Origin of the sequence: Stenotrophomonas sp. MYb57, from assembly GCF_002966815.1 — a bacterium.
GTDB lineage: Bacteria > Pseudomonadota > Gammaproteobacteria > Xanthomonadales > Xanthomonadaceae > Stenotrophomonas > Stenotrophomonas indicatrix.
Map to the genome: position 1 here is coordinate 1,330,519 of NZ_CP023271.1, position 113,398 is coordinate 1,443,916.

The following is a 113,398-nucleotide window of genomic DNA, read 5'->3' on the forward strand; positions in this document are numbered from 1 at the left end:
TCTGAGCGTGGACGAGGTAGTGCAGCGTGCCGTCCAGATTGACGCAATGCTGGACGCGATCAATGACACCTCGCCCGATGCGATCCAAGCGATGGGTGGGCGTGACGCCTTAGCCCGACGAAGCGAGATGACCTGCATTGGTCCAGTGCCGCGACTAGACGCCGAGAGCTGGGAGCGCATGTCGCAAGAATACGAGGGGCGGCGCGAGCATTGCAGCGTCAACCGCGGGCACTAACTCCCGCGATTGATTTTAACAAAGCCTCAGGCGCCCGCTTTCCTCGCCCTTGGTACGGCGACCTTGGCAGCCTTCTTGACGGCCTTCTTCGCTGCCTTCTTCTCGACCTTCTTCGCTGCGACTTCGTCGAAGAACGCGAGAAGCTCCTTCCAATTCACTTGGACGCCGTTGCCGGACTTGGTCTTGCCCTTACACCACTCGACCTTACCCCGGCCTAGGCGCAAATCACCCAAACGTGTTTCGTCATTCTCGTACACGTCGAACGTGACGCCATTGTTGCCCAGCTCCATGTTGACGCTCATATCCTTGATTTTGACCTTCATTCCATTGCCCCTGTGATTGTCGTTCAGGAAGCCTAACACGGGGTTAGAGGGTGAAGCGATGCCAAGCCCATGAATTACAAACCGCAGTGACGACGGCAGCTTCGAGGGAAACACGTCCGGGAAACAATGGCGTTCGCGCCCAGCGCTCCGCGACACATTGCAGGCATCCGGTCAGCGCATTGGCGCGCAGACCACCCCACGGCTGGGGACGCGCTCGTGACAGGCGACCGGAGGACCGACCTCACAGGAGCCAACGAGCCATGAAGATCACCCTCAGCGATACCCCCCTCCTCAGCACCCAGCAGATCGGCGAGCTCGCCTCGACCCTGGACCTGCTGCACAAGCGCACTCTCGTCGCGATCGAGCGGCTGAACAAGGACATCGGGACTCGCAAGCAGCAGATCGCTGCGCGCTGGAAGACCGCTCCCGGCATCGGGGCGGGCGAAGTTGCCCGCTTCGCCGAGCACGAGACCGTCGCCACCATCCGCGAGATCAAGGACAACTCCAAGGCCGAGCTGGACAAGATCCTCAAGGACGCTGGTGCCCCGCACGCCCAGCTGATCGGCCAGCGCCAGTTCTACGACTCCCCGCCGAAGGTCCTGGCCCGCGCGGCCCTGGGCGACCCCAGGCGCACCGAGTACCTCCAGCAGCTCCAGCACGCCGGCCCCGCCGAGCTCGGCCACATGGCCCAGGTCGCCGTCGGCACGCGCAACGTCGCCCTGGCGTCCGCCGTGCTGTCCCTGATCGACCGCATGCCCTCCAAGGATCGCCCGGTCGGCCCGGTCGAGCTGGCGTCGGCGATGAAGCAGGACGACTTCCTGAAGGTGCAGGAGTACATCAAGCTGGGCGATGCGCGCCTACAAGGCATCTTGGTCGCCATCCGCGCTTGGAACGCCGGCAAGTCCAACCCCCTCGGCTCGATCCAGCTCGCCATGCGCGAGCGCGACATCGACCACGACCTGATCGGGGGCGGCGATGAATAAGCAAGCCCACTATGCGGCCGACCACCCCGTGGCGATCGCGCTCACCGGCGTGGCCGTCGCCCTGCGGACCGGTGGCGACCTGCTCGACGCCTTGGCCGAGCAGGCCGAAGCCGCTGGCGTCCGCCCGTATTCCGACTACTTCGACGACGCGGCGCGCCTAGCTGGGATACCTTACTGTCGCGCATTGGACCTGTACGTGGACCGCGAGACCAAGCACCGGGCCGACCGGCTGGGATATGGGCAGGCGCACCTAGCGCTCTGTTGACCGGGCAAGCGCGGCCGAAGCGGTGGTTGCGTAACAGTGTGATGGGTGCTCCGGCCGTGTTTCGAGGGGGATGTCCTGAGGGCATCCCCTTGTTTTTCATGCACTTAGGGGCCTTCGCGCCCCTGCGGCCGGTTAGGGGGACACTTGTCTGAGCTTTGCGGCGAGTGAAGACTTGAGCGCAAGCATTCCTTCCGAGTTTGGCAAGTACTTTAATACGCGGTGATGCTTGATATCGAATGGCACGTCATCGAGGGATTGCGAAATCGGAATAACGTGCTTCCCGAGAGTATGGGCAATACCTGTTTCATACATGACGTTCGGGTTCTTTCCGCTGAAGTCGACAACAACCACATGGGCGCGGAAGATGAGATTGAACACATCTTGAATTATGGTGCTCTCTTCCCAAATGTCATCCGCCCGCAGACACCGACGACCTGTTTCTTGGCAGGCGGCGGATATGGCATCGTGTACGGGAGAAAACGCGGCGCCGAACGGCATCATTGCAGTAACGAGGTCTGACTCAACTTCAGCCTGAGGTACCGCGAATACACTTGGGGCGAATGTGATCTTGCGCTCCGAGGGTTTGGCAGAAATGAATACTGACTCGCCTGGAAATCTTGTTTCCAAGTATTCCTCAATGATGTTCAGTGCCGGTGGGTTCTGATGGGCTATAGCCGAAAGAACTACTAACGCGTTTCCAGCATAGTCTTCGTCTCCCCACGCTAGGCTGCGTAGAAGTCGGGAGTGCCCTTTGATGATCCCCGACGCACCTGTCAGTAAGCCAATCTCCTCCCAATTCCCAGCGTCAAAATTGGAGACTACCCTACCTCGAAGGTCGATGATCCTATGGCCGCTAGCTAAGTCCATTTCCGTGCTTCCTCGGGAGTTGGTCGCCATTCTGAGGCTATTCACTTGGTTTCGCGAGCCGATCCCCTCTCCATACTGCAGAGATCTTCTGCTTGCGCTAGCCGGACTCAGATGAGAAGAAAAGGTAAGGGGGGGGCTCCCGGGCCGAGGGGAACGCGACCTAATGCCTACGTGCCCACCAACACGTAGGAGAGCCCATGAAGCTGGAAGAGATGCCCATCAAAGAGCTGCTCGCGCTGCACAACCGTATCGCCGACAAGCCCGCAGGACCCAAGACTTTCGCGACTCGCGCCAAGCTCGTCGCCCGGATAGAGCAGGTCGCGGCTGACAAGAGCCTCGATCTGAGCTCGCCCGGGCGGCCGAAGAAGCCCGCGGCGGCCGAGCAGCGCACAGACCCAAAGGCTGACGCCGCCGAGGCGCCCGAGGCTGCTGAGAAGAAGCCGCGCGGACTCGGCGTCGGTGTGTTCGCACGCGCGATCCTGATGGACCCGGCCGGCCATCCGCACGCGCTGATCGCGGAGATGGTCAACGCCCAGGTCGAGGGCGCGGCAGCCACTGCCAAGTCGGTGCGCTGGTACGCCAACGACATGCGCAAAAGGGGCGTCAAGGTGCCGCCGCGTCAGAAGCGCCACGCCGCAGAGATGGACGAGGAGCAGTCGGCCGAGGCGCTGCGCACCGTGCGGGTGGTCGAGTCCGCGCCATCCGATGGCTGACGCCGTTCTCCCGCTGTGCACGAGAAAGGGCTACCTTCACGGTGGCCCTTTCTTTTCATGCGCTTGTGCGCGATCGCGTCCCGACGGTGGATCAGGCAGCCATTCTTTCCGGATTGCCGTCGGCAACCTTGTAGCAGTCGTACCGCAGAACCGCGCGCTCCCACACGTGCTGCGCCAAATGCTCGGAGCCCTCGAAGAGCCGCAGGTAGGCGGCCAGCGCTTCAACTGGCCACTGTTCTCCGAACGACCTGCATAGCTCGACGTAGGGCGCGTATGTCCAGTAGGCGTCGAACCCTGCATCCGCGCGCTCGGCTCCAATGTCTTTCCGCACGCTTGCCTGAAGTTCCGCGCAGAACTGGTCGTAGGCATGCAAATCCTGAGTCTGAACCCCGATCATCGGTAGGAGCCTCCAAGCGGACACCACCCTGAGGCCTTCAGTACGCATGAGGTCGTTGCCGAGGAGAATCACTATCTCCCGGACAGCGAGCGCTTGCCCGTCCTTGGCACGGACTACATCGATAACGGTATTCATCTTCTCCTCCTGGATTGGTTCCATTGACGCCGGGCGTACCGCGGCTTCACCGCGGGACAGGGACCAGTCTCGTTTGCCGATTTCTGCGCGTCCATCAACGTTGATAGACACTAGGCGGCATCGCATTCGTTTGTTGACGGCGCATCCGTGGGCGTGGCTCCGAGGCGTGGGGGCCATTCGCCCTCGGCCCACGTAAGGCCGAGCTGTTCGAGGATGTAGCGCGATGCCGTCTCTTGGTGCTTGCGCAGGTGCTCGGGTCCGACGTGGATGTAGCCCATCGTGACGTTGCTCGCCGCGTGGTTGAGCAGGTACTTCAGCTCAAGCAGCGGGACGCCTGCCTGCACCGCCAACGTTGCGAACGTGTGCCGCAGGGCGTGCCCCGTCAGGCCGACTAGCTCGTGCTGCGCCACCTCGGCGACGTGGCCCGACTTCGACTCGGCAGGGAACAGCCACGGCGTCTTTCGGTGGAATCGCGGGTTCGCCTCGACGCGGTGGGCGAGCAGGTCGGCGAGCGGCCCGGACAGGGGCAGGTCGAATGCCCGGGTCGATCCACCCTTGGGCTTGGGCACGTGCAGGCGTCCGGTGGCGAGGTCTAGGTCGGAGATGCGCGCCTCGCAGGCCGAAGTGCGGCGCATGCCGGTGAGCGCCATGAACAGGTGCAGGTCGCGGCGCACCGGGTGGAGGCCGAGCACTGCCTTGCCCCATGCCTTGAGCCTGTCCGTCGGGGCGTCCACCTTGCGACGCCGCAGCCCGTGATAGTCCACGTTCCCGCAGGGATTTGGCGGTAGGTCCGGGTGCTCGCGCAGGCCGCGGTTGTACACCGCCCGGAAGATGCGGAAGGCGTTGTCCGCTGAGGGCGCGCCGTGCCGATCGGTGATGCGGCGGTGCCTGTCGCGCACGCCCGAACGGTCCGCGCCCAGCTCAGCTAGCGGGCGGTCGAGCCAGTCGGATAGGTACTGCTCGCAGTTGTAGCGGTAGTCGTCCTTGGTCCTCGGCGACAGAGGCCTGGCCGCCAGGTGGAGGTCGAGCGCATCCCGCAACGTGATGCCGCGCGCCCGTGCCCTGCGGCGCTCCTCGTTCGGGTTGGTGCCGCCGCGCATGCCGACCAGCGTCTGTCGGGCGGCGTCTCGGGCCTGCTTGGCGTCCATCGCCGGGTGGTCGCCCAGCTTCGTCCTGACCTGCCGGCCGTTGACGAGGGACTGCACGTAGAAGCTGCGTTTGGTGGGGGTGACGATGAGGTAGAACCCCCTCATCTCGGTGTCGGCGTACAGGACCGACTTGCCCGGATCGGGCTTCGACGCCCTCTCGACGAGGGACTGGGTGATCTTCGACTTCATGCTGGCTCCGTGGGTGGTGGGGCCACGGCACGGACACGGTTTCGCACCACAAGATGCCGTGCTCAGACGTGCCGTAAGTGCCCCTGAAGCCTCATTAGGTCGCGGTTTTCCCTTGCTGTAAGCGCGTTTAGGCCATCTGATACCAAATCATGGCAACATGCGCGCGCAGCGATTCGTAATGCGTAGGTCGTAGGTTCGATTCCTATTTCCGGCACCAGTTTCAGCAAAAGCCCCGGCCTTGGCCGGGGCTTTTTTGTGTTCCGGTAGCGCCGGGCCACGTCCGGCGGAACGCGTGGTCCCCCAGTAGTGCCAGCCCATGGCTGGCAGCCCGCGATTTCTGAACCTCGCGGTTTGCTGGCCCCGCCGACTTCTCAGGAGCTTAGCTCCTAGCGCTGTTCCTGACCCGGAAACTGCAGCCGGCCATTCCTGTGCTATGACCCAGCCTTGCTTCAAGGCTCTTTCAGGGATTGGAAGAATGCGCAGGTTAGGGGGGACTGCAGGCGGTGTGTCGACCCGCTTCAGGTGATTTGAAGATCGAATTCGGAAGCTGGGTGCTTTAGGCACCTGACGGTGCTGCGTGCTGTTGACTGGCGTTGGCCTGTCGCCATTCGCACTCGCCCAGACGACTGTCACGTACATTCCCTCGGTTCGGTTGTTGCCGAGAGCGATGCCAATGGCAACGTGATCAAGCGCTATGACTACGAGCCCTATGGGGCCGTAGCCGGTGGTCAGGTCACGGACGGACCGGGGTATACCGGGCATGTGAGCGACTCGGCTACCGGGCTGAGTTACATGCAGCAGCGGTACATGAATCCGCAGCTGGGTGTGTTCCTGTCTGTGGATCCGGTGACGGCTTACGAAAATCCAATTGGTATGTTCAACCGCTACAGATACGCATCAGGGAACCCTTACCGATATACGGATCCTGACGGCCGCTGCGATACATCTTTCTGCCAGTTCTGGGGAGGGGTTGGACGCGCGGTCGGCGATGCTGCCTACAGCATCGGCCGGAATGCTGGCCCTAGCGTGTACGGCACTGTAGATATGTCCCGAACGCGGGAGCTAAATGGCGGCCCATTGTTTGGTGCACCGGCGAGCCAAATAGGTCAAGGTGGCTACAAATTCGGCTCTGCACTAAAGGTTGCGGAAGGAATGCGGGGCGCTGGCCAGGCAGCCGGAGGGCTCGCCACGGCCGAAGCTCGATTGGCGAACAGTGCACTGGTAGTGCGAGGCGGCTCCGGGCAGGGGGCAAATTCAGCGGCCGGGATTGGGAAGGGTACGGGCCAGCATCCAGCAGGCCCCTTCAGTTTCTCCGCAGAGAGTGCAAATGGATCGTCGTTCTGCCAACACTGTGCAGCAATGTAACTCACAATCAGGTTGGTGCTACCACGGTTGGGCAGGTGAGGGTCGCGGGAGGTGATGTCATCTCGACGGACGGGGTCTCGCCGACGCACGCCACAGTTGTGGGGCTTGAGTCGGAGGCAGCCAGTCGATTGTTTTCCCCTACAGTATCCAATCCGGTTCCGGCCGTTGAAAGGTTGCAGAGGCCATAGATGTCTGAGCTCAGAATATTTGTCGACTTCTACAATAGATATTTTGATGGTTTCCTGAGGCTCAACCTTACGGGGACGCTGGAGGATCTGGGAAGAGAGCATCTGGTTCTCGAAGAAGGGATGCCCTTTACAGGATCAGACGGTGATCTCACTGCTAAGATCATCGTTGTTGCGCCTGGGATAGAAGGCATATGGCGCGGGAGGATCGTTGATGGTTCTTGGGAGGAGGGTGCATAAATGGGTGCCCGTTGTTGGTTAGGTTGGGAGATGCTCGCTGCCTGATCGGGGGAAGCAAGAGCCAGGCACAAATGACAGGCCAGTCAACTTTCCTCCGGATCCTGCCCAAGGAGGGCGTTCTTAGTGGACGGTGAAAGCTACGATCTTCTGGCTGGAATCGTGGGAACAGGACTTCTAGGGGCTGCTGGCGATTTGGACCCCTGGGCTGTTGGATCGCTACTGGTCGCGTGAAATCAGTGTGCTTTCGGCTATCGATTCCGACAGTGCTTCCTATCTTTCACAACACGATTCAGAGGCTCTTGAACGTGCATCAGCTTGGATTGCAAGGAATCATGTCATTTCCGGGTATATGTCACAGCATCACTTGAGCTTGGTTCGATGGCTGTTTGAGAATGGCCATGTTGATCGGATCGGTCTGTTGAGTCTGTTGGCGCTGCTTTCACTTGGACCGCTGGATGAGGCAGGATTGGAGATCGCTTTGCTCTCCAAAGACACGTTGGACGAAGGACGGCTGGGCTATTGCGTCGAAGTTCTGTCGAGGGGTGCTGTTGAATCGACGAATGCTGGGTCGCAGGTTCGATTCCTGTTTCCGGTACCCGTGGTTTGTAATGAAAGGCCCCGGCCTCGGTCGGGGCTTTTTGTTTGGCCGGCACGGCTCCCAGTCGGCCCTCGCCCCTGGACCTCCAGCTCCCCCTATAATCGTCCCCGCAGATCACCTGCACCGGTTCACCCGCACGGAGGCTTCCCATCATGTCCATTGCTGCAATCCCCGATGTTTCGCTGGTCGACAACAGTGAGCAGCGCACGCCGCTGATCCTGGTGCTGGACTGTTCCGGCAGCATGAGCGGTGGCCCCATCGAGCAGTTGAACGCGGGCCTGAAGCTGCTGGAGCAGGAGCTGAAAGCCGATGTGATCGCGGCCAAGCGTGTGCGCGTGCTGCTGGTCGAGTACGGCGGCATGGACAACGCGGCCATCAGCGGTGACTGGTGCGATGCGATGGATTTCGCCGCGCCCACGCTGTCGGCCAATGGCACCACGCCGACTGGCGCGGCCGTGGAAGTGGCGCTGCAGGAGATTGAAGACGAGAAGGCGCGCTTCCGCCAGGCCGGCGTTGCCTACACCCGGCCGTGGCTGTTCCTGATGTCCGATGGACAGCCCACGGACGCCTGGGAAGCGGTGGCCGAGCAGTGCCGCGAGGCCGAGCAGCAGAACAAGGTGGCGGTGTTCCCGATCGCCGTCGGTAATGCCGACATGAGCGTGCTGGGTCAGTTCAGCCGCAATGGCGAGCGCGGCGTGAAGCGCCTGCAGGGCCTGCAGTTCAAGGAACTGTTCCTGTGGCTGAGCGCCAGCATGCGGGTGGTCTCCAATTCGACGCCCGGTGGCCAGGTGCAATTGCCGGCCACCGACAGCTGGTCACAAGTGCCGGTCTGACCATGGCCTGGCGCGTGATGGCCGCATCGGCCACGGGACGGTCCCATCTGGACCGCGGGCAGCCCTGCCAGGACGCCTATGCGTCGGTGCAGGTGGGGCAGACATTGGTCGCGGTGGTCTGCGATGGCGCAGGCTCCGCATCGCACAGCGATGTGGGCGCCCGGCATGTATCCAGTAGCGTGGCGTCGTTGGTTACCGGGTCCGCGCAGCTCGGCGCCGATCCACTGGCACTGCCGGTGGACGCGCTGCGCAGCATCATCGAAACCGCTGTCGACGATGCGCGCGGGCAGCTGGCGATGCTTGCGCTGAGCCAGGGCCTGAAGCTATCCGACCATGCCTGCACGCTGGTAGGGGCGGTCGCTACACGCGATGGAGGGTGGTTCTTCCATGTGGGCGATGGCGTGGCCGCCTGTGCGTTCAGCAATGAATCGCCCGATGCGGTATCGCTGCCTGCCAATGGTGAGTACGCCAACGAAACCTGGTTCGTGACCGGTGGCAACTGGCGCGAGCAGCTGCGGTTGACCCGCTTCGAAGGGGCCATCGATGCGCTGGTGCTGATGTCCGACGGCGTGCAGCCGTTTGCGATGTCGCGCGCGGGCGACAGCCTGTTCCAACCGTTCATCGCACCGGTGATCCGTTATCTGGCCGGCGTGGACGAGACCCACGGCAGCCAGGCGTTGCATGCGACGCTGGCCGACCCGCGCACCGATCAGATCACCGGCGACGACAAGACGTTGCTGGTCGCGCTGCCGGCCTGAGCACATGCCCGGGCGCAGCGGCGAAAAGGTCTACGACGCGCAGCGCAGGCCGCTCACCCTGGAGCGGCTGCTCAAGAGTGGCGGTGCGGGCAGCGTGTTCACCCTCAAGGAGCGGCCGCGCGAAGTGGCCAAGCTCTACCATTCGGACAAGGACGCGCGCGTCTATGAGCGCAAGCTGCAGGCGATGCTGGAGCTGCAGCCGGATCTGCCGCCGATGGAAGGGCAGGGGGCCGACCAGGTACAGATTGCCTGGCCGATGACCCTGCTGCGGGACCGAAGGGGGCGCTTCATCGGCTTCACCATGCCGATCCTGGATCTGTCGGCCACCAGCGATCTGGAACATGTGCTGCAGGAGCGGCAGGCGCGTGCCGAGGGCCTGCCCACCGGATTGGGCGCGAAGATGACCCTGGCCGCCAACCTGGCGGTGATGCTGGCCGCGCTGCACCGGCGGCAGCACTATGTGGTCGACCTCAAGCCGCTGAACGTGCGGTTCTATCGCAGCACCTTGTTCATCGCGATGCTCGATTGCGATGGTTTCAGCATCCAGGGCAAGGGCGAGCGCTTCCCGGCCGGGCAGGTCACCACCGATTATCTGGCGTCCGAGTTCCAGCAGCCGGGGGTGAAGCCGGGCCAGGAGGAGGCGCAGGATCGATTCGCGCTGGCGGTGATGGTGTTCCAGCTGCTCAATTCCGGCCTGCATCCGTATGCGGGCCGGCCGCAGGGGGCGACGGTGCCCAGTGACCTGCCGGCACGCATCGCCGCCAACCTGTACCCCTACGCGCGTGGCAAGCCGCATCCGCGGATGCTGCCCTCGCCGGTCAGCGGCCATGAGATGTTTCCGCCGGCGCTGCGCGACATGTTTGATCGTGCGTTCTCGGCGCAGGCGCGGCGGAGGCCTTCGGCGCAGGAATGGGCCACGCTGCTGCTGGACTACGCACGGCGCAACGCCGGTCAGCTGGTGGCGTGCGGCAAGGACGCGGCCCACCAGCATTTTGTCGGCATGCCCTGTGCCGCCTGCGCCCGCGCGGAACTGCTGGCCGGCAGCGCACGCGCGGCGCAGACCCGTAGGCGGCAGAAACCGAACAAGGCCCGCAAGCAGCGTGCACGCACCGCCGCGCGCGTCGCCCAGGCGCAGCCGGTCGCCGCGCAGGCGTCGGCGGCCAGCGGCGTTCCCGGCGTGATGTCGCGGGTGACGATGGCGGTGATCGGCACGCTGCTGCTGGGCTGGGTGATGGGCTGGGGCATGCCGGCCTACCGCCGCTACAGCGCGCTGGTGGACCCGGGCATCTGGGATGGCGTGGGGCTGGCCGTGCAGATGGCCATGCTGGCGATCGCGATCCTGCTGTTCATCCTGTTCGTGCCGATGCTGATCATGAGCAAGCGCCCATGAAGCTGCTGGGTGTACTGGCCGTGCTGTTGCTGGCGCTGATCGGGATGGCGCCGTTCTGGGGCGACCTCGGCGTGCTGGTCTACGGCTCGATCGGCTGGCTCGGACGAGTGCTGTCGAGCGGCGTGTTGAGTGATGGCAGGGCGGCGTTGCGTGCTGCGCTGCTGATCGGCGGAGCGGTGTCGGTGCTGTCATTCCTGCGCGTAGCGGTGCAGGACCGGGCCGTGGACTATCTGATCGCGTCGGTGATGTTCGGCTTCCTCTCTTTCGTCGTCTTCATCGTCACCGGCATTTCCGGGGATGGCGCTACGGGCACCGGAAGCGGTCAACAGGGGCCGAGCTCGGTACTGGTCGGCGAGGATCGCACTGCGGTTCCGCGCTGGTACTCGCGCGGTCATTTCGAGCGGGAAATGCTCAACAAGGTGCACGAAACCGCGCGCACAGCTGCCCGTGGCGATCTGCCGCGTACGCAGGCGCTGATGCAGGAGCTGGATCTGTGGGCGCGCAATGGCCCCGTGCTGCGCGAAGACCGCACCGAGTACGAGCGCCTGCGCGCGGCGTACAACGAGACCATCGAGACCCTTGCCGCCCGGTCCGGCCGCCGCACGCAAAGGACGGCGGGGCTGGCCAGCGATGCGGGCGCGATGGTGGACCGGCTGACGGCGGAGGAAGCGCGCGAGCTGGAGCTGAAGCAGGTCGAGCTGCTGCAGCAGATGTGGAAGCTCTCGCCATCGAGCACCTCGGTTGCGATGCGCCTGCTGGCGACGGATCTGCAGGAGCTGGCGATCCGCTCACGGTGGTCGCCGCGCAAGCCGTTCGACCGTGAGGGCGACGCGGCACTGGAAGAGCGCCTGTGGCGCATCCACGGCACGCAGGAGGTGTTGTTTGCCTATGCACCGCTGGAGGAGCGTCTGTGGAATGCCTACGCTTCGACGATGGTCGACACGGACGAAGAGCTGGCGCTGGGCGCGCTGGTGATTGCCGGACTGATCGACCGCAGTGACAAGAACGCTTCGTCCGATCCCGCCCGGTTCGACGTGAACACGCTGCTGCTTGGCAGCGACGTGTTCATGCTCTCGACGCTGCTGGCCAGTGCGTCCGAAGACCGCATGGAGATCCTGACGGCGCGCGCGACACTGCTGCTGGGCGATGACGATCGGCAGGCGAAGGCAGGCAAAGGCAATGCGCCGGACGCCGCCGACACCGCCGCAGACCCCGCTGGCCCGGCGGTCTCGGAGCCTTCGCCGCCGGCGGTCCCGAAAGCGGACACCGCCAGGCAGGCGCAACGCGCGATGCCGCCAGCGGGGATGCTGGTCGATCGCAAGGGCCTGGCGTTGCGTACGTCACCCTCTCTGCCGCCGTCGTCGCCACCAGCAGAGTATGGGCAGGTGCTGGTCGACCTGCCCGCCGCCGGCTTCAAGGACCTGCGCCATGGCATCCCGCTGCGCGCACCTGTGGAGGCCGACACCATGGTGACCCTGCAGGTGGATGTCTGGCAGACCGGCGTGGTTACGGCTGTGCTGGTGGAAGGCAGCAGTGGCAGCGCCCAGCTGGATGAGGCCGCGCGCCGGGGCGCACGCACCTGGCTCAGCGCGTCGAAGGTGCCCACAGGCGGCGAGCGCAGGCAGGTGACGGTCGTGTTCAAAGCGCCTGTCGCCGCCACGCCGCCGGCGGTGACCGTGGACGCACCAGCGCCGACGGCCATGGACCCGCCGCCGCCGCAGCTGGATCCCGAGCAGGCGCTGGGCGCGCAGTTGGCGGCGATGACGCGCCGGCATCCCCCGCGTTATCCGCGTGGTGACGGGGAGACGGTGCTGGAAGGCAGCGTCGAGCTGCTGATCACCATGTCAGCCGAGGGGCGCGTGCTCGATGTGACCGTGGACCGCAGCAGCGGACATCCTGCGCTGGATCGCGCCGCCCGTGAGGCTGCACTGCAATGGCACGTCACCCCCCGGCGGCCGGTGACCACGGTCAAGCAGATCACCCTGCGTCTCCCGGTGCAGTTCGAGGGCGGCTGACGGATCAGCCCGGGACGCGGCCGTCACCGCGGCCGTCACCGCGCCCGTACCGGTTGCCGCAGCACCGTTTTCAGGCGAGCAGGCTCTACCTTGCGTGGGTCGCCCAGGTAGATCTCATGATGCGGCCCGGCGAAGGTCAGCCCCTGTGCCGGCATGATCCGTTCATGCAGTTCGGCCAGTGTCGGGCCCTCGTCATCGTAGGCGCCTACATGCAGCGTCTGCAGGCACAGGCCTTCCTCGTAAAGCGCCAGGCGCAGGCTCTGCGGCGCGGTACCACGCTTGTTCGATGCCTTGGCAACCGCTTCGCTGAAACGCAGAACGTCGACGTCCAGCGGTGTGCGGATCATCATCGTCCAGCGCCACGCGTACTTGCGCCGTGCCACGAAGCTGGACGGGTCGTCGGCCCACCACAGTCCCTCCAGCGGCGGCACCACGTAGTCCCGTCCTTCGGTCTTCATCGCGAACTTCAGTGCGTAGCTGACCGAGTACAGCCACTCCACCGCATCGCGATAGGCCGGCGCCTGGTTCGGATCACCCTGGCCATCGACCATCACGAAGGACATCGGCGGCACCTCGATCCGTATGAACGAGCCGACCGGTGGCCGGTACAGCGCCTTGTCCTGCGTCTTGAAGTCGATCTTCGCTGGCGTGGCGGCGGACCGGGTCATTGCGCGGCTCCGTTGGCAGGCCCCTTCAGCTCCACCGTGTTGCCGTCCGGATCCTTGAAGTACAACGACAATCCGTCGCCCTCGGCACCGAAGTTGACTTCGGCCGGCGCCGGCACCGGTACGCCGTGGGCGGCCAGGTGGGCGACCAGCGCCGCTTCGTCGAAGGGGTGCACGCGCAGGCACAGGTGGTCGACGTTGCGCCCTTCGCTGCCCGCTCCGCTGCCGCCGTGGCGACCGAGCGTGCCGTCCAGGCTGATCAGGTCGATCATCGATGCGCCCGCGCGCAGGTGCACCAGACCCAGGTGCTCGCGCCGCCGCACCACCGCGCAGCCCAGCACCTGGCCATAGAAGGCTTCGCTGCGGGCCAGATCGCGCACCCTCAGCACCAGGTGGTCGATGCGTTCAACGCTGAAGGGTCTGTCCATGCCGGATTCCTCGAAGAAAGGGGAGTCACAACTTGCTGAACCTGTTCAGTCGACTGTGCCGAACGAGGGGCCTCGTCGTCCTCGTGGCCGATGCTACGCTGCCGTCCCCGCGCGTTCTGCCTGCCGCAATGGCGCGGTGCGACAACGTGTCGCATCCAGATCCGGGCCTTTCCTGCGCCTGATCATTGTCAATGCCTTTCTTAAATGGTGGGTGACGGCCTAAAATTGAAAGGCTGACTCGACCCCACCTCACCTGCCTGTCTTCTGGACGGGTGGGCCCGGCTTTGGCCGGTGCGGGCAGGACGGGGAACGGCATTCCCTCGCAATTGGATCGACCGATGATTCCGTTGAAAACCCTTGGGCGCTGGTTGCGCCCGGGCCTGCTGCTCGCATTGCTGGTGATGCTCACCGGCTGCGATGCCGTGGCCATCCTCAGTCCGAAGGGCCAGATCGGCCAGGATGAAAAGACACTGCTGATCACGGCCACCGTGCTCATGCTGCTGGTCGTCATCCCGGTCATCATCATGACCCTGACCTTCGCGTGGAAGTATCGCGCCTCCAACACCAAGGCCCGCTACGAGCCGAAGTGGTCCCACTCGACGGCGATCGAGGTGGTGGTGTGGTCGATCCCCTGCATGATCGTGCTGGTCCTGGCGGTGCTGACCTGGCGGTCCTCGCACGCGCTGGATCCGTACAAGCCCCTGGAATCGGACGTCAAGCCGGTCACCATCCAGGCGATCTCGCTGGACTGGAAGTGGCTGTTCATCTATCCGGAAGAGAAGGTCGCGGTCGTCAACGAGATCAAGTTCCCGGTCAACACCCCGCTGAACTTCGAGATCACCTCCGATACGGTGATGAATGCGTTCTTCATCCCGCACCTGGGCAGCATGATCTATTCGATGGCGGCGATGGAGACCAAGCTCCACCTGATCGCCAACGAGACCGGTGAATTCCCGGGCATGTCCTCGCACTACAGCGGTGCAGGCTTCGCCAAGATGCATTTCACTGCCTACTCGGTCACCGATGCGCAGTACCGCCAGTGGCTGGACCAGGTCCGTGCCGGCGAGCAGAGCCTGGACAAGGCCTCGTTCAAGGCGCTGGGTGAAGCGAAGAATTCCGAGTGGTACCCGGTCACCTACTTCGGCAAGGTTGAAGACAACCTGTTCGACTGGGTCATCGCCAAGCACATGGGCGACAACAAGCACTACGGCATGAAGCATTCCCATGCGGGTGCGGCTGCTGCCGATGCGTCCAGCCATGAAGCGCACGAGGGGCACGCCCCGAGCGACGCGCATGATGCCAAGGAATCCGGGAAGAACCTGGATGCCACCGAAGAACACGAACACGCTGGCCATGAAGGCCACATGGGTTCGGGAGAATGAACATGTTGGGAAAACTCTCTCTTGAGTCGATCCCCCACGATCCAATCGTGCTGACCACCCTGGTCGGTGCGGTGCTGGGTGGCCTGGGCGTGATGGCCCTGATCACCAAGTTCAAGCTGTGGGGCTATCTGTGGAAGGAGTGGTTCACCTCGGTGGATCACAAGAAGATCGGCGTGATGTACATCATCGTCGCCTTCGTCATGCTGCTGCGCGGTTTCTCCGACGCGATCATGATGCGTACCCAGCAGGCCATCGCCGTCGGCGGGTCCGAGGGTTACCTGCCGCCGCACCACTACGACCAGATCTTCACCGCCCACGGCGTGATCATGATCTTCTTCGTGGCGATGCCGCTGATCACCGGCCTGATGAACCTGGCCGTGCCGCTGCAGATCGGTGCGCGCGACGTCGCGTTCCCGTTCGTGAACTCGCTCAGCTTCTGGCTGTTCGTGTCCGGTGCGGTGCTGATCATGCTGTCGCTGTGGATCGGTGAATTCGCCGCCACCGGCTGGCTGGCGTTCCCGCCATTGTCGGGCATCGAGTACAGCAACAATGTAGGTATGGACTACTACATATGGGGACTACAGGTGGCGGGTCTGGGTACCACGTTGAGTGGTATCAACTTCTTCATCACCATCCTCAAGATGCGCACCCCGAGCATGAAGCTCATGCAGATGCCGGTCTTCACCTGGACCGCTCTGGTGACCAACGTGCTGATCGTCGCCGCCTTCCCGGTGCTGACCATCACTCTGGTGCTGCTGACCCTGGACCGTTACCTGGGTACGCACTTCTTCACCAATGACGGTGGCGGCAACGCCATGCTGTACATCAACCTGATCTGGATCTGGGGCCACCCGGAAGTCTATATCCTGGTGCTGCCGGCCTTCGGCGTGTTCTCCGAGGTCATCGCGACCTTCTCGCGCAAGGCCCTGTTCGGCTACAAGGGCATGGTCTACGCCACCGCCTGCATCGGCGTGCTGTCGTTCATCGTGTGGCTGCACCACTTCTTCACCATGGGCTCGGGTGCCAACGTCAATGCCTTCTTCGGCATCACGACGATGATCATCTCCATCCCCACCGGCGTGAAGATCTTCAACTGGCTGTTCACCATGTTCCGCGGTCGCGTGCAGTTCACCACGCCCGTGCTGTGGACCATCGGCTTCATGGTCACCTTCACCATCGGCGGCATGACCGGCGTGATGCTGGCGATCCCGGCCATCGACTTCGTGCTGCACAACAGCCTGTTCCTGATCGCCCACTTCCACAACGTCATCATCGGCGGCGTGGTGTTCGGCATGTTCGCCGGCATCACCTACTGGTGGCCGAAGATGTTCGGCTTCCGCCTCAACGAGTTCTGGGGCAAGTGCGCGTTCTGGTGCTGGTTCATCGGCTTCTATGTGACCTTCATGCCGATGTACGTGCTGGGCTTCATGGGCATGACCCGTCGTCTGCAGAGCACCGTCAACCCGGCCTACGAGCCGTTCCTGCTGGTGGCCGCTGTGGGCGCCTTCATCGTGGGTGCCGGCATCCTGTGCCAGATCATCCAGGTGGCCGTGTCGATCCGCGACCGCAAGAAGACCGCCGACCTGACCGGCGACCCGTGGGATGCCCGTACGCTTGAGTGGGAAACCTCTTCGCCGCCGGCCTTCTACAACTTCGGCACCCTGCCGGAAGTCACCGAGCTGGACGATTTCTGGGAGCGCAAGCAGCGTGGTGAAGCCTGGCCGAAGCCAGCCAAGTACACCGACATCCACATGCCGCGCAACACCGGCACCGGCGTTGTCATCGGCGCCTTCAGCCTGGTGTTCGGCTTTGCGATGATCTGGCACATCTGGTGGCTGGCCATCATCGGCTTCGTCGGCATGATCGCCACGTTCATCTACCGCACCTTCGACCAGGACGTGGACTACTGGGTCCCGGCTGCCGAGGTGGAACGCATCGAGAACGAACACCGCAAGCACCTGGAAGCCCAGGGCCTGGTGAAGTCGGAGCTGAAGGCATGAGCACCAATACCTCGACCCTGAGCCACGGGCACGCCGCACACGCGGCGGCCCATGGCCATGACGACCACGAGCACCACGACACCGGCGGCAACACCGTCTTCGGTTTCTGGGTGTACCTGATGAGCGACTGCCTCATCTTCGCCTCGCTGTTTGCCACCTACGTGGTGCTGGCCGGCGGCACTGATGGCGGCCCCGGCGCGAAGGACCTGTTCGAGCTGCCGTTCGTGGCGTGGGAAACCGCGCTGCTGCTGACCTCGTCGCTGACCTTCGGCCTGGGCATGATCTCCATGCACCGCAAGCAGGTCGGCCAGATGTTCCTGTGGCTGGGCATCACCTGGCTGCTGGGCTTCGGCTTCATGTGCATGGAAGTCTATGAATTCCAGCACCTGATCCATCAGGGCTACGGTCCGGACCGCAGTGCGTTCCTGTCGGCGTTCTTCGCCCTGGTCGGTACCCACGGCCTGCACGTCAGCGCCGGCCTGCTGTGGCTGCTGGTGATGTTCGTGCAGCTGAAGAAGTACGGCCTGACCCCGACCAACAAGACCCGCATGGCGTGCCTGAGCCTGTTCTGGCACTTCCTGGACCTGATCTGGATCGGCGTGTTCTCCGTCGTCTACCTCAATGGAGCGCTGTAATGGCACATGACAACCATGCACACGACCACGCCGCCGGCGGCGAAAGCCACGGCACCGTGAAGTCGTACCTGATCGGCTTCGTGCTGGCGGTGGTGCTGACCGTCATCCCGTTCTACATGGTGATGTCGGGTGATTTCTCGCGCACCGTCAACGGTGTGGTGATCGCCATCACCGCGGTGCTGCAGATGCTGGTCCACCTGGTGTTCTTCCTGCACCTGGACCGCTCGTCGGAGAGCCGCTGGAACGTCAACGCTGCGGCCTTCACCGTGGTGGTGATCGGCATCATCGTGGTCGGTACCCTGTGGGTCATGCACAACATGAACGTGCACATGATGCACTGACGTCTTCGCGACGTTGCCACGCAGAAAGGCCGCCCCCGGGCGGCCTTTCTGTTTGTTGCGCGATCGCGGGGAACGCATCCACGCATGGCGTGGATCTACCGATCACCGCGAAGTCCCTGCACAGTAGATCCACGCCATGCGTGGATGCGGTTGCCGTTCAATGCACCGGAGGAAGCAGTAGATCCACGCCATGCGTGGATGCAGTTGCCGTTCAATGCATCCGGGGTACGCAGTAGATCCACGCCATGCGTGGATGCAGTTGCCGTTCAATGCATCCGGGGTATGCAGTAGATCCACGCCATGCGTGGATGCGGTTGCCGTTCAATGCACCGGAGGAAGCAGTAGATCCACGCCATGCGTGGATGCGGTTGCCGTTCAATGCATCCGGGGTATGCAATAGATCCACGCCATGCGTGGATGCGGTTGCCGCTCACCCCACCTTGCGCAGGAATTCCTCGGCCTCCATCGGCCGCCCCAGGTGGTAACCCTGCAGCTGGTCGCAGCCCAGCTCGCTCAGGTAATCGCGCTGGGCCTGGGTCTCCACGCCCTCGGCCACCACCTGCAGCTGCAGGGTACGGCCCAGCGCGATGATCGAGGACACGATGGCGGAATCTTCGTCATTGCGTTCAAGGTCATGCACGAACGCCCGGTCGATCTTCAGCTCGGTAGCCGGCATGCGCTTGAGGTACAGCAGGCTGGAATAGCCGGTACCGAAATCATCGATGGCGATGTGCACGCCCATCGCGGTCAGATCGTTGAGGATCGCCAGGCTGGCCTCGACATCCTTCATCGCCGTGGTTTCGGTGATCTCCAGGGTCAGCCGCGCCGGGTCGATGCGATGCCGCTGCAGGACCGAACGCACGCTTTCAAGCAGGGCCGGCGAGGCGAACTGCAGCGGCGACAGGTTCACCGCCATCGTCCAATGGCTGTGTCCGCCGTCATGCCAGGCGCGCAGCTGCGCGCACGCCTGGTCCAGCACCCAGTCGCCGATCGGCAGGATCAGGCCGCTGCGCTCGGCGATGGGAATGAACACGTCCGGCGCCAGCAGGCCCAGTTCCGGGTGCTGCCAGCGCAGCAGCGCCTCGGCGCCGGTGGCCGGTGCATCGGCCGCCGGGAATTTCGGCTGGTAGTGCAGCAGCAGCTCGTTGCGCGCGATCGCCTTGCGCAGGTCCTGCAGCAGCCGCAGCTGGCGGTTGGCACTGAGCTGCATCGAGGGAATGAAGAAGGTGTAGCCGTTCCGGCCGGTTTCCTTGGTGTGGTACATCGCCGCATCGGCATGTGCCATCAACTCGCGTTCGTCGCTGGCATCGTCCGGATACAGGGCAATGCCCAGGCTGGCGGTAACCTGCAGTTCGGCAGCGTCCAGCACGAACGGTTCACCGGCCGCGGCGATCACCCGCTCGGCGACCACCGCCGCATCATCAGGTGCATCGATGGCCAGCACGATCACGAACTCGTCGCCGCCGAGGCGGGCGAGGGTGTCCTGCGGGCGCAGCTGCGCGCCCAGGCGCTGGGCCACCGCGACCAGCAGGCGGTCACCCAGCTGGTGGCCATAGGCATCGTTGACGGCCTTGAAGCCATCCAGGTCGCAGAACATCACCGCCACCGACTGCTGGCGGCGTTGCGCCTTCTCGATGGCCTGCTCGATGCGATCCTGCAGCAGCATGCGGTTCGGCAGCTGGGTCAGCGGATCGTGCAGTGCGGCCTGGATCAGCTTGTCGTTGGCGTGCGCCAGGGAATCGGCCAGCAGGCCGGTGCGCACGCGCATCTGGCGGTCGAACAACGAGGCCACCAGGGCGATGCCGAGCGTGGCCAGGGTGGTCACGATCACCAGCACTGCCAGCCAGCGGGGATCGATGCCGCCGCTGCCGATGGCGCCGCAGACGCTGCCTGGCGGGAAGCGCGCGGCGGCCATGCCGGTGTAGTGCATGCCGACGATGGCCAGGCCCATCACCAGCGACGCCAGCATCCGCAGGCGCACCGTGTTGCGCTGTTCCACGCGCAGCCGGAAGGCAATCCACAACGCTGCACCGGCGGCAGCGATGGCCACTGCGATCGACGCGGCAAACCAGCCGGGGTGGTAATCGATACCGGGCTGCATGCGCATGGCGGCCATGCCCAGGTAGTGCATGGCGGCGATACCCAGTCCCATCAGCACCGCACCCGCGGCCAGCCGCTGCAACGGCAGGCTGGGGCGCGACACCAGCCACAGCGCATAGGCCGACGCGCCGATCGACACCGCCAGCGAATACAGGGTGATCGCCAGGTCGTAACCGACCGGAACCGGCAGCTTGAAGGCCAGCATCGCGATGAAGTGCATCGACCAGATGCCCAGGCCCATCGCGGCGGCACCGCCGGCCAGCCACCAGCGGGCGACCCGGCCCTGGGCCGTGGCCAGGCGGCCGGCCATATCCAGCGCGGTATACGATGCCAGCATGGCCACCAGCAACGAGATGGCGACCAGGCTCTGACTGTAACTACCAGTCATGTTGAATCCAGAGGAGGAGGGAGGGGCGCCCGCAAGGCGCACGCCCGCCACCGCTATCGGCACCGACGGGTGGGACTTGAGTGGTCGCAGCAGCTGCGACCCGGCTCGGCTATCCTGCCACGCTCGTTGCCCCTGCAGGAAATCTCCGATGGCCAAAGCCCGCACCGCGTATGTCTGCAATGAATGCGGCGCCGAATACAGCAAGTGGCAAGGCCAGTGCACCGAGTGCAATGCCTGGAACTCGCTGTCGGAAATCGTCCTTGAGAGCGCTGCGGCGGCCAAGGCGCCCGCCTCGCGCCGTGCCGGCTGGGCGGGCAAGATCGACCCGCCGAAGATCACCGCACTGAAGGACGTGGCGCAGACCGAACACAACCGGGTCAGCACCGGCATCGGTGAATTCGACCGCGTGCTCGGCGGCGGCCTGGTCGAGGGCGCGGTGGTGCTGGTCGGTGGTGATCCGGGCATCGGCAAATCCACCCTGCTGCTGCAGGCGGTGGCGAAGATGGCTGCGGTCCTGCCGGTGCTCTACGTCACCGGTGAAGAATCACTGGCCCAGGTCGCCGGCCGCGCGCATCGGCTGGAGCTGCCGCTGGAGGGCGTCAACGCGCTGGCCGAGACCGGTGTCGAATCCATCCTGCAGCACGCCACCAAGAGTGGGCCGCGGCTGATCGTGGCCGATTCGGTACAGACCCTCTGGACCGAGACGCTGACCGCCGCGCCCGGTTCGGTCAGCCAGGTGCGCGAGAGTGCCGCACGGCTGGTGCGTTTCGCCAAGGAAACCGGAACCGCCGTGTTTCTGGTCGGCCATGTGACCAAGGAAGGCGGCATCGCCGGCCCGCGCGTGCTGGAGCACATGGTCGATGCCGTGCTGTATTTCGAGGGCGAGAGTGGCAGCCGCTTCCGCCTGCTGCGCGCGTTCAAGAACCGCTTTGGTGCGGTCAACGAGCTGGGCGTGTTCGCGATGGGCGACAAGGGCCTGAAGGAGGTCTCCAATCCGTCGGCGATCTTCCTTTCCGGTGCCAGCACGCACCAGCCGGGCAGCTGCGTGATGGTTACCCGCGAGGGCACCCGGCCGCTGCTGGTGGAAGTGCAGGCGCTGGTCGACGCCTCGCCGCTGTCCAATCCGCGCCGCGTGGCGGTGGGGCTGGAGCAGAACCGCCTGGCCATGCTGCTGGCGGTGCTGCATCGGCATGGCGGCGTGCTGGTCGGCGACCAGGACGTGTTCGTCAACGTGGTCGGCGGCATCCGCGTGCAGGAGACCGCCGCCGACCTGCCGGTGCTGCTGGCGGTGCTGTCCTCGCTGCAGGACCGTCCGCTGGCCGAGAAGACCATCGCATTCGGCGAAGTCGGCCTGTCCGGTGAGATCCGGCCGGTGCCCAACGGCGAGGACCGCCTGCGCGAGGCGGCGACCCACGGTTTCAAGCGCGCCATCGTGCCCAAGGCCAATGCCCCCAAGGGCGGCTCGGTGAAGGGCATGGAAGTGATCGCGGTCGAACGCCTGTCCGAGGCAATCGACGCGGCGTGACCGGGGTCGGGTCCGTGCTCGGACCTGCAGATGCGGCCGACGGCACAGCAGCGGTCAGCCAGCCTGTGCTAGTTTTCCCGGCTCGACGAAGGCGCCCCCTGGCGCCTTTCCGTGGCAAGGAGTAATCGTTTACATGCAGGACCCGATGTTCAGCACCCCCGCCGCCGAAATCCGCCGCGCCGGGGTCGATCTCAATGGACTGATGACGGTGCTGGGCAAGCACCTGTATTCCACGCCGATGGTGGCGCTGCGCGAGCTTGTGCAGAACGCGCACGATTCGATCATCCGTCGCCGTATCGAGCAGCCCGGCATCCAGAGTGTGTCGCGCATCGACGTGCAGGTCGATGTCGCCGCCGGCGTGCTGCGCATCACCGATACCGGTGCCGGCCTGACCCGGCAGGAAATCCACGATTACCTGGCCACGGTCGGTGTCGGTTACACCCGGGGCCTGCGCCAGGACGGCGAGGACGATGAAGGCCTGATCGGCATGTTTGGCCTGGGTTTCCTGTCGGCCTTCGTATTGGCGCGCCGTGTCAGCGTGCGCACCACCTCCTACCAGGCGCCGCAGCTGGGCCACCTGTACGTGTCCAGCAACGCCGAGCAGTACACCGTCAGCGAAGTGCCGGCGCGCGCGATCGGCACCGAGGTCGAGCTGGAGCTGCATCCGGACTTCCTGCCGCTGGCCAACGAAGCGCGCCTGCACGAGGTGCTGGGCCGCTACTGCGCGCTGCTGTCCGAGCCGATCTTCATCGGTGCGGCGACGGCCGCGATCAATCCCGAACCGCCGCCGTGGCGCGGGCAGGGTGACGTCGCCCTGCATCCGGTGCAGGCACGCCGCCAGGCGCAGCAGTTCGCGGCCCGTTTCGAACACGATTTCGAGCCCATCGTGACGATGCCGGTGCAGCCCGATGGCAGCAGCGACGCCGTTGGCATGCTCTGGGTGCAGGACGGTGCTACCTACGGCACCAGCGACAACCGCAACCTGTCGGTGTTCGTGCGCGGCATGCTGCTGGACGACGATGCACGCGACCTGCTGCCGCCTTGGGCCGGTTTCATCGGCGGGGTGATCGAATCGTCGAAGCTGACCCCGACCGCCAGCCGCGAGGACCTGCAGCGCGATGACCACTATCGCGCCGTGCAGCACGCCCTGTTGGAAGCGCTGATCGATGGCCTGGCCGACGTCGCCCGGCAGCAGCCCGAAGCCTGGCGCCGCGTGCTCAGCCGCCACAATGAAGCCCTGCTGGGCGCGGCGCTGTGCGATGAGCGCCTGTTCGACCTGCTGCTGGAACACGTGCGGGTGCCGACTTCGCAGGGTGACCTGCCGGCCAGCGCGTTGCCGGCGCGCGGCGCAGTGCATGTGATCCTCGACAACGGTGGTGGCTTCGAGGAAATGCTGTTCCGCGCGATGGGCGTGCCGGTCGCGCATGGTCATCGCTACGCGGTGGTGCCGTTCCTGCGGCGCTGGGCCCAGGCCAAGGGCCTGCGCCTGGTCGAACTGGGTACCGAGCAGGGCAACCGCGCACTGTTCCGCACCGACGACAGCCTTGACGATACGCAGCTGGCCTGGCTGCGCGAACACCTGGGCGACGGCGAACAGCTGCTGCCGGCGCGGTTCAGCCCCGAGGCGCTGCCGGTGGTGGTGGTGCCCGACCGCGAGGCCGAACTGAAGCAGCGCCTGGAAGACGACGAGAACGACAAGCGCGTATCGATGGCGGCACTGCGGCTGGCGCGCCAGTTCACCGCGCGCATCGAGGCGCGTGCGCCGTCGCGGCTGTACCTCAACCTGGACAATCCAGCGGTGCAGGCGTTGCTGCAGGCCCAGCGCGAGGGCCACCCGCAGGCCGGGGCGGCAGCGCGCCTGCTGCGCTCGCTGAAGATCATCGTGTCCGCACAGGGCCGGCCGCTGCAGCAGAGCGCGGCGACGCCGGGCCCCGATCTCAATGGTGCATTTACCGACATTGCCGGTGCCCTGCAGCAGATGCTGCGCTGAGCACCGCTACCCCCTCTCATCCAGCCTTCGCTAGACAGGAGCATTACCCCCATGGATATCTGGAACTGGGTCGAAAAACTGCAGGAAGACCTGCGCCAGGCAGGCCAGGCGCAGAACGCCCACCTGCTGACCCGCCTTGCCGATGAAGTCAGTGAACTGCAGGTCGACCGCGTCGATGCACTGCTGCCCGAAGCGCGCGCGCTGGGCAAGGCGCTGGACAACCCCTGGGTCGACGTCTATGTCGGCCATTGGGCGCTGCGCAACCGCGTCGGCAACCGCGTGGAAGGCGAAAGTGCGCTGGGCGAGTCGGTGGCGCTGTTCGAGCGCGCACACCGTGCCGATACCCTGGACTGCCCGCAGTCGATCTGCGTCACCCAGGATCTTGCCGCCTGCTACGGCAACATCGATGGTCCGGGCTGGGTGCCCGAACGCATCGAGGTCTGCGACGAGACGCTGGGCCGCATCGACCCGAGCTGGGCCTGCTTCCAGTGCCTGAGCTGCGAGAAGGCCGACGCGCTGCTGGACGACGGCCGCGGCCAGGACGCGCTGGATTACCTGCAGGTGCAGGCGGCGGCGATCCAGGCGCGCGGCAAGGAAGTGTTCGACAGCTTCCCTGAAATGCAGATCAAGATCCTGCTGGCCAGCGGCCGTGCGCAGGAAGCGCTGGCGCTGATCGAGAAGCGCGAAGCCGAAGTGGCCGCTGCGGGCGAATACGAGCCTGCCAACTGCACGGTGCCGCGCCGGCTGTCCAAGGCCTGGGCACTGGCCCAGCTGGGGCGCGATGAAGAGGCGCTGCAGCAGCTGGTGCCATGGAGCGAGCTGACGCCGAATCACTGGCGGTTGTGGGCCAATACCGCTTCGACACTGTGCAGCCGTGATGCCGCCCGCAACACCTGGGATCTGGGAACGCGCTTCAACACGATCATCGAGCACTTCGCCGCTGTCGGCGCGCATCGCCTGGTGATCGAGATCGCCGCGTTGAGCCTGGAGCTGGCCCTGCAGCGCGGTGCACGCTGGGTGGCGCAGCGCCAGCTGGGTCTGGCCCGCACCCATCTGGCGCAACTGCGCCAGGACCGCGGCGCTGCCGCGCTGGTGGCCGGTCTGGCGGCACGCATCGAAGCGCTGCCGCAGATGGCGCCGCTGCCGGTGCCTGCCGCTGAGCTGCTGGCGTGGCTGGAAGCGCAGGGCGAACAGAACCAGTCGCGCGATCCCGAGCGCGAAGCGCAGTGGCTGCTGCAGGCGCACGCCGAGCGGCCGGACGACGGCGCGCTGGCCGAGGTCGCCGCCTCGGCGCTGCACGCATGTGGCGCGAAGACGGAAGCGCAGGCGCTGCTGTGGGACTTCGTGCGCGGCCACGCGCAGGAAGACGGCGCGGCGGCCTTCACGCTGATGCGTTGGCTGGCCGAGCAGGGCGATGATGATGGCCTGCGCAGGCTGGCCGCGACCTACCGCGACAGCGTGCCGGTGTTCGCGCACTGGTGCGAGGTGCAGCGTGCACGGCGTGCGTCCGACTGGCCAGCGCTGGAGCAGGCCGCGCAGGCATTGCTGGCGTTGTCGCCGGAATCGAACGGCGCACGCGGTACGCTTGCCCGCATGTACATGGAGACCGGCCGCTTCAGCGAAGCGCAGGCCTGCTATGCGCAGCTGGTGGAACTGCTGGAAGAGCCCAGTGCCGCGCATTGGGACCATATGAGTGCGGCCAGTGCGGCGCGCGACTGGGATGCGGTGCGCCGCTCGGCGGCAGCAATCGGCATGGAACTGTCCAGCCAGCAGGGCGTGGTCGAAGAGCCCTGGGGCTGGGTGATCATCCGCAGCGAAGAAGGCGGCGAGCCGATGGAGTACTACGCCCGCCGCAGCGGCCCGGTGACCGCGCGCATCGTCGAGAACGCACCGGCCAACCGCGCGCAGCAGGTGGGAGACTGGGTGGTGTTCGACGCCGGCCTGGTACACCCCGCACCAGAGGACGAAGCGGAGCGCGAGCACTTCATTCCGACCTATGCGCAGGTGCATGTGCTGGAGCGGGGTGGTTTCGCGCGCAGCTGGCTGGTCGACGGCGCGCATCCGGGCGAGGAGGCATGGAACGCTTTCGTGGAGGCAGCCGAGGCACAGGGCTGGAAGGTGTGGTCGCACAGCCGTGCGGACTACACCGTGACCGATCCGGACGCGGAAGACGGGACGTTGCCGGGCCTGTTGTTCACCGTCGCCCAGCCGCAGGACCATGCGCCGCTGGCGCTGCACCGCTTCCTGCAGCAGGCCACGGCGGATTGGGCACATCCACACTGCTGGCTGCGCCTGGCCGAGGCCTGCGACCAGGACCGCCAGCCGCATCTGGACGCGATCGAACGGTACGGGTTGTAATCCCTGCCGCGCTGCGCGTTCGCCGGGCATGGCCCGGCGCTACCGGGCAACACGCATGGGTAGCGCCGGGCCATGCCCGGCGTCCTTCCACCACCAAGGAACTGGATATGCGAAAGACAGGGATGTGGGTGATCATCGGCCTGCTGCTGGCCCCCACCGTGCAGGCCGCGCCGGCCTGCCAGCAACCGGCTGACGTGGCGCGGGCCTTCTTCGAAGCGACCACCGGCAAGGGCGACCTGCTGGAGCCGCCGCAGGCACTGGCCAGTGCGGCGTTTGCCAAGGCGCTGCACGGCGAGCGTGCCTGCCAGGTGCGCGAAGAGGGCATCTGCACGCTCGATTCCGATCCGTGGCTGGACGCGCAGGACGGGGAGATCGACAGCCCGGTGCGCTACAGCTGGAAGCAGGCCTCGGCCACGGCCGGCCAGGTCGAAATGCGCTATCCGGTCTGGGGCAAGGCCTACGTGACCCGCGTGCCGATGGTGCGCAAAGGGGAGGGCTGCTGGCAGGTCGACGACATCCTCACCAACAGCGGTCGCTCGGTGCGCAGGATCCTGGCCCAACCGCTGCCCTGAGCATCCGGGGCATCCACGCATGGCGTGGATCTACCGTGCTCCGATTGCCGGCCGCTGGCCGGCACGACCAGGTGATGTTGGGGTGGGTGCCGACCGTTGGTCGGCACGCCTCTAGCGCGAATGCCCGAACACCAGCTCGATCACGAACTGGCTGCCGAAGAACGCCAGCAGCAGCAACAGCATCGCCGTCAGCGTCCAATGCACGGCCTTCGTGCCGCGCCAGCCATAGCGGCGGCGGCCGATCAGCAGCACGCCGAACACGATCCACGACAGCACGCTCAGCACCGTCTTGTGCACCAGCTTCTGCGCCAGCAGGTCGTCGACGAACAGCACGCCGGTAACCAGGGTCAGGGTCAGCAGGGCGAAGCCGACGGTGATCACCCTGAACAGCAGCGATTCCAGATCGGCCATCGGCGGCAGCGCACGCAGCCACGGACGGAATTCACGGCGCCGCAGCGCACGCTCCTGCAGCCACAGCATGATCGCCAGCAGCGCGGCGATGCTCAGCGTGGCGTAGGCCAGCAGTGCCAGCCAGGCGTGGCTGGCCAGGCGCCAGCCCAGCACCTTGCTCGGTTCATGGCCATAGCCGTGGTAGACCACCAGCAGCAGCGCGGCCAGCGGGAACACCACCACGCCCAGGGTGGACATGCGCCCGCGCGCGCCCACCAGCGAGGTCAGCCAGGCCATTCCCAGGCCGACCAGCGACAACGCGGCGAAGAAGTGCATGTCCGGGCCGCCGGTCGTGCGCATCGCCACCAGCACGTGGTAACCGCCATGCAGCAGCATCGCCGGCAGCGCAGGCCACAGCCAGGCGGGCGAGGTCACCCCGTCGTTGCGACCAAGGGCGCGCACCAGCAGGGCGCTGGCGGCCAGGTAGAGCAGGACGGCGATGAGAACGATTGTCATCGTTGAAGTTTCGCATACCCCCGCGGTGCTGGCGACGGGCGTGGCGTCGCAGTCCGGGGAGCGCGATGGACCCGTTATACTGTGGGCCTTATTGTCCCCCGCTTTCAGACAGGTTGCGCCGCATGTTCGAGTCCCTGACCCAGCGCCTTTCCGGCACCATCGAGCGCCTGCGCGGCCGTGGCCGCCTGACCGAAGAGAACATCCGCGAGGCGACCCGCGAGGTCCGCATCGCGCTGCTTGAAGCCGACGTCGCGCTGCCGGTGGTGCAGGCCCTGATCGAACGCATCAAGGTGCGTGCGGTCGGCCAGGAAGTGCTGAAGTCGCTGACCCCGGGCCAGGCCCTGATCAAGGTCGTGCGCGACGAGCTGACCGCGGTGATGGGCGCCGAAGCCAGCGACCTGAACCTCAACGTTCCCGCGCCGGCCATCATCCTGATGGCGGGCCTGCAGGGCGCCGGCAAGACCACCACGGTCGGCAAGCTGGCCAAGCACCTGAAGGAAAAGCGCAAGAAGAAGGTGATGGTGGTCTCGGCCGACGTCTACCGTCCGGCGGCGATCGAGCAGCTGAAGACGCTGGCTGACCAGGTGGGCGTGCTGTTCTTCCCGTCCAGCGCCGAGCAGAAACCGGAGGCCATCGTCCGCGCCGCCATCGATGACGCGCGCAAGTCGTTCGTCGACGTGCTGCTGGTCGATACCGCCGGCCGCCTGGCCATCGACGAAGCGATGATGGCCGAGATCAAGGCCCTGCACGCTGCGGTCAACCCGGCTGAAACGCTGTTCGTGGTCGATGCCATGACCGGCCAGGACGCGGCCAATACCGCCAAGGCCTTCGGTGATGCGTTGCCGCTGACCGGCGTTGTCCTGACCAAGACCGACGGTGACGCCCGTGGCGGCGCCGCGCTGAGCGTGCGCTACATCACCGGCAAGCCGATCAAGTTCGTCGGTGTCAGCGAAAAGCCGGAAGGCCTGGACGTGTTCCACCCGGACCGTATCGCCAGCCGCATCCTCGACATGGGCGACGTGCTGTCGCTGGTCGAGCAGGTCGAGCAGCAGGTCGACAAGGACAAGGCGCAGAAGCTGGCCGAGAAGGTCGCCAAGGGCAAGAAGTTCGATCTGAACGACATGCGCGACCAGCTCGAGCAGATGCAGAACATGGGCGGCATCGGCGGCCTGATGGACAAGCTGCCGGGCCTGGGCCAGATTCCCGAGCACCTCAAGCAGCAGGTCAGCCAGGGCAAGGAAGTGCCGCGCATGATCGCCATCATCGGCTCGATGACCAAGAAGGAACGGCGCAACCCGAACCTGCTCAATGGCTCGCGTCGCGCCCGCATCGCAAAGGGCTCGGGCGTGACCCCGGCCGACGTCAACAAGCTCATGAAGCAGTACATGCAGATGGAAAAGATGATGAGCAAGATGGCCGGTGGCGGCATGAAGGGCATGATGCGCAGCATGAAGGGCATGATGGGCGCCATGGGCGGCCGTGGCATGCCGTTCCGCTGAGCGCGCGCTGTATCGAACGCTTGAACAACCCGCGGAATCAATCAAAGGAATGTGCATGAACAAGTCGATCGTGGTGATGGCGCTGGCCCTGGGCCTGGTTGCCTGCAAGGACGACACCTCCGTGTCGCAGAAGGCCGGTAGTGCCATCAGTGGTACCGCTGCCGATTTCGTCGCCGGGCTGGGCGAGGGCGTGGACAAGCGCATGAACGTGACGCTGCAGGCCGATCCGGGCCTGGCCGCGCAGGGCCTCACCGTCACCCTCGGCAAGAGCCGTGGCATGGGCTCCAAGGACGCGGCGGTGTACGTGGTGGCCGACAAGGCCTTCAAGGGCAAGCTGGTGGCGCGTGCGCTGGATGCCGAGGGCACCGAGATCGGTCGCGCCAGCGCCGAGGAAGAGTTCGCCGCTGATGACGCGCGCTACGTGACGTTCAAGTTCAACGAAGAAATGGACAGCCAGCTGGTCCGCACCTACGCGGTGTCTGCACGCTGAGCCGGGCGGGAGCGGATCGCCCGGGGCGACGCTCCCGTCCACAGTGTCTGGCGTATGCTGGCAGCGACTCCTCCCACAGGTGCGTCGCGTGAGCCTTTCGCCGATTCTCGAACGCGCCGACGATTTCTGTCGGCGTTTTTCATTGCAGCTGCCGATCCTGCTGGCACCGATGGCCGGTGCCTGTCCGGTTCCCCTTTCCGCCGCGCTGGCCAACGCCGGCAGCATGGGCGCGATGGGGGCCGTGTTGTCGCCGGCGGCGGATATCGGTCGCTGGATGCAGGACTTCCGTGCAGCGTCCAGCGGGCCGGCGCAGGTGAACCTGTGGTTGCCCGATCCCGCGCCGGTGCGCGATGTGGCCGCCGAGGCCGCCACGCGTGCGTTCCTGGGCCAGTGGGGGCCGGAGGTTGCGGCCAGCGCAGCGGATGCCACGCCTGCCGATTTCGAGGAGCAGTTCAGGGCGCTGCTGGCGGCACGGCCGGCGGTGGCCTCGACCATCATGGGCGTGCTGTCGCCGCGTCATGTGCAGCAGTTGAAGGATGCGGGCATCGCCTGGATCGCCTGCGCTACGACGCTGGCCGAAGCGCGCGCTGCGCAGGACGCGGGTGCTGACGCGGTGGTCGCGCAGGGCGCCGAAGCCGGCGGCCATCGCGGCGCCTTCGATCCGATGCGTGCAGAGCAGCAGCTGGTCGGCCTGTTCGCACTGCTGCCGCGGCTGGCGGACAACCTGAGTATTCCGGTGATCGCTGCGGGCGGAATCGGCGACGGTCGCGGCATTGCTGCTGCCTTGATGCTCGGGGCCAGCGCCGTGCAGATCGGCACGGCCTTCCTGCGCACACCCGAAGCAGCGGTGGCGCCGGCATGGGCCGATGCGTTGGCCCGCAGCGAACCCGAAGACACCTGGCCGACGCGCGCGTTCAGTGGGCGCCTTGGCCGTGGCCTGGCGACTGCCTACGTGCGTGCAGCTGCTGCCGAGGGCGCACCCGCGCCGCGCCCGTACCCGGTGCAGCGTGGCCTGACCGGACCGATGCGCAAGCAGGCCACGCAGGAAAACCGGCTTGCTGCGATGCAGGCCTGGGCCGGGCAGTCGGCGTGGATGGCACCGGCAGCGCCGGCCGCCGACGTGCTGCGTGGCATGTGGGAACAGGCGCAGGCGCTGCTGCGATGACGGTGACCTGCAACGGCGCAACGGCGCGGGCCGAAGACCTGCTGCCGGCGCTGACCAACTACGGCCACTTCACCTCGTTGCAGGTGCGCGGCAACGCGGTGCAGGGTCTTGATCTGCATCTGCAGCGGCTGGCCAAGGCAACGCAGGAACTGTTCGGCAGCCGGCTCGATATCGCGCAGGTGCAGGCGTGGATGGCGCAGGCGCTGCAACAGGCCGGCCAGGTCGACGCATCGATGCGGGTCACCGTGTTCTCGCGCCGTTTCGATTTCCGTGAGCCACTGGCAAGCGTGCCGGTGGATGTACTGGTTGCCGTCTCCGCGCCGGTCGCGCTGACCGCGCCGAAACGCGTACGCAGCGCGACATGGCAGCGAGAGCTGCCGCAGATCAAGCATGTCGGTACGTTTGGCCTGTTCGCCCAGCGCCGTGCCGCGTTGGCAGCGGGTTTCGACGATGCGCTGTTCGTGACTGCCGACGGCCAGATCAGCGAGGGCACGACCTGGAACCTGGCCGTGCATGACGGCGAACACCTGATCTGGCCACAGGCGCCTGCGCTGCGGGGAACCGCTGAAGCGCTGCTGCAGGCGGGCTGGGTGGGCCCACAGCAGACCCGGCCGTTGCGGCTGGATGAGCTGGCCGGCATGCGGGCGGCTTTCGCCTGCAACGCCAGCGGGTTGTGGGCGCTGGACGCCATCGACGGTCAGGTGCTGCCGGGTTCGCAGGCCCTGGCCGAACAGGGCAGGGCGGTGTTGGCCCGGGTGCCCTGGCAGTCGCTTTCCTGAATGGAACCGTTGGAGTCAGAACCCTTTTGCTCGGTAAAAGGGATCTGACCCCGGGGTAGACGCCCGGGGTTGGCTCGGCCGGACTCTGCCGCTATAATCGCCCGCTTACCGCGCCATCCTGGCGACTGGGCAATAGGAAAAAACCACCATGGTCAAGATTCGACTGACCCGCGGCGGCGCCAAGAAGCGTCCGTTCTACCACATCATCGTCACCGACGTCCGCAGCGCCCGCGACGGCCGCAACATCGAGCGCGTTGGCTTCTACAACCCGGTTGCACAGGGCGGCGAGAAGCGCATCGAGCTGGACCTGGCCCGCGTTGACCATTGGGTCAAGAACGGCGCCCAGCCGACCGAGAAAGTTCGCAACCTGATCAAGGAAGCGAGCAAGTCCCAGGCCGCTGCGGCCTGATCCTGACGGGCCGCGCCCTGGTGCGGCCCATCTGATTGAACGCAGATGAAAGATAACGAGCGCCGCATCCTGCTTGGCAGGATTGTCGGCGCTTTTGGTGTGCGCGGCGAAATAAAGCTCGAGTCCTGGACCGAGCCGCGTTCCGCTATTTTCCGTTACCAACCGTGGATCCTGCGCAGCCCCAACGGGCAGGAATCGACGCTTGAAGGCGCCCGTGGCCGGGATACCGGCAAGCATCTGGTGGCCCGTTTCCCGGGCATCGAGGATCGCGACACGGTCGAGGCGATGCATGGCACCGAGGTCTTCGTGGCCCGAAGTGCGCTGCCGCCGCCCAATGCCGACGAGTATTACTGGGTCGATCTGGAGGGCCTGGATGTGAAGACCGTCGAAGGCGTTGCCCTCGGCCAGGTCTCGCACCTGTTCAGTACCGGCGCCAACGATGTGGTGGTCGTACGCGGTGACCGCGAGCGGATGATTCCGTTCGTCGTGCCGGAGTTCGTCAAATCCGTCGACTTCGAGGCCAATCTGGTCGTGGTCGACTGGGACCCCGAGTTCTGAGTGTGAGCATGCGTTTCGACGTCATCACCCTGTTCCCCGATTTCCTCGCCCAGTCCGCTGGGCTGGGTGTGGTCGGCCGTGCGCAGGAAAAGGGATTGTTCAGCCTGCATGGCTGGAATCCCCGTGATTACGCCGAGGGCAACTACCGCCGGGTGGACGATCGTCCGTTCGGCGGTGGCCCGGGCATGGTGATGCTGATCGAGCCGCTGCAGGCGTGCCTGCAGGCGATCCGTGAGGCCGATCCGACGCCTGCGCGGGTGATTCATCTCAGCCCGCAGGGCGCGCCGTTGACCCAGGCCAAGGTGCGGGAACTGGCGGCATTGCCGCGCATGGTCCTGCTCTGCGGCCGCTATGAAGGCATCGACGAGCGCTTCCTGGCCGCCAATGTCGATGAGGAGATTTCCCTCGGCGACTATGTGCTGTCCGGCGGCGAGCTGGGGGCGGCGGTCATCATCGACGCGGTGGCCCGGCTGCAGGAAGGCGCCTTGAATGACGCCGAATCCGCGGCGCAGGACAGTTTCGAGGGCGACCTCGGCCTGCTCGACTGCCCGCATTACAGCCAGCCGGCCCAGCATCCGCTGGGGGACGTGCCGGACGTGCTGCGCTCGGGCAACCATGCCGCCATCGCCGCCTGGCGCCGGCAGCAGTCGTTGATCCGTACCGCACAGCGGCGCCCGGACCTGCTGGATGAACAGGCGCTGGGCAAGGCCGACCGCAAGCTGCTGGCCCTGGCCCGCCAGGTCCCGGCGGAAAAGGGCAAGGTCTAGCGCCAGCCCTGCTTTATCGGCTATCATGGCCAATTACGCCGGCCCCGGCCGGTGCGCAGTACCCAAAACAAACGTGCAGCACAGTCCGGTGACTGCATGAGCCCACGCTGTCGAATGACACGCCCACCCGAACAATGAATCGGTGTAACCCATGAGCAAGCTGAACAAGTCCATCGTCGCGGAATTCGAATCCGCCCAGATCACCCGCGAACTGCCGCAGTTCAGCCAGGGCGACACCATTGTCGTCAACGTGAAGGTGAAGGAAGGTACCCGCGAGCGCGTGCAGGCCTATGAAGGCGTTGTCATCGCGACCAAGAACGGCGGCCTGAACTCCTCGTTCACCGTGCGCAAGATCTCGCACGGCTACGGCGTCGAGCGCGTGTTCCAGACCCACAGCGCCATCATCGACTCGGTCGAAGTGAAGCGTCGTGGTAAGGTCCGCGCCGGCAAGCTGTACTACCTGCGTGGCCTGGAAGGCAAGGCTGCCCGCATCAAGGAAGATCTGGCTGCTGCTGCTGCCGCCAAGGCTGCCCGTCTGGCAACCAAGGGCTGATAAACAACTTCGGTTGTTGCCGCGACGGCCGCCTTCGGGCGGCCGTTTGCGTTTGTGCTGCCGCCTCGTTAGTTTCAGTGGATGGATGAGACCGACCATCGATACCCGGCGGACATCCAGGTGGCGCTGCGCTTCCTGGACCGTTCCGGGGTGCCACGGAGGGAAGCGGCCCCCTTGCTGCACCGCATGCTGTGGCGGCTGGGTGTCGCGCTTCCGCCGCCGATACTGGCCGGTTTCCTGACCAATACGCTCCTGCAGGGCCTGCTGTTTGGCCTGTTTTGGACGGTACTGATGTGGCTGCTGTTGTGGCAGGGCAGGGCCCCGGCGCTGGAACTGCTGTTGCTTGCCGGGGTGGCGGCAGGCGTGATGTTCGGCCTGGTGATGGCCACCCTGATGTGGTTCCTGCGCGGGGCCCGCAAGCTGCCCACCTGGCGGCAGTTCCGCAGCAGCCTCTGAGACCATGGCGCAGTGCGCCGTGACCGCTGCCGGGCGGCGGCGTACGCTCGGGCCTTCGACCCTCATGGCCCCTGCGATGCCCGCCAAGCGACCTGCCAGCAGTGCCGCGCCGAAGCTGCTGTCCGGCGGTAACCCGCAGATCGCCAAGGGTGAGGGCGATGCGCCCGTGCAGGCTTATATCGCTGCCATGCCGGACTGGAAACGGGCCGTTGGTGAGCGTCTGGACGCCCTGATCGAACAGGCCGTGCCCGGCGTGCACAAGGCAGTGAAATGGAACTCGCCGATGTACGGCGTTGCTGCCGGCGAGGGCTGGTTCCTCAGCTTCCATTGCTTCGCCCGCTACATCAAGGTCGCGTTCTTCCGCGGCGCGCTGTTGCAGCCTGTTCCGCCTGAACCGTCCAAGAGCGCCGACACGCGCTACCTGCACATCCTTGAGGACGAGCCGCTGGACGAGGCGCGGTTCCTCGACTGGGTGCGGCAGGCCAGCCAGCTGCCTGGCGAACGCATGTAATCCCCCAGGTTCTTTCCCCGAACGAGACCACGCGATGGCCACGCAGAAGTCCGATCCCGCAGATGCCGCTCTCCCCGCTGCCGCCCTGATTGACGCCCGCATCGCCGAGCTCGCTGATTGGCGCGGCGACATCCTCGCCCGTGTGCGCGCGCTGATCCACGAGGCGCTGCCGGACGTGGAGGAAACCTGGAAATGGCGCGGCACACCGGTGTGGGAACACAACGGCATCCTGTGCACCGGCGAAACCTACAAGCAGGCGGTGAAGCTGACCTTCGCCCACGGCGCCGCGTTGCCGGACCCGAAGTGCCTGTTCAATGCCAGCCTGGAAGGCGGCACACGCCGCGCGATCGACATCCACGAAGGCGGCATGCCCAACGCCGCGGCGCTGAAAGCACTGCTGCGCGCCGCCGCCAGGCACAACGCGGAAAAGAAAAAACGGTAGTGCCGGCCGCTGGCCGGCAACTGCGCGATGTTTGCGACGTCCATGGGGTTGCCGGCCAGCGGCCGGCACTACCGGTGCATGACCGGTGCATGACCGGTGCGTGTTCAACGCGGTGGAATGGTTTCCAGCGCCGCATCCGGGTCGGCCACCGGCGAAGGCGGACAAGCGGGAATCTCCGAGGGCGTGGCGAGTTCTTCGGCATGCACCGGTGTACTGATCATCTTCGCCTTGCGCCAGCCACCCCAGCGGTAATACGCCAGCGACAGCAGCATCGACACCAGCGAGCCGGCCGGGAAACTCCACCAGATCGCATCGGCGCCCCAGTACGGCTGCAGGAATTCGGCGAACGGCACGCGCACGCCCCACAGCGACGCGGCCAGGATCAGCAGCGGCGGCAGCACCGCGCCGGTGGAGCGCACCACGCCGGAGATCACGAAGCTGACGCCGAAGAACAGGAACGAACCGATCACGATGTGGTTCAGGTGCCGCGCGATCTGCAGCGACTCGCTGCCCTGCGGCAGGAACAAGGCCAGCGAATACTGGTCCAGCAGCACCAGCGGCAGGATCAACGCGCCGGTCAACAGGAAGTTGAACGCGATGCCCTGGCGTGCGGTACCGCGCACGCGATCCCAGCGCTGCGCACCGACATTCTGCGCGGCCATCGACGAACACGCCGCACCGATCGCCATCGCCGGCATCTGCACGTAGTTCCACAGCTGCAGCGATGCACCGTAGGCTGCGCCGGTGTCGGTACCGTACTGGTTGACCATGGTCATCAGCATGATCACCGACAGCGAGATCAGCACCATCTGCAGGCCCATCGGCACGCCCTTGACCACCAGCGCGCGCAGGATGGTCATGTCCAGCTTGAACAGGTGCATGTCGGCGCGGCCCAGCCACAGCGTGTGCCGCTTGTGCCGCATGTACAGCAGCAGGCCGGCCAGCGACAGCGTCTGCGACACCAGCGTGGCCCACGCCGAGCCGGCGATGCCCAGTTCCGGGAACGGCCCCATGCCGAAGATCAGCACCGGGTTCAGGGCGATGTCCAGCACCACCGAGACCAGCAGGAAGCGGAAGGGCGTGCGCGAATCGCCGGCACCGCGCAGCGCCGCACTGAGGAAGGCGAAGGCGTACAGCGTTGGCATCGCCAGGAAGATGATGCGCAGGTAGGCCTCGGCCAACGGCAGCGAGGCGGCGGGCGTGCCCATCGCCGCCAGCAGCGGGTGGGCCAGGAACCAGCCGGCGATGGCGATGATCACCGACAGGCCGATGAAGAACGTGGCGCTGGTGCCGACCACGCGTCGTGCCTGGGCGATGTCGCGCGCACCGATGGCCTGGCCGATCAGGATGGTCGAGGCCATGCCGAAGCCGAACACCGAACCGATCAGGAAGAACATGATGTTGTTGGCGTTCGCGGTCGCGGTCAGTGCCGCTTCGCCAAGGAAGCGCCCCACCCATACCGCATTCACCGAGCCGTTCAGCGACTGCGCGATGTTGCCTGCCAGGATCGGCAGCGCAAACAGCAGCAGGTTGCGGCCGATCGGGCCGGAGGTCAGGTCAAGCGGCGCTTTGGCCATGGAGTGGTGATCGATTCCCGGGAGGCGCACACTAGCATCAAGCCGGTTTGCAGGATGTGGCAATGCATCAACCACAACAGGCGATGCGGATGATCGTGGCGGCCTTGATCGCAGCGGCACTGGCCGCATGTTCGTCGGGTGACCGGCTGGGCGATGCCCAGGTGCGGCCGACCGACCGCCCCGAGTGCCTGGTCGGCAGCCAGCGCCAGGACCTGGCGGCCGGCACGCCGGCATTGATCGGGGGCAGCGGCTGCCGCATCGACCCCGACAATCCGCGCCCCCTGAACAAGCGAACGGAGTAGTCCCCACCGATGTCCGAGCTTTCCCCGTTGGCGCCCAGCGTCCGTCTGGACATCTGGTTGTGGGCGGCCCGCTTCTTCAAGACCCGCAGCCTGGCCAAACAGGCGATCGAGACCGGCAAGGTATCCGTGGCCGGGCAGCGTCCGAAATCCTCGCGCGCAGTGCGCGTGGGAGAGCAGCTGCTGGTCGATCGCGGTGAAGAACACTTCGAGATCCAGGTGCTGGGCCTGAGCGACCAGCGCGGTCCGGCGCCGGTGGCGCAGCAGTTGTATGCCGAGAGCGAAGCCTCCAAGGCCCGCCGCGCCGAACAGCGTGCGCTGCGCATTGCCGCGCGTGATGGCTACCAGGCACCGGAGCACAAGCCGGACAAGCGCGCACGCCGGTTGATCCGCGCATTGGGTGATATCGACGCCCTGTGACGGCGCCGCCCGGGCGCTGGTAGTCGCCCACCTCGGTGGGCGTTGCGCCATGTGCCGACCAAGGTCGGCATCTACCGGGTAAAGACCCCGCAGCAGTGTCTGGTAGTCGCCCACCTCGGTGGGCGCCGTGCCATGTGCCGACCAAGGTCTGCATCTACCGGGTAAAGACCCCGCAGCAGAGTCTGGTAGTCGCCCACCTCGGTGGGCGTTGCGCCATGTGCCGACCAGGGTCGGCATCCACCGGGTAAAGGCCCCGCAGCGGTGTCAGGTAGTCGCCCACCTCGGTGGGCGTTGCGCCATGTGCCGACCAAGGTCGGCATCTACCGGGTAAAGACCCCGCAGCGGGGTCGGGTAGTCGCCCACCTTGGTGGGCGCAGTGCCATGTGCCGACCAAAGTTGGCACCTACCATATCCGGTCAACCGTGCAGGTCGTAGCGATCCAGCTCCATCACCCGGGTCCAGGCGGCGATGAAATCCTGCACGAACTTCTTCTCGCCATCGGCGCTGGCGTAGACCTCGGCCAGGGCGCGCAGCACGGCGTTGGAGCCGAACACCAGGTCGGCACGGGTGCCGGTCCAGCGCGCAGCGCCATCGCTGCGGCCGCGGCCTTCATAGCTTTCGCGACCGGTCGCCTTCCAGGTGGTGCCCATGTCCAGCAGGTTGACGAAGAAGTCGTTGCTCAGCGTGCCGGGACGGCTGGTGAACACGCCGTGCCTGCCACCGTCGGCATTGGCACCGAGTACGCGCAGGCCACCGACCAGGGCGGTCATTTCCGGTGCGGTGAGGGTCAGCAGCTGAGCCTTGTCGATCAGCAGCGCCTCACCCGGCACGCTGTAAGCGCCCTTGAGGTAGTTGCGGAAACCATCGGCAGCCGGTTCCAGCACCGCGAACGATTCGACGTCGGTCTGTTCCTGGCTTGCATCGGTGCGGCCCGGAGTGAACGGCACGCTAAGGTCATGGCCGCCGGCCTTCGCTGCCTGCTCGATGCCGACGCCACCGGCCAGCACGATCAGGTCGGCCAGCGACACCTGCTTGCTGCCCGCGCCGTTGAACTCGGCCTGGACCTTTTCCAGCGCGGCCAGCACCTTGGCCAGCTGCTGCGGCTGGTTCACCGCCCAGTCCTTCTGCGGTGCCAGGCGCACGCGTGCACCATTGGCGCCACCGCGCTTGTCCGAACCGCGGAAGGTCGAGGCCGAGGCCCACGCCGTGGACACCAGCTCGGCCACGCTCAGGCCGGTCGCTGCGATCTTCTGCTTCAGCGCGGCGATGTCCTTGGCGTCGATCAACGGGTGCTTGGCTTCCGGCACCGGGTCCTGCCAGATGAATTCCTCGGCCGGATTCTCCGGGCCGAGATAGCGCGCACGTGGGCCCATGTCGCGATGGGTCAGCTTGAACCAGGCGCGGGCGAAGGCATCGGCGAACGCCTGCGGATCAGCAAGGAATTTCCGCGAGATCTTTTCGTAGGCCGGGTCCATGCGCAGCGACAGGTCGGTGGTCAGCATGGTCGGGCGGTGCTTTTTCGACGGATCGTGCGCATCGGGAATCACTGCGTCCGCATTCTTGGCGACCCACTGGTGCGCGCCGGCCGGGCTCTTGCTCAGCTCCCATTCGTTGCCGAACAGGATCTCGAAGAAGTCGTGGCTCCACTGCGCGGGGGTGCGGGTCCAGGTGACTTCCAGGCCGCTGGTGATGGTGTCGCCGCCCTTGCCACTGCCGAAGCTGTTGGCCCAGCCCAGGCCCTGGCTTTCCAGGCCCGCTGCTTCCGGTTCCTTGCCGACGTTGTCGGCCGGGCCGGCACCATGGGTCTTGCCGAAACTGTGGCCACCGGCGATCAGGGCGACGGTTTCCTCATCGTCCATCGCCATGCGGCCGAAGGTGTCGCGGATGTCATGCGCGGCCAGCACCGGATCGGGATTGCCATCCGGGCCTTCCGGGTTCACATAGATCAGGCCCATCTGTACCGCGGCCAGCGGGTTTTCCAGTTTGCGCGAGTGCACATCGCCATCAGCGTCGTCATCGGACACCAGCACGCCGTGGTCCTCCTGCACGCCCTCCGAGCCGTGCTTGTAACGTACGTCGCCACCGAGCCAGGTGGTCTCGCGGCCCCAGTACACGTCCTGGTCCGGCTCCCAGGTATCGGGACGGCCGCCGGCAAAGCCGAGCGTCTTGAAGCCCATCGATTCCAGTGCGACGTTGCCGGTCAGGATCAGCAGGTCGGCCCAGGAAATGGCCTGGCCATATTTCTGCTTGATCGGCCACAGCAGGCGCCGTGCCTTGTCCAGGCTGACGTTGTCGGGCCAGCTGTTGAGCGGAGCGAAGCGCTGCTGGCCGCGGCCACCACCACCACGGCCGTCATCGATGCGGTAGGTGCCGGCGCTGTGCCAGGCCATGCGGATGAACAGGCCGCCGTAGTGGCCGAAGTCGGCTGGCCACCAGTCCTGCGAGTCGGTCATCAACGCCTTCAGGTCGGCCTTCAGAGCGCTGTAGTCCAGCCCGTTGAAGGCCTTGGCGTAGTCGAAGCCCGCATCAAGGGGATTGGAGCGCGTGGAGTGCTGGTTGAGCAGATCCACGCGCAGCTGGTTCGGCCACCAGTCGCGGTTGGTCGTCGCATCACCGACGACGGCATGGTTGAACGGGCACTTCGCTTCGCTTTTCATGGGTCTCTACCTGTGGGCTGGCGAATGAGGGAATCAGATCGCTTACCCACCATAGGCATCGCCTAATGATGGGTAAATTCGATTGATTCAACCGATGCGATAGTGGCCGCCTATGGCAGGCAGCGCTTGCATCGTTGTGCGCGATCAGCGCTTGAGCAGGCCCGCGCCGAGCTTGAACAGATCGCTGGCGCCGAACTGGCCATCGCCGTCCTGATCGAGCGCACCGCCGAGCAGGCTGCCGATGCCGCCGCCGGATTGCTGTGCTTCCTGCCCCAGGGCCTGGCTGAGCTGGCCGGCGTTGCCGCTCTGGGCAAACCGCTGGGCCAGGAACGACATGACGATGGGGGCCAGGATCGCCAACAGCTGGCTGGACCTGCCGCTGTCCAGGCCGGTCTTCTGGCCCAGCACTTCGGCCGCCTGCGAGGTCTGCCCACCGAACACGTGGCCGAGGATGCCGGCACCGTTGGTGGCGTTGCCGCCGCCACCGCCCATCACCGCGCCGAGGATGCTGCCGATGTCGAAACCGCTGCCAGCACCGCCACCGCCGCCCGAACCGAGGTGGTCGCGCTGCAGGGCATTGAGCAGGGACTGCGCACCCTGCGGCTCGCTGGCGTTCTGGCCCATCGCGCCGAGCAGCAGCGGCAGCGCGCTGCCGACGGCCTGGGTAGCCTGGCTGCTGTCCAGGCCGAGCTGCTGCGAGACCTGCTGCAGGCCTTGGCCCTGCTGCAGCTGCTGGAAGAGGGATGCAGCAAGGGATTCGGTGTTCATGGCGGTCTCCGGTCTGTGAAGGACGAACCGCCCGAGCATAACGCCGTGTACACGACGGCAATGCGAAGGCTTCATGGCGGGCGTCCGCCGGGCAGGGCCGGCGGAACCTGCGGCCTGCCTTACAGCAGCGCCTTCAACCGGTACAGCGCTTCCAGTGCCTGCTTCGGGGTCAGCTCGTCCGGGTCGATCGCGGCCAGCGCCTCCTGCGCCTTGTTCGGCGGAGCGGCAAACAGCCCGAACTGCTGCGGGGCATCCAGCGCCTGCGGGGCGAGTTCGGCGGCATGGCTTTCGCCGCCGCGCTGTTCCAGTTCGGCCAGGCGTCGGCGCGCCTGTGCCACGGTGGCACGCGGCAGACCGGCCAGGGCAGCCACCTGCAGGCCGAAGCTGCGGTTGGCCGGACCGTCCTTCACTGCATGCATGAACACCAGTGCTTCGCCGTGCTCGACGGCATCCAGATGCACGTTGGCGACGCCGCTGCGGCCGCCTTCGTGCTGTTCGTCGGCCAGCGCGGTCAGTTCGAAGTAATGGGTCGCAAACAGCGTGTAACAGCGGTTTTCGTAGGCGAGGTGGCGCGCTACCGCGTCGGCCAGGGCCAGGCCGTCGTAGGTGGACGTGCCGCGGCCGATCTCGTCCATCAGCACCAGCGAATGCGCGGTGGCGTGATGCAGGATGTAGCTGGTTTCGGCCATCTCGACCATGAAGGTCGACTGCCCGCGGGCAAGGTCATCGCCTGCGCCGATGCGGGTCAGGATGCGGTCGATCGGGCCGATCAGCGCACGGCTGGCCGGCACGAAGCTGCCGATGTGGGCCAGCAGCACGATCAGCGCGTTCTGCCGCATGTAGGTCGATTTACCGCCCATGTTCGGGCCGGTGATGACCAGCATGCGACGGTCCGGGTGCAGGTCCAGGTCGTTGGGCTCGAACGGCTGGTCACGCACCGCTTCCACCACCGGATGGCGGCCGCGCTCGATCTTCAGGCACGGCTCGGCCTGCAGCTCCGGGCGCGCCCAGTCCAGCGCCTGCGCACGTTCGGCGAAGGCGGCCAGCACGTCCAGTTCGCTGAGTGCGGCAGCACACTGCTTGAGCGGCTCCAGCTGGGTGCCCAGCGTGTCCAGCAGCTGCTCGTACAGGTACTTTTCGCGCGACAGCGAACGGTCGCGGGCGGACAGCACCTTGTCTTCGAACGCCTTCAGTTCTTCGGTGATGTAGCGCTCGGCGTTGGTCAGTGTCTGCCGGCGGGTGTAGTGCACCGGCGCACGGTCGGACTGGCCCTTGCTGATTTCGATGTAGTAGCCATGCACACGGTTGTAGCCGACCTTCAGGGTGGCGATGCCGCTGCTCTCGCGCTCGCGCTGCTCCAGGTCGACCAGGAACTGGTCGGCGTGGGTCGACAGGCGGCGCAGCTCATCCAGCTCGGCGTCGAAGCCATCGGCCAGCACGCCACCATCGCTGAGCTTGAGCGGCGGCATGTCGGCGATCGCGCTGGCCAGCAGGTGGGCGCATTCGTCGTGTTCGCCGAGCGCGGCGTGCAGGGTCTGCAGGCGCGGTGAATCCAGCGGTGCCAGCACCTCGCGTACGGCCGGCAGCAGGCCGAGGCCATCGCGCAGGGTGGAGAAGTCGCGCGGCCGTGCCGAGCGCAGGGCAACGCGGGTGAGGATGCGTTCAAGGTCGCCGAGGCGGCGGAACTGTTCGCGGATATCTGCGTCCGCGCCACGGTCGATCAGTGTTTCCACCGCGTGGTGGCGCTGCACCAGCACCTCGCGCAGGCGCAGCGGCCGATGCAGCCAGCGGCGCAGCAGGCGGCCGCCCATCGGCGTCACCGTGCTGTCGAGCACGCCGAGCAGGGTATTGCGGGTATCGCCGTCGACGCGGGTGTCCAGCTCCAGATGGCGCCGCGTTGCCGCGTTCATCGCGATCGCTTCGCCGGCGGTTTCCATCGAGATGGACGTAAGGTGCGGCAGGCGCTGCTTCTGGGTTTCCTCGACATAGCCGAGCAGGGCGCCGGCAGCGGCCGTGGCGCGCGGCTTGTCGTCGATGCCGAAGCCGCTCAGGTCATGCAGCTTGAAGAAGTTCAGCAGCTGGCGGCGACCACTGTCGGCGTCGAACAGCCATGGTGCGCGGCGACGCACGCCGCTGCGCTGGCGCAGGAACTCCGGCCAGTTCTCCTCATCCGGCACCAGCAGTTCGGCCGGCTCCAGGCGCGCGAGTTCGGCTTCCAGCGCGTCATCGGTGTCCACTTCGTTGACCAGGAAACGGCCGCCGGCCAGGTCGGCCCAGGCCAGGCCATAGCCGCTCTTGTTGCGCGACAGGGCCATCAGCAGGGTGTCGCGACGCTCGTCCAGCAGCGCTTCGTCGGTGACCGTGCCGGGGGTGACGATGCGCACCACCTTGCGTTCGACCAGCCCCTTGGCCAGTGCCGGGTCGCCGATCTGTTCACAGATCGCCACCGATTCGCCCAGCGCGACCAGTCGTGCCAGGTAACCCTCGTAGGCGTGCACCGGCACGCCGGCCATCGGAATCGGTGCACCACCGGAGCTGCCGCGCTGGGTCAGGGTGATGTCGAGCAGGCGCGCGGCCTTGCGCGCGTCGTCGTAGAACAGCTCGTAGAAGTCGCCCATGCGGAAGAACAGCAGCAGGTCCGGATAGTCGGACTTGGCTGCGAAGAACTGCTTCATGAGCGGGGTATGCTCTGCCGCGCTTCCGGATTCCTGCTGCTTTTCAATTTTTGACATATTAATCAATACTTTAAGTGATCTGTTTGACAGCAACTGTGGACGAGTAGGGACATCTGTTCCCGTCTTTGGACAGTCACCTGTAGCGCCAAAGTAGCGCCCTAGGATAACGTCCAGCGAAACAGGGTCCACCCGGAGCTACACGATGGAAAACAAGGCCTCTCGACGTCTGGCGCTCACGGCGACCATGGTCAAAGAGCAGCTGTCCTTCACGCGCGTGCCGGAGGTCAACGCCGACGGCAAGATCGTCAAGTTTGCCCCGAATACGGATCAGAAGCGCTATGTGGTGTTCGACAGCCACCGAGATGCGCCGGTTGGCTTTGGGGTGGCGGTGAACAGAACCGGGATGAGCTACATCTTGCAGCGGCGCATCGGTGCCCGTGTGCTCAAAGCGACCTTGGGGAACTGCCGGGACATCACCCTTGCCAAGGCCCGCGAAGACGCCAAGGTTGCTTTGGCCTCCATGCAAGCTAGTGGTAAAACGCCCGCCCAGGCCAAGCAAATCGACAAGGACGAGATCCGGGTAAGCCTGATGACGGTTGAGGCGTGCTTTGCGCTCTATCGCCGTCACCTCATCGAGCGGGCAAGGCCAGCCAAGGACAGCAGTCTTCGGGGGCTGGAATATGCGGAGAAGCGGCTCGGCCGGGCTGAGGTGGATCTGTTGGATCTGCCTATCGGTGACCTGGTCAACGAACAGCGGATCTTGGACGCGTTTGACGAAATCGCCAAGGGCAAGCGCCATCTGGCCGAGGGGACCAAGCGGGCGAATGCCACAACCACGGCGTTTGATAAGCCAACCGTCACCACCGCAGAGCTGACTTTCCGTTGGGCCAGTCGCGCCGTGGGCTACTGCATGGATCGGGAAAAGCGCATTGCCGCCAACGCGGGCCGGTCGCCTTCGCTGCAGATCAATCCCTTTACGGTGCTTCACCAAGAAGGGCGCTACCGAACGCGCGAGCAGTTGGAGGCGGACTATGAAGCAAGCCAGGCCCGCAACCCGATGCAGCTTCGCGACGGCTCACTGGGGCGCTTCTTGACGGCGCTTTGGGAGCGGCGAAAGGTTGATAACTACCGCACGGCGTGTGACTACCTGCTTTTGACGCTTCTTTGGGGCGCCAGGCGGGGTGAGGCGGCCCCGTTGAAATGGCGCCACCGGATCGATAAGCGAGATCTTTCGATCAGCTCTTGGGTGGATTTGGAAGGGGGGTGGGTGTCTTTTGCCAATACGAAGAATGGCTCTACCCACACGCTTCCGATTGCGCCAGGCGCCAAGCGCATTTTGACCCTGCGCGAGGAGACGTCTCGGAAGAGTCAGTCTCCTTGGGTCTTCCCCGCACGGAGCAGCAGGGCGGTTCAGGGCCACTACTTGGATAGCAAGGCAATCTTGCAGGGCCTGAAAAAGGCCGGCGAGATCGAAGCGCTTCGGACCCACGACCTGCGCCGAACCTTTGCTACAGTGGCCGAAGAAGTGGCTTCGTATGCGGTGGTGAAGCGGCTTCTCAATCACCGTAACAGTCGGGACGTTACCGGCCGATATACAAAGGTGGACGATGCGCGGCTACTGGAAGAGATGACCCGGATTGAAAGGGTTATCCTCGGTGCAGATCCTCTGGTGGCTTCAATGCTTCTTTGATCCTACTGATCTAAATCGGAGAGAGGTTGATGGCAAAGGGAAGAGCCAGATTGTGGGAAGACTCGATTGTCGTTGCGCTGCGTGATATGCAATGGATGAATTACCTGAATACCGAGAAGTCCAAGAGACTAGGTGATGGTGATCCGCGCCTTAGGGGAGTTGTCCCCCCAGGCTTCGCTAAGCTGGACGGGAACGCAGAATCAAGGATTGGTGACGTCACACTGCTGACCGAGGATGAGCGGTTCTTCATCTTTGAGGTCAAGTCCGAGCGTGTGCGAATTCGAGACGAGTGGCGCAAGGGCGAAGCGTTTAAGCCGAAGAAGGTCTATCGGAGGCTCAGCGCGCTGGTAAACGATGTCAACAACGAGGGCTTGGGCAAGTCCGCCAGAAACTTGGAGCTCTCGCTTCGTGGTCACTACTTCGTCTATTTCAACGCAGCTGAAAGCAATGATGGCGTCGCGGGAACGATTTTTGCGGAGCCCTATATCACTGGGTCCATAGCGCACCGGACGGATGCGGAGAAGCTTGTAAGTCAGACGATGCGCCCTCTTCGTGAGATGAAGATTGGCGTAGTTATAAAAGAAAAGCTACTCGGGCGTGCTCGACTAGATTTCCTGTTCAACCACTTCGCAGAGATTTCAATAGGTCGCGGCGACTATGGGAAAAAGCACAATGTTGGCCTCGACAAAGATGAGTTCAGTGAATACGTTAACTTTTTGTGTCACAGAAGTAGTCATGAAAGTCATAAGTCGAGAGTTTCTGAGGATGAGTCGGAGGGCACTGGGGAATGGAAGGATGACGAGGAATGGACGGCTAGTCCCGAGCCGCTCCACATGATCATGCTGTCGAGCTCGGGCGCATTCTTTCGCGTCGTTTCCGACACCAACCACCTTGCGTATCTACTGGATCTGAAAGAACGACCAGCGCCAGCGGTAAAGAAGAGCATGTCGAATGTCGCAATGGTGAAGCCCGCCTATCCCGCTCAAAATGGATCTTCGTAGGGGTCTGACGCACCTAGTGGAAAGTTATGCGGGAATTGCCAAGAGGGCTCGAGGAGCGCTTGGCTCCATCTTTTGTTGCAAGTGGCCAAGGCCCGGTCAGCCTCTTCGCAAGCTTCCTGTTGATCAAGCCTATGAAGCGATGCCAGGTAGGCCTTAATCCAGAATTCCTTCTGGCTCATTTCTTCGTGAGCGGGGACGTAACGCAAGGTTCGCATAAATTCTCCTTGATTATTTGGCTACTCTGTTTAAGGGACTATTTGTCAATGTCAAGGATGTTGCGGCGACGGACAAGGAAGCATCGTGAACGAAAGCAATGACATCCCATTCCGATTGACCCAGATTGCGCAAAAGCGCCTGACCGCTGAGCAGCTCGCGGAAGTGCGCCGCCGTTTGGAAGAGCGCCCCGAAGACGCCGACTTCAATGCTGTCGAGGCGGCGATATATGTGGGAAGAAGCACCAAGACTTTGAAGCGCGCGATCGATGCGGGAGTCGGACCGGCCAGGGCGAAGAACCCTGACGCCAGTGGCCTTTACGCAACCAATCGCCACACGCGCTACCGTAAGGGCGACCTAGATGCGTGGCGTTCGAGCCTGATTGGCTTTGCGGTCGAGTTCCAGCGATTCGACGACCTGACCTCTGATGCGCCTTGGATCGTCACAAGCGAGGGAAAGATCTGGGGACACATCTTGGATGCCGAGAGCGTCGATGACGTCCTGCGTGCGCTGAGTGATGAAGCGGTTGTCCTTGCCCCTCTCAACGAAGCACTGAGAGAGGCGTGGGCAAACATGCCTGCCCGTCGTCTTTACGAACGGGTTGTCGATGATCTTTGGGCGCAGGAGCGTGCCGCCATCAAAGCCGCAGGGGAGCGTGACGAACTTCGTTCGGAGCTGAGCACGGGATCAGAAGGGCCACGATGAGCAAGAGAAGGTGGCAGACGCAGTTTTCTCGGCGCCGCAAGAAGAATTTTTGACCAGCTTAGTAAGGAGTTTACTGCTCTTTGGGCCTTGACGAATTCGATTATGGCGATACGTTGGAAGGATGAGTAATAAGAACAGAGAGCAGTTCTATCGAGGACTTAAGAAAGCGATCCATGAGGGCGATTTGACCACGGTCGTATCTCTCTGCGAGAAGCAAAAGGATGTAGACGAGGCAGCTCGAAACGCCATCGTATTGGCGATCAGGCTGGATCGTGACAAGGTCATTGAGCAGCTCCTACCGCTGCTGACGGGCTCCTGGCAGAGCGAACCATTGAATGAGGCGGCTAAAGCAGGCAAGACGGAGTGGGCGGAAAGAATAAGCCAGTTCTGCAGCGTCGAAAGCGGAGATGCGCTTATCCTCGCAGCCAGGCATGGGCATGTTGAAACGGTCAAGCTGCTTATGCGCTCTTGCAGCCCTTTGGCGGGCGACTCGCAAGCGCTATATGAGGCCTCACTTCATGGCCACGCCGATGTCGTCTTCCAATTGGTTTTATTCTCGGATGCTAAGGCTAGGGGAAGTCGAGCACTGATCGCGGCCTGCAGGGCAGGTCATCTGGAAGTGGTCAAGCACCTTCTACCGTTCTCGTCCAAGGTCCAATGCGCGCAGCGGGGATTTGAAGCTGCGGCAGAGCATAACCATGAGGCCGTGATCAAGTTCCTGATCGGGGCCGGACTTCCCGATCCGGAGGACACGTATAGCTTGGGGTTGAACATTGCAGCCGCTAGGGGGCATGCCCCCTTGGTCCGAACTCTGCTTTGGGCCATTGTCCGAACCGGCTTTGCGCCGCGCGACTTCGGCCAGGAGGCCTTATTCGTTGCCGCCAAGAATGGTCATGCCGAGGTGGTGAAATCGGTAATGGAATTTGCGCATAAAACTGCTTATCCCGAAGTGGCCCTATACGCTGCATTGCTCGGCGCACACGATGCGGTGGCTGATCTGTTGGTTCGCCGGGTCAATCTGGATCACGTGCGTGAGCTGATCTCAGACGAGGTCGTTGAGGTGAGGCTCGATCGATCAATCGCGAAGGCTGGTGCCGCAGCGCAGAACAAAGAACTGCGATTCAACGAGAAGAGTCGGGAAAGAGAGTGTGAGGCGGCGGCCGGAGGTCATCCTAAGAAGCCGCATCCTGCGCGCCGGATATGATGCGAGCTTCAAGCATACTTTGCGCAGAGCCGGAGTGGCGTTGGGTCACGGGAGATCGAACTAATGACACTGATTAGCAATCAAGACAGCTTGGAGGAGGGATTTATTCGCTCTGCCCTAGAGATCATCGCCAACCCTGGCAAAAGGTCGGTCATCATTGCGCGATCAGACCATCAAGCGGTCCGTGAGCTCTTGGATCAGGCGCCGGGCGGTACGCGCTTTACGCAGTCAATGGCTGAGTTCTACTTGGCCATTCCACGGCGGCAATTCGAAGCTCTAAAGCGCACGCATCTCAACCCGTTCGCCCACGCCGCTGGTCGTCCGAAGATGATCAGCAAGGGCGAGCTTTTGACTTGGTTCGGCCGAATGAATAAGTCCGTGCACGCCATTGCAGGCGAACTGGAAGGACGTCTTGGCAGAGCGGCTAACGGAACGCCATTTATTGTCATGCGGGACGCCAGCAAAAAGATCAATCGCATCATCTCGCATGTCGGCATCACAACCCTGGACATAGACGCGATTGAAGAGGCCTTTGCACGCGGCGCAAGGATCGCGGCGCTTGGCGTTGATCAAGCGTTGATGCTGCCTTGGGCTGACCTTGCCGAGAAGCGCCTATGGCGACAGGCGTATCGGATCCATATCGACCGATCTCATGCAGAAATGGTAGCGCTCTTGGATAGGCAGGAGCTCGATGAAGCCACGGTCACAGCGCCTGAATCGATCGTCAGCTAGACGGTACGGTTCCGTACTCGATGGTCTAAGGAACTCATTGTAACTTTGTTTCCGAAGCCGGGCAGGGTGCTCGGCAAGGAGAAATCACATGAAGTACGAAGTTGAGTTCAATGGCTTTGCGCAGTGCGCGCACTACTTGGAAGTCGAAGCCGAAAGCCCAGAAGAAGCCTTGAAGATGGCCAAGGAGGCGATCCTGTCGGACGCGTCGTTTGCCGTCGAGGAGTGGGTGAATGAGCCCACAATCGAGAGCTTGAGCGAAGATGGCATGCTCATTGCCAGCAACTACGAGTTGGATATCGCTAACGTGGAAGACTACGAATGACAGCGGGGATTTTTGCGTAAAGGTTTCAAGCGTTGGACTGACAATTCACGCCTTCGCAGCATAAGTCTCCTGCGAATTCCTCTCCTGGTAGCTCACAGCCGAGGGCTAAAAACCTGCCGCGCACGTTGACAGTTTAGAGCGTTCATCTAACGTGGATGAATGGATCAAGTTTCGAACTCTGATAGATCAGCAACCCCGTCTGATTCTGAGAATAACCAAGACGAGGAAGAACGCCGCCATCTGTTGATTGCGGTGTTGAGAGGTGACAGCTCTGCTGTGACGCTGGCGCTGGCATCGCTGTCGGATGGGAGGAGCGCGCAGCACGCGTTGAGAGTGGCCGCAGGTTTAGGTCATGCCGAGATCGCTTCGATGATCATCCGACGTGCTCTTCCCGATGTTGCCGATGCCCTGGATGGGGCATTGGCAGCGGCGATCAACGACAGTCAAACTGCGACCGTCCGTCAATTGTTTTTCGAGGCATCACGGTTCGCTCAGCCGCCTGCACTGGTGAAGTCCCTCTATGCCGCTGGAACTGTCGGTGCTGTAGATGTCATCGATAAGATCATGTTGTCGTGTCGCCCGTCGAACAAATCGCTTGTCACCGCTTTTCGTCTGGCGCTGGTCGAGAAAAGGTGGCCGGCTGCCGTGCATATCTTCGATGGGGGCGATGCCAGGCTGTTTGATCGGCGGATAACCGAAGCCGATCGGAGATGCATGGATACCTATCGGGCCCTTCGGCGGTCGGACGTTGCCCGGGACGAGTTGGATCTGTGCACCAAACCGCTGGCACCGAAGCGTAAGCTGCCACAGCGGAGAATTTGAGCAGTTTCATGGGCGCGTAAGCACGACCTGGGGCGATATAGCGCACTTTCCGCACATTCCGTATTGCGCGCCCGAACGTATCCATTGCGTTCGATCAAGATCGGCAGCGGGCGACAGCCGCCCGCTCAGCGCTGTTGGATATAGTGAGTGAAGAGCGGCTGCTGGTGGCCGGCATGCACTTGGGTGAGCTGGGCTTCGCGCGTATCAGCTGCCCCACAAAGGGTTAAGAAATCAATATGAACGATGACCGAGCTTGATAGAAGATATCAACGCCGCGTTTCCACGAACGGACGGACGGCTGACGGCTTTCGCCGCCACCCTACGGACGTGGGAGGGGGGGGCGCCCGATTCTTTAGAAATAGTAGGCCGCAGAGAAAGCCACAATATCTGTGCCGACGTCATACTTTCCTTGCAGCGTGCTCCGTTGCCGACACCAGCGATGCCTCCGGCTCGTCGAGGAAGAGATGGGTGTAGCCAAAGCTGTGTTCGGCTGACTCGGACGCTCGATAGGTCGCGCCCAAGGAAACCCACTGGCGGTCGGTGTCCGGCACGCGGACATCACGGGTGTCGTCGGTGACCGGGCTTTGGTCTGTGGCCAAGCCCGCGCGAAGCGTCAGCTTGTCGTTATAGCCATACTCTGCCCCGATCGGGGCGAAGGTCGTATCCCGATAGCCGAAGTCCAAAGCCCGTGTAGGCTGGGCCGACTCGAAGTCCAGTCGCGCTTCTGCGAACTCGAACCAGCCTGTTCGGATGACGTCGGCCATGACCGTCCAGCGATCATTGACTTGATGACTGATGCTGTCCGTCAGCGTGGCGGGAAGATTGAGCGCTTCTTCCGCCGTCATGAGCTGCCCCAATGGACGGGATAAGTGATGATTCAGAATAGCGAGAGCTGTAAGTGTCTGATTGTAAATTGCTTTCCGTTTTTTGGCTAAGGTGGTCCACCCGTGCTGGACGCTCGTAAGTGGTTGATAGTAATCCTGAATTGTGATTTACAGCACTGTTTGAATGAACTATGATCACCGTTCCTGCACAAAAGGAAGTCGGACATGGATTACCCGCTTAACGAAGGCAGTATCGACGCCCTGGCCACGGGGGCCGAGGCGGAAGTAAACTTGGCGGCAGTGTCCAGCGCGGCGCTTACTCGTTTGGTTGAAGAGGTTCGCAACAACGACGTGGCCATGGGTGGCTATGATCGGGTGCATAATCGGCATAACAGATGAGCTCGTCGACTGCCCAAGTCGACACAGTTCTGTTGAAAGTAGCTAGTAGGTGCAACATCGATTGCACCTACTGCTATGTCTACAACATGGGGGACGAAGGCTGGCGTGGGATGCCTGCCCTGATGAGTGACGCCACCGTCGACGCACTTTGTCAGCGCCTCTCAGAACTGGCGCGAGCCCAGTCACGCAAGTTCGCCATCGTGCTTCACGGCGGCGAGCCGATGATGATGGGGCCACGGCGGTTGAAAAAGCTGTTGATCGCGTTGAGGGGCGTCCTTTCCAGCGATTACCCCATCGCCATCCAGTCCAACGGGCTCCTGCTAACTAAGGAAGTCTTAGACGTCTGCGATGAGGCGGACGTGTCGTTGTCCATCAGCATCGACGGGCCCGAAGAGGTCCATGATCGCTTTAGGGTGGGGAAGAAGGGGCAAGGGACGCATGGTCAGACCCGAGCCGGGATCACTTTGCTGAAGGCCCATCCATCCACGGAGCGTCTGTTCTCGGGGGTCTTGGCAGTCATCGACCCTGGATCTTCTCCTGCCGAGGTCTATGCCTATCTGACGTCGCTCGGGTCGCCGTCGATCGACTTTTTGTATCGGGACGGCAACCACTCCGTTCTCCCCTACGGCAAGGCGGCGGCGCAGTCGGTCGAGTATGGCCGCTGGCTGGAAGTGGTGTTGGATCGATACCTTGCTGACCCGAATCCGCCGAAGATTCGCTTCCTGGACGATCTCATCAAGCTTGTGCTTGGCGGGAAGGGCGTCAAGGAAGGCTTGGGGGAAATGGACTATGGGATCCTGATCGTCGACACCGATGGTAGCATCACCAAAAACGACACGCTCAAGAGCACTCAGCCGGGCGGGGACCGGTTCGAGCAGGCGTGGTCCGTGTATACGCATCGCTTCTCCGAAGTGGTGCGAAGCGAGGAGTTCGCTCGTTACCACGAAATCCAGCGCCCAACGGCGTCGAAATGTTGTTCGTGCGCCGAGTTGTCCGTGTGCGGAGGCGGCATGCCGCTTCATCGGTGGAGCCAAGCCGACGGCCTCAACAACCCTTCCGTCTATTGCGCGGACCAGTTGCATATCATCGGTTCCATCAGAAATAGGCTAAGGAGCGAGGGGCTAACCGCGTGAGAGGGTTCTTGGAAACTGCGGCTCCGCTTGAGCGTGACCCTTTTGAGCATTTGTCCGTCCCTCACGTGCTGGGCGAGGCGGGTAGCGAGGCTGTGCTGGCTTGGTTTGAAACCTCCGCCCCTTGGCGCCTGAAGGTTGAAAGCTTTTACGAGCAGTATGAGTTCAGCATGCTGGATTGCGAGCTGCCTCCCATCATCGATGCGCTGGTGGGAGGCAACATCGTCCAAGGCGTGCGCTCGAAGGTGGAGGCCGTCTTCGGCACCCGCTTGGATGAGCGTTGTGATGTGACGGCCCACAAGCTGGTGCGGGGGCAGCGGATACGCATCCACAACGATTACATCCCTGGCCAAGAGACACATCGGGTCTTGGTTCAACTCAATCGTGGGTGGGTCGACGAGAACGGGGGGATCTTGATGCTGTTTGCATCGGAGGACGCTTCCGATCTCGTCAAAGCGTTTCGCCCGCAGCACGACACCGGCTTTGCATTTGCTATCGGCCCCACCTCACACCACGCCGTGACGCCCATCGTGTCAGGGGATCGCTTCACGCTGGTGTTCTCGTTCTATGCGCGACATGACTGACGCGGTCGTTGCCCAGGTTACGCTCGCCCTGTCTTCCCCACAGCCCTGCTGGATGCCGGGGCTGGCTGAACGGCTTGTCCAGTCGTGGCACGAAGCATCCCGAACTGAGCCCTCGAGTTACGGGACGTCCCGCTTTGTCGGCGGCCCCAGCTGCCGTCCCTCGTGGACCCAGGAGCTCAGGGCGAATGGCAAGGCGCTGACCTGCTTGGAGGTGATGGCCTCGGCCGTCGAGGATCGTTACAGCGCGAACGGTCTGAGTTTCCTTTCCACTGAAGAGGTGGTTGGCATGCCAAAGGGAGTATTTTACGAGGCGCTAAGCGCTGCATCGATGCCGGCGACCTTGCTTGCCTGCGTCATCAAGCTGGCGAAGACGACCCACCTGCTTCGATCAGCTGGCGAGGGCATGGATGTCAGTCACAGCGATCCCGCGCTTCCCTTCAGTGTGTTCGTGTCCACGCCTGCGCCCCAAGAGCGGTTTACAGCGTTGCGCTTGGCTGAGAGCTTTGTTCACGAATCCATGCACTTACAGCTATCGCTGATAGAGCGCGTCATCCCCATGGTCCGCGACAACGAGACAACCTACCACTCCCCCTGGCGTGACGGGCATCGACCGGTGGGAGGGGTGCTGCACGGGCTCTATGTCTTCGCGGCCATCCATGAGTGGTTGACGCTTCGCGGCCCGAACTGCACGTACGCAGAGCAGCGGTTGCCGGAGATTTCCAGCGAAGTCGAGCAACTGGAGAGCTTCCCCGAAGAGGACGGGCTGACGCAGACCGGCGCTCAATTTGCGCGCCGAATGGTCGATTCGGTCCTCGTCGCCGCAGTGTAACGGCGGGAACTCTTCTCTGTAGTGCTCGCTGCTGCGATTGACCTCGGCTCGGTTCAAGGGGAGGGCGCTTGGGCAATGCTATGAAGAGGTGGGAACCTTCGTTGTGTTTGATGGAGAACGATGTAAGTGGCTCGATTCTCTCCAAGGAAGGGGAGCTTGGCTCACTGGACTGGACGCGGTCACTCTATGGTTGGCTTGTGGCCGTTGCAGCTGATGAGACTGAGGGGGCTCTGATCGTTACTCCTACCCAGTGGAGCTGCGGCAATGAAAGACGGCATTTACCATGTTCGTTTCTCGTCGAGCACGTAGGGAGTGAGCGAGGGCATCGCTGTATTTAAAGGGGAGAGCGACAACGACGGCGATTCCGGCTACACGTATTCGGGATCTAAGCGGGCTGAAGGCCCGGGGTTTTTGGAAAAACTAACCATCAAGCGCTGGGATCCGGGCTCTGAATCCGTGTTTGGTGGACTCGACCAGTTCGAGCTCGAGTTCCGGGGCGATGCAACGGCATCCGGCTCTAGTGCCAAGGGCAGCATCGTTGGGCGCTCTGAAGCCGCCTTGGTAGTGGAGGGGTGCTACTTGGCTCCTGCGGCCTAAGCGTCAGCAACGAGAAGGCCCCCAGCTTGGGGGCCTTCTTTGATCCGGCGGCATTGCCTAGGCTTGGTCGGTTGTGCCCAAAGCGCCACAAAAGTAGTGGGCAGCCCCCTTAGGAGAGCGAAGACCCAAGACGCTCCAGCATGCTCAAGCGCGTCGTGCTCCACCACCAACTGAACCTTCTAGATGGACGGCCCGGACGGCCCGGACGTGCTGACGATAGTGTCCGGCTTTCGCCCGACGGCCGTCTCATTGGCATCTACTCAGAAGCATTCGGTAGGGGCCAAGCTTTTGCTTGTCCCTGAACACAACCTGGTGCTGGCAAGTCGCGGCTCCGCCCAGTCTTTCATGAGGATCTACGGAGCTGTGCCTTCTGGCAAGCTTTCGCGCCGACTTCACTATGGAGCAGTTGATGGCCGAGCTAGGCCTAGTCATGGACCGTCTTTGGCCGAACTATGTTCAGGCCGCTGCGGAACTAGGGTTGGCGCGCGACAGCCTGCCTGTCGCGCTTGTTCTGGGCGGCTGGTCACAGAAGAGCAGTCAGATGATGGCGACGGCCTATGCAAGCATGATGATGGTGGTGCGGCCAGAGTGCAGCCGCGGGAGGGCGGCTTGGCGTCGCCTGGGGAGCCACTGCGCAGGCATCTAGACAGCTTCGCACTTGCTGCCGTGCTGGAAGCGGGTCGGCTGCAGGCGGCCTACCTCAACGGGAGCGTCGGTCGGACCGTCGCAGGCGGTCGTCCTCTGGTCGGAGTCTTGCAGAAAAGGCAAGCATCCGTCACAAATGTGGGTGCGCTCTGACCGCGAATGGGCTCCCCTTCTGAGGGTCGGCCCCTAAGCAAACGCGCGGTTTCTACCGAGCTCTGCGACAAGTGGCGTCATCGACGTTTGCTTTGAGTGGGTTATAACCAGCTCCGTTCGCATTGCGGAGAGCCAGCAACATACTGGTGAGCGACCTGCGGTTGTGAGGATGCGCGGGAAGAACGGGCAAGTCATACCCGATGCCCCCAGTGGAGCTCGATGTGTCATTTGTGCCGAGGAGTAGGGCAGTGGGGCGGGGATGTCTGGACCGCGGCACAGCGTAAACGTGGAGCTACTGCACGCTCTGGATCGGGGCGCTCTGGACAAGGGTTGCAACTCAGTGCGTTGGGGCTTGAGGATGGACCCAGGGAAAGGTGCACCGCTCCTCACGGTGCACCGTGGTGTCCTAGAACGTTGTCGGAAGCCCCTTGATGTAGCGGTGCTCATCTGGGTGGGTTAGCACCCAGCGATGATCTTCAGGCAGGTCACAAATTGATCTCACCTCTTCAAGATACCTTGTGCGGATCCAACTGTACTTCTGGATAACGTCAGGCGCTTTCGACGTCAAGCCTTTCTTTATGAGGTTAGCAACTTTTCCGAGGTATCGCGGGAACAGTTCGCTGTCCCCGCCGATGGTGTGCACGACTCCATTCCAGGTCAGATAGTCAATGTAGTAAAGCCCGTCAGAATCCTGCTTGAGATACTTTGCGATATAGTCTGCTTCTTCATCGCCATCATGATGCGGAGCTGGTGCCCCCTTGGCGACGTCAAGCAGTCCTTCACTGATGAGGACTCTGGGGAAGATCGCGCACTTGGATTCAAGTTCGTAGACTTCCACCATCGCGGGGCCGAGCAAGTATTGCTCCGTGTGAATCAGGTCGCCGATCGCAATGGCGCCCCTGACTAAGAAGCCCCGCTCGACAAGCCTGACAAGTGCAAAGCCAATTTCACTCACGAGGTCGAATGCGGCGGACGGCTCGTCGCAGCGATATGAAATCACAATCGAGTCGGAGAACTGCGTGACGACCTTTGATTTAAGGGATTCTCTTGAGCCCCCCATGTCTTTGATGATGGAGATTGCATCAATGACATCTGCGATCCGCTTTTCATCTGTGACTGTTTCCTGGATTATATTCTTGAATCCCAGAAAATCTAAGAATAGGATGAAGCGCTGTTCATAGGTGGGTTTGAAATCAGACGTCTTTCCCTGGGGCATTGCATTATATCCTTGATGATGCTGCGTTCTGCTCGAATTCGTCGAGCTCGAAAGGTACTGCTAAATTTAGTTCTCGCTGGCCGCGACAGTGAGCGACAGCGAAGGAGCTTGTTCAAGAGTGCTCGCGCTTGCCACCCCATCGGACACGTAGGCGGCAGCTAAACCAGGAGCCGACTCTAAGGTGCATGACCAAGTGAGGGGACCTTGTTCTGCTCGCCCTGGTGAGCGCCGCGCTGCCCACGCCGCGCAAGCGCTCAAGTAGTCGCACGGCGGCGGCGTGGCGCTGCACGTAAATGAAGAAGAGGCTAGCTGCTGCCATCAATGCTGCGGTAAGGGAGAACGCGACGCGCTGTTCTCGCACAGCGGCTTCTAAGGCAGCAAGGAGTGACGGATCTTGCCAGATGCGGCAAAGGATGACCTTGTCTTCACTGTTGAAGCGGGGATCTGAAGTGGCGGATGGTTTCTTTCGGCTAGAGGGGCCGTTAGGCGGCAACCCAGCAGCGGGCATTTCGCTCAACGGGCAATCGGTCTTCCTGATAAATGCAGGATTTCCGGAGAACGTGGTCCGCGCAAGTTGGGCTTGCTCCTTCCCTAGCCAGATCCAGGTATCTGTCTCCTTGAGCGTGGCAAGCAGCCTGCTTTCGGTGGCGCCCAAGGCGAAGATGATCATAAGCGCCCAGCACAAGACCATCCCCAAGAAGCTTAGCCACACGGCAATGCTGTGCGGTCGCTTATTAGCGATGATGGTGAACGTCTCCGTATCGAACGCGGTCCCAGCAAGGCCGATTTGACGAAGTGGGACATTTAGAGAATGTGCTCTTCCGATGATCCGCTTGGCGTCTTTGACCGTGTGGGCGCGAACTCCATAGGTCAACTCTAGGACAGACAGGGCCGAGCTCTCAGCGAGGGCTTGTTTCATGAAGCGGTCCTCAATGTCATCACGGCTTATGAATAGTCGTAGCAGCCGATGTTTGAGAGGGTGTAGCGAGCCCGCGAGCCAACAGATGAGCCCCGCCGCTAGAGCCAATCCGATGAAGGTTAGCCACACGGGCTCCATCGTATATACGCTTTCCCACTTCATGCTCACATTCCATTGAGGCAGTGCTATTGCTGCAGATTTGACTATCGGCACCGCGGCCGCAATCTTTAGTTTCCTTTGCCATCGACGCATAGTGATCGCGGTTGACAACAAACAAACGAGTCCTAGTCTGAGCCCGGGACAGTGATTAATGGGCATGCCGCGCTTCCACGGCCAGCTCATCATCCAGTACGTGATGCCTGCCGAGCGCCGGTGACGATCAATGTATGCTCGTTGAGGTCCAAGTCAGGAATTTTAGCACTGCCTAGAAGGAGCTCTGGCTCCGGAGAGAGCGTTGCAGGTCGGGCGGGCTGCTTCCTTCTGTGGCGCTCTACTTGTGTCACGGGACGAAACAAACTCGAGTTCCCCTTTGACATACCGTTCTAAAAGTACAAGTAGGGGTTGCGGCACTTTTCCGCCGTCGCGCGTTACCTGACCGACCACCGACTGGACAATGCATCGACGGGCATGGGATTCCCTCGCTGTCAAAGGCAAGTCGCAGGGGATAAAGCGGGGGTTGAGGGGGCACGATTTCGTCATGGCCTCAACATAGCTGGAGATGACGTTCTGTCAAATCGCCATATTTGCCGTTAATGCAAAGCATTCTGAGCGACAGCAGGGGCGAGGGCACCGAGGACAGATCTTTACGTCCAGGGTGCCGCTTGTCAGTAACCGATTTGAGTCACAGAGTTAGGTCGGGGCGGCTTCGACCAGGGGCGTTGGGAAAGCCGGTCCGATTACGTTCCTCGTGGCGTCGTTTAACGGCTATTGACAACGGCGCTCGCCGCACTCAATCTCCGCGACCGGGACACGCGCGCTCACTGTGAAGCCGCGCAACAGGGATGACATGTCACACGGAAATGCGACGCTGTCGGTCGTGGGCGAGGGGCGAGGGGCGAGGGTGAGGAGATTAGCTTGGCGTTACGCGGGCTGGTTCTGCTCGCTCAGTTTCATGGAATTGCAGCGGATGGCGGCCAGTTGGCGCACGAATGCGCGTCCTCTAGTGCCGGTTTCGATAAAATCGTACTGTGCTGCTCGTTCGTCGGGTGGGCTAGAAGGCCACGATGAGCGGGCCAAGGTGATCGATTGATGATGCTATGCGCGGCGGTGTCGGGCATCGTGCAGCAGCTGGCGGTCCACATCGAGGAAGTGCGGATTTGTCTCAGCGCGGGCATGAACCTCGGTGCTGGGATCAGTCGGAAAACGTCGACTCATCGCTCGCCTGGTAAGTCTGTTGCAGCGGCACACTGCGGAATTCCTGTGCGAGCGCTGAGCTTTCTCGTCACTCCTTAAGTAGAACTCCGATATGTATGAAGGCATGGATTCTGAGTGGCAACAGCGTGTTGCCCAATGGAAGGCCGTATCCGCGCAGTTCAAAGTCAGTGTGTACCTAAGCACTGCAACTGCGATCGTCGCTGACTGCCTAGCTCGATGGTCCACATCGCCCGGTATGCTTGGTGATGCTTGGGGCGTGGGACCAAGGGTGATGATCTACGTAGCGTTGTTGTATGCGGTGGTCCTGCCTGTGTTGCTGGTCAGAATCTTCGCTGCATTGCGCGAGTACACGGTGCCGACGCGCGCGTTGGGCGATCGCCTACTTTTCGCTGTGCTTGCAGTCGCGACTCTGCCATTGATCATTGCGCTGCCCATATTGCTATTGGTGATGGGACCTCAGGCCGTCGGAAGTGCTCATGCCGCCTATATGCTGTTCGCAATGAGCCTGCCAGGGATGGCGTTGGGCGGAAGCGTGCTGGCTTACGCAGCGGCTCTTGCCGTCTGGATGTTGTTCGGGGGAATGCGACGCATGATGTCCACACGCGGTTGAACTTCAACTTTGTTCCAATGCACGGATACGCGATCTGAAATTGCGGCGAAGCAGAAGTGAAGTTGCATGCTACATGTAGCTTGTCAGACGGCCTCGCCAATGCTCCCGCTGGATCATCTCGGAAAAACCCGGCCGATACGCCGGTTCTGCACGTACACCAGAATAACTATGGTTGACTAGAGGATCGATCTGCACTGGACACTCCCATGCATCTGTTTCGCATCCTGATGACACTTCTGCTGGTGGTCACGGTCGCCTGCCAAGGACCTCACGAGCAATCGTCCATGCACGAAGCCTTGCGCCCATATATGAACCAGCCCGGTGCCGAGCCCGCTGGAGGCAATGCCTTGGCCGTCTATCTCTCCGCTGACGACGGCCGCGTTTTGGTTGGCGCAGCACGAGCTGGCGTTTCTGCGACGTCACGCATTCGACTGTTGGTCCGGGCGGGGCGCGTCCCTGATGCCTATACACGAGACGAGAAGGGCGCTCGTGTAACAGATGAAGGCGAGGGATTTGTCCGCTATTTCCAACCAGGTGATGCTTTTGCGCTGGGAATCGTCCGTTTTGATGGCCCCGAAGGGCGGCGGGTTCACGCGAGGCAAAGCAGTGGTGAAATGCCGGGCGAAGGGAACTATTTGGCAGAAATTCAGCTCCAGGGGATTTACTTGGAGTACCTCTACACTGCCCGCAACAATTCCGATCATCTGCGGGCAGCCGAAATCGTTTCGCGATGGTTTATTAAATTAAGTGAAAGGTAGTCAGCCTGTCCTGCGATGCAATGCAGGACGAGAAGCTTGGCGTGGTGTTTCTGGTTCGGGTGAAGCTGGATAAGTCCCTGCTGCGGCTCGACGGGTCTCGACGCAAGTATGAGCGCTGGCATGAACCTCAGCGCCGGGATCAACACCGCAATCGGCGGCTGATTGACCAACTGTTAAGCCCGCTGCAACAACACACCGCAGAATCGCTGCGCTCCCGGCACTACACCTACCTAGGAAAGCGTGCATGTTCGAAGGCCCGGATCCAGATCAGCAGCGGCGGGACGCGCAATGGCAGAAGGTTTCTCGTCTGTTCAAGACGTCCATGTGGCTGAGCGTATGCCTTGCACTGGCAGCAGAAGCGATCCATCGCCTGCCGATGGTCAAGCAGCTGATAGACGGTGAACGCGCTGACGACGCGCGTGCATGGGTCTACGTGGCTCTGATGTACCTGGTGTCTGTGCCCCTGCTTTTTCTTCGGATACGTCGTGCGCTGTCCGGGTTCAAGCCGCCCGACAATGGCCTGTCCACCCGGGTGTTTGTCGCAACCGGAGGCGCCCTGATCTGCATTGGCCTCATCCTGCTGCCGCTTATCGTTCTTGAGTGGGGCCCCAGCGCCGCACCGAGGGGACAGAGCCTCTATCAGCTCCTTTCAGGAAATGTGCTCGGCACGGCGCTGGTTGGCGGAGTGCTCGGCTATGGCGCAGCCCTGGCCGCATGGATGCTTTTCTGCGGCGTGCCCAAGGTTGTTCTGCGGTAGCGGCTGGGCACGCTTGGCTTGCACCGTCACGGCTGCCCGCGCTGAGTAGGGAAGCGCCAGGTGATTGCGTGGGCGCAGAGCCGCCGCGGCCCCGCGATTCATTGCATCAAAGCGCTCCTGCGATCGCCGTTTGTTGCATCGGCCCTTCTTGGGCTGACACGTCCGCTATGTCAAACGCGGACGCCCGAGGATTAGTCATGGCGCTCGGTTTCGAACGCATGAGTCTCGGTACGCTCGCCGACGAAGCGAAGTGACCATCGGTGCTGATCGTTGTCTCGATGTGTCCACAGCAGCCACCGCGTTCCCAGAAGTGATCAACCAGGCGACTTGAGAGCGCTCTCTTGGGAGGGGCCGAAATACCCATCCTGGGCAGGCGGGCTGGGGCGCACCTTCGTCGAGATCGATGTATCACGGATAGACCTTCGCGGTCTTGCACAAACGCGCTCTGAACTGGCCGCGCACGTAAGGCGTTGGCGTCACAGCGGGTCGATAAAGGGCGAGCGCGTGAATTTGGGTTTGCCGGACAAGCTCCTGCGATTTATGGATGTAGTTCTCTTGGAGAACCGGGACCTTCTTGCTCACAGAGTGGCCGGTGATGAGGGCGATGTGCTCCTCTCTCACTCCTTTGGCGTCGAGCTCCGTGGCAAGCGTATGGCGAAACGCATGGAAGCCAATCCCCTTGGCAAAGCCCAGTCCTTTAAGATACGCGGCGAATTGATTGACCAGCCCTTGCCCATAATGCGCATTGCTTTCTCCCGTCATTCGATTGGCGCCCGCGGATAGATGGGGGAACAGCCGTGGGTGCCCGAAAGCCTTGATGTCGGCCAAATAGTCAAGGAAGCCGGCTTTGAGGAGCTCAGGGTGGATAGGGATCTTGCGAATGGCGCTTGCCCCCTTAAGGCTTTGCCGGCTCCTCTGGCCGGTGCTTTTAGCAAGATCAGCATCGGCGGTCTTTTGGATAGAAAAGCACCAAGTCCCATCTTCTTGGATGACATCGCTCACTTTAAGCTGGGCTACCTCATTGACGCGAGCGCCCGTGTAAAGCCCGATCCACACTCCCCAAAAACGATGCGGATATTTTTTGGCCCAAGGCAAGAACGTTGTGGGGTTAAAGATCTTCTGAACATCCGCAGCCGTCAGGAGGCGATCAGCCTGGGCAGTGTCTTTAATGAGATCTTCTTTGGCCGGTTTGAAAGCCTCCATGGGCGAGTGGGGGATCGCTCGGGCGCGTGCCAAGGTGTTGAAGAACGAGGACAGCAATCGTCTGTGAAGCTCTAACGTAGCGTTAGCAGGTTGCGCGCGACCGGATGCTTGACCTATGCGGACCAAAGCTTCAACAGACAGTCCGCGATAGGCCGTGTTTGTCAGGAAGTCCTTCGGTGCCCAACGCAGCACCTCCCACATTTGATAGATGTGCGTGTGGTCAATGCGCGCAATGGAGATGTCGCCGCACGTAAGCTTTAAGATATCGAGCGTTTTGCGATAAGCGCCGATGGTCGTGCGGCGATTGTTCTGCCGGCCCTTGTCCAGCAAGAAGTCCTCCACTTCTGCCGAGAGAAGGCGGGCTGGTGTCGCTACGGGCAGGGGCTCTGGGTATCGGGTGCCGCACCTGCGCCGGCGGCGCATCCGTTCGACGTGGTCGTAGGTCGCCTGGATAAGTTCTTGGAGGTGCAAAGCACCGGCGCGGTCCTGAACTTGGATGTTGTTGAACTCGGCTTTGCCGATCCGGATACTTTGGATGACGAGCTGGCCTGTTGGATTATTGAAATACTGACTAAGGATTGGGGAGGCGGGAGAGGGCATTGCTTTTCCGTTATTGAAGACATCTAACGGATAAGGCGGCGTCGGAATCTGTCAACGCTAAAAAACGCACAAAATAGTGACGCATCGATTGCCTAAGGCAGCTCGCATCCCGATGCGCTTTTGAGAACAGTTGCTCGCCATAATTAATGTTACTTTTTTAGCGTAATCTCATGTGTAGCAAAGCGATGCGGCCGTGCAGTCCTCTCAAAACCATCTATGCGCATGTAGTGTTTAAAAGTAACAAAAGCCAGATAAATGAGACTTATATCTCAGCGTTAAAATGAACGCAGGGTAAATGGCGGGAATTTGCCTAAAGTAAATCTACTTAAGAAGGCAGTTAGGCAATCTGAAATTAGTCGCCTCAAGGCGAGCGAGAGTCGCGGCGTTGGCCGTGCTATTTTGAGACATAACAAGCGGAAAAAGCCGGCGGCCTGCGGTGTTTCCTGGGCAGCTTGACTCGGGCCCAAGGCGTAAACGTCTGACCTGTGCACCCCCCCTCAAGTTGCGGAGAGGGCATGTTGACAGGCATTGATCAGACGCTAGGTTAGGTAGGGGAGCACACCATGACCTACGCTGTCTTTGAACAATGCCATTGGACGCCTGATCTTCTGCCCCTCATCAGGGGTCATACGGTCGATATGCGATTGCTCTCGCGGAACTCTAGGGTGCATGTCAGGACTCTAATCTCGCCCGCGGCCCGCTGTATAGCCAACGACCAGTTCGATACGCCTGTACGGGCCGTCAGACGGCGTGATCTCGCGGCGCTCATTAAGATGCTTGACCAATTGCATGAGGCTGCCCGCTGTGATCGGGCGCTCACCGAGGCCTGCGAGAGAGGTTTCCTGGGGGGTGTACGAGTGCTTATAGGCCGAGCGAGCACGTCTTGGAGGATGGAGCACGGGTTTCTCTTGGCCGCCGAGAGAGGTCACACGCGCGTGGCTTTGTTTCTACTTCGTCAAGGACTGTCAGATATCGCTCGATTTTGCTCGAGAGGAGCTGCACTGGCATTTCCGTGGGGCCATCGCACGACGGCAAGAGCTCTGGTGCGCGTTGCTCTGTCCACACAGTCGGATGATCATCGCGCCTTTATGAGTCTGCTTTCGATAACGAACAGGACGGGCGATGCTCACCTAAGCCAAGCGATCCTTGAGAGGGCACTGATCCCCGATGCGGAATACGCGATGCGAGCAGCGCTCTTGAACGGTCAGTGGGAGTGCGCCCTCGTAACCTGGAACTATCTCAACGAAAAGGGTAAAGCAGACACCGAGCGATACTACGAGCGGCAGTTGGCCCAGATGCAAGCGTGGCACGAGCGCTTAGTGCTCGCACAAAGCCAAGCTCACGCTGACCTGGCAATGCCATCTATCCGCCGAATTTAGGCTTTCGCTGGGCAGTTGCAGAAGATGCATATTTTCTTGCCAACTCGTCATCAAGCCATGAACGATGCAGAACAGTCGCAAATTGGGAGAATGCCTCGGAAATCAAGCTAGGATTCATCTGGCGTGCGCTCTCCAAGGGTAGCCAATCGGCCGAAGCTATCAAGGTCTCGTAATCACGTAACCCCAAGGATGCCAAGTCCCCCTCAGCGAGTAATGGGGCTTCCTCGTCGGATTTGCCAAGGCTCAGTTGGCCTGAAATGAAGGTCAAGGTTTCCGCCACTTCCGCCGTGCCTTCTCCGCTACGCCCCGTGATAAGCCAGGAGATCGTGAGCGCGGTCTGGAACGCTGTGTAGTTCCAGACCAGCATTTTTGTTGAACGAAGCTGATAGGGCCGATCCAGCGGAAAGTGCAGGATAGATTGCACTTCATCGATGCGCTCGGTTTGCTCCGGAGTGAACATGCTTGCATCCTTTCTAGGCTAATCCAGAACCCCGAGCATACAGTGGCCACGCGTTGGCTGCTCAGGCGCACAGACCAGAAGGGAATGGTGCGATTGATTGGGGATTGGGTGCGCCTCAGAGCGGCGTTGCCTTGAGATGGCAAGTGCGTGGCTTCGCGGCAGGACGTTGGCTTTCACGCTAGGAAGCGGCAGGGGTGCTTCCATTCCGGATGCCAGGAGGTATAAATCGGCTCTTCTTACACGGCGAGCCCATGCTGTCTTGGCTTGGAAGGGCGCCGTCAGTGAGCGTTTGCAGCTGGGAGCTGTTCCCGCTCACAAGGGCTAGCATCAGTTTTACTGCGGCCTTTTCGCAACCGGGACGATCTCGTTAAGCTCGCCGAGAACAGCATGCCCGAGGTCTGGGTCAAAATCTCCAGCAATCATTACCATAATTTGGACCACCATCATCGCAATGGCTTCAGCGTGATTTAGCACCTCGATGATGAGCTCCGGCGGGAACGCGGGGCCGACGCTCTCCCCCTGCGTATAGGCACCAACCATCTGGCTTCCTGCGTGCGTAAAGCTATGGAACTTGTCCCAAGCATTTGCGTGCTGTTTGCTAAACAAAGGGAACTCATCAAAGGGCGGGACCTGTTCGATCTGTTCGGCGAGATTGACCTTGGGGAGCTTATCTTTGGTGACGAACGTTTGGACTTGGTCGTCCGTGGCGCAGAGTGCAATCCAGGCGCCTCGTTTGAGTGCCTCATTCATTGGCCGAAGTAGTGCAAATGCTGATCCGGACAGTTCGATGCCATGGTGATAGAGGAGCGAATTGATGCTCGCAGCGTGATCGAATGAGACCCTGAGCAGCGTCCATGCCACAATATATTTGTCTGGCAGCCCAGCTGGCAGGCTAAGCCGGTTGGCGAGCACGCCTGCGGCATTCAAGGTTCCCGCAGTTCTCTTGGCGTAGTCTTGGATGGGAGTAGGGGGATTGCTAGGACTGTTCATTTCACCGCCTAAGTTCTTATCGGAAGGGGAAGTCACCGCGCCCCGGACGGCAAGCTCTGCGTCCTCGCGATCCGGTATTCCAGTATTGCCCGGGTTGCCGGGTTGTGCTTCGAGCCGGCCAGCTCGCCGGCGCAGCTGCTTGACGTTACCCGGCTCCCCGCCGCTCAGTTCCCGGGGCCCGGCTGTTTGCTTCGGTCCCTTACCAGGGTGTCGGCGGGCTGCCCCGGCCTGTGTAATTTTCGTTAAAATGGCTACTATTGCGGGGATGCTTGACGTCGAATGCTCAGGGGGAGCGCACATGTCCATTCACAGGCTGATACTTCTGCTCGGTTCCGTCGCCCTGCCGTTCACTGCGGCTGGTTCCCAGCTGTTCGCTGTAACTCCCAGCGGTATGCCGGAGGCGGTGTTCCCAAGCAAGGCGTCGGTGGCGGTTTCGCGCTTGTCGAGCAAATGCATGGACGTCCAGTGGACGGTCGTAAGCAGCAGCGATACAGAGGTTGTTTGCGAGTCGCCATTAAGCACCGGCCAATCCATCATGGGACAGATGCTGCTCGGGAACAGCTACTCCACACCGCCACGGCGTTTCTTCCGCTTTAACGTCAGTGAGATTTCCGGAGTATCGCGCGTCCAGGTGTCGGGTTGGCTGGAGACCCAGATGGCTTTCGGCCAGATGCAGCGTGCTCCTTTCTCCGGGGCGGATTTCCATAACAGCATCATGAACTTCCTAGTCAGCGCTGGAGGCTCGTTTCCCGCAGGAACGACGTTCCCTAACCACGCCATGCTAGGAATCTTCGGGCAAGTCGCTCCGCGCGGCAGGCACGCGGGCTACGTGGTGAGTGACGTGACGCCGGGTGCAGCTGCGGACCGAGCGGGCGTCAAGGCAGGAGACGTCATTACCTCAGTGGCCGGAAAGAAGTTCAAGACCGAAAGTGACTTCTTGGACGGCTTGGAAAAAGCCGCCAAGGCACCGACCTATCAGCTCGATGTGACGCGCAGCGACTCTCCACTCACGTTCACCGTCGAACGTGACTACCGACCCGCGGCTACTCAGGCCTTCAACGCGGTAGAGGAGCCCGCAGATGCAACGGCCCCTGTTGCAAAACCCATATCGGTCGCTGACGAACTGGCGAAGCTCTTGAAGCTAAAGGAACAGGGCATCTTGACCCAAGCCGAGTTCGACGCTCAAAAGAGCAAGCTGTTGAGCCAATGAGCGTGCAGCGTGGCTGGTTCGATGTTTAGCGACGCAGCCTCTTTGCCACGGGGCTCGGCCCATGGGAGAGTGCGGTCTGCTTCGGTCACTAAGCTCGGTCCATTGGGCCGGCGCCAGTGGGCGTTCCTGGTGTGCGCGCCCTTTGCTGTGAATTTCAAGAGCGCGCCGCCAAGCTATACAGCGTCGTTAGCTGGCACTGGCCAGTCCACGACTGGTGGAGGGACAAAGAACGGATGACTCCCCGGCAGGTTATCGGATATAAATGAAGCATTCTTATCTGACAGAGTAACCCTATGGCCCTGACCACCCTCAAATCGCTTGATGCTGAAATCAAACAGCTTGAGGCCCAGAAAAAGCTGGTTGAGAAACGCGACGGAGAGGTGCCTAAAGCGCTTGCCGTGCTCCAGCGATATGCGAAGGTCCTTACCACTGCGCAGCGTCGCCAAGTCGCGAAGCTCATTGGGGGGACGATTGACGTCAAGCCGGTACGCGCGGCCAAGTCTGCGGCTGGACTTTTGAAGGGCCGCAAGCTCGGAAAAGTCGCCGCCAAGTATCGGCTTCCGAGCGGTGAGACATGGGCTGGCCGTGGTCTGACTCCGAAGGCTTTCACTACCTGGGCCAAGTCAGCCGAGGGCAAGGCTTGGTCCCTGGCCAACTCTGGTGCCAAGTTTCCGCCTGCCGACAGCGCAGTGAAGAAGGCGCCGACCAAGGCAGTTAAGAAGGCGAGCAAGGCGATGCCGGCCCGGAAGGTGATCAAGAAGTCCCCGAAGAAAGACGCAAGGAAGGCGGTGAAGAAGGCTTGATCGTGCGCGGTCTGTTCCCTAGGAAGAAGAGCCGACTCTCGTCCCAAGGCAAAGCCATCGCGGCTGCCCACGTTCTGCTGGACAGTGCCGAAGGCCGCTTGGACGAGAAGGCAGCGGGCAGGCGCCTGCGTGAGCAAGTCGGGCTCCAGTGGTCCTTTCTGACTTGCATCCAATACCTGTCAGGGCAGGAGGCGTTGGTCGCGCTCAAGGCGATGCCAAACGACTGGATGGAGAACGGCCGTACGAAGCCACACCTTCTGGCTGCGGCGATCCTGGCCGCACATACCGTGTCCAATGTGCGCTCCGACGGCACCTCGCTCTGTGCTAGCTACTTGGCTCAGGAACTGAAGGGCAAGACAGTTGAGCAATGGCTGGCCGAGAGGTCGGACATCGAACAGCGGCGAGTCGGTCGGTCTTTGTCTGAGTGATGGCGCCGTGGCAGGCGCACTTCGCCCGTTCCTGCATTCAAATCCTGGAAGCAGGCCATTGGCGGTGCGAGAGGGTCGATGTTAAGAAGCCTGTGCCTCACCGTCGGTATCCTGCAATTTGGAAGTGACAGCTTTTGCAATTGCATTCAGCTCAATCAGAATAGCTGTTCCGTTCGTTTCACGCAGCCAATCGGGCAGTTTTCGTCGCTCCTCGCCTTCGAACACGATGAAGTCATGGTATGGCGGCCAGCACATCACCAGGGCGTTTTCCTTAAGAGCACCTTCACGAAATAGGGGGCGCATTTTCTCATTGGAGACTACCGAGTTGGCCTGATCGAACGTAAGTCCCATGTCTATGAGCTGCTTCGCCAGATGCATGAGGCAAAGATCCGTGAAGCCAAAGCGCTTCCATGTTGCTCGAACAACGCTCAGGTCTGGCGCGGGCGCGTTCTTTCCCACGAACGGAGGCATGACGCCGCTGCCGCCCAGCAAGCCGCGTTTCAGGTAGCTGCGTAGCCCTTCGTAGCCAATACCCACGATCTTTGCGGCTCGAGAGGTGGTGACAGTCGATCCCATGGGTTTCCCTAAAATGGTGTAGTCAAGGCCGATAATGGCCCCTCTCTGGGATCGGTGTCAACAGGACCGAAATATTGGTTTCCCCCATATGGTCCGAGAACCTCTCTTGCTGGAGGTGCTGCCGTGCTGGGGGTTTGCCATGACTATGCAAGCAGTGAGGATTCGATTTTGTCCAACCGCGCCCGAAGCTTGTCAGACAAATCTGACAGGGTGTTGCCGTGCCACCCGATTGTGACGCCGTGAAGGAGATGCGAAGATCCAGAGGCATCTGAGTGCTTCGCGCCCCATAGGTCGGAAGCTGCTTTTGCTTCTGGATGAGATGGAGGGCGAGAAAAGCGTGCGCATGGTTAGTCACGGTGGTCGAGATCGCGTGAAGTGAACATGCGTATAACTGACCGACAAGGAGAGTTTGCAATGGCGAATCCGGATTTCTACGTGTCTGCTGTCAACTACAACAGCGATGAAACCCACATCGCTAAACTGAGAGTTCATGAGGTTAAGGTGGGGTCGACCACCTTGCAGCCCGCTCAAGAGCTGACGCGCCCTAAGGTGATCGAGCTAATCGAGAAAGGGAAGAGCTTCACCACGATCTTTAAGAAGGCAGATGGGAACTGGGGTGTCGGCGCACCGCTTCAGATCACTCCCGTGACGACAAAGTATCTTAAGACAAAGAATGATCAGACCACCAAGGATAACTTGGAAAACCTGCCTTCCTTCTAAGTTGGCAGTGAAAGTGGATGGCCTCGTCGGTGTGGCGGGGCCATGACACTCTTGCGTTATTTAACAAGTCTGATGATGAAGGATTGCCTCTCAGCTCCTTCGTATTAATTTGGCTGATGAGCGTGCATGCATCTTTGATCCAAGCTTCTCCTCAAGCATTAAAATAAAAATTGAAGCTGTCCTAAATTTTGTATATTCAAGTGTATAGGGAATTGGAGGTCGTGACTTCGGGCGCCCGCAATCAAACGTTTGGGATCGCACTTAGAGGCTTATATGACGCCCAGTCTGATACTTGAGATACAACCAGCCCGTCGTCAGCATCGATATGCTGGCGAAGGTGGTCTCGAATGACCGTGCAAGATGAGTTGTTGTGCGTCAGCACCCAGACTGATTCAAGAACTCTCTTTGCCCCGATTCCAGTAAGTGCCACGTAAAGATCTTGATAGTTTCGCTGCTTGCGTAAATCGTAATTTACAAAATAAAGCGCCATAGTCATCTCCTGGAACGCGTTTTAAACACTTGTTGACCAATTACGATTAAGCGATTCAGCCGCAATGGCCCAAAAAAGGGCCGCTAGTCCCTCACGCGTATCCTTCCCTTGGCGTCCTCAATGCCATGTTTACCCCGCCTGATCGCCACCATGCGCCCATCACGGCCCTGTAACCCGTGTGCACCGTTCGGAATTGCGACCATTCGGCCGTCTCGGCCTTCAAGCCCGTGGCCCCCGGGTGGAATGGCAGTCATTCGCCCATCCCTGCCTTGCAATCCATGGCCGCCGTTCGGGATCGCGACCATGCGTCCATCTCTGCCTTGAAGGCCGTGGCCGCCTGGGCCGATGGCAACCATGCGGCCGTCTCTCCCTTGCAATCCATGTCCTCCTTTGACTATCGCTACCATGTGACCATCTTGGCCTTGGAGGCCATGCCCCCCATCCGGTATGCTGATAGAAACGCCGTCTCTTCCTTTGAGTTTATGAGGCATAAGGCTCTCCAATCTGAGGCTGCCGTTTGGCGGGGGGGGGGCGCTTTCTCGATGGGTGGGAAGGCGCAAGGTGAGGTATTATCGAGCGCAGTTCGATGTTAGACCCGGGAGGCGCCTCAAGCAAGTCTGGCTATAGTTCTATAGTTAAAGCGGTAAAAATGTGTAGTTTTCTCTACGCCATTCCTTGGTCACCTTGGTCGAGCAATGCTGAGGCCCGGCTCGCGGCGCTGGCCTTTGTAAGTCGTCGTCGGTAAAGTCCATCTGACACTGTCCTCCTTTCCCTGCGCATAGTTGGACAGTTATTAAGACACGTCAATCCGTGTAAAGTTTTTCCACGGATTGAAAATGGTAACTCCATGCTGTTTCGAGTGAATGGTGTATGGGCCGAGAAATCTATCTTGGTGGACTTGCGATCCCGTGGAACTCGGTTGCATGAATGACTTCTCCGACATTGCCCCATTGCAGCTCCCCCAGCGGAAGGTGCAGCGGCTCTTGGGCCGGTGCCTTCTGCGCATTCAACAGTACGAACGGTTGATCAAAGCCATCGTGGCGCACCATGAGATCTGTGGGCCCGTATCGTCCCTGGATGCAATTCGGTCCGCTCGTATTGCTGATGCGTCAACAAAGAGCCTAGGGCTCTTGGTCGGGAAACTTGTAGGGTCCTATTTGGTCCATGGCTCTGGTTGCGACACCGACCTGGCCGATCCTGATTCTGGCGAGGTCGCAACGGTTCGAATGCAGCTCCGGCTTGAAATGGGCGCTGAGGACTTTGAGCGGACCCAAGCGGATCTCAAAGATCTGGTAAGGCTCCGGAACGACTTGGTCCATCACTTCATCGATCAGCACGACATTTGGACTGTGCCGGGCTGTGCGCGCGCCGAGCAAGCGTTGCTCACCGCCTACTCTCGTATTGATCATCATTTCGAACAGTTGCGCAGCTGGGCTGAGCATATGGAGCAAGCGCGCCAGCTGGCTGCCGAGTTCGTCCAGTCTGAGGTCTTCCGCGACCTGGTGATCAACGGTATTGCCCCCGATGGCTCAGTTGACTGGCCCAGTTCAGGCATCGTTCGACTGCTTAGAGAGGCGATGTCTGAGTTGTCCGTGGATGGTTGGACATCCATCGCCAGCGCTGAGCGCTTTATTCAGGCGCGAGATCCCGAACAGTTGCCAGTGAAGTACGGATGCCGCACCTTGAAGCAGGTCGTGCATCAATCCCGATTATTTGAGCTTCAATATAGGGAGCGGGGCGGCAGACGAGAGGCGCACTTTAAAGATCGTGCGCGCAGATCGTCTTGATCAGGTCCTTCGAATCGCCTTGGCGTTCATCGACTGGCGAATAGTCCACGGTTGCCAATTACTTTTTGAGCTTCAACTGCCGGGCATTGTGCCCGTCGAGCATGAGACGAGGCTTTATGGGGTCGTTCACTCGATGGATTGGAGGACCAAGCCCGGGCCATGCGCCGTAACGAGCTCTACTCGTAGGCTCTTCCGGCCGACGATCACGGCTAGCAAGGGGCGCTTGTCTTTGCGGTCGTTCGCTAAACGTCGCCACTCAGAACGATCCAGCGAGGAAGGCGTAGGGTGATCTTCGGGATGCGTATGCCACTCCCCAAGATAGCGAACGGTGCCGTGACTTGCCTTCCATCGGGCCAGAGCTATGCCAGCATGTCCAAGAGGCGTTCGTTCAAACAGGTATCGAAAGCGCCTGTCCCATTTCGTCGGTGCCGTTGCTTCATCGATCAGCAAGTGGACGCCATGGACAGTCCCCAGCAGCAGTCCACCTGCTTCGCAGTCTGTGTCGCGGTGCTGAATGTGGTTGTTGAACACGTCAAGTGTGGATGCAGAGAAGCTCAGCAGCATCTTGCGATCGGGGCTGCCCCAGGAACTCATGAACGGCATATTGGGCACTCTGCATCCCTTTGAAGGTCACAATCTGCGGCGGCGGCAGTTTGGGTCGTATCCAGAACTCTGGTGCGCAGCGTGGGCGACGATTTGCCATTGACCCAGTCGAGCACCAAGTCCATGGCCAGGCTGGCCGCCTGCACGGAAACAGAGGCGGGGAAGGGCACATAGAGGCCCTCGCAGCCATGTCCTGCCAGAAGCAAGGGCACGTCCCCGACCACTGAACGAAGTTCACCCCGCCGATTGCCGTGCCACAGGCATCGATAACAGCCTGCGCTGACGTCTTCCGTCCGGATCATCGCTCGGACGGCAGTCCCCGGGCCCTCAATCCATGCAGAGATCATGGGAACGGTGCGAGGTGTCGTATCGCAGAGCCAGTGGCCCAGTGACTCCTCGCCAGTTGCGTCGATCAACAGGTCAAAATCATCGAGCACAACCTGCCGAGCATCTGTTTGGATGGCCTCAACTTCAATCCCAGGAGCGAGGCGTTGAAGTTCATCGACCATGGCAACAGCCTTGTTTTTCAGCAGATGTGAAAAACCCAGGCGATGCCGACCCAAATTCTGAGGGAGCAACTTGTCAAAGTCGACCAGCGTCAACTTGCCGCCAACTGTGCCAACGCCCGCCTTGCAGAGCATCTCCGCGAGATAGCCGCCGATTGTGCCGCATCCAATCAGTCCGACGCGTTTTCCAGCGAGGGTCTTCATCCTAGGAATGTTGCGCTGAGCCAGGTACTGGTCATCGATGCGCATTGCGGTCAGGAGCAGCACTTTAAGGCCAAAGGTGGTGTCTCGTCGGTCCGCGAGCTTGACCTTCACCTTGCTGCGTTCATAGATGACAGCAAAACCGTAGGTCAAGAGCGGCGAGTCGATGAAGATGAGGATGCAGATCCGCTTCTCTCGTTCACCCTGCTGGATGCGTTCATGGATCTTGCGACGGCAACTCCGATCAAGCTGACTTTGCCACTCCAAGATGTCATTGACGGTCTTAGGGGGCCACGATCGGGAGTTGGGGCGTGGCATTGCGGTCGTCTTGATTCGATACGTAGGTGGTGGGCTTTTCGTCACCTTCAAACCAAGAAGATCGATCTTCTTTGTGGTGCGCTCAACGCTATCGGTGATGAACCAATGCAAGCCGTCGTCGCCTTCTGCGATCAAGCAGTGCTGGCGTCCGGGGATATCCCCGAGGACGTCGAACAAGCAGTAAGGTCCATTCCAATAGGCGAAAAATTCCTCCACAAGATCCTCGACCAGCTCACCTTTTGTGATTTGGGAAAGCACACGGTCGGCCTGGTCCAAGCACGCAATCGTTTGGCCCACTGGGTCGAAAATGTTGAGGACGATGGAGCCTGGGCCGATGTAGCAAAGATCCCCGTAGGTGCCAATGTGGGGCACCGCAGCCGGGAAGTGTTTTGGAATGTCCAGTAAGCGAACACGAGGAAGTGCAAAGAAGTCAGGATCCAGCGCAACTTCGCAGCGGATACCTTGTTCGGATGCGTTCCGGGCGAGCTCACCGGTCAAGGTGAACCACCCGTCCGCATCCTTCCCTGAGTAATGGAAGCCCCTTTCTTTGAGGGCTTCAATGACTTCGCTGGCCCGCGCCCGCTTCATCCAGCCTTCGTCCTGCCAACAAGCTCACTCGGGCCTGCCGAGGGGGCGGTAGCTAAGATGGTCGCCTTAACGCTGCTGACCTTCACGCGGTCAGGCTCATCGGGGAAGCGCGATCCGAATTCCTTGCGCAGCCACGAGCATGCTTGCGCGGCGTTAGATGCGTCGATCGAGCCGCGCAGGGCAACCTCCAAGGCTTCAAACGCCTTGGCGGCCTCTTCAACCCCGTCCTTACCAAGGCGGGCGGTGAAAGACTCGGACGACTCAACTGGGTTGCTAACGCCGTCGCGCAGTCGATCCGGCAGGGAAGAGACCACATCTAGAAGTGCAAGGTCATCTCGACGCTCCCGCTTCTCAAACAACGGCGCCGCCGCTGCCATGAGCAGAATGGAGGAGGGGCCTTTGGTCGGCCAGTGCCAGTCTCGGAACGCTTTCAAGTAGCGAACCACGCGCTGGAATTGCTCACCCTTTTCCTCGACCTCGTTCAGAAACCAAGCCTTGATAGGCCTCGGATCAGAGGCAACCCAATCATCGACACCATGCGCAAGGAGAACCTTGTCTTTGGGCAGTGCCGACCAGGCGTCACGCTCGGCCTTGATAGCAGCCTCAGCAATGGAATCAAGGGCGTAGTGCTCCATCGTTGCTTTGGCGAGGGAGGTGAACTCTTCGTCAGGAATGGCGTAGAGCGGAACATCGATATGGGCGTGCTCGGCGATCACCATGCGAATGCACGTAGGCTTTTCCGTGAGCTCCCAACCCATACGCTCGGCGAGCGGTGCAAGGGCTTCTTTCGCGGCATTGAAGAACACGCGGGCCGCAATGCTTGGCCTTTTGGTCTCAGATACAAAGCTCAGCGGAAGGTAGCAGCCGTCATCCAGGTCCGCCTGTTGAGGCGGCTGCGCCGGGGCATTGATCGTCTTGTAGGCCCACGAGCCTTGAGTGAAGAAGCGCGGTTCCGGGACGTCTTTGGTGTAGCCGCGATCGCGGAGCACCCGGGGGATGCCGGCGCGGAGGCAGTTCCGAACCTCAACACGGGCGTCGGAAATCACAGAGCGCTGGGCGATGGTGAGATCAAGCGCCTCGCGCAGGCACGAGTTGCCTTCAACAGTGGTGTGGAACAGTGAGCTCAGGTCTAGCATGATGCCTCCGGCGCATTCTTGTTGGGGCCGTGATAGAAGATGGGGCTCGGAGCATAGTGGTTCCGGAAGGGCAGGAAATCTGCATCTCCCAATGCCCTCTGGGCCGCATGAACGCCACGATCGCGCAGCGTGTTGGTCGCGCCGATAGACACGCGATCAAGGGCCTTAACGTCCCGGCTTTGGTCGGGCGTAGCCTGGTCATCGATCTGGTAATACTGCTTGCCCAGTGATTGCTTGAGCATGTAGTCGACCGACGATTCTTGGGCAGAGATCACAAGGTCAAACAATCCTCCCCCCCATCGGCCAAAGCCTCGATCCAGGTCCGCCCCGCCGCGAACGGTGGCGCCGATCGTCATGGTTCCAATGGACAGCACACGGATGATCGCCTGTGGGTCAGGCGCCAAGAACGTTCTGATCTCATGCAGCCCAAACAGACCAGGTGCGTTACCAACCAGCCCGCCGTCTGCATAAACGCCTCGACTATTGCGCGAGAGTGGGAAGTAGACAGGCGCAGCTGCGGTTGCTAGGGCTACGTCCACCACCGACATGTGGTGATCGAGCTCAAAGGAAGGGTGGTGGGGCGTCTTGAAGAACTGACCGCGGCCGGTAGAGTAGTTCACCGCTGGAATGAGGACGCGATGTTTAAGGTCGCCGATCAAAGCGTCGCCAAATCGGTCTTGAAGCACGCCTTTGAGCCCGGCCGAATCGTGCTTTGCCTTCAACCAGAACCCGAGCAGCCGGCGACGTAGACTGCGGCAGCCAAAGATCTTGCTGCCGTGGTCCTCAAAGAGTCCTTTAAGCTCAGCAGCGGGGATATCCGCTGCCAAGCCCAGGGCCAGCATCCCCCCTGCCGACGTGCCGCAGATCAGGTCAAAGTGCGAGGCAATCGGTCTGCCCATCACCTTTTCGAGCTCTGCAAGAACCGTGGCGGTGTAGAGGCCGCGATAACCGCCCCCAGAGAGGGCGAGCACATGGTAGGTAGGAGGGGCGCTGACCATTGCCGTTAGCCCTCCGGCGGGTAGGAGTCGGGGCCGTGGCTGTCCTTGTCCCGGATCTGGCCGTTCGGGCGGTGGATCACCAGCTCTGACTCCTGGTTGCGTGCAATCTCGCGCGCAGCATCGATGGCCTGCTGCTGAGTGTCGTGCAGTGAGGTGGCGCGCTGATTGCCAGCGCCCTTGACCGCCCAGCCGTCTTGGTGGGGAACAACATGTTGGTTCTTGCCTGCCATTTCACAGCTCCTTGATCAGGTTAAACAGCACTTTTGGTGTCTCTAGTTGCAGTTGCCTCGGGAAAAGCGATGGCGCACAATCTGTTGCTCGTCCAGACAACACTCTTGGCGAGAGGCACTCAAGCCCGAACGGCCGGGAGTGTTGTCTGGATGGACAACACCCTATCAGGGTCAAAACCGAGATGCAAGTCTCATTTATGAAGTCCCCCAAGGGCGGGGGAAGGTTGTAAGCGCCCTTCGAAGACCAGGAGTAAGCAATGCCGCAAACAGGCTTAGGCCTTGCCTTAAAAACCCTACGTGAGCGAACGACCATGTCTTTGCGCCGGCTAGGCGAGCTTTCGTCAATCGATCACGCGTATGTGCATCGGTTGGAGACCGGTGAGAAGACCAGTCCGTCCCCCGATCTTGTAGACAAGCTGTTGAGCGTGCTCAAACCTGAGGAGCGGGATGGAGCCATGGTGTCGTGGCTTGTGGATCATCCTGATGCGGACCCCAAGCTCGTTGAATTTGTGCTAAAAGACCCAACAATCAGTGTCGAAGTATTCTCAGCAGCAGCGGGCATGAGACACAGGGGCACAGCTAGGCCAGATCCGGCTCTGCTGATATCCAGAGTTCAAAGAGCATTTCAGGACGACGACGAGGACGAGTAGCCATGGATGAGGTTGCTGTTAGGCAGAAAGCGAGATCATTCATTGCTCGGATTGATCTGACGACGATTCGCGATGATCTGTCTCCTTACCTGACGGCGGCCAACGCCAAGCTACGAACCGAAGAGCTTGGCGTTGGTGAGTCTGGCTTCACGGTCACAAAGGCTAGCGGTCGAAGCATCGTGACTGTAAACAGCCAGGAGACCAGAGAGCGGCAACGCTTCACGATCTGCCATGAAGTTGCCCACATCGTCCTTGGGTTGCCTTCATCGCATGAAGAGGTTCCTGCCTGGTCCTATGCCAAGCGGCACATCAACGAAATTGCCTGTGACACGTTCGCGTCCGAGCTCTTGATGCCATACCAGCTCTGGCTTGCACGCGTCCCCAAAGAAGAGCCATCGATTGACGTTGTTCAAGAGATGGCTGAGTACTTTGGCACGTCATTCCCAGCCGCAGCATCTCGCTACGCGAGCCTCAGCGAGCGGCCCTGCGCGTTTGTGACGATGGAGCGCGGAGGTGTCAGATACGCGGCGCGATCGACGCCGCTGAGGCAGGTCGGCGCGTGGATTTCGCCTAGATCAACCATCCCATCAGGTTCGGTAGCCCATAGGCTCCGAGGGGCAGGAAAGAGCGCGTCAGAGTCCGGCGATGTCTCCCAAGATATCTGGTTCGACAACTGGGAGAGGGGCCTGGAACTGACGGAAATCAGTCGCCATTTCGCGGGCTCGGACACCACGACCTCACTTCTATGGTTCGACGCTGATGAACTTCCGACCAGAGAGGTTGATCGTTTTGGGGCGCGGGTCGATGAGGAAGAGGCGCTCTCAGAGCTCACCGGTGAGCTGTCATGGTCCAAGCTAGATCGTCGTCGCTGATCAGGTTTCAATAAAGAGAAGCCAGAACTACTTACGCCAATCCTATCGGCTTAACAATAACGAACACTGCACGTCAGTGGACTCAATTGTGGAGCTGGAACGCAGCTATCGCGCTCTGGTCGGCGCAAGTGAACTCTTCGCGGTAGTTCAAGATTGTTTAATGAATAGATCCACTTAATTTCAACGGAAATGCAATGTCTGATGTGCTCCATAAGTGTGTCCTGACGATTCGTCGTCACTTAACGAGGCTGACAGCCTGGTCGATCGCAAGGCACATCAAGCTGATCCGGAGAATTGCCTACAGACAGGGTGAAAGAGAAGGTCTGAAGGCGGGCTGGTTGGCCGGGAAAGAAGAGGGATTCAATGAAGGTCGGCTTGTCTACGAAGTGGTTGAGGCTCTTCCTTTAGAGCCAAAACCCGTTGATCAGGGCCTATATGGGCCGGCACGATTAGGTGACTCGGCAACAGCGGCCCGGATGCGACAAGACGTAGCAGCCAAGGTGAGGGCAGGCCTCATCAAATCGCCGACTGATGAGCAATGGGAGATGATTCTTACGGATCATCCTGCAACCTGCGTGTCAGCTGGCGCTGGGTCTGGGAAGTCAACAACGTTGGTCCTGCGTGTCATTTACATGCTGGAATATCTTAAAATCCCAGATCAAGAGCTTACCGTGATTTCCTTCACGGTTAACTCGTGCGCGGAGTTGCGGAAGAAGTTGATCGAAACCCTCGGCCTTTGGCGTGCCGGAGTGAGTAGTGCTGATTGGCAGCGGTGGGCTAAGGACCGGGTTCGTACCTTTCATTCCTTGCTCTACCACATGGCAAAGAGCGAGCTGCCAGGCAGATCGTTCTTCGAGCTATTGAAGAAGACCGAATCGGATAAATTATCCGAAAGTGATTCTGGTGGCGACATCGACAACCCAGCAAGCGGCATGAGGCTTGGCGAGGTGCAGGTCTCATTTCTAGCGGAGGCATATCGTACTTTATTTCGATCAGATGAGACGTTTCGCAATTCCGTGATCGAAATCCTGAAGGTCGAGCTTTGCACTAAGGCAAAAAAGTCCGCTGAGGTGATCAAGCCCGGCCTAGTCTATTACTCAGGTCTTAGGGACCTTGAAGTGGTAGAGAAGTGCAGCGATTCTTGGCGTGGCAGTGGCTGGCCGTTTGATGGCATCGTGGACGAGCCGGTTGAACTTGCGACGGTTGAAGGCGGACATAAGTTTTATGCCAATGGCTACCACCGGGATACGCTGCTTCCTATCGTATTGGGTTTCGCGCCGAGCCTTAGCCAAACGCAGAAGGAGGCACAAGTAGGGTCGGGTAAGGGGGCTATTGGCTTCGCAGCAGCTCTCGCCAGCCGGAACCGAATTCTTGCGAATTATGCTGCGCGTGAATACATCCACATAAAAGATGCGGCTGGTGTTGCTGCTTATCAGGGCTGGGCAGAGTACGCGGCAGGTTCGGTAGAGATTTCGCCAAATTCTAATGTACCGATGTTCAAGGTCAAGCTCCAGGGCGAAAAGACGTCTTCGATGATTTACGAGGCTCTCTTTGCTCAAGGATCATTTATTGAGACGCTTGGGTGGGAGGTGACCGACTTGCTCGATAAGCTGCCCTCCCGCCAACATATAGATACCACGGCGAACTTCTATCATGCTCTTGGGCGGTTCTGGCCGCACCTCAATAGTCACTTGGGGAAAAGCAAAGTTCATACGTTTAATCGTGCGTTCTTAGCGCTTACCCGCACATCTGGGAAGGGAGGGTGGTCTCCGCAGAGCCCGTCTGCGATGCGACATCTTCTAGTGGACGAGTTCCAAGACATCTCGCCTCTTATCGTTGCTTGGCTTAAGGAAGCTCAAAGAAGCTTGCTTGTAAGGGATCAGGTCAAGGGCGTTAGCATCATGGCCATTGGAGATGATTGGCAATCAATCTATGGTTGGCGAGGAAGCGCGCCACAGCTCTTCATTGACTTTGACAAACACTTCCCAGTTCATGGTGATTTGGGTTCGACAAAGCAGCTATTGTTCAAAACGAACTTTCGTTCAGTGGACTTGATTGTTTCAGATGCAGCACGCTTGCTGGGGCGGGTGGAAAAGAAGGTTGAGAAAGATAGCGTGGCAGTGTTGCAGGCACAGCTCGGAGATCACGGCGTGAAGCTCTCTACCTACGGGGACCCTAAGAAATCGATGAGCGTCGAGGAGTCTGCAAAGAGGCTCTTGCCTTTTATCAACGCTGAATACAATGCGGCTGCCTCTGCGAAGGGCGCTAAGCCTGAGTTGCTTATCGTCATGACCCGGCGCGGAAATCTCCGAAATGTCCTGGCAAAGGAGTTGCCCGCAAAGAAGTTTGTAGGACTGAAGGTCTGCACTTACCACCAAGCCAAGGGCTTAGAAGCCGACACTGCGATCCTCATTGAAGACTGTGTGGTGGAAGAGTCGCACACGTTGCGGAACATGTTGTATGCAGCAAGTGGGATGTATGGCGGCTACACCTATGACGCAGCTTCAAGAGATGAGGCAATGCGCTTGGCGTACGTCGGCGTAACACGAGGTAGGCGAAAGGTCTTCTGGAAGGTTCCAACGCTTCTGCCCGATGGGGCTGCGGCTACTTATAAGCTGAACTAGTCATTTGCAACCGATGAAGACTCCGAAGCTGAGCGGCTTCGTCTATGTCCCAAAGGAAGTTTAAAGTGACGCAGGGATTAAGATCGAGCACATGTTCGAGCCACCGCCGTATCTCTGCTAGATCTATAGATGTGTCTAGGGGCACGCCTTCATGCCAATTGTCTTGAAGCCTCTCTACAGCAGCGCGGATCGAGTATCTGATGTATTTACGGTACATCCATTTATGCGATTTAAGGGTGGGGCGCTGAAGGCCAATCATGTGGGGATACATGCTATGAAGCCAGCGGGCTAGGTGATGCTGCCGCGCAGGAGATGACCAGAATGCCTCGGCTGCGGCTAAGGTGTGCCCGGGGTTTCTCGCGGACACGATACTGAGGGCAAGAAGGCTGCCCTGCTCCGAGAGAGATAGGGATCGATCGTCTATCCATTGACGTTCGTGCTGCCTGCTGCGAAGAGCAGTGAAAGAGGCGAGATTGAACATGGCTTTGCTTGTTGAGTTTGACTGAAGCTAAGCCAACGGATCTTGCTGTCAATAGATATTGAGTATCGAGTGCCGTCTTGCAGTTAGAGAGTGCGTTGAGGGTGTGTCAATCGAGCGCATGTGGATTGCGGTGCTTTGCATTTTCCCTGTCTACTCATCAGTCCTGGTCAGATTTTCGCAGTTGATCGGTCACGCAAATTAATCCCTCTTTAGGCAACGAAAGTGCTTAGAAATAGCGTATTTCAAGCTATTGCGCTTCCTGAATCTTGAGTCATAACCAATGGACCAAGACAGAGGAAGCTTCATGACTATCGAACACACGCGCATCAAAACGTACAGCCGAGCTAGGGGCCATTCCGCCCTCGCCGCCGCCGCCTACCGAGGCGGATTTTTGCTCATTGACCCCAAATCGGGTCTCAAGCATGACTACCGAGGGCGAGGTGGGATCATTCAGGCGTGCTGCTTGGCACCGCCAGGTTCGCCTGCTTGGGTTAATGACCCGCAACGCCTCTGGGCGGCGGCTGAAGCGGCAGAGCGTCGCCGGAACAGCACCGTCTGCCGCGACTTCACCATTGCCTTGCCGCACGAGCTCGATGACCGCGAGCGTTGGGACCTTGTTCTCGACATTTCGCATGCACTGATCGAGAGATACGGCTTTGCGCTACAAGCGAGCCATCACCGGCCAACCAAGGACGATCCTCGCTACTTCTACGCCCACGTTCTGGTGACGACGAGGCGCATGGAAGCCTCTGGGCTGGCAGCCAAGACGCGCGTCCTAGACGGAAGAATCAACGGTTATGGTGAGGTGCTCTGGATTCGAGCAATGATCTCTGGACGCATAAATGCGCATCTCGGTCTAGGCGAGCCCCAGATTGAGCCCAATCCCGAGAGCCTGGCCAAGCGCCTCAAATTGCGTCGTGGAGAGAGCAATCTTGGCGACGGGCACGCGGGCTTTGAGCAACTCCTGGATCGCTATCGCAAGGAAGGCAAGCTTCTGCCCGTCCCAGCTGGCCATACGGCTGAGCGGGCGCGGGGCGAACAATCCAGGGCGTTTCCTGCGGTTGCCGGCACTGCTGCTCACGCGATCCCGTACAGCCCTGCCGCTCTACCGGTCGGTTTAGACATCAATGAAGGTAAGGGCGGCGAAGCTCAGTCAACAGGTCTGGCAGAGCCACCGCGCCCTCAAGATAGGCATTGAGGGCATTAGCCATATGCTGGTCTACGCCGAAGCCAGCAGCCTGCTGATCAGCAATCCAGGCTTCTACGTGATCGTGGCGCCGTTGAGCTTCCTGTTCGTCCAGGAGCGCCGGTGAGCGGGGCAAGTCTTGTTTCATGCGAAGAATCCGAGTTGTGGCTTGCTCTGATTCCTAGCACAAAGGCTTCTGCCGTCAAGTCCTGCTAGTCGCGATGGCGAACTTGCTACAGCGTCGCTCCATCATTGATTGCTTGGTTCAAGAGCTCATACCAGCGGTTCATGTCACTCTCCCGGTAGAACTTGATCGTCCACACGGGGTGATCAGCATCGCGAACGCTAAGCGTCAGCGTGCCTTGGCGCTTGGAGTTGTGCCAGTGCTTTTCCCACGTGCGGACATCGCTCAGCGTGTAGATCTTCGTTGCCCGAGTCGTGCGGAGCTTGATCCGGGAGCGGGCCATAGACAGCGCCAAGGCGCTATTGCTATAGAGGTAGGATTGGTCGAACTCCGCCGCGAACGCTGCTTGGTCACTGCGCGACCTGAGAGTCCTGACCACACCGACCGCGACAAGTGCGCCAGCGCCCAGGACGAGCAAAAGGAAGAATGTGCCGACAGTCATTTGAGCTCCTCGGATGCAAGGGGGCGGTTAAGGGATGAGCGGACTACTGGACCCGGCCAGTGATCTTCCAGGTGTCACCAATTTCGGTGAAGGTGTAGACGCCATCCATCTGGTTCCCAAAGTCGCGATCCATCGCCATCACCTGGCTCGAAACGGCGCAGTTGTAGCTCGGGGTGCCCTCGGCTTTCGCGCATTTTCCGCTCTCAAACTTCCTGATCTTGGCTTTGTCGTTGCTGTTGTCTTTAACGTATTGCAAGAAAGCGTTCTGCCGTTCGTCTTGAGACGGGCCGCTTCCAGAGCAAGCGACAAGGCAGGCGGTCAACACGCCAACGACGGCCACACGGAGCTTCAACATGACGGGTCCTTTCAGTGCGATGGGGCTATGCCAGAGCCCTGGGGTTGCGGCCAGGCCAAGAATACGATAAACGTAGTATACGGGCAACGTAATTTACGACGAACGTAGCTTACGTTCATCCTTGAGAGCATGAATGCTCCCAACGCCCCCAGTGTCCGTGTCGTCTTCGCCGCTCGCTTGAAGGAGCGGCGGCAAGCTAGCGGGCTCAGTCAAAAGGCCTTAGGAGTGGCGATGGGACTGCCAGAAGATGTGGCCGGGGTTCGGATCAACAGATACGAACGCGCGGTACACGATTGCGACAGCGATACCGCCCAGAAGCTTGCGAAGGCGCTTGGGGTGTCTGTGGCATATCTCTACGCTGAGACCGATGAACTCGCCGAGTTGATTCAAGAGTTCACTCGCCTGCCCGTGTCGGAGCAGCGGGCGATCGTGCAGGAGCTAAAGAAACGATCTGCCAAGCGCTGACGCGACAAGTGACACCGTCAGACACCTAGTGGCGAGCTGCCTCGCGCGCGTGCGGGCTTAGATCGATATGCCTGGCAGGCAAAAAATGGCCGGCGTCAAGTTTAATTTGCAAAGGGCGATACGCCATAAGCTCATACAGGACAAGAACTTAGAGCGCTTCTCGCGTCCATTGCTTGCTACCCATTTGCGACCTGGGAGCCACATAGGAGCAAGGCCATCGCGGGTCTGGGCGTGTCTGGGCGTGCCTGGTGGGGGCCATTCGTCGAGCACATCGTGCCACGGACGGCTACGCTACGGCACAGCACGCCCAAGCGCGACATCAATTTCCGATGTGAAGAATCCGACGATCAATCACTCACATCTGACGCAGTCAAAAGCACTTTGAGTGAATCGTGCAAAAGATCGTTCCGGATATCCAAATGTGGCTGCATCACCGCCTCGAACCATTCATGGAATGTAGCCAGCCGCCGCGAACGCTGGCGGCGGTGAGGGTAGAGCAAGGACACTGGCATCGGGGCAGCGCGGCAAGTCGGCATGACCTCCACCAGTTGGCCTGAGTCGAGCAGGTGCTGGACGTCGAAGCGTGGGATCTGGATCAGCCCCAGCCCAGCGAGGCAACAAGCAATGTAGCTTTCGGCATTGTTCACGATTACCCGGCTGGGCACGTCGAGCAATTGCTCGCTGCCGTTGCTGGATAGATATTCCCATGGCAATTCCCGGCCCGACTTCGGTGATGCATACCCCACGGTCCAATGTCCATCAGGCAGCTCGGCTAGTTGCTGTGGCTCTCCATGTTCGCTCAGATAGGCTGGGCTCGCGCAATTGATCAAGGCGATGTTACCCAGTGGCCGCACCACGAGACTACTGTCGTGCAGTGCGCCAATGCGTATGGCGCAGTCCACCCCTTCCTGCACCAAGTCAATCGCACGGTCGGTTGAACCAAGAATCAGCTGAAGCCGGGGATGACGACGCAGCAAGCCAGGGAGCGCCGGGGCAATGACACGACGAGCGATACGGCTGGGCGCATCGATGATGAGTCGGCCGGAGACTTGGCGCTGGCTGGCTTGGAATAGTTGGTTGATTTCCTCGACTTCGGCCAGCAGTGGGCGCACGCGATCGAGCAACTGCTCCCCGTCGGGCGTCAGCCGCACTTGCCGTGTCGTCCGGTGCAGCAGACGCACGGATAGTTGCGTCTCCAGTTGCTGGATGGCCGCAGACACCGAGGCGCGTGGAACCTCCAACGCATGAGCCGCCTTGATGAAACTGCCCATCTCAGCCACCTGGGCGAATACGCGGTACTGGTCGAATCTATCCATGCATCTTGCCCTGTCGATGATCCGGAAGTCAGCCTGCAAAGCCTCCCTGATCCAAGAAGTCCTGCTCTGCGTCGGTCGTACGCCTTCCCAGCAACCAATTACGATGCGGAAAACGGCCAAAACGCTCAATGATGGCCGCGTGTCCCAGCGCATGATCGACCCAAGGATGGCCCAATGCCCGGTTCAGTTCCACGGAGAGGCGCTGGTCGTCCAGGTCCTCCGAATGCGCGAACGGCAAGTAGAAGAATAGTCGCAATTCCGGTCGTACCCTGCTGTCCAGATCTGCGTCAAGCGCCCAGCGTGCGATACGCCGTGCGTGTGCATCGGTCACATACATGCGGGCAGTGCCCCGGAAGGCATTGCGCGGAAATTGATCCAGCAGAACCAGCAGCGCCAAGGCTCCCTCGGACGTGCCCGCCCATTCATCATGTTCGCACCGCGCCGCCGAAAGATAGAGGTCGAAAAAGCGCTCGTGAAAGCGCCGGTCAAAATTGGGATCGTGGCTGAACCAATCCGCCTGGGCCGCCCGCCAGAAACGCACAACTTCTGCAGCATCCTCTGCAACGCTACGCGCTCGCGCAAGGGCATGCACCCGCGCCCGCTTGTATCCCAACGCGCCGCTCACTGCGCGACTTTTCTGCGGCGCGCCCGAAGCAGACGCCCCTCCCAGAAGCTCACTACCAGTACGACTACGGTTGTGAGCCAACCGATAACCAGCAAATCTGCGGCAAAGGCCACCGGCACGAGTGCCAGCAGCATCAGAACTCCGGCCAGGTGCGATACCGGCAATGCGCCATAGACGACTCGCTTATAAATGGCGCTGCCCAACAGATAGATCGCCGGCCCTGCGAGCAGGACGGCGACCTGAGCTGTGGCCGGATATGCATGGGGATGGGCCAGCACCAGATCGTTACCGACTGCGGAAGCGACGACGCCTACGATCAGGATGGCGTGGATGTAGTGAAAGTACGCGCCGATGCGGCCCGGATCGTCCGAACGCGTGATGGCTGCGGTTGCGTCTTTGCTCGACGTACCGAAGTACAGCCACCACATGGCCAAGGTGCCGACGAAGGTTGCCAGCAGCGCCAGCACCACCGGCACATCCCAGTTGGCAGCATCAGCGAGTGTTGCGCCGCTGGCGAGGACCGTTTCGCCCAAGGCCACGATCACGAAAAGCTGGCAGCGCTCGGCCAAGTGGCCGCCTTCGATCGTCCATTCCTGCGTGCGGGAGCGCCCCATCCCCGGCAAGGCAAAGCCGAACATCGGGGAAACGTACTCGCAAAGAACGGCGACCAGCCACAGCAACGCACGCATCTCATGCTGCGCCAGGGCCCCGGCGATCCAGAATACCGCCGAGATCGATACCCAGCCAAGCATGCGGCGGTAGTTTGGCGCTAGCGGATGCCTGGCGGGCAGTTGCAGCGCGATGAAAGCCGTTCGCCCGACCTGCATCCCCACATAAGCGCCTGCGAACATCAGTCCGCGGTCGGAAAATGCCATCGGAATGCTGGCCGCCATGACCAGCCCAAGCAGCATAGTCGCGAACATCATGCCCCGGATGCGGGGCGTTTCAGGGTCGAACCAGTTGGTAACCCAGCAGGTATATTGCCAACCCAGCCAGACTGCGAACCACAGGATCAGCGTCTCAACCACACCGTTGACTGTGAGGTTGTGCAGAAGTTCATGGCTGAGCTGAGTCACCGCAAATACGTAGACCAAGTCGAAGAACAACTCTTCGTAGGTCACGCGCGCGTGATGGCTATCGCGATGGCGTAGTAACCGATGTTCCGAACCCGGCCTGCTGGACATGGCTGTCACCTTGTTCTTCACGAATGTGAGAGGCGCCAGATCGCGATGCCGGCAATAGCGGCGGGTACCGCGAAGACCAGCAGCAGGATGGGAAGCTCATCGCGTACGCTGTAGCCTGCGTATGCGACGCCCACCCACATATTGACACCTGCCACCACCAGCCAAGCCGGTACGAAGACCTTGGCTGCGAGCGCCATGCCAGCGACGTTCGCGCCCCAGAGCCAGCCGAACAAGACGAAAACGCCCAGCAAGACCAGCCCCCCGGCCATCACCATCAGTACGTGCATGTTCAATCTCCCGGTGCCTCATTGACTGCGTAACGAACGAAAGAAGGCAAATAGCGGTTGGCCACGTAAAGGCCCTGATGCTCAGGCAAAGACGCTGAGGCTGCTGGCGATGTCCTTGCCGGCATAAGGCGGGAACACATCCAACTCGAAGTCAGGATTACCGATCAGCATCGCCTTGGTATTGCTGAGTGCGTCGAAGCCGGCCTTGCCGTAGTACTTACCCATGCCGCTGTAACCTACGCCGCCAAACGGGAGGGCGTCGATCCAGCAGTGGAGGTTGGTCTGGTTGACGCAGCCTCCACCAAAGGACAGGCTGCCCAGCACATAGTCGATGTTCGCCTGGTTCTTGCTGAAAATGTAGGCGGCGAGCGATTTCGGCTTGCGTTTCATGATGCCCACGATTTCTTTCAGGTCCGAGTAAGGCAGCACCGGCAACACCGGGCCGAAGACCTCCTGCTGCATCGCCGGATCGTCCCAGGCCGACGGGTAGAGCACGGTCGGCTCAACGTACCGGCCGGGCACATCGAAGCGCCCGCCATGCACCACTTTGTCGAGCAGGATGTACGAGGCGACGCGCTGCGCGTCGTGCTCGCTGATCATGCGGGCGAAATCGGGGCTCTGCTGCGGGTCGGTGCCGTACATCTTGACGATGGCAGCCTTCAGTTTGGCGATGAACGCCTCGGCGACGCTTTCGTGCACGTACACATAACCGGGCGCGATGCACCACTGGCCGGAGATCGCGTTGTGCCCCCAGGCGATGCGATCCGCCGCGATGTCGAGGTTGGCGGTCTCATCAACGATGGTCGGGTTCTGGCCGCCCAGTTCCAGGATCACGGGTGTCAGGTTCTCGGCCGCCGCGCGCATCACGATCTTGCCGACCGCCGAACTGCCGGTGAAGAAGATGAAGTCGAAGGGCAGTTCCAGCAGTGCGCTGATCTCCTCGCGCCCGCCGGTGACGATAGCCACGTTTTCCGGCTCGAAGTACTGCGGCACGAACTTCTGGAACAGCGCAGCCGTGGCCGGCGTGGTGTTGGCGGGCTTCAGCACCACCGGGTTGCCCGCCGCCAGTGCCGCGATGGCCGGATCGAGCAGTAGCAGGATGGGCGCGTTGAACGGGCCGATCACCAGCGTGGGGCCGTAGGGCTCTTTCAGGATCAGGCCGCTGTTGCCGGTCGCCTCCAGCCCCTCAGGAATGGCCACCCGCTGTGGCGCCATCAGCTTTTTGAGATTTTCGCGGTAGTACTTGATGTTGCCCAGCGGCACGGTGATTTCGAACAACTGCTCGAACGACGGCTTGCCGAAGTCCTGGTACAGCGCGGCGCAGAATTCCTCCTGGCGCTCGCGCAGCATCCGCTCCAGACGGTCCAGCTGATCGATACGCCACTCGTAAGACTTGGTGGCGTCGGTCAGGAAGATTGCTTTCTGGGCATCCAGGATGCCTTGGAACTTGTTCGCCATTTCGGTGGACCTATTCGTCGAGGGCTTCGAGTACCAGTTCGGCGGTGAGCCCGCTGCTGTACTGCTGCTGCCCGGTAATCAGGCGACCGTCACGAATGGCGAACGGCTCATTCGCGCCCCGGCAGAGGTAGGTGGTGCCCTCGATTCCGGTCGCTTCGCTCTGGATGGTGTAGTCATTGAGCTTCATGCCGAAGGCCTGGTTGACGACTTCTTCTTCGTCGTCGGTGAAGCCGGTCCACTTCTTGCCCTCAGCCAGCAGCTTGCCGTTGGACAGGCGGGTCCAGAGCAGCAGGGAGGAGCCGTGGCAGATCAAGGTGACGATCTTTCCCTTCTCGTAGAAGTCGGCGATCAGTTTGTGCAGCGCCGGATCGTCCTTGAACGTCAGCAGCGGACCTCCGCCACCGGCGACCCAGACCGCGTCGTAGTCGTCCACGTTCACCGCGCGGGTCGACAGAGTGTTCTTCAGCAGCGAGCCAAACTTGGCGTGGTGCACGAAGCCCAGGGTGATCAGGTCGTCGGCATACGCCCCGTTGGGCGTGCGTGGATCGCTGTGCGTGTCGATCATGACCTCGCCGCCCTTCGGGGACGCCAGGTCCACCTGATGCCCGGCTTCCGTGAACATCAGGAAGGCGCGTGTCATTTCTTCGCCGAAGAACCCCACCGGAAAGCCCTTGAGCTGGGCGGTGTTGGAGACGATCGACAGGATGCGGCGCGGCTTGCGTTTGACGCCGATGCGCGTTTCTACTTTCAGGTCTGATGCGGCCATGCTTGTTTCCTCCTCAAGGTCGAATGGTGTATGCACCATACGGAGATCCCGCACGGACATGCCTTCGCTTCGACCCGATCAGTTGATCGGTGACACGATGCCGCCATTGATGTAGCTGGTGGTGCCCGTCATCCAGCGTGCTTCCGGCGACACCAGGAACAGCGCAAGCCCGGTGATGTCGGCGATGTTGCCCAGCCCGCCGTCGATCGACATCGACTTGAGCCAGCCGATGTTCTCGTTGGATTCGGCCGGGTAGAAGAATGAGGTGTCCAGGGGACCTGGCGCAATGCAGTTGACGGTGATCCCGCGCCCACCCAGCTCCTTGGCCAGCGACTTGCTGAAGTGTTCCAGCGGGGCCTTGCTGCCGGCATAGCCCGCATAGGTGGGCGCAAAGGCCGCGACCATGGTGGTGACGAAACTGAGAATGCGGCCCTCGTCCGCGAGCTTTGTCGAGGCCTCCTTCAGCAGGAAGAAGGCGGCCTTGGCATTGACGTTGAACAGCTCGTCGAACTCCGCTTCCTCGAATTCAGCGAGCGGCTTGCGGATGATCTTGCCTGCGGTGTTGATGAGGATGTCGACCTTGCCGAACTTGGCGATCGCGGCATCGAACAAGGCCGTGGCCTGGGCGGGTTTGGTGAGGTCGGCCTGGACGGTCAGCGACTCCTGGCCATGTCCACGTACGGATGCAGCCACTTCTTCGGCCTGTGTCTTCTTGGAAGCCGAGTTGTAGTGGACCACGACGTCGGCGCCTTCCTGCGCCAGCAACTCGGCGAGTGCCTTGCCTACATTGGCCGAGGCGCCCACGACGATCGCTGTCTTGCCAACGAATCGGCGTGCGCCGGTGCTGGTGGCCGACGGAAATGTCTTAAGGACTTCTTGATGCGTGATGGCAACCATTTGGAAACACCTCCCCAGTAGCAACTATTTGATCCCTCACTGGGATTCGCTCGAAGCGGCACCACAGCGGCGAGCCTGGATGCTTACTTGGTGGTGTATCCACCATTGATGAGGATAGTCTGGCCAGTGATCCACCAACCATCGCTCACTAGATGGCGGATAAAGGGCACCACGTCCTCGATGTCAGTCAGGCCGGTCTTGCTGAACGGTGAAAGCGCCGCAGCCGTCTTGTGGTAGGCCACTGCATCGGCACCCTCAGCCGGATAGAAGAATGGCGTGTCCATCGGGCCTGGGCCGACCGCCGTCACCGAAATGCCACGTTCCCCGAACTCCTTGGAGGCCGCACGGGTGTAATGCTCCACCGGCGCCTTGGTGCCAGCGTAGGCCGCATAGAACGGCGTGAAAGCGCCGAGCAGCGACGTTACTACGGTGCAGATCTTGCCGTTGTCGTTGAGGTTCTTTCCGGCTTCCTTGAGAAAGAAGAAGGCGGTCTTGGAATTGACGGCCGTCATCTCGTCGTACTCGGCTTCGCTGATCGCAGCCATGGGCTTCTTGAGCACCTTGCCAACGGTATTGATGGCGATGTCGGGCTTGCCGACGGCAGCGATGGCATCGGCGAACAGTTTTTCGACGGCACCGGCCGTTGTCAGGTCGCCTTGCAGTGCCACCGCTTGCGCACCACTGGCCTGCACTGCGGCGACAGTCGCGTCGGCATCCGACTTGGACGCGGCGCTGTTGTAGTGGATCGCGACGGCCTTGGCGCCCTGCGCAGCCAGATCGCGAGCAATCAGGCCGCCGAGGTTCTTGGCGCCGCCGGCGATGAGAACAACTTTGCCTTGGATGGAGTGGTCTGCCATGGGAAATTACCTTCACGGGTCGATGGAGGATCAAGCTTAGGCTGCTACATCCAATGCGATAAAGCAGCATTGACTGGATGGATAATCCAGAAAAACAGTCCAATCTCTATCCATTGTGCAGCGTGATAACCAACGGAAAGCTACGACTATTGGCGGTCAGGTTGCGCGGTGCCGACCGCTCCGGATTGATGCGTGACTCCAATAGGACACCTCTCCTCCGTGTCTGCAACGGCCACGACGCCCATGGCAACCGCAGCTACTAAATGATGTATGACCTGCCCGAACATGCTTGCCTCGATGCCGTCCTGCAACACCTCCAAGCGCAAGTACCCCCCGCTAGCGATTGCGACGGTGCCAATCGTCGAGGCTCAGAACTCAGGCATCGTAAGTAAGGCGGCGCCCCTTGCCAGAATCCACCCCCCGCTTCCGAGACAGTGTCCGATTCCCTAGAGGACACGCTGGCGAAGACAGACACAGCCGCCTACATGCAAATGCGTATCATTTGTGGTTATGATAAATTCCAAGCAAGAACTGCGGGGAATATCGGGCGGCAGTACCCAAAGCTCCCCGGAAGCAAATTTGTTGGCGACTTACCGGGCGTGAGCCGAGATTTTTTAGAGGGATGTGAACAGCTGAATCGCGGCAAGCAGCATGTATGCCTCCAGCTTGCGCGGCCTAAGACAGAGCTTCGGCTTGCCATTCGTCCTACCCGAGATTCCGAGCACAACCGGGTGTGCTGCTTCACGCGCTGTGCAAATCGAAAATCAAGAACTTTCAAAACACGAGCCTACCCATGCCCGCTCAGCACTTGTCTCAAGTAAAACTCACCCGCAACCTGCTGAACGCCGGTGTCGTCGCCGGCCCGCTTGCCATCTGCACAGGCTTCGCCCAGGCCATGTTACGTGATGGATTTGATCTCCATCGTCACGCCAGCAGTCAACTAGCACTCGGCGAATTCGGCTGGATCCAATCACTGAATTTTGTCTTTGCTGGCGCGCTAACGCTGACCTTCGCAGTCGGCACGCGCCGGGTGTTGAGAGGAACGCCAGGTGGCTTCTGGGCGCCACTCCTTTTGGCTGTGTTCGCGGTTACCCATATACTGGTTGGCCTGTTCCCTACAGATCCCGCGTTCGGGTTCCCCCCCGGCCCGGATACCCCGTTGGGCTTGCCGCCCTATAACCAAGTCAGCCCGCACGGGGTACTGCATGCGGTCTTCGCAAGCATAGGCTTCATTGCGCTGACGACAGCCGCTTTCGTGCTCGCATGGCATTTCGGCAGAAGTAACTGGGTTTGGTTAGTGGCGTCGTTGTGCATCAGTGCGGTCACGATTGGCGTCGGGGTCTACGCCGCCGTTTGGGAGGCGCAACACACCGATCCGGCGGTCCGGGCAACGGCTCAGTTCGACTTCCTTCCGATGTGGGCAAGCTTACCGCTGATATGGAGCTATCTGACAGCACTTGCATGGAAGCTGCGGCAATTCAGTGCAGGGCGGGATGAAGCCCTCAACTGAGGAAAAAGGCTTCGTATGAATTTTGGACTCCCCAGCCCTCTCCATCTTCTGGCTGGACAGCGCCTTTTGAGAAGCCGGCCTGGTCCCGATCTCGGAAGAAATAGACGCAAACTGATCCGCATGATGAATTGCATATTCCAGAAGTTCGATGACCTGCTGGGGCCGTTCGCGGGATGCATAGGCAACAAATGCCACCAAGTAGAAGCACGCGGTCAGCATGACTGGTGCCCACAGGAAGATATTGCTGCCTTCCTTGAGCAATGTGGAGGCGGAAATCGATGCTGCAGCCAGCGCAGGGAAAAGACCCAACTTGCGCAGATCGCCCGCGGCGACGGAGATACGCCCGTCAAAAGAAGACCAGCGATGGCGATACTGCAGCAGACCATAGGCTAGTGCTGCTTTGTCGAACGCCCACAGTTTGTTGAGTACATCGGCGTCTTCCTGGAGATCGCGCTCCAACGCGGCCAGCATAGCGGCGAAGGGCTTTTTCCGATGTCGCCAGAGGATGGGGGCCAAGCCAATGGTGATCGTAGCCAAGTAAGTGATTGCGAGCGAAAGGTGAAGCACATAGACGCCAAGCAGGATGCTTCGAAACCCCGCAGTTGGTGTCCCGTACCGCTCCCAGACGATCAATCCAAGAAAGATCGCGATAGCCCCAAGAAGCCCTCGCATGGACCATCGCTCCAGACGTTGCGCCATCTTCCCGGGCGTGAACGCACTAATCCTCGTCCTAGGGCGGGTCATATCCTCGAGCAGCTTAAATAGCGCAGTGAGCGTCTGGGATTCGAGCATTCATGTTTTCGCCAATAGGTTTGAGGACAAGGTTCTTCTCGTTTGACAACGGCAGATCCCCAAACTTCTTTAGCGTGCGCAGTCTGCGAAGTGCGACCGACTATTCTGGAGTACAGGGCATCAGACCAAGGTAGCGTCCGCGTCGTTGGCCGACGATCCCCCATGACGTCGGCGGCCGAGCGCTCAGATCTAGCTTTGAGCACTCGCCTTTTCACGTGGTCGGCGCTGGATAGTGCTATCGCCTATCCAGGCGCCTTATCTAGAGCCGGGCACCTGTCCGCGAACCTAGTGACATGTGAGCTCAATCGAGACGTATTGACCCGCGCAAGCGCGCGTTGATCCGATCCACCAGCCACAGGAGACTTCCGCGTACTATGCCGTGAAGTCGGGCTTGATGGCTCCGGTAGAGCAAGATGTGACTCATCTGCGCCAAGCGCCCGCGCAACGTCGCGCCCTTGAGTAGACCGAACTTTCCCAGCGAGGCGTACGCATCGTATTCGCCCAGCGACACCAAAGCGCCGAGATCTCGGTGCACGAAATCCGGTGGTGATGAACCACGTTCGATCACGCGGGGCAAATTGCGGATGAGGTACTGGGCATGTTGGTGAGCCACCTGCGCGGTCGGAGGCAGAGGGCGTTCGCTGCCGGGCAACGTCAAGCTTGAGCAGTCCCCCACGGCATAGATCCTTGGGTCCAACGTCGTCTGCAGTGTGGGTCGCACCAGGAGTTGGTTAACAGCGTTGACTTCCAAACCCGCAAGGTCAGCCAAGAGGCCTGGCGCTTTCACCCCAGCCGCCCAAATCTTCAACGATGCTTCCAACCTACTCCCATCTCCCAGCACGAAGCCATCGGCATCTACCGCACCGACCCGAGTATCCGTGCGTACTCGTACGCCCAATTGCTCTAGCCGGTTGCGAGTGGAGTCCGAGATGTCCTTGGGAAAGGCCGCCAATAGCCGTGGACCACTCTCAATCAAGCTGATCGAAATGCGCGACACAAGGTCATGGGCGCCATAGGAGGCCGCCGTCTCTGCCAACTGCACGAGTTCAGCAGCCAGTTCGACACCGGTCGCACCTCCGCCGACGATTCCGATAGACAACTGTGCATCCTGAGCCACGCACTGAAGGATCCGCAGCCGGACCTCCTTGTTGAATGCATCGGCCTGTTCACGTGAGTCGATACGGTAGCAGTGGTCTGCGGCGCCGCGAGTCCTGAAATCGTTGGTCTGGCTGCCAACGGCAATAACCAGTGTGTCGTACTCCAACGTGCGCTCGGGAATAAGCAACCGTCCGTCGTCGGCATACACCGCAGCAATCTGCAGCTCACGTCGTTCGCGATGCAGCCCGCCAAGTTCGCCAGGCTGGTAGACAAATCCAGCATCTCTGGCTTGCGCCAGATAGGGCGTCTGTTGCTGCGACACGTCGCGGGTGCCGGCAGCGATCATGTGCAACATTGGCTTCCAGACGTGGGCCGAGTCCCGATCGACCAGTGTGATGGTGGGCGCGCGGGAGCGGCGCCAGCGTCGCGCCAACGTGCTGGCGATCTCCAGTCCCGCGACGCCGCCTCCGACGATGACGAGCCGATGTGTTACCCGATGGTCGGTCATGGCCGGACCCCGGAGAATGTTGGAACGCGGCCCAGCCCAGAGGTGGCAGTGTGCCGCAAGTGCGTCCCGTTGCCGCGCCATCGCGACGGTGCAGCTATGCCTGGCACCACGCGAGGCAAATGCGCCGCGGCCGTAGACCTCAAACGTTCCGAGGCTGCGATCGCGCGCCTTGAGCACGCATGTGATGCGTCGAAGGCATTTCCAGGTGGCGTGGAAGTTGGGCCATTAAGTGGCCGATCGAGCATGGCTTGGGGTACATCCGGGCTGAGTTCGCGAGCGCGACGCCGCTGATCGGGATCGGCGCGTTCCCGAAGCCCGATCTCCACGATGTACAGCTTGGGAGGGCTTCCACCAGCAACCATATCGTACGCCGTGAGGTCCGCCGCCAGCGGGAATATGCAAGCGCCGACAGGACCGGCTGCACAGTGACTATCGTCGAGTTTCTGCATCTGCATCCTCACCTTATCGCGGCACGATTTCCGCCGGGGCGGCGCGCGGCACACCAGCGGCCCCCGCCGGGCCAGCGATGGAAGTGACTGGCTGCTGCGCAACCCAGCCAATGACCTGCTCGGCCAGCGCGTCAGAAGCCGCGCTAAACGCGGCGATGACGTCGGCTTCGCGCTTACTGATGACAGTGCGCTCCACTTCAAAACGTCGACTCGCCCCCTTTCCTGGCTGACCGTGGTCGTCCAATCGGAGATCCAACCGTATGGCCACGACAGAGGCGTTGCCGCGTTGCTCGAACTGGAACGCCTGGAGCGTGCCGACTAGGTTCCGCTCCGAGCCAAAGCTCGAGCTGTCCACACGTACGGCTTGCCTTGCGTCGTGGATGAAGGCTTCGGTAAGCCGATCGCGAAGCAATACGGGGGCATTGTCGGCCCAGCGCAGACCTGCCCAGGCGGCCAACCGTCCGTCCGGCTGGGCGATGATGACGCGGTCCGAATCGAGCACCCGGCTGCTGACAGGCGTATGGATAACAAGGACGGGCCGTTGAGGCTGCGCCTGCGCGCTGGGCGCCGTGTACGTCGACCGCGGCAGTGACAACTGATACGTGGCTGCCGGCTCCTGCTTATAGAGCAGACTGCAGCCCGGTAGCGTTGCCAGCAACAGCAGCGCTGCTAGTGCGGCCGGGCGCTTACGGAGGGCGTCATTCATGGTTTGGTTTCCTCGATATTGTCGCCGCCCAGCAAGTAGCCGGCAGGGTTGCGATCCAAGCGGCGTAGGACAGTGTTGAGATTGGATAGAGAGAGTCGCAGTTCGTTCATGGCCGGGCCCGCACTCGCCAAGCCTTGGTCAAGGGAAGCCTCGTTGCGCTGTAATACGGACTCAATTCGTGCTGAGCTGCGCTCCAGCGACGCCATGGCCTCTCGTGTGCTCGCCAGCGCCGGACGCCCTTCCTCATTCAGAATCGATTGAGCGTCACCGATCACCGCATTGGCTTTACGCAATGCGGCGGTTGATTCCTGGCTTGCCTCGGTCAGATTGTTGACCAGAGCGGCGAGCTCGGAGCGCTGTTCAGCAATGGCGCTCGAAGTGCTCTCCAGATTGACCAAGGTTCGATGGATCAGCGCCACATTCTCTGGGGAGAACACGTCATGCGTTCGTCGCAAAATTCCATTGACCGTAGTCATGGTGTTGCCATCGCCGGACACCAGCGAGGCCAGTGCAGAGCGCGGCGCCAGAATCAATGGCTCTTCACCATCTTTCCTGGATAGAAGAGGGACATTCGGGCCACCGTCGCTCAGCTGAATCACGGCGGCACCGGTGATGCCCGTGACGACTAGCTCCGCGCGAGTGTCCTGGCGGATCGCGATCGATGTGTCGACGCGAACGCGTGCGATGGCGCGGCGCGGGTCTTCCGGCAGTAGAGAAAGCGCAACGATCTCGCCCACAGTAATGCCGCTGTATTGCACAGGGCTGCCGATAGACAGACCTATTACCGGTTCGTCAAACATCACCCGGTAGTAATGGAATTCACGATCGGAGCGAACTCCGCCTAGCCACAGCGCGACGCCAAACCCGACTGCGACGAGGAAAAGGACGAAGATGCCAATGGTGATGTGGCGTGCATGGGTTTCCATGTTTCACAGGACCTTATTAGTTAAATTGCGACCGCCCCGCACTGCTTCATGCATTTGCGATGGCGCCCAGACGTCTGGGACAAAGATGTTCATGGGAGGAGGCCTCGTGCAGTAAAAGCGGGTTCGGGTTTCATGCGCATCATTGAATCGACGGCTGTTGATGTGTACGGCGCGCGTGCGCCATGCCAATACGCAAACCAAGCCTGGAACATCAGAATGTTCCACAGGTGGGTATGCCACTTACGTTCACCGCGTAGAAACGCCTCCCACAGTGCCCGGACCTTGACCACGTCCAAGTGGCCGTGCTGACGCAATAGACGTGGGTCCAGAAGCGCCTCGGCCCATTCACGTAATGGACCCGCTAGCCACTTGGCCATTGGGGGGCCAAAGCCACGCTTGGGGCGATACACAAGCTGATCTGGCAAGTAACGTGCGAGTAGGTGTTTGAGAATGCGCTTGTACTCGCCACCACCACACTTCAGGTGGTGGGGCAAGCCCCAAGCCAAACGTGCGACATCCATGTCCAAAAGAGGTGAGCACGTCTGGACGCCGCTGGCGCTCGCGGCTCGGGCGACCTTGACCAAGATGCCCTCCGACAGCACCATGCGGAAATCCAGGAGTTGAATTCGTGCCTCGTCCGACATCCCCACGGCACGCTGATCGAATGCGGTAGGCGGCTCTTTCGCACCTACAACCACACCTGCCGGATCGCGCCAGCGCGAAACACGCTGCAAGTAATGACCTTCGACGCCATCTGCGGTCATTTCCGCCAGTACCGCTCGCCACCCGCCCAAGCGCCCGCGCTCGACATCAAGATGGTTTGCGCTTTGTCGCGCCAGCGCACGCGCCCAGTCGGGGAGCCCGGCACACCAACGTGCGTTGCGCAAGGCGCGGCCGTAACTGGGATGACCAAAGAAGAGCTCGTCACCGCCATCGCCGGTGAAGGCGACCTTCTTGTGCTCTCCAAGCAGTTGACTTGCCAGGAGCGTTGGAATCTGCGAGGAGTCCGCAAATGGCTCGCACCACACTTGCGGAACACGATCGAGAATATCGCGCGCTTGGTTGGCATCGATGCGATGGCTATGATTGTGAGCGCCCAAGTGACGCGCGACCTGCGAAGCCCACTTGCTTTCATCATGGCCGGGATCATCAAACCCGACAGTCCAGGTGTCGACCGGTGTAGACGACTGCTGCTGCATTAGCGCCACTATTAGCGACGAGTCGGTTCCGCCGGACAAAAACGCGCCACACGTCAAGGGCGAGTGCATACGACTGGAGACCGCCTGGCGCAGCGTAGATTCCAAAGATTCAGTGGCATGCTCTAGCGACGGCACAATCGATGATTGTTCTTTCAGCGCCTCCTTCATTTCCTCCTGCGCGGACCAATAGCTTCGGCCGCCCTGTATGGCCTGCATTGACCCACGCGCCGCGTGGTCTCTCATCCCGATACGCAGGAGTGCGCCAGCCATCAACTTATGGATACCAATGTAGATGGTGTGCGGTGCCGGCACATAGTCGTGGCGCAGTAGGAGACAAAGCGCGTCTTGGTCGATCGCCGGCATAAATTCCGGGGAAGCTTGTAACGCCTTTAGTTCCGAACCGAAACGCAAGGTGCTTCCGTGCCACCCATAATACAGAGAGCGCTCGCCCACCGGGTCCCGTGCCAGCCACAACTCACGCTGGTGGTTATCCCACACTGCCAGGGCGAAGGCTCCCTCGCAGCACTCGATCGCCCGTTCTACACCCCAGTGGCTAACGGCTTGAAGCAGTAGCTGCTCGTCACTGCTCCTGCGAGGCACGTCGCCGAGCCAGTCCTTCAGGCGAGCGCGGTTAGATATGCGTCCGTCAAGGCACAGCGTATAGCGTCCACATAGAGATTCCATTGGCTGCCGTGATGCCATTTCGACCGCTCGACAATGGCCCAGGATCAGTCCGGCGTCGGTGTCGGCCCAGTACGCACTGCGGCTTCCAACCTCGTGCTGCAGCGCCCATAGCATCGGCGACACCTGTTGCAAGAGCGCGTCTTCGGCCATGGGCTCGGCCCATAGTCCAACCAGGCCAGTCATTAGCCCATACTCCCGTTCGTAGCGCCTGCTGCTGCACGGCCCCGAGGACCATGGAAGTACGACTGAATCCAGGGGTGGTCATAGCCTTCTACGGCCTGGATGCGATCGTTGACCAGCACGCGGCGACTGGCCAGAACGGCCACGCGGTCGCAGATGGTGTAGAGCGAGTCGAGATCGTGGGTCACTATGAACACCGTCAACCCCAGTGCATTGCGTAGGGTCAGGATCAGCTGATCGAACGCAGCGGCGCCAATTGGGTCCAAGCCCGCCGTGGGCTCGTCTAGAAAGAGGATCTCCGCGTCCAAAGCGAGGGCGCGCGCTAAGGCTGCACGCTTGATCATGCCGCCGGACAGTGAGGAGGGGGACTTGTCTGCCGCATCTGGTGGCAGACCAGCGAGTGCAAGCTTGCTTCGTGCGAGATGTTCAGCCTGCGCGCGAGGCAATCCTGCGTGCTCGATCAGTGGAAGCGCGACGTTCTCAATCACGCTTAGCGACGAGTACAACGCACCCTTCTGGAACAAAATTCCAAAGCGGCGTTCCAGCTGCGTGCGCGCGGGGCCCTGAAGCTGCAGTATGTCCTGGCCTTGAATGCGTACGACGCCGGCTTTGGGCTGCTGAAGCCCGACGATGCTGCGAAGCAGAACCGACTTGCCAGTGCCGGAGCCACCGACCACCCCGAGTATCTCGCCGCGTCGTACGTCCAGATCCAGGCCCTGGTGCACCTGTTGTCCACCGAACCGGTTCTCCAGCCCCCGCACTTCAATTGCGTGGGGCGTCGTTCCTTGCTCCATGCCGCTCACCATTTCATTTCCATGAAGAACAACGCCGCCAGTGCGTCGAGCAGGATTACTACGAAGATCGACTGCACAACGCTCGATGTGGTGTGGTCGCCAACCGATTGCGCGCTACCGGCAACCTTGAATCCCTCATGGCAGCCAATCGCAGCGATCATCACGGCGAAGAATGGCGCCTTGCTCAGTCCGACCAGGAAATGCTGAACTTCGATCTTGTCCTGCACGATGGCGAGGAACTGAGATAGGGAGATGTCCAGACTGAACACGCAGACCGCAGCACCACCGGCGATGCCCGCCAGCACACCAACCAGACTCAGAAGCGGTAGCGAGATAAGTAGAGCGAGCACTCGCGGCAGAACCAGTAGTTCAATCGGGTTGAGGCCGCCTGAGCGCAGCGCATCGATCTCCTCATTGGCCTTCATGGAACCCAGTTGCGCGGTATAGGAACTGGCTGTGCGGCCCGCGATCAAGATGGCGGGCAACAAGACCCCGAACTCACGCATGAAGGCAAAGGCCACCAGGTGCACAGCGAAAATGCTGGCACCGAAGTTGGCCAACACGGTCGCACCGAGGAAGGCGACGACCGTCCCCACCATGAAACTCAGCAAAGCAACAATGGGGATGGCATCAACCGCTACGCGTTGAATCTGTGCCACCACAGCGGTCAGGCGCCAGCGCCGTGGATACGGGACGATAGCCAGCCAGGTTTCAAGAATCTGTCCGACGAAGCCTGCAAGCCCGAGGAAGCTGTTGAAGCCCCGCTCGGCCATGGCGCCAACACGCTCTAAGCCGCGCCGAAGTGCCGGGATGGACTCGGCGTTCTCGGGCGTTGAGATCTGCTGAGCTTCCGCCGCGTCCGCGAGCGTCTCCAACAGTGCACGGCGTTCTGGTGACAGACCCTCGTCCGAGCCAACATGAGTACGCACTAGATCTGCGCCGAGCATCTCTACTAGCAGCGCGGCACCGGCAGTATCAAGCCTTCGGATATTTGCCCAGTCCAAGATCGAAATCGCGGACTGACCAGAATTCTCCACACGCAGGCTGGCGACCATCTTGGACAACTTTCCATAGTGTTCAATCGTCCAATCGCCGCCGGCTGTCCACGCCGCAGGCCCTAGCGCCTTGGCTGAGCGACGAAGCCATGCTTCAGTCATGGGATGTTCTCCAGGCTATGGCACAGCGACGGCCACCAGTTTGGCGAGAGATTGCAATCAAGCAACTCATACGGTCGCTCCCTCCTGCGTCGACTTGCCACGCACGCGCAGCGAGAACAGCAAGTCGTACAGGATCGGAATCAGACCCAGTGTCACGAGCGTGCCAAGTGCAAGCCCGCCGATCATGGAGATCGCCATACTGGTCCAAAGTGGCCCGCCAAATAGCATCAGGGGAACCAGGCCAACGATGCACGTCAGCTTGGTCATCACGATCGGGCGTAGTCGCATCACTGCCGCTGAGATCACCGCCTCACGCCGTGGCAGGCCTGAAGCCAGCTCTGCCTCGATTCGCTCCAGCAGCAGAACCGCGTTGTTGACAATGATTCCTGCCAGGGCCAGCAAGCCGAAGGTCGCAATGAAGCCGAATGGCTGCCCAGTCAGCAACAACGCAAGCGCCGCTCCAATCAGCACGAAGGGTACGCTTGCCACAACGATGAACAACTTGCGGAACGAGTTGAACTGCCACACGAAGAGCAACAGGATCATGATCAGTGCATGCGGCATGAACTGGAGCAATGACTGGTTCGCCTCTGCCGAGTCCTCGATCTCGCCGCCGAGCTCAATGCGATAGCCCGGAGGCAGCTTAATCTCATCAATCTTGGGGGTGACTGCAGCGACGATCTCGTTGGCAGTCAGGGTTGGATGTCGGCCAGTTACGGTCAGCGTGCGTACCAGGTTGCGGCGCATGATCGTTGACGGCTCTGTTGCCGTGGAGACCGACGCGATCGCGGACAGTGGCAGCGGTTGACCGCCTGCGCTCGGATAGACCAGGGTGTCTGCCGGAGTTCCGGTGGCGTTTCGCTCTCTGGCATCGCCTCGCAGTACGATCGGGGCGGCGACACCATTGTCGCGAATCAGCGATGCTTGTACGCCGCTGTATCGCAACTGCAACGCGTTTGCGACGTCATCGCTACTGATGCCTGCTCGACGAGCCTTGAGCTGGTCGACCTCAATAACGTAACGCGGTACACGAGACATCCAGTCGTCATAGACGTCCTGCATGCCGTCCACGCCGCGCAAGGCTACGGCAATGCGTTCGCCGACGTCACGCAATACCGTCTCGTCAGGACCGACCACGCGGTAGACGGCTACGCCAGCCTCGGTCGCACCCAACGGGAAGCGTTTGGGCTCGGCGCGTGCCTGCGGGAACGTCTCCAGCATGTGACGGCGGGCGCGATTGATCACCTGTTCGATGTCTGTGCCCGGTGCAACGCTGATTGTGAAATAGGCGATATTGGCGCCCGGCAATGGTGGGTTCAGGCCCAGAACGATGCGCGGACCGCCGTCGGCGACGTAGCCGATGCTATCGGTCACTTCCGGGTTGATCTTGGCGTCGGCAAACCAGCGGCTCATCGCTTGAACCGTACGCAGCGTTTCCCGCGAGTCGCTTCCTGGTTGCAGCACCACCGGCATCTGGAACTGCAGCCGGTCGGACTTAGGCAGGAAATTGTAGGGAATAGAAGCCAGCACAACTGCGGCGGCAACAAGCAATGCCAACATGCTGCCAATGAACAGCGCCTTGTGATCCAGGACGCGAGTGATGATCCCACGGTATCCGCGATAGAAGCGGGAGTCGTACTGTCCTGCACTCTCATCATGGCCGGCATGCACTTTGGCAAAGTGAAGACACAGCAACGGCGTGACCGTGATGCTCAGCAGCCAAGAGCCGAGCAGCGTCAGGCCGAGCACCATCGGAAGCGAGCGCAAGTACTCGTTAGTCGCGGTTTGTCCGATAAAGAAGGGCGAGAATGCCAGTACGATCACCAACGATGAGGTGAGCAGCGGTATCGCCAACGTCCGCCCAGCCTCGATGCACGCATGACGGCGCTCCTCACCGCATGCCAGTCGGCGTTCGATGTCCTCGGCGATGACGATGCCGTTATCGACGAGCAGGCCCAAGGCCATGATGATGGCGGCGATCGAAACTGTCTGCAGCTCTACGCCCAAGGCGCGCATGGCGATCAGGCCGCCGAGAATGGTCAACGGGACGATTGCGCCGACGATCAGGCCCGTGCGCCAGCCCAAGAAGAGCATGACCACGATCATGACGATCATGATCGTCTCGCCCATCACCTGGTGCATGCGACCCATCTCGCGTGCGACCACATCCGCCTGGAACGTGACCACGTGTTGCTCGAAGCCCGCCGGCAGCTGCTGCGCAGTCTCCTCAAGCTTCGCGCGCAACTGCGCGCCGAAGTCGCCGATGTTGTAGCCCGGCGCCATCGAGACTGCAACCACGACCGCCGGCATGCCTTGATATACCGCAGCGGCCTCAGGCGGGTCAGCAGGCGTCACCTCAATACGGGCCAATTGGCCCAGTGGCACCTGACGTGTACCGGACGCACCCGTGGCCGACACCAAGAATCGGCGCAGGTCTTCTGCGCTGCGAAGCTCGCCGGAGGTTGCCGCTGTCATCGCCATGCCCGAAGCCGACACCAACCCGCCTGGGGCGACCACGTTCTGTGCTTGCAGCTGCTGCATCACCGCTGACGGTGTGAGGCCAGCCTCAACCAAGCGCCCGCGGTCGAACGACACATAGACGCGGTCCTCCTGCAGGCCGTAGAAGGTGACCCGTTCTACCGCGGACAGCGTATGTAGCTGTGCGCGCATCTCGCGCAGCGGCTCACGCATCTCGCTCATACTGTAGCCCGGCGCCGTGACCGCAATTGAAGCCACCGCTACACGTCCAAAGTCGTCGTCGACGAAGGGACCAAACGTGCCCACCGGCAATGCCTGGCCGGCCTCGGCCGATTTGGCTCGTACCCGCTGCCACAGTGCCGGCAGGTCCTTAACATGGTCGTAGGCGGTCAACTGGATAGTCGCGCTGCCTGGACGCACGGTGGTCACGATCTTCTTCAGGCTGCCTATCTCACGCAACCGCTCCTCGACCGGCTTGGCCAGCAGGCGCTCAACCTGTTCACTGGGCATGCCAGGATGAGAAATCATCACCAGCGCATCGCGGATTGTGACGGTGGGTTCTTCCTGCGAGGGGAAGCCGAGGAAGGTGACGATGCCGCCAACCAACAGCATCAGCGCCGCGAATAGCGTCAGGCGGCTAGCGCTTAGAGCCGAACGGGTTACGTTCATGGACGCCCCGCATCATTCAGATGAGACGCGGCGCGCAAAGGCAGCACCGCTTGACCATCGCTGAGGAAGGCGCCGCCTGCTGCAACTACTTGTTCACCCGACCGCAATCCTGAGGTGACCCGTATGCGCTCACCCTCTATCGGGCCAAGCTTGACGGGGCGGCGGACCACAGTGCCCGCTTTGGCATCGTAGACGAACACCGCATCCTTGCCCTGCTGCGCGATCACTGCCGGCAACGGTACGGACAGATCGTTCTCGGACGCACCAGACAGCGACAGCATCAGGCTGTCGCCGCTGCGCAACGGTATCGAAGCTTCGGCCACGTCAAAGATCGCCTGGACACTGGCGCCGCCTTCGAGCCGTGAGGAAACGCTTCGCAAGCGCAGCGTAAACGCTGCGGCATTCGCGTCAGCGCGGCTCGCTTGGACCAGTGACCCTGGAGTGAGGCCCTGCGCAATGGCTGCCGGCAGCGTCGCAACTGCCTGCGGCTGGCCTTGCCCTTCGACCTGCACCACGACCTGCCCGGCCGCGGCGTCAGCCTGCGGCTGCAGTAGCCGAGCGACCACACTGCCGTCAAAAGGCGCACGCAGTTCACTCTGGCGTAGTGCACGAGCTGCGAGGGCACGATCAGATTCGGCCACACGCAGCTGAGACTGCGCCGAGTCGTGAGCTACCTGGGCGCTGGTTAGGCTCGCCTGCGAGACCACGCCATCTTCGAACATCGCTTGTTGCTGCTGCAGTTGGATTTGCCGCTCTTTTGCCTGACCGGTCGCAGCGCGCAGATTCGCCTCAGCCTGAGTGAGGCGCAGCCGTGCCGGCTCGGCATCCAAGCTTGCCAACACCTGGCCCTTGCGTACACGGTCGCCTACGTCGACTGCAATTTCGGCAATGCGGCCACCATTCTCGAAGGCAAGGTCCGCCCGATGCTCCTGGCGTAGCGTCGCAACGAAGCGGGACGCTGCGTCTGCGGAGCCCGCTCCGATGGCCTCCAGCTTCACAGATCGCGGCTGCGCAGGTGCTGCAGCATCGGGACTGCACGCCGACAGCATCAATGCTGCGGCCAGCAGGCCAACGGGATAGAGGGAACGTGCAATATGCATGGACATACCTCCGGCCGCTTGCGCGCCGGTCAGATAATAGGAAGGAGTGCGCTGTGCAGTGGGCCTACTGGCTTGGCCCGGCATTGGCGGTAAGCGGTGAGTCATTGGTTGGGTTCTCTCTTAAAGCCGGGCGGGCAACTCGACGCCGTAGAACGCTCTGAACAGCGCGATCCGGCTCAACGCGAGATCGCGCTGGCTCTGCAGGTGTTCGAGGCCGATCTGCGTGGCCTCGACGCGGTTTGCCAGCAAGTTCTGGCGGTCCTCTAGCCCGCGGGTCACGCGTCGCTCGGCGCGTTCAATGCGCAATGACGCCAGGCGATCCTGCTCTCGCAGATTCGCTTCGGACACGGCAAAGGTTGCGCGGGCATCAAGGGAGTCAGCGACCTCTCGGAATGCGGCTTCTATGCTTCGCTCGTAGTCGACTACACCGGCCTGCTTGCGGGTCCAGGCCAGGTCGAGGTTGGCTTTGTTGCGGCCGAAGTCGAAGATTGGCAACACCAACTGGGGGACAAAGGACCAGGTACGACTGCCGGACTTGAACAGGTCACCCAACGAATCGCTGGCGCTGCCAATCGAGGTGCTAAGGCGAATCGAAGGGAAGAAGGCAGCACGAGCCGCGCCGATGTCGGCATTGGCCGCGCGCAGTTCAGCCTCGGCCTGGCGGATATCGGGACGCTGCAGCAACACCGTGGAATCTAGCTCGCGCAGCGCTGCGACCGTGTCGGGCGCGACCGAGGATGCCAGCGGACCGGGCTCCACGTCAGTGCTGAATCCGGTGAGCAATTGCAGCGCCCGCCGGGCGGCGGCAACGTCATCGGCGCCGCGCAGCTCGGCAACCTGGGCCTGTTCGGTACGAGCGCGCCGGCGGTCCAGCTCGTCGCGAGCAATTAGCCCGACCGATTCCTGAGCTTTCGCCATCACAAGCAACGCTGCGCTATCGGCATGAGCCGCCTGCAAGCGCTCGTACGCCTGTGTCGTCGCGCAGAGCAGTACGTAGGCCCGAAGCACTTCGGCGAATAGGGCACCGCGTGCCGCCTCCTGCCCAGCCTCGCTGGCCAGATAGCGCTGACGGGCCGAGTCGGAGAGCGACTTCAACCGCCCGAAAACATCAAGCTCGTAATTGCTGATCGCAACGCCTGCGCGCGTCAGATCCTGTTGATAGCGTTCGCGTAGCGCGGGGTTGTCGAAGCCCTGCTGCGTCTGTTGCGCCTCTACCCCTATCGCGGGCAGTCGTGCCGAGCGCTCAATACGGTACTGCGCCCGAGCCTGCTCCACCCGCAACGCGGCAGTGCGGTAGTCGGCGTTGTGTGCCAAGGCACGGGACATCAGCGGGATCAAGTCCCGATCTGGGGTCAGCGCCAGTAGGAAGTCGCGCTCTTGCGCCGTTAACGCCGGGGCTGGGGAAGCCTCTGAAGCTGGGGCAGCGTCAGCACTGGCCTGCCCGAACGTCACGGGCACCACGTGCGGCGGCCGCTCATAGCGGGGCGCCATTGAACACCCAGCTAAGAGCGGTACGATTAGCAAGGGGGCGATCGACCAAGCTAGGAGATCGCGAGATGATTTTGGCGGCATGCGTTCTGTCCAGCGTGTTACAAGAGTCGCTGTAGGTTGCCACCCGGAATTGAAGAGGAGCTTCGGGTTTCTTTTGGATTTGATTAAGAACGGCCATTTCGCGCCCGGCGCGATCTCCTGGACCACGCAAAAGCGAGCGAAGTCACTATGTCCCAACAGAAGATACTGGTCGTCGAGGACGACCTGGAGAGTGCCAGCATCTTGGATGCGTACCTGCGCAAGGACGGTTTCCAGGTCGCCATGGCCCACGATGGTGCCCAAGGCCTGCAGCTACACGCGCAGTGGCGGCCGGACTTGGTGCTGCTCGATGTGATGCTGCCTAAGATCAGCGGAACCGATGTTCTTTCGGCGATCCGCCGCGTCAGCGACACACCGGTGATCATGGTCACTGCGATCGGCGACGAACCCGATAAACTCGGCGCCCTGCGCTACGGAGCCGACGATTACATCGTTAAGCCCTATAGCCCCAAAGAAGTGGTGGTGCGAGTGCATGCGGTGCTCCGCCGTGCACGCCCCTCGCAGCGCGCGGACGGCCTGCTGCGTCATGGTAGCGTCGTTGTCGATACTGGCGCAGTCCAGGCCTGCGTTGAAGATGCGTCCGGACACCCGATTCCGCTCAACCTGACACCTGCTGAATTCAATCTGCTCGCCAAGCTACTGAATACGCCATTCAAGGCGTTTACTCGTCACGAGTTGCTGGATGCCTGCTTGCCGGAGAGCGACGCACTGGAACGATCAGTCGATGTGCACATTCACAATCTGCGCCGCAAGCTCGAACAGCACGGTGTTAACGGCGTGCTAGTGACCGTCCGCGGCTTCGGATACCGTTTCCAATGAAACTACTTGCGGCAATGAGGCTCTGGCGACATCCCGGCTCGCTGTGGTGGTGGTTCGGCCTGCGTATGAGCGCGCTGGCAGTTGGCACCGTCTTGGTAATAGCCGTCGGCATGTGGGCGTACTTCGACATTACGGACGCGCTGGCATTGCGGCAAGCTCCTGAGGAAACTCGACAGGAGATTAAGCAACTGCGGGAAGACCCCCGGGGTAATGAGACCCGTTTATGGACGCTACTGGAGCGATACTACAATATAAAGCGCCTCAGTCCCGGCCTCACCAATCCAGACTGGCTCATGCTGGCCGTCATGGTCATCATTTCTATTCCAATCGTGATTCTGCTCGGGATGTGGATATCTCGTCCACTGTCGCGACAGTTCGTTCTTATCGCCGAGGCGGCGCGCAGGGTCAGCGAAGGTCATTTCGGCAACCGAGTCAGCGCGGTCGTCGCTACTCCGGGCGAGCTAGCAGATCTTGTGCGCAACTTCAACGACATGACCATGCGACTGCAACAGTACGAGCGCGAAGTCCGCGATTCCAGCGCGATGTTGGCGCATGAATTGAGAACCCCGCTCAATGCAGCAATGGGACGCATCCAAGGCATGATGGACGAGGTTTTCCCAATGGAACAGGACCAACTGGGGGCCGTGCTTCGCCAACTGGTGCAGATCAACCGGCTGGTGGGCGACCTGCATCTGGTCTCATTAGCACGCGCGGGTCAATTGCCGCTTGAACTGGACAGCTTTCCACTCGATGAAGTGATCGTCGAACGGCTGGAATGGGCAGCGGCCGATCTAGCGCAAGCGGGAATCCGGCCGGTGGTGTCGAATGCGACCCGTATCTGGCTATATGCGGATCGCGACCGTATTGGTCAAGTCCTGACGATCTTGATCGATAATGTTCTGCGCTACGCAGTGCGCGGCAAGGTTTTAGAAATCGATGCCTACAGCGCGTCGTCGGGCACGGTGATTACCGTCGCAGACCGTGGGCCTGGGGTCGCAGAAGCCTATCTTCCCAACATGCAGGATCGCTTCTGGCGCGCGGAAACTTCGCGCGCCCGGCACTCCGGTGGTAGTGGCCTAGGTCTGGCGATCGCCGCGGCTGTGTGCCGGGCGCATGGTGGCGAGCTGGAATGCGGCAACCGCAGCCAAGGCGGGTTGATCGTCAGTGTGCATCTCCCCGACCGAGCATCCGGGTAGGCAGGTTCAGGTGTTCGTTGTTCCGACATTCGGAAGGCCAACGTTTCGGCAACTTGAGCCGAGGCACGAATCCGGAAAGGTGTATTGCCGAAATGGGCCGCAATTGCTGCACCTACACTAATCTTCTCGACAAGGAAGAACGGTGGTCAGCCCCTGGACCACCAGCCTTCTTGTGCGTTGATCGAGTCAGCGTCGATAGCTGCCAGTTGAGAGCCTGTTGCACCCCTGATCCTGGCCATGCAACGCTGATTGACAGGGCTGTAGACAGCGGTAATTCACGAACCTCATGACCAGTCTCGCTGGGATCAACGCGGCAGTGCGGCGGATCCGGACTGGGTGGCTGGGCGCTAGGAAATTTCAACCTCGACCGCAATAGCCTTCAGAAGGCTAGAGCTTTGGTAGACAAACCTCAGTTCATGGCCGATGTGGGATGCCGCGTCATGCTTGAGTGCTATCCGTGGCGTCAACTTCGGCTATGGCTTCGAAATTTCTTGAGCAGCTCAGAACCGGCACGCGACAGGTCATCAGGGGCGAGCTCCTTAATGGAATCCAAAACATATCCAAAAGAAATCTTCAAACCTAGCCGGCATGATCCATACCGGCCCGTTGCGTTGACACAAGCGCGAGGCGATGCCTTTTGTACGGCCAGCCTATGACTGCTGCAGGTCAATCTGAGAGGGGCCTCGCCACTTGGTTGCTTTTGATTTAGTCGCGTTGGCATGGCAAGAGGATCAAGGCTATGCCAATTCGCAAGGCACACCTGAACATCGGACTTATATGGAACGGGCAAATTTGAAGAATCGTGCTTTCATTCTCGCGCTCGCCATCATTACGCTGGTGTTCGGCTGGCTGCTGCGGCCCTTCTATGCTGCGATTTTCTGGGCCGCCGCGTTGGCAATCTTGTTCTGGCCGATCTATGAACGCATCCTGTCCTGGATGCCGCGAAAACCTGGGACGGCGTCGCTGCTCTCTCTACTGACGTGCATGCTGCTTCTGGTGGTGCCCCTGGTCCTTATCGCGGCATCTGCCGCGCAGGAGATCGGGCAGCTCTACGAACGCTTTCTGAGCGACGGGGGAAGTGGTCTTGAAGCACGTATGGAACGCATTGCGGATGGCGCTCCACCGTGGTTATGGCAGGGATTAGAACGTTTGGGCCTCGGCCCGTTTGATAGCGTCCGCGGTCAGGCGATCCGGGCCTTCGAGCAACTATTGCAGTTCCTTGCCTCACATGCCGTGGCGTTCGGTCAAGACACCTTGCAGCTCTTGGCGAACTTCGTTCTGATGCTCTATCTGCTCTTCTTCGCATTCCGGGACGGGACTCTGCTAACCGAGCGGCTTCGCGACACGCTTCCCCTCGATCGCAGTTATCTGGGCGAGTTGGGCCACCGGTTCGAAACCATGATCAAAGCCACAATCAAAGGCAACCTGATGGTCGCTGGCATCCAAGGCGCAATCGGCGGCATCTTGTTCTGGGCATTGGGCATCCAGGGCGCGGTCCTTTGGGGCGTAGTAATGGCAGTTCTCTCGCTGGTGCCAGTGTTGGGAGCATGGCTCGTCTGGGGACCTGTAGCGCTGTACTTGCTGGCCACGGGCGCCGTGTTCAAAGCCGCGGTCATGGCCCTGATCGGTGCAGGTGTGATCGGACTAATCGACAACCTGTTGCGTCCAATCCTGGTCGGCAAAGAGGCACGCATGCCGGATTATTTGGTGCTGCTGTCTACCCTCGGGGGGTTGTCATTGTTCGGATTGACCGGTTTCGTTGCCGGTCCGGTCGTAGCGGCGATGTTCATGGCAATTTGGTCTCTGTCTGTTGGAGAAAAAAACGGACAGGAGCGAGAAGCCCTGTCGGTGCCTCTAGTGCCAAGCGACGGATAAGGCAAGGGCAAAGACAGAGGCGTCGCCGATATCGGCGACCAGTGGGAACTGGTGAACTAGGAAGCGCGCCGCTCGTCTTGCACTAGTCCTAGGTTCGCTAGCAACCAGACAGCCAAGGATGCGCTGGCTTTTTCATACGGCCCGGCGATACGAGGCTGGAAACCAACATCTCGAAAGTTCTCTTTTGCAGATGGCACCGGACTTCACCAATGGCAAGGAAGACAAAGCAAGCTTCGCAGCTAACGTGCGCCCAGGTGCTTGATGCTGCTAGTTGGTGCTTTCGCATACAGGGAATCTACAGAACTACCATTTCCGCGATAGCGAATCGCGCGGGCGTCTCGCGCGGGGCCGTGTACTGGCATTTCCAGAATAAGGAACAGTTGCTCGCAGCTGTACTCGATCGAGGCCATGTGCCGATCTTGGAGCGCCTTATGGATGTAACCCGGGCCTCCGCGCCGGTATTGCCCGCACTGCGCGCCTGTATGGTGCAACTTGCCTTGGATGTTCAAAGTACACCACACATGCGCGAGGCACTGGAGATCATCTTCCGACACGGCGATTTTGCTGGGGAATGTATGCCGCCTTGGCCCCCTCAACAGGAAATGATCGGACGCACAAACGGGGTGCTAAGGGTCGTATTCGCTCGAGCGGCGCTGGCCGGTGAATTGCCAATTGCAGCAAGTCACCAAGCGGCGCTCCTGACAGGCTTTGCCTTTTTTCAAACGCTTCGGAATTGCGTGATCGCAGACGCCAGGGCCGTGTCGAGGCCAAGCAGTATCGAGGGGCTTGATCTGCTCTTCGCATGGATAAGCGCCCAGATTAGGGGGGCAGAGGCCGATTGATCGCGATATGGCGTTGAGGCCTCGGGCTGCGCCATGAAGTGCACTAGCTTCCCCCACTGACTGGATGGCTGGACGCTAACTACTCTGGGATCGTCGAAATTCGCGATCCGCGTCTATGAACGCCTGCAGCATATGCGGGACAAGCGTTGCCGCATCAACGGCCTCTCCGTACGCCTGCGAATGGAGAGCGGCGTAGCGGTCAAGATCTGCCTTAAGGCTGGCCGGGCACGAAAACGTGACTTTCACGCCCGCGGTTGATGGCAGGACATAGGGGCAGCGCTCCCGGCGCGGCGCCGTCGAAAGCAGCCGATAGGCTTCCTCGCTCATGGGCTTGGAAATGCCGCCGACCTTGCTGTCGGGCCACACCACGCGCCGGTTCTCGAAGTCCAGCCAGCTCCATTCGAGCGGGCAGATTTCGGAGCGCCGGGCGGCGAACTCGAATTGCAGGCGGATCGCCAGTGGGATGACGTAGTTCTCCAGCCCTTCCGCCTCCAGCTTCTCCAGATGGCGGAAGATCCGCACCATTTCCTCGTCCACGATGAGCCGGGTTTCCTTGCCCGGCGGGTACATCGGGACGTGGCGGCACGGATTCGTGCCGTCCGGGCGGTAGCCCCACACTTCGGCCAGGTTGAACATCTTGCGCAGCACGCCGAAGGTCTTGTTCGCCTCGGTCGGCTTGTAGGCCAGCTTGAGTGCGGAGTACGGCCATTGCAGACTGGATCGCTTGCAGAGCATCCTCGGCACCCTTGGAGGTGGTCCTATAAAGCGACAGAGTGCCGTCGTTCTCAGTGCACAGGCGATGCCAAAAGGTGTGTTTGATCCGCGTCAATTCGCGATCGCGATGGCTCAGGCGTCGGTTGTAATCGTCAACACGGTTCGAAACGACATCGATTGCCTCGCGCACAGCTGTCAGGAGCGATTGGCTTGGTTGCAGCTCGAAAGCGCCTTGGGGAGACAAGACCTTACTCGCCATTCTCTGCGCGTTGTCATTGAGCAGGCGACTTGCATTGGACCAGGCAAGTTCTAACTTTTGGTTTTCCGAAGCGAAGGGTTCCGTTTCGATAAGGTGCGCAATGGCTTGATCAAGGCTGGCAACACTTGCGGCGTAGTTCTCAGCAAGGAGCGTCGCTCAGGCGACACGCCTGTCGAAGCTCGCATCAAAGAGCTTGGCAAGCTCCTCAGGGAAGTCGTGGGGAAGACTTTGCTGGCAGAAGGGACACTGATCTTGGCTATGATCGAGATAGGGGCGACCCTGGTTGACCCAGTCGAGGTTGCCAATGTCCCTAATGAGAGCCGCAAGGGCACTGTCGCTGGACCCGACGATTGGCTCTGTCCATATCTCATCTTGCTCGGTTCTGCCAAAGCTTGGCAGTTCAATCTCAATCCGAGGCTTGTGAGCGGTGTGACTGTCCCCAAGCTCACTTAAGGACTGAGCGAGCTCATCGAAAGAGGGCAGATCGCCCTCGTAAGGGGGCGATGCTTTGGTTTGGAGCGCGTCGAAGAACTTCTGCTT

At 61.3% G+C, this 113,398-nt stretch carries 107 protein-coding genes and 1 pseudogene (2 of these 108 running past the window's edge); 61 read left to right on the plus strand and 47 right to left on the minus strand.

Features of this window, described 5'->3' with window-relative positions:
• A protein-coding gene (locus CLM74_RS06135) for a hypothetical protein (protein ID WP_105163653.1) crosses the window boundary here: on the plus strand, positions 1-235 show its 3' portion. 11 nt of this gene lie to the left of the window's left edge; the window shows 235 of its 246 coding nt (coding positions 12-246); its start codon lies beyond the left edge, outside the window; the stop codon is at positions 233-235.
• A 26-nt stretch (positions 236-261) separates the two neighbouring features.
• Here the strand turns inward: CLM74_RS06135 and CLM74_RS06140 are convergent, their stop codons facing one another.
• Complete coding sequence (locus tag CLM74_RS06140) at positions 262-558, minus strand: hypothetical protein (protein WP_105163654.1); 297 nt, start codon at positions 556-558, stop codon at positions 262-264.
• A gap of 260 nt (positions 559-818) precedes the next feature.
• Here CLM74_RS06140 and CLM74_RS06145 point away from each other — a divergent pair, with 260 nt between their 5' ends.
• On the plus strand, positions 819-1,541 hold the full coding sequence (locus CLM74_RS06145) for a hypothetical protein (RefSeq protein ID WP_105163655.1): 723 nt from the start codon (positions 819-821) through the stop codon (positions 1,539-1,541).
• Positions 1,534-1,806, plus strand: coding sequence for a hypothetical protein (locus CLM74_RS06150; protein WP_105163656.1), 273 nt, complete (start codon positions 1,534-1,536; stop codon positions 1,804-1,806). The genes CLM74_RS06145 and CLM74_RS06150 overlap by 8 nt, the downstream gene beginning before the upstream one ends.
• Before the next feature lie 132 nt (positions 1,807-1,938).
• On the opposite strand, the gene CLM74_RS06155 is transcribed toward CLM74_RS06150, so the two are convergent.
• Positions 1,939-2,703 carry a hypothetical protein gene (locus CLM74_RS06155; RefSeq protein ID WP_199776079.1) on the minus strand — a complete coding sequence of 255 codons (765 nt, stop codon included), beginning with the start codon at positions 2,701-2,703 and terminating at the stop codon, positions 1,939-1,941.
• A gap of 167 nt (positions 2,704-2,870) precedes the next feature.
• On the opposite strand from CLM74_RS06155, the gene CLM74_RS06160 reads away from it, so the two are divergent.
• Positions 2,871-3,386 carry a hypothetical protein gene (locus tag CLM74_RS06160; protein ID WP_105163658.1) on the plus strand — a complete coding sequence of 172 codons (516 nt, stop codon included), beginning with the start codon at positions 2,871-2,873 and terminating at the stop codon, positions 3,384-3,386.
• A 91-nt stretch (positions 3,387-3,477) separates the two neighbouring features.
• Here the strand turns inward: CLM74_RS06160 and CLM74_RS06165 are convergent, their stop codons facing one another.
• Both CLM74_RS06165 and CLM74_RS06170 read right to left on the minus strand, forming a co-directional pair.
• Entirely contained in the window at positions 3,478-3,918 is a 441-nt protein-coding gene (locus CLM74_RS06165; RefSeq protein WP_105163659.1) for a hypothetical protein, read from the minus strand.
• Positions 3,919-4,028: 110 nt separating this feature from the next.
• Positions 4,029-5,255, minus strand: coding sequence for a tyrosine-type recombinase/integrase (locus tag CLM74_RS06170; RefSeq protein ID WP_105163660.1), 1,227 nt, complete (start codon positions 5,253-5,255; stop codon positions 4,029-4,031).
• Between the two features lie 681 nt (positions 5,256-5,936).
• Between CLM74_RS06170 and CLM74_RS21705 the strand changes: the two genes are divergently transcribed.
• The 6 genes from CLM74_RS21705 (at position 5,937) to CLM74_RS06200 (ending at position 12,639) form a co-directional block, all read left to right on the plus strand.
• Entirely contained in the window at positions 5,937-6,620 is a 684-nt protein-coding gene (locus tag CLM74_RS21705) for an RHS repeat-associated core domain-containing protein (protein ID WP_234003428.1), read from the plus strand.
• A 188-nt stretch (positions 6,621-6,808) separates the two neighbouring features.
• Positions 6,809-7,045 carry a hypothetical protein gene (locus CLM74_RS06180; RefSeq protein WP_105163661.1) on the plus strand — a complete coding sequence of 79 codons (237 nt, stop codon included), beginning with the start codon at positions 6,809-6,811 and terminating at the stop codon, positions 7,043-7,045.
• 750 nt (positions 7,046-7,795) lie between these two features.
• The gene (locus tag CLM74_RS06185) at positions 7,796-8,476 is read left to right on the plus strand and encodes a VWA domain-containing protein (RefSeq protein WP_051501554.1); all 681 of its coding nucleotides are present in this window, start codon (positions 7,796-7,798) and stop codon (positions 8,474-8,476) included.
• 2 nt (positions 8,477-8,478) lie between these two features.
• Entirely contained in the window at positions 8,479-9,234 is a 756-nt protein-coding gene (locus CLM74_RS06190) for a PP2C family serine/threonine-protein phosphatase (protein WP_158684105.1), read from the plus strand.
• A 4-nt stretch (positions 9,235-9,238) separates the two neighbouring features.
• Complete coding sequence (locus CLM74_RS06195) at positions 9,239-10,624, plus strand: DNA-binding protein (protein ID WP_105163662.1); 1,386 nt, start codon at positions 9,239-9,241, stop codon at positions 10,622-10,624.
• Positions 10,621-12,639: an energy transducer TonB gene (locus CLM74_RS06200; protein ID WP_105163663.1), complete on the plus strand. Its 2,019-nt coding sequence runs from the start codon at positions 10,621-10,623 to the stop codon at positions 12,637-12,639. Before CLM74_RS06195 ends, CLM74_RS06200 begins: the two co-directional genes overlap by 4 nt.
• 35 nt (positions 12,640-12,674) lie before the next feature.
• Here CLM74_RS06200 and CLM74_RS06205 read toward each other — a convergent pair whose 3' ends face one another.
• On the minus strand, positions 12,675-13,307 hold the full coding sequence (locus CLM74_RS06205) for a GyrI-like domain-containing protein (protein WP_105163664.1): 633 nt from the start codon (positions 13,305-13,307) through the stop codon (positions 12,675-12,677).
• Entirely contained in the window at positions 13,304-13,732 is a 429-nt protein-coding gene (locus CLM74_RS06210) for a VOC family protein (RefSeq protein WP_105163665.1), read from the minus strand. Before CLM74_RS06210 ends, CLM74_RS06205 begins: the two co-directional genes overlap by 4 nt.
• A 338-nt stretch (positions 13,733-14,070) precedes the next feature.
• Between CLM74_RS06210 and cyoA the strand changes: the two genes are divergently transcribed.
• From cyoA to cyoD, 4 genes are read left to right on the plus strand one after another with little or no spacing between them, the layout of a single operon-like run.
• Positions 14,071-15,114: a ubiquinol oxidase subunit II gene (gene cyoA, locus CLM74_RS06215; protein WP_025873834.1), complete on the plus strand. Its 1,044-nt coding sequence runs from the start codon at positions 14,071-14,073 to the stop codon at positions 15,112-15,114.
• A 2-nt stretch (positions 15,115-15,116) separates the two neighbouring features.
• A complete protein-coding gene (gene cyoB / locus CLM74_RS06220) occupies positions 15,117-17,114 on the plus strand; it encodes a cytochrome o ubiquinol oxidase subunit I (protein ID WP_025873833.1) in 1,998 nt (665 codons plus the stop codon).
• Positions 17,111-17,749: a cytochrome o ubiquinol oxidase subunit III gene (cyoC, locus tag CLM74_RS06225; protein WP_025873832.1), complete on the plus strand. Its 639-nt coding sequence runs from the start codon at positions 17,111-17,113 to the stop codon at positions 17,747-17,749. Before cyoB ends, cyoC begins: the two co-directional genes overlap by 4 nt.
• Positions 17,749-18,090: a cytochrome o ubiquinol oxidase subunit IV gene (cyoD, locus tag CLM74_RS06230; protein ID WP_025873831.1), complete on the plus strand. Its 342-nt coding sequence runs from the start codon at positions 17,749-17,751 to the stop codon at positions 18,088-18,090. Before cyoC ends, cyoD begins: the two co-directional genes overlap by 1 nt.
• A gap of 430 nt (positions 18,091-18,520) precedes the next feature.
• Here cyoD and CLM74_RS06235 read toward each other — a convergent pair whose 3' ends face one another.
• Positions 18,521-20,578, minus strand: coding sequence for a bifunctional diguanylate cyclase/phosphodiesterase (locus tag CLM74_RS06235; protein ID WP_025873830.1), 2,058 nt, complete (start codon positions 20,576-20,578; stop codon positions 18,521-18,523).
• Positions 20,579-20,726: 148 nt separating this feature from the next.
• On the opposite strand from CLM74_RS06235, the gene radA reads away from it, so the two are divergent.
• From radA to CLM74_RS06255, 4 genes are all read left to right on the plus strand, one after another.
• Complete coding sequence (gene radA, locus CLM74_RS06240; protein ID WP_025873829.1) at positions 20,727-22,103, plus strand: DNA repair protein RadA; 1,377 nt, start codon at positions 20,727-20,729, stop codon at positions 22,101-22,103.
• Between the two features lie 133 nt (positions 22,104-22,236).
• Entirely contained in the window at positions 22,237-24,093 is a 1,857-nt protein-coding gene (locus tag CLM74_RS06245; protein WP_105163666.1) for an ATP-binding protein, read from the plus strand.
• Between the two features lie 51 nt (positions 24,094-24,144).
• The gene (locus CLM74_RS06250) at positions 24,145-26,451 is read left to right on the plus strand and encodes a tetratricopeptide repeat protein (protein ID WP_105163667.1); all 2,307 of its coding nucleotides are present in this window, start codon (positions 24,145-24,147) and stop codon (positions 26,449-26,451) included.
• Between the two features lie 107 nt (positions 26,452-26,558).
• On the plus strand, positions 26,559-27,023 hold the full coding sequence (locus CLM74_RS06255) for a hypothetical protein (protein ID WP_105163668.1): 465 nt from the start codon (positions 26,559-26,561) through the stop codon (positions 27,021-27,023).
• Positions 27,024-27,134: 111 nt separating this feature from the next.
• On the opposite strand, the gene ccsA is transcribed toward CLM74_RS06255, so the two are convergent.
• On the minus strand, positions 27,135-27,929 hold the full coding sequence (gene ccsA, locus CLM74_RS06260; RefSeq protein WP_025873825.1) for a cytochrome c biogenesis protein CcsA: 795 nt from the start codon (positions 27,927-27,929) through the stop codon (positions 27,135-27,137).
• Positions 27,930-28,051: 122 nt separating this feature from the next.
• Here ccsA and ffh point away from each other — a divergent pair, with 122 nt between their 5' ends.
• The 11 genes from ffh (at position 28,052) to CLM74_RS06315 (ending at position 35,558) form a co-directional block, all read left to right on the plus strand.
• Positions 28,052-29,428, plus strand: coding sequence for a signal recognition particle protein (gene ffh, locus CLM74_RS06265; RefSeq protein ID WP_025873824.1), 1,377 nt, complete (start codon positions 28,052-28,054; stop codon positions 29,426-29,428).
• A gap of 55 nt (positions 29,429-29,483) precedes the next feature.
• The gene (locus CLM74_RS06270) at positions 29,484-29,918 is read left to right on the plus strand and encodes a hypothetical protein (RefSeq protein WP_025873823.1); all 435 of its coding nucleotides are present in this window, start codon (positions 29,484-29,486) and stop codon (positions 29,916-29,918) included.
• A gap of 88 nt (positions 29,919-30,006) precedes the next feature.
• Complete coding sequence (locus CLM74_RS06275; RefSeq protein ID WP_105163669.1) at positions 30,007-31,083, plus strand: nitronate monooxygenase; 1,077 nt, start codon at positions 30,007-30,009, stop codon at positions 31,081-31,083.
• Positions 31,080-31,862, plus strand: a complete 783-nt coding sequence (locus CLM74_RS06280; RefSeq protein ID WP_105163670.1) for an aminotransferase class IV family protein — start codon at positions 31,080-31,082, stop codon at positions 31,860-31,862. The genes CLM74_RS06275 and CLM74_RS06280 overlap by 4 nt, the downstream gene beginning before the upstream one ends.
• Positions 31,863-32,010: 148 nt before the next feature.
• Positions 32,011-32,271, plus strand: coding sequence for a 30S ribosomal protein S16 (gene rpsP / locus CLM74_RS06285; RefSeq protein ID WP_025873821.1), 261 nt, complete (start codon positions 32,011-32,013; stop codon positions 32,269-32,271).
• Positions 32,272-32,316: 45 nt separating this feature from the next.
• Positions 32,317-32,829 carry a ribosome maturation factor RimM gene (gene rimM, locus CLM74_RS06290; protein WP_025873820.1) on the plus strand — a complete coding sequence of 171 codons (513 nt, stop codon included), beginning with the start codon at positions 32,317-32,319 and terminating at the stop codon, positions 32,827-32,829.
• A gap of 8 nt (positions 32,830-32,837) precedes the next feature.
• Positions 32,838-33,596 carry a tRNA (guanosine(37)-N1)-methyltransferase TrmD gene (gene trmD, locus CLM74_RS06295; protein WP_025873819.1) on the plus strand — a complete coding sequence of 253 codons (759 nt, stop codon included), beginning with the start codon at positions 32,838-32,840 and terminating at the stop codon, positions 33,594-33,596.
• A gap of 151 nt (positions 33,597-33,747) precedes the next feature.
• Complete coding sequence (rplS, locus tag CLM74_RS06300; protein WP_025873818.1) at positions 33,748-34,149, plus strand: 50S ribosomal protein L19; 402 nt, start codon at positions 33,748-33,750, stop codon at positions 34,147-34,149.
• An 81-nt stretch (positions 34,150-34,230) separates the two neighbouring features.
• Positions 34,231-34,605, plus strand: a complete 375-nt coding sequence (locus CLM74_RS06305) for a DUF6404 family protein (protein WP_105163671.1) — start codon at positions 34,231-34,233, stop codon at positions 34,603-34,605.
• Positions 34,606-34,681: 76 nt separating this feature from the next.
• Positions 34,682-35,116, plus strand: a complete 435-nt coding sequence (locus CLM74_RS06310) for a DUF1801 domain-containing protein (protein ID WP_033830650.1) — start codon at positions 34,682-34,684, stop codon at positions 35,114-35,116.
• 34 nt (positions 35,117-35,150) lie between these two features.
• A complete protein-coding gene (locus CLM74_RS06315; protein WP_105163672.1) occupies positions 35,151-35,558 on the plus strand; it encodes a DUF1801 domain-containing protein in 408 nt (135 codons plus the stop codon).
• A gap of 104 nt (positions 35,559-35,662) precedes the next feature.
• On the opposite strand, the gene CLM74_RS06320 is transcribed toward CLM74_RS06315, so the two are convergent.
• Positions 35,663-37,135, minus strand: coding sequence for an MATE family efflux transporter (locus CLM74_RS06320; protein ID WP_025873814.1), 1,473 nt, complete (start codon positions 37,133-37,135; stop codon positions 35,663-35,665).
• 62 nt (positions 37,136-37,197) lie between these two features.
• Here CLM74_RS06320 and CLM74_RS06325 point away from each other — a divergent pair, with 62 nt between their 5' ends.
• On the plus strand, positions 37,198-37,437 hold the full coding sequence (locus CLM74_RS06325; RefSeq protein ID WP_105163673.1) for a hypothetical protein: 240 nt from the start codon (positions 37,198-37,200) through the stop codon (positions 37,435-37,437).
• A 9-nt stretch (positions 37,438-37,446) separates the two neighbouring features.
• A complete protein-coding gene (locus CLM74_RS06330) occupies positions 37,447-37,854 on the plus strand; it encodes an RNA-binding S4 domain-containing protein (RefSeq protein WP_025873812.1) in 408 nt (135 codons plus the stop codon).
• 416 nt (positions 37,855-38,270) lie between these two features.
• Here CLM74_RS06330 and katG read toward each other — a convergent pair whose 3' ends face one another.
• The 3 genes from katG to mutS form a co-directional block, all read right to left on the minus strand.
• Positions 38,271-40,511 (minus strand): catalase/peroxidase HPI, encoded by a 2,241-nt coding sequence (katG, locus tag CLM74_RS06335; RefSeq protein WP_105163674.1) that lies wholly within the window; start codon positions 40,509-40,511, stop codon positions 38,271-38,273.
• A 144-nt stretch (positions 40,512-40,655) separates the two neighbouring features.
• Positions 40,656-41,279: a DUF937 domain-containing protein gene (locus CLM74_RS06340; RefSeq protein ID WP_105163675.1), complete on the minus strand. Its 624-nt coding sequence runs from the start codon at positions 41,277-41,279 to the stop codon at positions 40,656-40,658.
• 119 nt (positions 41,280-41,398) lie between these two features.
• Positions 41,399-43,954 carry a DNA mismatch repair protein MutS gene (mutS, locus tag CLM74_RS06345; RefSeq protein ID WP_234003429.1) on the minus strand — a complete coding sequence of 852 codons (2,556 nt, stop codon included), beginning with the start codon at positions 43,952-43,954 and terminating at the stop codon, positions 41,399-41,401.
• Positions 43,955-44,156: 202 nt separating this feature from the next.
• On the opposite strand from mutS, the gene CLM74_RS06350 reads away from it, so the two are divergent.
• From CLM74_RS06350 to CLM74_RS21450, 7 genes are all read left to right on the plus strand, one after another.
• Entirely contained in the window at positions 44,157-45,644 is a 1,488-nt protein-coding gene (locus tag CLM74_RS06350; RefSeq protein ID WP_105163677.1) for a tyrosine-type recombinase/integrase, read from the plus strand.
• 29 nt (positions 45,645-45,673) lie between these two features.
• Positions 45,674-46,645, plus strand: coding sequence for a hypothetical protein (locus tag CLM74_RS06355; protein WP_234003430.1), 972 nt, complete (start codon positions 45,674-45,676; stop codon positions 46,643-46,645).
• A gap of 300 nt (positions 46,646-46,945) precedes the next feature.
• Positions 46,946-47,563, plus strand: a complete 618-nt coding sequence (locus tag CLM74_RS06360; RefSeq protein WP_105163679.1) for a hypothetical protein — start codon at positions 46,946-46,948, stop codon at positions 47,561-47,563.
• Positions 47,564-47,684: 121 nt separating this feature from the next.
• Positions 47,685-48,767: an ankyrin repeat domain-containing protein gene (locus tag CLM74_RS06365; RefSeq protein ID WP_105163680.1), complete on the plus strand. Its 1,083-nt coding sequence runs from the start codon at positions 47,685-47,687 to the stop codon at positions 48,765-48,767.
• 63 nt (positions 48,768-48,830) lie between these two features.
• Entirely contained in the window at positions 48,831-49,499 is a 669-nt protein-coding gene (locus tag CLM74_RS06370; RefSeq protein ID WP_105163681.1) for a hypothetical protein, read from the plus strand.
• Positions 49,500-49,587: 88 nt separating this feature from the next.
• Positions 49,588-49,821 carry a hypothetical protein gene (locus tag CLM74_RS06375; protein WP_105163682.1) on the plus strand — a complete coding sequence of 78 codons (234 nt, stop codon included), beginning with the start codon at positions 49,588-49,590 and terminating at the stop codon, positions 49,819-49,821.
• A gap of 159 nt (positions 49,822-49,980) precedes the next feature.
• Positions 49,981-50,643 (plus strand): hypothetical protein, encoded by a 663-nt coding sequence (locus tag CLM74_RS21450; RefSeq protein WP_158684107.1) that lies wholly within the window; start codon positions 49,981-49,983, stop codon positions 50,641-50,643.
• 398 nt (positions 50,644-51,041) lie between these two features.
• Here the strand turns inward: CLM74_RS21450 and CLM74_RS06385 are convergent, their stop codons facing one another.
• Positions 51,042-51,488: an outer membrane protein transport protein gene (locus tag CLM74_RS06385; RefSeq protein WP_158684108.1), complete on the minus strand. Its 447-nt coding sequence runs from the start codon at positions 51,486-51,488 to the stop codon at positions 51,042-51,044.
• A 204-nt stretch (positions 51,489-51,692) separates the two neighbouring features.
• On the opposite strand from CLM74_RS06385, the gene yhhA reads away from it, so the two are divergent.
• From yhhA to CLM74_RS06405, 5 genes are all read left to right on the plus strand, one after another.
• Positions 51,693-51,866, plus strand: coding sequence for a YhhA family cyclophane-containing RiPP (gene yhhA, locus CLM74_RS21455; protein WP_158684109.1), 174 nt, complete (start codon positions 51,693-51,695; stop codon positions 51,864-51,866).
• Positions 51,863-52,999, plus strand: coding sequence for a cyclophane-forming radical SAM/SPASM peptide maturase YhhB (gene yhhB, locus CLM74_RS06390; RefSeq protein WP_105163684.1), 1,137 nt, complete (start codon positions 51,863-51,865; stop codon positions 52,997-52,999). Before yhhA ends, yhhB begins: the two co-directional genes overlap by 4 nt.
• Before the next feature lie 8 nt (positions 53,000-53,007).
• On the plus strand, positions 53,008-53,580 hold the full coding sequence (gene yhhC, locus CLM74_RS06395) for a cyclophane-containing peptide 2OG-Fe(II) oxygenase YhhC (protein ID WP_158684110.1): 573 nt from the start codon (positions 53,008-53,010) through the stop codon (positions 53,578-53,580).
• Positions 53,564-54,409, plus strand: a complete 846-nt coding sequence (locus CLM74_RS06400; RefSeq protein WP_105163685.1) for an HEXXH motif-containing putative peptide modification protein — start codon at positions 53,564-53,566, stop codon at positions 54,407-54,409. The genes yhhC and CLM74_RS06400 overlap by 17 nt, the downstream gene beginning before the upstream one ends.
• A 312-nt stretch (positions 54,410-54,721) precedes the next feature.
• A complete protein-coding gene (locus tag CLM74_RS06405; RefSeq protein WP_234003431.1) occupies positions 54,722-55,006 on the plus strand; it encodes a GrlR family regulatory protein in 285 nt (94 codons plus the stop codon).
• A 1,204-nt stretch (positions 55,007-56,210) separates the two neighbouring features.
• Here the strand turns inward: CLM74_RS06405 and CLM74_RS06415 are convergent.
• Both CLM74_RS06415 and CLM74_RS06420 read right to left on the minus strand, forming a co-directional pair.
• A complete protein-coding gene (locus CLM74_RS06415; RefSeq protein WP_105163687.1) occupies positions 56,211-57,020 on the minus strand; it encodes a hypothetical protein in 810 nt (269 codons plus the stop codon).
• A gap of 112 nt (positions 57,021-57,132) precedes the next feature.
• Positions 57,133-58,284, minus strand: coding sequence for a DUF6216 family protein (locus CLM74_RS06420; RefSeq protein ID WP_325051197.1), 1,152 nt, complete (start codon positions 58,282-58,284; stop codon positions 57,133-57,135).
• Positions 58,285-59,584: 1,300 nt separating this feature from the next.
• Between CLM74_RS06420 and CLM74_RS06425 the strand changes: the two genes are divergently transcribed.
• The 3 genes from CLM74_RS06425 (at position 59,585) to CLM74_RS06435 (ending at position 61,438) form a co-directional block, all read left to right on the plus strand.
• On the plus strand, positions 59,585-59,923 hold the full coding sequence (locus tag CLM74_RS06425; RefSeq protein WP_105163689.1) for a hypothetical protein: 339 nt from the start codon (positions 59,585-59,587) through the stop codon (positions 59,921-59,923).
• A gap of 206 nt (positions 59,924-60,129) precedes the next feature.
• Positions 60,130-60,681, plus strand: coding sequence for a hypothetical protein (locus CLM74_RS21460; RefSeq protein WP_158684112.1), 552 nt, complete (start codon positions 60,130-60,132; stop codon positions 60,679-60,681).
• Positions 60,682-60,925: 244 nt separating this feature from the next.
• On the plus strand, positions 60,926-61,438 hold the full coding sequence (locus tag CLM74_RS06435) for a transporter (protein ID WP_099540031.1): 513 nt from the start codon (positions 60,926-60,928) through the stop codon (positions 61,436-61,438).
• A 408-nt stretch (positions 61,439-61,846) separates the two neighbouring features.
• On the opposite strand, the gene CLM74_RS06440 is transcribed toward CLM74_RS06435, so the two are convergent.
• The 3 genes from CLM74_RS06440 to CLM74_RS21465 form a co-directional block, all read right to left on the minus strand.
• Positions 61,847-63,241: a site-specific integrase gene (locus tag CLM74_RS06440; protein WP_105163691.1), complete on the minus strand. Its 1,395-nt coding sequence runs from the start codon at positions 63,239-63,241 to the stop codon at positions 61,847-61,849.
• A 1,362-nt stretch (positions 63,242-64,603) separates the two neighbouring features.
• Positions 64,604-65,080, minus strand: coding sequence for a hypothetical protein (locus CLM74_RS06450; RefSeq protein WP_105163692.1), 477 nt, complete (start codon positions 65,078-65,080; stop codon positions 64,604-64,606).
• 333 nt (positions 65,081-65,413) lie between these two features.
• Positions 65,414-66,070: a hypothetical protein gene (locus tag CLM74_RS21465; protein ID WP_158684113.1), complete on the minus strand. Its 657-nt coding sequence runs from the start codon at positions 66,068-66,070 to the stop codon at positions 65,414-65,416.
• Positions 66,071-66,368: 298 nt separating this feature from the next.
• Between CLM74_RS21465 and CLM74_RS06460 the strand changes: the two genes are divergently transcribed.
• The 3 genes from CLM74_RS06460 to CLM74_RS06470 all read left to right on the plus strand — a co-directional run bounded on the left by CLM74_RS06460 (position 66,369) and on the right by CLM74_RS06470 (position 68,511).
• Positions 66,369-67,280, plus strand: a complete 912-nt coding sequence (locus CLM74_RS06460) for a PDZ domain-containing protein (RefSeq protein ID WP_234003432.1) — start codon at positions 66,369-66,371, stop codon at positions 67,278-67,280.
• A gap of 293 nt (positions 67,281-67,573) precedes the next feature.
• Complete coding sequence (locus CLM74_RS06465; protein WP_105163694.1) at positions 67,574-68,083, plus strand: H-NS family nucleoid-associated regulatory protein; 510 nt, start codon at positions 67,574-67,576, stop codon at positions 68,081-68,083.
• 2 nt (positions 68,084-68,085) lie between these two features.
• Entirely contained in the window at positions 68,086-68,511 is a 426-nt protein-coding gene (locus tag CLM74_RS06470) for a hypothetical protein (protein WP_158684114.1), read from the plus strand.
• 81 nt (positions 68,512-68,592) lie between these two features.
• On the opposite strand, the gene CLM74_RS21470 is transcribed toward CLM74_RS06470, so the two are convergent.
• On the minus strand, positions 68,593-69,087 hold the full coding sequence (locus CLM74_RS21470; RefSeq protein WP_158684115.1) for a hypothetical protein: 495 nt from the start codon (positions 69,085-69,087) through the stop codon (positions 68,593-68,595).
• Between the two features lie 414 nt (positions 69,088-69,501).
• Between CLM74_RS21470 and CLM74_RS06480 the strand changes: the two genes are divergently transcribed.
• Positions 69,502-69,807, plus strand: a complete 306-nt coding sequence (locus CLM74_RS06480) for a DUF3892 domain-containing protein (protein WP_105163697.1) — start codon at positions 69,502-69,504, stop codon at positions 69,805-69,807.
• Between the two features lie 1,413 nt (positions 69,808-71,220).
• Entirely contained in the window at positions 71,221-72,084 is an 864-nt protein-coding gene (locus CLM74_RS06490) for an OST-HTH/LOTUS domain-containing protein (RefSeq protein WP_105163699.1), read from the plus strand.
• A 126-nt stretch (positions 72,085-72,210) separates the two neighbouring features.
• Here CLM74_RS06490 and CLM74_RS06495 read toward each other — a convergent pair whose 3' ends face one another.
• The 5 genes from CLM74_RS06495 to CLM74_RS06515 are packed head-to-tail and all read right to left on the minus strand — an operon-like array spanning position 72,211 to position 76,664.
• Positions 72,211-72,678, minus strand: a complete 468-nt coding sequence (locus CLM74_RS06495) for a Mov34/MPN/PAD-1 family protein (protein ID WP_234003433.1) — start codon at positions 72,676-72,678, stop codon at positions 72,211-72,213.
• Positions 72,675-74,300, minus strand: a complete 1,626-nt coding sequence (locus CLM74_RS06500; protein ID WP_105163701.1) for a ThiF family adenylyltransferase — start codon at positions 74,298-74,300, stop codon at positions 72,675-72,677. Before CLM74_RS06500 ends, CLM74_RS06495 begins: the two co-directional genes overlap by 4 nt.
• The gene (locus CLM74_RS06505; protein ID WP_105163702.1) at positions 74,297-75,436 is read right to left on the minus strand and encodes a cyclic GMP-AMP synthase DncV-like nucleotidyltransferase; all 1,140 of its coding nucleotides are present in this window, start codon (positions 75,434-75,436) and stop codon (positions 74,297-74,299) included. Before CLM74_RS06505 ends, CLM74_RS06500 begins: the two co-directional genes overlap by 4 nt.
• Positions 75,430-76,434 (minus strand): CBASS cGAMP-activated phospholipase, encoded by a 1,005-nt coding sequence (locus tag CLM74_RS06510; RefSeq protein WP_105163703.1) that lies wholly within the window; start codon positions 76,432-76,434, stop codon positions 75,430-75,432. The genes CLM74_RS06505 and CLM74_RS06510 overlap by 7 nt, the downstream gene beginning before the upstream one ends.
• Before the next feature lie 5 nt (positions 76,435-76,439).
• Positions 76,440-76,664: a DUF2188 domain-containing protein gene (locus CLM74_RS06515; protein WP_099540008.1), complete on the minus strand. Its 225-nt coding sequence runs from the start codon at positions 76,662-76,664 to the stop codon at positions 76,440-76,442.
• 311 nt (positions 76,665-76,975) lie between these two features.
• On the opposite strand from CLM74_RS06515, the gene CLM74_RS06520 reads away from it, so the two are divergent.
• From CLM74_RS06520 to CLM74_RS06540, 4 genes are all read left to right on the plus strand, one after another.
• Entirely contained in the window at positions 76,976-77,314 is a 339-nt protein-coding gene (locus CLM74_RS06520; RefSeq protein ID WP_234003434.1) for a helix-turn-helix transcriptional regulator, read from the plus strand.
• A gap of 2 nt (positions 77,315-77,316) precedes the next feature.
• Positions 77,317-78,186 carry an ImmA/IrrE family metallo-endopeptidase gene (locus CLM74_RS06525; RefSeq protein ID WP_099540004.1) on the plus strand — a complete coding sequence of 290 codons (870 nt, stop codon included), beginning with the start codon at positions 77,317-77,319 and terminating at the stop codon, positions 78,184-78,186.
• A gap of 194 nt (positions 78,187-78,380) precedes the next feature.
• Positions 78,381-80,810 carry a UvrD-helicase domain-containing protein gene (locus CLM74_RS06530; RefSeq protein ID WP_105163705.1) on the plus strand — a complete coding sequence of 810 codons (2,430 nt, stop codon included), beginning with the start codon at positions 78,381-78,383 and terminating at the stop codon, positions 80,808-80,810.
• Positions 80,811-81,595: 785 nt separating this feature from the next.
• Positions 81,596-82,489: a MobA/MobL family protein gene (locus CLM74_RS06540; RefSeq protein ID WP_105164948.1), complete on the plus strand. Its 894-nt coding sequence runs from the start codon at positions 81,596-81,598 to the stop codon at positions 82,487-82,489.
• A gap of 221 nt (positions 82,490-82,710) precedes the next feature.
• On the opposite strand, the gene CLM74_RS06550 is transcribed toward CLM74_RS06540, so the two are convergent.
• Together CLM74_RS06550 and CLM74_RS06555 are read right to left on the minus strand one after the other, a co-directional pair.
• Positions 82,711-83,103, minus strand: coding sequence for a hypothetical protein (locus CLM74_RS06550; RefSeq protein ID WP_105163707.1), 393 nt, complete (start codon positions 83,101-83,103; stop codon positions 82,711-82,713).
• A gap of 43 nt (positions 83,104-83,146) precedes the next feature.
• A complete protein-coding gene (locus CLM74_RS06555) occupies positions 83,147-83,458 on the minus strand; it encodes a hypothetical protein (RefSeq protein ID WP_105163708.1) in 312 nt (103 codons plus the stop codon).
• A gap of 129 nt (positions 83,459-83,587) precedes the next feature.
• Between CLM74_RS06555 and CLM74_RS06560 the strand changes: the two genes are divergently transcribed.
• Complete coding sequence (locus tag CLM74_RS06560) at positions 83,588-83,923, plus strand: helix-turn-helix transcriptional regulator (RefSeq protein ID WP_105163709.1); 336 nt, start codon at positions 83,588-83,590, stop codon at positions 83,921-83,923.
• Between the two features lie 347 nt (positions 83,924-84,270).
• Here the strand turns inward: CLM74_RS06560 and CLM74_RS06565 are convergent, their stop codons facing one another.
• The 8 genes from CLM74_RS06565 to CLM74_RS06600 all read right to left on the minus strand — a co-directional run bounded on the left by CLM74_RS06565 (position 84,271) and on the right by CLM74_RS06600 (position 91,313).
• Complete coding sequence (locus tag CLM74_RS06565) at positions 84,271-85,239, minus strand: LysR family transcriptional regulator (protein ID WP_105164949.1); 969 nt, start codon at positions 85,237-85,239, stop codon at positions 84,271-84,273.
• A 28-nt stretch (positions 85,240-85,267) separates the two neighbouring features.
• Positions 85,268-85,831 carry a DUF924 family protein gene (locus CLM74_RS06570; RefSeq protein ID WP_105164951.1) on the minus strand — a complete coding sequence of 188 codons (564 nt, stop codon included), beginning with the start codon at positions 85,829-85,831 and terminating at the stop codon, positions 85,268-85,270.
• A 29-nt stretch (positions 85,832-85,860) separates the two neighbouring features.
• Positions 85,861-87,048: a low temperature requirement protein A gene (locus CLM74_RS06575; protein ID WP_105164950.1), complete on the minus strand. Its 1,188-nt coding sequence runs from the start codon at positions 87,046-87,048 to the stop codon at positions 85,861-85,863.
• Between the two features lie 17 nt (positions 87,049-87,065).
• Positions 87,066-87,335, minus strand: a complete 270-nt coding sequence (locus tag CLM74_RS06580) for a hypothetical protein (RefSeq protein WP_105163710.1) — start codon at positions 87,333-87,335, stop codon at positions 87,066-87,068.
• Between the two features lie 81 nt (positions 87,336-87,416).
• The gene (locus CLM74_RS06585; protein WP_234003435.1) at positions 87,417-88,685 is read right to left on the minus strand and encodes an aldehyde dehydrogenase family protein; all 1,269 of its coding nucleotides are present in this window, start codon (positions 88,683-88,685) and stop codon (positions 87,417-87,419) included.
• Between the two features lie 118 nt (positions 88,686-88,803).
• Positions 88,804-89,559: a type 1 glutamine amidotransferase domain-containing protein gene (locus tag CLM74_RS06590; RefSeq protein WP_105163712.1), complete on the minus strand. Its 756-nt coding sequence runs from the start codon at positions 89,557-89,559 to the stop codon at positions 88,804-88,806.
• A 78-nt stretch (positions 89,560-89,637) separates the two neighbouring features.
• Complete coding sequence (locus CLM74_RS06595) at positions 89,638-90,456, minus strand: SDR family oxidoreductase (RefSeq protein ID WP_105163713.1); 819 nt, start codon at positions 90,454-90,456, stop codon at positions 89,638-89,640.
• 83 nt (positions 90,457-90,539) lie between these two features.
• Positions 90,540-91,313, minus strand: coding sequence for an SDR family oxidoreductase (locus CLM74_RS06600; RefSeq protein ID WP_105163714.1), 774 nt, complete (start codon positions 91,311-91,313; stop codon positions 90,540-90,542).
• Positions 91,314-92,106: 793 nt separating this feature from the next.
• Here CLM74_RS06600 and CLM74_RS06605 point away from each other — a divergent pair.
• The gene (locus CLM74_RS06605; protein WP_105163715.1) at positions 92,107-92,823 is read left to right on the plus strand and encodes a DUF998 domain-containing protein; all 717 of its coding nucleotides are present in this window, start codon (positions 92,107-92,109) and stop codon (positions 92,821-92,823) included.
• Here the strand turns inward: CLM74_RS06605 and CLM74_RS21480 are convergent.
• From CLM74_RS21480 to CLM74_RS06650, 10 genes are all read right to left on the minus strand, one after another.
• On the minus strand, positions 92,740-93,615 hold the full coding sequence (locus CLM74_RS21480; protein ID WP_158684117.1) for a hypothetical protein: 876 nt from the start codon (positions 93,613-93,615) through the stop codon (positions 92,740-92,742). The two genes, CLM74_RS06605 and CLM74_RS21480, sit on opposite strands and share 84 nt — an antisense overlap.
• Positions 93,616-93,916: 301 nt before the next feature.
• Positions 93,917-95,398, minus strand: a complete 1,482-nt coding sequence (locus tag CLM74_RS06610) for an NAD(P)/FAD-dependent oxidoreductase (protein ID WP_234003436.1) — start codon at positions 95,396-95,398, stop codon at positions 93,917-93,919.
• Positions 95,399-95,683: 285 nt separating this feature from the next.
• The gene (locus CLM74_RS06615) at positions 95,684-96,376 is read right to left on the minus strand and encodes an ABC-type transport auxiliary lipoprotein family protein (protein WP_105163716.1); all 693 of its coding nucleotides are present in this window, start codon (positions 96,374-96,376) and stop codon (positions 95,684-95,686) included.
• Positions 96,373-97,302 (minus strand): MlaD family protein, encoded by a 930-nt coding sequence (locus CLM74_RS06620; RefSeq protein WP_105163717.1) that lies wholly within the window; start codon positions 97,300-97,302, stop codon positions 96,373-96,375. Before CLM74_RS06620 ends, CLM74_RS06615 begins: the two co-directional genes overlap by 4 nt.
• Positions 97,303-97,391: 89 nt before the next feature.
• Positions 97,392-99,335, minus strand: coding sequence for an asparagine synthase (glutamine-hydrolyzing) (asnB, locus tag CLM74_RS06625; RefSeq protein ID WP_234003437.1), 1,944 nt, complete (start codon positions 99,333-99,335; stop codon positions 97,392-97,394).
• A gap of 32 nt (positions 99,336-99,367) precedes the next feature.
• Positions 99,368-100,159, minus strand: coding sequence for an ATP-binding cassette domain-containing protein (locus CLM74_RS06630; protein ID WP_105164953.1), 792 nt, complete (start codon positions 100,157-100,159; stop codon positions 99,368-99,370).
• Between the two features lie 5 nt (positions 100,160-100,164).
• Positions 100,165-101,316, minus strand: coding sequence for an ABC transporter permease (locus CLM74_RS06635; RefSeq protein WP_199776080.1), 1,152 nt, complete (start codon positions 101,314-101,316; stop codon positions 100,165-100,167).
• Positions 101,317-101,382: 66 nt separating this feature from the next.
• Entirely contained in the window at positions 101,383-104,463 is a 3,081-nt protein-coding gene (locus CLM74_RS06640) for an efflux RND transporter permease subunit (RefSeq protein WP_105163719.1), read from the minus strand.
• Positions 104,460-105,563 carry an efflux RND transporter periplasmic adaptor subunit gene (locus CLM74_RS06645; RefSeq protein WP_105163720.1) on the minus strand — a complete coding sequence of 368 codons (1,104 nt, stop codon included), beginning with the start codon at positions 105,561-105,563 and terminating at the stop codon, positions 104,460-104,462. The genes CLM74_RS06640 and CLM74_RS06645 overlap by 4 nt, the downstream gene beginning before the upstream one ends.
• Before the next feature lie 120 nt (positions 105,564-105,683).
• Positions 105,684-107,054: an efflux transporter outer membrane subunit gene (locus tag CLM74_RS06650; RefSeq protein WP_234003438.1), complete on the minus strand. Its 1,371-nt coding sequence runs from the start codon at positions 107,052-107,054 to the stop codon at positions 105,684-105,686.
• 228 nt (positions 107,055-107,282) lie between these two features.
• Between CLM74_RS06650 and CLM74_RS06655 the strand changes: the two genes are divergently transcribed.
• The 4 genes from CLM74_RS06655 to CLM74_RS06670 all read left to right on the plus strand — a co-directional run bounded on the left by CLM74_RS06655 (position 107,283) and on the right by CLM74_RS06670 (position 111,885).
• Positions 107,283-107,972, plus strand: a complete 690-nt coding sequence (locus CLM74_RS06655; protein ID WP_105163722.1) for a response regulator — start codon at positions 107,283-107,285, stop codon at positions 107,970-107,972.
• Positions 107,969-109,168 (plus strand): ATP-binding protein, encoded by a 1,200-nt coding sequence (locus tag CLM74_RS06660; protein ID WP_105163723.1) that lies wholly within the window; start codon positions 107,969-107,971, stop codon positions 109,166-109,168. The genes CLM74_RS06655 and CLM74_RS06660 overlap by 4 nt, the downstream gene beginning before the upstream one ends.
• Before the next feature lie 690 nt (positions 109,169-109,858).
• Positions 109,859-111,043 carry an AI-2E family transporter gene (locus CLM74_RS06665; RefSeq protein WP_199776081.1) on the plus strand — a complete coding sequence of 395 codons (1,185 nt, stop codon included), beginning with the start codon at positions 109,859-109,861 and terminating at the stop codon, positions 111,041-111,043.
• A gap of 431 nt (positions 111,044-111,474) precedes the next feature.
• On the plus strand, positions 111,475-111,885 hold the full coding sequence (locus tag CLM74_RS06670) for a hypothetical protein (protein ID WP_234003439.1): 411 nt from the start codon (positions 111,475-111,477) through the stop codon (positions 111,883-111,885).
• Positions 111,886-111,960: 75 nt separating this feature from the next.
• On the opposite strand, the gene CLM74_RS21640 is transcribed toward CLM74_RS06670, so the two are convergent.
• The 3 genes and pseudogenes from CLM74_RS21640 to CLM74_RS06680 all read right to left on the minus strand — a co-directional run.
• Positions 111,961-112,149: a DUF2274 domain-containing protein gene (locus CLM74_RS21640; RefSeq protein ID WP_234003464.1), complete on the minus strand. Its 189-nt coding sequence runs from the start codon at positions 112,147-112,149 to the stop codon at positions 111,961-111,963.
• Positions 112,141-112,575 (minus strand): annotated as a pseudogene (locus CLM74_RS21710) (integrase); the annotation flags it as partial. The gene CLM74_RS21640 and the pseudogene CLM74_RS21710, both read right to left, overlap by 9 nt.
• A gap of 439 nt (positions 112,576-113,014) precedes the next feature.
• Positions 113,015-113,398, minus strand: the 3' portion of a protein-coding gene (locus CLM74_RS06680) for an AAA family ATPase (protein WP_099539975.1). It continues 504 nt past the right edge of the window; the window shows 384 of its 888 coding nt (coding positions 505-888); its start codon lies beyond the right edge, outside the window; it ends in the stop codon at positions 113,015-113,017.

Bases quoted from the DNA above. Each gene is read 5' to 3' on its own strand.
- CLM74_RS06140 (WP_105163654.1), bottom strand. From the start codon at position 558: ATGAAGGTCAAAATCAAGGATATGAGCGTCAACATGGAGCTGGGCAAC.
- CLM74_RS06145 (WP_105163655.1), top strand. From the start codon at position 819: ATGAAGATCACCCTCAGCGATACCCCCCTCCTCAGCACCCAGCAGATC.
- CLM74_RS06150 (WP_105163656.1), top strand. From the start codon at position 1,534: ATGAATAAGCAAGCCCACTATGCGGCCGACCACCCCGTGGCGATCGCG.
- CLM74_RS06155 (WP_199776079.1), bottom strand. From the start codon at position 2,703: ATGGCGACCAACTCCCGAGGAAGCACGGAAATGGACTTAGCTAGCGGC.
- CLM74_RS06160 (WP_105163658.1), top strand. From the start codon at position 2,871: ATGAAGCTGGAAGAGATGCCCATCAAAGAGCTGCTCGCGCTGCACAAC.
- CLM74_RS06165 (WP_105163659.1), bottom strand. From the start codon at position 3,918: ATGAATACCGTTATCGATGTAGTCCGTGCCAAGGACGGGCAAGCGCTC.
- CLM74_RS06170 (WP_105163660.1), bottom strand. From the start codon at position 5,255: ATGAAGTCGAAGATCACCCAGTCCCTCGTCGAGAGGGCGTCGAAGCCC.
- CLM74_RS06180 (WP_105163661.1), top strand. From the start codon at position 6,809: ATGTCTGAGCTCAGAATATTTGTCGACTTCTACAATAGATATTTTGAT.
- CLM74_RS06185 (WP_051501554.1), top strand. From the start codon at position 7,796: ATGTCCATTGCTGCAATCCCCGATGTTTCGCTGGTCGACAACAGTGAG.
- CLM74_RS06190 (WP_158684105.1), top strand. From the start codon at position 8,479: ATGGCCTGGCGCGTGATGGCCGCATCGGCCACGGGACGGTCCCATCTG.
- CLM74_RS06195 (WP_105163662.1), top strand. From the start codon at position 9,239: ATGCCCGGGCGCAGCGGCGAAAAGGTCTACGACGCGCAGCGCAGGCCG.
- CLM74_RS06200 (WP_105163663.1), top strand. From the start codon at position 10,621: ATGAAGCTGCTGGGTGTACTGGCCGTGCTGTTGCTGGCGCTGATCGGG.
- CLM74_RS06205 (WP_105163664.1), bottom strand. From the start codon at position 13,307: ATGACCCGGTCCGCCGCCACGCCAGCGAAGATCGACTTCAAGACGCAG.
- CLM74_RS06210 (WP_105163665.1), bottom strand. From the start codon at position 13,732: ATGGACAGACCCTTCAGCGTTGAACGCATCGACCACCTGGTGCTGAGG.
- cyoA (WP_025873834.1), top strand. From the start codon at position 14,071: ATGATTCCGTTGAAAACCCTTGGGCGCTGGTTGCGCCCGGGCCTGCTG.
- cyoB (WP_025873833.1), top strand. From the start codon at position 15,117: ATGTTGGGAAAACTCTCTCTTGAGTCGATCCCCCACGATCCAATCGTG.
- cyoC (WP_025873832.1), top strand. From the start codon at position 17,111: ATGAGCACCAATACCTCGACCCTGAGCCACGGGCACGCCGCACACGCG.
- cyoD (WP_025873831.1), top strand. From the start codon at position 17,749: ATGGCACATGACAACCATGCACACGACCACGCCGCCGGCGGCGAAAGC.
- CLM74_RS06235 (WP_025873830.1), bottom strand. From the start codon at position 20,578: ATGACTGGTAGTTACAGTCAGAGCCTGGTCGCCATCTCGTTGCTGGTG.
- radA (WP_025873829.1), top strand. From the start codon at position 20,727: ATGGCCAAAGCCCGCACCGCGTATGTCTGCAATGAATGCGGCGCCGAA.
- CLM74_RS06245 (WP_105163666.1), top strand. From the start codon at position 22,237: ATGCAGGACCCGATGTTCAGCACCCCCGCCGCCGAAATCCGCCGCGCC.
- CLM74_RS06250 (WP_105163667.1), top strand. From the start codon at position 24,145: ATGGATATCTGGAACTGGGTCGAAAAACTGCAGGAAGACCTGCGCCAG.
- CLM74_RS06255 (WP_105163668.1), top strand. From the start codon at position 26,559: ATGCGAAAGACAGGGATGTGGGTGATCATCGGCCTGCTGCTGGCCCCC.
- ccsA (WP_025873825.1), bottom strand. From the start codon at position 27,929: ATGACAATCGTTCTCATCGCCGTCCTGCTCTACCTGGCCGCCAGCGCC.
- ffh (WP_025873824.1), top strand. From the start codon at position 28,052: ATGTTCGAGTCCCTGACCCAGCGCCTTTCCGGCACCATCGAGCGCCTG.
- CLM74_RS06270 (WP_025873823.1), top strand. From the start codon at position 29,484: ATGAACAAGTCGATCGTGGTGATGGCGCTGGCCCTGGGCCTGGTTGCC.
- CLM74_RS06280 (WP_105163670.1), top strand. From the start codon at position 31,080: ATGACGGTGACCTGCAACGGCGCAACGGCGCGGGCCGAAGACCTGCTG.
- rpsP (WP_025873821.1), top strand. From the start codon at position 32,011: ATGGTCAAGATTCGACTGACCCGCGGCGGCGCCAAGAAGCGTCCGTTC.
- rimM (WP_025873820.1), top strand. From the start codon at position 32,317: ATGAAAGATAACGAGCGCCGCATCCTGCTTGGCAGGATTGTCGGCGCT.
- trmD (WP_025873819.1), top strand. From the start codon at position 32,838: ATGCGTTTCGACGTCATCACCCTGTTCCCCGATTTCCTCGCCCAGTCC.
- rplS (WP_025873818.1), top strand. From the start codon at position 33,748: ATGAGCAAGCTGAACAAGTCCATCGTCGCGGAATTCGAATCCGCCCAG.
- CLM74_RS06305 (WP_105163671.1), top strand. From the start codon at position 34,231: ATGGATGAGACCGACCATCGATACCCGGCGGACATCCAGGTGGCGCTG.
- CLM74_RS06310 (WP_033830650.1), top strand. From the start codon at position 34,682: ATGCCCGCCAAGCGACCTGCCAGCAGTGCCGCGCCGAAGCTGCTGTCC.
- CLM74_RS06315 (WP_105163672.1), top strand. From the start codon at position 35,151: ATGGCCACGCAGAAGTCCGATCCCGCAGATGCCGCTCTCCCCGCTGCC.
- CLM74_RS06320 (WP_025873814.1), bottom strand. From the start codon at position 37,135: ATGGCCAAAGCGCCGCTTGACCTGACCTCCGGCCCGATCGGCCGCAAC.
- CLM74_RS06325 (WP_105163673.1), top strand. From the start codon at position 37,198: ATGCATCAACCACAACAGGCGATGCGGATGATCGTGGCGGCCTTGATC.
- CLM74_RS06330 (WP_025873812.1), top strand. From the start codon at position 37,447: ATGTCCGAGCTTTCCCCGTTGGCGCCCAGCGTCCGTCTGGACATCTGG.
- katG (WP_105163674.1), bottom strand. From the start codon at position 40,511: ATGAAAAGCGAAGCGAAGTGCCCGTTCAACCATGCCGTCGTCGGTGAT.
- CLM74_RS06340 (WP_105163675.1), bottom strand. From the start codon at position 41,279: ATGAACACCGAATCCCTTGCTGCATCCCTCTTCCAGCAGCTGCAGCAG.
- mutS (WP_234003429.1), bottom strand. From the start codon at position 43,954: ATGAAGCAGTTCTTCGCAGCCAAGTCCGACTATCCGGACCTGCTGCTG.
- CLM74_RS06350 (WP_105163677.1), top strand. From the start codon at position 44,157: ATGGAAAACAAGGCCTCTCGACGTCTGGCGCTCACGGCGACCATGGTC.
- CLM74_RS06355 (WP_234003430.1), top strand. From the start codon at position 45,674: ATGGCAAAGGGAAGAGCCAGATTGTGGGAAGACTCGATTGTCGTTGCG.
- CLM74_RS06365 (WP_105163680.1), top strand. From the start codon at position 47,685: ATGAGTAATAAGAACAGAGAGCAGTTCTATCGAGGACTTAAGAAAGCG.
- CLM74_RS06370 (WP_105163681.1), top strand. From the start codon at position 48,831: ATGACACTGATTAGCAATCAAGACAGCTTGGAGGAGGGATTTATTCGC.
- CLM74_RS06375 (WP_105163682.1), top strand. From the start codon at position 49,588: ATGAAGTACGAAGTTGAGTTCAATGGCTTTGCGCAGTGCGCGCACTAC.
- CLM74_RS21450 (WP_158684107.1), top strand. From the start codon at position 49,981: ATGGATCAAGTTTCGAACTCTGATAGATCAGCAACCCCGTCTGATTCT.
- CLM74_RS06385 (WP_158684108.1), bottom strand. From the start codon at position 51,488: ATGACGGCGGAAGAAGCGCTCAATCTTCCCGCCACGCTGACGGACAGC.
- yhhA (WP_158684109.1), top strand. From the start codon at position 51,693: ATGGATTACCCGCTTAACGAAGGCAGTATCGACGCCCTGGCCACGGGG.
- yhhB (WP_105163684.1), top strand. From the start codon at position 51,863: ATGAGCTCGTCGACTGCCCAAGTCGACACAGTTCTGTTGAAAGTAGCT.
- CLM74_RS06400 (WP_105163685.1), top strand. From the start codon at position 53,564: ATGCGCGACATGACTGACGCGGTCGTTGCCCAGGTTACGCTCGCCCTG.
- CLM74_RS06415 (WP_105163687.1), bottom strand. From the start codon at position 57,020: ATGCCCCAGGGAAAGACGTCTGATTTCAAACCCACCTATGAACAGCGC.
- CLM74_RS06420 (WP_325051197.1), bottom strand. From the start codon at position 58,284: ATGATGAGCTGGCCGTGGAAGCGCGGCATGCCCATTAATCACTGTCCC.
- CLM74_RS06425 (WP_105163689.1), top strand. From the start codon at position 59,585: ATGATCTACGTAGCGTTGTTGTATGCGGTGGTCCTGCCTGTGTTGCTG.
- CLM74_RS21460 (WP_158684112.1), top strand. From the start codon at position 60,130: ATGCATCTGTTTCGCATCCTGATGACACTTCTGCTGGTGGTCACGGTC.
- CLM74_RS06435 (WP_099540031.1), top strand. From the start codon at position 60,926: ATGTTCGAAGGCCCGGATCCAGATCAGCAGCGGCGGGACGCGCAATGG.
- CLM74_RS06440 (WP_105163691.1), bottom strand. From the start codon at position 63,241: ATGCCCTCTCCCGCCTCCCCAATCCTTAGTCAGTATTTCAATAATCCA.
- CLM74_RS06450 (WP_105163692.1), bottom strand. From the start codon at position 65,080: ATGTTCACTCCGGAGCAAACCGAGCGCATCGATGAAGTGCAATCTATC.
- CLM74_RS21465 (WP_158684113.1), bottom strand. From the start codon at position 66,070: ATGAACAGTCCTAGCAATCCCCCTACTCCCATCCAAGACTACGCCAAG.
- CLM74_RS06460 (WP_234003432.1), top strand. From the start codon at position 66,369: ATGTCCATTCACAGGCTGATACTTCTGCTCGGTTCCGTCGCCCTGCCG.
- CLM74_RS06465 (WP_105163694.1), top strand. From the start codon at position 67,574: ATGGCCCTGACCACCCTCAAATCGCTTGATGCTGAAATCAAACAGCTT.
- CLM74_RS21470 (WP_158684115.1), bottom strand. From the start codon at position 69,087: ATGGGATCGACTGTCACCACCTCTCGAGCCGCAAAGATCGTGGGTATT.
- CLM74_RS06480 (WP_105163697.1), top strand. From the start codon at position 69,502: ATGGCGAATCCGGATTTCTACGTGTCTGCTGTCAACTACAACAGCGAT.
- CLM74_RS06490 (WP_105163699.1), top strand. From the start codon at position 71,221: ATGAATGACTTCTCCGACATTGCCCCATTGCAGCTCCCCCAGCGGAAG.
- CLM74_RS06495 (WP_234003433.1), bottom strand. From the start codon at position 72,678: ATGAGTTCCTGGGGCAGCCCCGATCGCAAGATGCTGCTGAGCTTCTCT.
- CLM74_RS06500 (WP_105163701.1), bottom strand. From the start codon at position 74,300: ATGAAGCGGGCGCGGGCCAGCGAAGTCATTGAAGCCCTCAAAGAAAGG.
- CLM74_RS06505 (WP_105163702.1), bottom strand. From the start codon at position 75,436: ATGCTAGACCTGAGCTCACTGTTCCACACCACTGTTGAAGGCAACTCG.
- CLM74_RS06510 (WP_105163703.1), bottom strand. From the start codon at position 76,434: ATGGTCAGCGCCCCTCCTACCTACCATGTGCTCGCCCTCTCTGGGGGC.
- CLM74_RS06515 (WP_099540008.1), bottom strand. From the start codon at position 76,664: ATGGCAGGCAAGAACCAACATGTTGTTCCCCACCAAGACGGCTGGGCG.
- CLM74_RS06520 (WP_234003434.1), top strand. From the start codon at position 76,976: ATGTCTTTGCGCCGGCTAGGCGAGCTTTCGTCAATCGATCACGCGTAT.
- CLM74_RS06525 (WP_099540004.1), top strand. From the start codon at position 77,317: ATGGATGAGGTTGCTGTTAGGCAGAAAGCGAGATCATTCATTGCTCGG.
- CLM74_RS06530 (WP_105163705.1), top strand. From the start codon at position 78,381: ATGTCTGATGTGCTCCATAAGTGTGTCCTGACGATTCGTCGTCACTTA.
- CLM74_RS06540 (WP_105164948.1), top strand. From the start codon at position 81,596: ATGACTATCGAACACACGCGCATCAAAACGTACAGCCGAGCTAGGGGC.
- CLM74_RS06550 (WP_105163707.1), bottom strand. From the start codon at position 83,103: ATGACTGTCGGCACATTCTTCCTTTTGCTCGTCCTGGGCGCTGGCGCA.
- CLM74_RS06555 (WP_105163708.1), bottom strand. From the start codon at position 83,458: ATGTTGAAGCTCCGTGTGGCCGTCGTTGGCGTGTTGACCGCCTGCCTT.
- CLM74_RS06560 (WP_105163709.1), top strand. From the start codon at position 83,588: ATGAATGCTCCCAACGCCCCCAGTGTCCGTGTCGTCTTCGCCGCTCGC.
- CLM74_RS06565 (WP_105164949.1), bottom strand. From the start codon at position 85,239: ATGGATAGATTCGACCAGTACCGCGTATTCGCCCAGGTGGCTGAGATG.
- CLM74_RS06575 (WP_105164950.1), bottom strand. From the start codon at position 87,048: ATGTCCAGCAGGCCGGGTTCGGAACATCGGTTACTACGCCATCGCGAT.
- CLM74_RS06580 (WP_105163710.1), bottom strand. From the start codon at position 87,335: ATGCACGTACTGATGGTGATGGCCGGGGGGCTGGTCTTGCTGGGCGTT.
- CLM74_RS06585 (WP_234003435.1), bottom strand. From the start codon at position 88,685: ATGCTGCGCGAGCGCCAGGAGGAATTCTGCGCCGCGCTGTACCAGGAC.
- CLM74_RS06590 (WP_105163712.1), bottom strand. From the start codon at position 89,559: ATGGCCGCATCAGACCTGAAAGTAGAAACGCGCATCGGCGTCAAACGC.
- CLM74_RS06595 (WP_105163713.1), bottom strand. From the start codon at position 90,456: ATGGTTGCCATCACGCATCAAGAAGTCCTTAAGACATTTCCGTCGGCC.
- CLM74_RS06600 (WP_105163714.1), bottom strand. From the start codon at position 91,313: ATGGCAGACCACTCCATCCAAGGCAAAGTTGTTCTCATCGCCGGCGGC.
- CLM74_RS06605 (WP_105163715.1), top strand. From the start codon at position 92,107: ATGCCCGCTCAGCACTTGTCTCAAGTAAAACTCACCCGCAACCTGCTG.
- CLM74_RS21480 (WP_158684117.1), bottom strand. From the start codon at position 93,615: ATGCTCGAATCCCAGACGCTCACTGCGCTATTTAAGCTGCTCGAGGAT.
- CLM74_RS06615 (WP_105163716.1), bottom strand. From the start codon at position 96,376: ATGAATGACGCCCTCCGTAAGCGCCCGGCCGCACTAGCAGCGCTGCTG.
- CLM74_RS06620 (WP_105163717.1), bottom strand. From the start codon at position 97,302: ATGGAAACCCATGCACGCCACATCACCATTGGCATCTTCGTCCTTTTC.
- asnB (WP_234003437.1), bottom strand. From the start codon at position 99,335: ATGGCCGAAGACGCGCTCTTGCAACAGGTGTCGCCGATGCTATGGGCG.
- CLM74_RS06630 (WP_105164953.1), bottom strand. From the start codon at position 100,159: ATGGAGCAAGGAACGACGCCCCACGCAATTGAAGTGCGGGGGCTGGAG.
- CLM74_RS06635 (WP_199776080.1), bottom strand. From the start codon at position 101,316: ATGACTGAAGCATGGCTTCGTCGCTCAGCCAAGGCGCTAGGGCCTGCG.
- CLM74_RS06640 (WP_105163719.1), bottom strand. From the start codon at position 104,463: ATGAACGTAACCCGTTCGGCTCTAAGCGCTAGCCGCCTGACGCTATTC.
- CLM74_RS06645 (WP_105163720.1), bottom strand. From the start codon at position 105,563: ATGCATATTGCACGTTCCCTCTATCCCGTTGGCCTGCTGGCCGCAGCA.
- CLM74_RS06650 (WP_234003438.1), bottom strand. From the start codon at position 107,054: ATGGCGCCCCGCTATGAGCGGCCGCCGCACGTGGTGCCCGTGACGTTC.
- CLM74_RS06655 (WP_105163722.1), top strand. From the start codon at position 107,283: ATGTCCCAACAGAAGATACTGGTCGTCGAGGACGACCTGGAGAGTGCC.
- CLM74_RS06660 (WP_105163723.1), top strand. From the start codon at position 107,969: ATGAAACTACTTGCGGCAATGAGGCTCTGGCGACATCCCGGCTCGCTG.
- CLM74_RS06670 (WP_234003439.1), top strand. From the start codon at position 111,475: ATGGATGTAACCCGGGCCTCCGCGCCGGTATTGCCCGCACTGCGCGCC.